Source organism: Bacteroides neonati (assembly GCF_000499785.1).
Taxonomy (GTDB): Bacteria; Bacteroidota; Bacteroidia; order Bacteroidales; family Bacteroidaceae; genus Bacteroides; species Bacteroides neonati.
The window spans coordinates 518,224-633,566 of record NZ_HG726020.1; the positions used below are offsets into that span (position 1 = coordinate 518,224).

At 46.7% G+C, this 115,343-nt stretch carries 93 protein-coding genes, 1 tRNA gene and 2 pseudogenes (2 of these 96 only partly in view); 41 read left to right on the forward strand and 55 right to left on the reverse strand.

Annotated features, from left to right (window positions below; translation table 11 throughout):
• Positions 1 to 643: the 5' portion of a FecR family protein gene (locus TY03_RS05235; RefSeq protein WP_042367998.1), read on the reverse strand. The gene continues 338 nt to the left of window position 1, outside the view; 643 of the gene's 981 nt are visible here — the first part of the coding sequence; it begins with the start codon at positions 641 to 643; its stop codon lies off the left edge, out of view.
• A 201-nt stretch (positions 644 to 844) separates the two neighbouring features.
• On the opposite strand from TY03_RS05235, the gene TY03_RS05240 reads away from it, so the two are divergent.
• On the forward strand, positions 845 to 1,450 hold the full coding sequence (locus TY03_RS05240; RefSeq protein WP_042368000.1) for an RNA polymerase sigma-70 factor: 606 nt from the start codon (positions 845 to 847) through the stop codon (positions 1,448 to 1,450).
• Between the two features lie 285 nt (positions 1,451 to 1,735).
• Here TY03_RS05240 and TY03_RS05245 read toward each other — a convergent pair whose 3' ends face one another.
• Positions 1,736 to 2,269, reverse strand: coding sequence for a hypothetical protein (locus TY03_RS05245; protein WP_042368002.1), 534 nt, complete (start codon positions 2,267 to 2,269; stop codon positions 1,736 to 1,738).
• Positions 2,270 to 2,384: 115 nt separating this feature from the next.
• Here TY03_RS05245 and TY03_RS22150 point away from each other — a divergent pair, with 115 nt between their 5' ends.
• From TY03_RS22150 to TY03_RS05255, 4 genes are all read left to right on the forward strand, one after another.
• Positions 2,385 to 2,618 carry a DDE-type integrase/transposase/recombinase gene (locus TY03_RS22150; RefSeq protein WP_081713052.1) on the forward strand — a complete coding sequence of 78 codons (234 nt, stop codon included), beginning with the start codon at positions 2,385 to 2,387 and terminating at the stop codon, positions 2,616 to 2,618.
• 27 nt (positions 2,619 to 2,645) lie between these two features.
• Positions 2,646 to 2,783 (forward strand): integrase core domain-containing protein, encoded by a 138-nt coding sequence (locus tag TY03_RS23190; RefSeq protein ID WP_394330879.1) that lies wholly within the window; start codon positions 2,646 to 2,648, stop codon positions 2,781 to 2,783.
• Positions 2,755 to 2,880, forward strand: a complete 126-nt coding sequence (locus TY03_RS23195; RefSeq protein ID WP_394330880.1) for an integrase core domain-containing protein — start codon at positions 2,755 to 2,757, stop codon at positions 2,878 to 2,880. Before TY03_RS23190 ends, TY03_RS23195 begins: the two co-directional genes overlap by 29 nt.
• A gap of 86 nt (positions 2,881 to 2,966) precedes the next feature.
• Positions 2,967 to 4,352 carry a retropepsin-like aspartic protease gene (locus tag TY03_RS05255; protein WP_042368005.1) on the forward strand — a complete coding sequence of 462 codons (1,386 nt, stop codon included), beginning with the start codon at positions 2,967 to 2,969 and terminating at the stop codon, positions 4,350 to 4,352.
• 412 nt (positions 4,353 to 4,764) lie between these two features.
• Here the strand turns inward: TY03_RS05255 and TY03_RS05260 are convergent.
• From TY03_RS05260 to mfd, 4 genes are all read right to left on the reverse strand, one after another.
• Positions 4,765 to 4,835: transfer RNA gene (locus tag TY03_RS05260), tRNA-Cys, on the reverse strand.
• Between the two features lie 52 nt (positions 4,836 to 4,887).
• The gene (locus TY03_RS22815) at positions 4,888 to 5,106 is read right to left on the reverse strand and encodes a FeoB-associated Cys-rich membrane protein (protein ID WP_074434138.1); all 219 of its coding nucleotides are present in this window, start codon (positions 5,104 to 5,106) and stop codon (positions 4,888 to 4,890) included.
• A 21-nt stretch (positions 5,107 to 5,127) separates the two neighbouring features.
• Positions 5,128 to 7,611: a ferrous iron transport protein B gene (gene feoB / locus TY03_RS05265; protein WP_042368007.1), complete on the reverse strand. Its 2,484-nt coding sequence runs from the start codon at positions 7,609 to 7,611 to the stop codon at positions 5,128 to 5,130.
• 104 nt (positions 7,612 to 7,715) lie between these two features.
• On the reverse strand, positions 7,716 to 11,075 hold the full coding sequence (mfd, locus tag TY03_RS05270) for a transcription-repair coupling factor (protein ID WP_042368008.1): 3,360 nt from the start codon (positions 11,073 to 11,075) through the stop codon (positions 7,716 to 7,718).
• Between the two features lie 118 nt (positions 11,076 to 11,193).
• Between mfd and TY03_RS05275 the strand changes: the two genes are divergently transcribed.
• The 5 genes from TY03_RS05275 to TY03_RS05295 all read left to right on the forward strand — a co-directional run bounded on the left by TY03_RS05275 (position 11,194) and on the right by TY03_RS05295 (position 15,372).
• Positions 11,194 to 11,937, forward strand: a complete 744-nt coding sequence (locus tag TY03_RS05275) for a polyprenol monophosphomannose synthase (protein ID WP_042368010.1) — start codon at positions 11,194 to 11,196, stop codon at positions 11,935 to 11,937.
• Positions 11,934 to 13,295 carry a dihydroorotase gene (locus TY03_RS05280; RefSeq protein WP_042368012.1) on the forward strand — a complete coding sequence of 454 codons (1,362 nt, stop codon included), beginning with the start codon at positions 11,934 to 11,936 and terminating at the stop codon, positions 13,293 to 13,295. Before TY03_RS05275 ends, TY03_RS05280 begins: the two co-directional genes overlap by 4 nt.
• Positions 13,292 to 14,188: a vitamin B12 dependent-methionine synthase activation domain-containing protein gene (locus tag TY03_RS05285; protein WP_042368014.1), complete on the forward strand. Its 897-nt coding sequence runs from the start codon at positions 13,292 to 13,294 to the stop codon at positions 14,186 to 14,188. Before TY03_RS05280 ends, TY03_RS05285 begins: the two co-directional genes overlap by 4 nt.
• Before the next feature lie 83 nt (positions 14,189 to 14,271).
• Entirely contained in the window at positions 14,272 to 14,784 is a 513-nt protein-coding gene (locus TY03_RS05290; protein ID WP_042368016.1) for an RNA polymerase sigma factor, read from the forward strand.
• Positions 14,785 to 14,793: 9 nt separating this feature from the next.
• Complete coding sequence (locus TY03_RS05295) at positions 14,794 to 15,372, forward strand: hypothetical protein (protein WP_230201903.1); 579 nt, start codon at positions 14,794 to 14,796, stop codon at positions 15,370 to 15,372.
• A gap of 243 nt (positions 15,373 to 15,615) precedes the next feature.
• Here the strand turns inward: TY03_RS05295 and TY03_RS05300 are convergent, their stop codons facing one another.
• Both TY03_RS05300 and TY03_RS05305 read right to left on the reverse strand, forming a co-directional pair.
• Positions 15,616 to 18,570, reverse strand: a complete 2,955-nt coding sequence (locus TY03_RS05300; protein ID WP_042368019.1) for an AAA family ATPase — start codon at positions 18,568 to 18,570, stop codon at positions 15,616 to 15,618.
• Positions 18,567 to 19,823, reverse strand: a complete 1,257-nt coding sequence (locus tag TY03_RS05305; RefSeq protein WP_042368021.1) for an exonuclease SbcCD subunit D — start codon at positions 19,821 to 19,823, stop codon at positions 18,567 to 18,569. Before TY03_RS05305 ends, TY03_RS05300 begins: the two co-directional genes overlap by 4 nt.
• 97 nt (positions 19,824 to 19,920) lie before the next feature.
• Between TY03_RS05305 and TY03_RS05310 the strand changes: the two genes are divergently transcribed.
• Positions 19,921 to 20,679, forward strand: coding sequence for a lysophospholipid acyltransferase family protein (locus tag TY03_RS05310; protein WP_042368023.1), 759 nt, complete (start codon positions 19,921 to 19,923; stop codon positions 20,677 to 20,679).
• A 205-nt stretch (positions 20,680 to 20,884) separates the two neighbouring features.
• Positions 20,885 to 21,091 (forward strand): hypothetical protein, encoded by a 207-nt coding sequence (locus tag TY03_RS22820; RefSeq protein WP_222860399.1) that lies wholly within the window; start codon positions 20,885 to 20,887, stop codon positions 21,089 to 21,091.
• Positions 21,092 to 21,221: 130 nt separating this feature from the next.
• On the opposite strand, the gene TY03_RS05315 is transcribed toward TY03_RS22820, so the two are convergent.
• Complete coding sequence (locus TY03_RS05315) at positions 21,222 to 21,950, reverse strand: DUF4369 domain-containing protein (protein ID WP_042369186.1); 729 nt, start codon at positions 21,948 to 21,950, stop codon at positions 21,222 to 21,224.
• 235 nt (positions 21,951 to 22,185) lie between these two features.
• Between TY03_RS05315 and TY03_RS05320 the strand changes: the two genes are divergently transcribed.
• From TY03_RS05320 to TY03_RS05330, 3 genes are all read left to right on the forward strand, one after another.
• Entirely contained in the window at positions 22,186 to 23,409 is a 1,224-nt protein-coding gene (locus tag TY03_RS05320; RefSeq protein WP_042368025.1) for an anaerobic sulfatase-maturation protein, read from the forward strand.
• Positions 23,410 to 23,478: 69 nt separating this feature from the next.
• Complete coding sequence (locus TY03_RS05325; RefSeq protein ID WP_042369187.1) at positions 23,479 to 25,644, forward strand: S46 family peptidase; 2,166 nt, start codon at positions 23,479 to 23,481, stop codon at positions 25,642 to 25,644.
• The gene (locus TY03_RS05330) at positions 25,641 to 27,827 is read left to right on the forward strand and encodes a S46 family peptidase (RefSeq protein WP_042368027.1); all 2,187 of its coding nucleotides are present in this window, start codon (positions 25,641 to 25,643) and stop codon (positions 27,825 to 27,827) included. The genes TY03_RS05325 and TY03_RS05330 overlap by 4 nt, the downstream gene beginning before the upstream one ends.
• Before the next feature lie 94 nt (positions 27,828 to 27,921).
• On the opposite strand, the gene TY03_RS05335 is transcribed toward TY03_RS05330, so the two are convergent.
• Positions 27,922 to 29,043, reverse strand: a complete 1,122-nt coding sequence (locus TY03_RS05335; RefSeq protein ID WP_042368031.1) for a glycosyltransferase family protein — start codon at positions 29,041 to 29,043, stop codon at positions 27,922 to 27,924.
• Positions 29,044 to 29,259: 216 nt separating this feature from the next.
• Here TY03_RS05335 and trxA point away from each other — a divergent pair, with 216 nt between their 5' ends.
• Together trxA and TY03_RS05345 are read left to right on the forward strand one after the other, a co-directional pair.
• On the forward strand, positions 29,260 to 29,565 hold the full coding sequence (trxA, locus tag TY03_RS05340) for a thioredoxin (RefSeq protein WP_042368033.1): 306 nt from the start codon (positions 29,260 to 29,262) through the stop codon (positions 29,563 to 29,565).
• A gap of 2 nt (positions 29,566 to 29,567) precedes the next feature.
• Positions 29,568 to 30,032, forward strand: a complete 465-nt coding sequence (locus TY03_RS05345; RefSeq protein ID WP_042368035.1) for a thioredoxin family protein — start codon at positions 29,568 to 29,570, stop codon at positions 30,030 to 30,032.
• Positions 30,033 to 30,215: 183 nt separating this feature from the next.
• On the opposite strand, the gene TY03_RS05350 is transcribed toward TY03_RS05345, so the two are convergent.
• From TY03_RS05350 to TY03_RS05390, 9 genes are all read right to left on the reverse strand, one after another.
• Positions 30,216 to 30,773 (reverse strand): NADH peroxidase, encoded by a 558-nt coding sequence (locus TY03_RS05350; protein ID WP_042368037.1) that lies wholly within the window; start codon positions 30,771 to 30,773, stop codon positions 30,216 to 30,218.
• Positions 30,774 to 30,794: 21 nt separating this feature from the next.
• Positions 30,795 to 31,211: a Fur family transcriptional regulator gene (locus tag TY03_RS05355; protein WP_042368040.1), complete on the reverse strand. Its 417-nt coding sequence runs from the start codon at positions 31,209 to 31,211 to the stop codon at positions 30,795 to 30,797.
• Positions 31,212 to 31,399: 188 nt separating this feature from the next.
• Positions 31,400 to 33,511 (reverse strand): M3 family metallopeptidase, encoded by a 2,112-nt coding sequence (locus tag TY03_RS05360; RefSeq protein WP_042368042.1) that lies wholly within the window; start codon positions 33,509 to 33,511, stop codon positions 31,400 to 31,402.
• Between the two features lie 167 nt (positions 33,512 to 33,678).
• Positions 33,679 to 35,274 (reverse strand): beta-N-acetylhexosaminidase, encoded by a 1,596-nt coding sequence (locus tag TY03_RS05365; RefSeq protein ID WP_042368044.1) that lies wholly within the window; start codon positions 35,272 to 35,274, stop codon positions 33,679 to 33,681.
• 66 nt (positions 35,275 to 35,340) lie between these two features.
• Positions 35,341 to 36,900 carry an arylsulfatase gene (locus TY03_RS05370; protein ID WP_042368045.1) on the reverse strand — a complete coding sequence of 520 codons (1,560 nt, stop codon included), beginning with the start codon at positions 36,898 to 36,900 and terminating at the stop codon, positions 35,341 to 35,343.
• 297 nt (positions 36,901 to 37,197) lie between these two features.
• On the reverse strand, positions 37,198 to 39,210 hold the full coding sequence (locus TY03_RS05375; RefSeq protein ID WP_042368046.1) for a RagB/SusD family nutrient uptake outer membrane protein: 2,013 nt from the start codon (positions 39,208 to 39,210) through the stop codon (positions 37,198 to 37,200).
• A 12-nt stretch (positions 39,211 to 39,222) separates the two neighbouring features.
• The gene (locus TY03_RS05380) at positions 39,223 to 42,717 is read right to left on the reverse strand and encodes a TonB-dependent receptor (protein ID WP_230201904.1); all 3,495 of its coding nucleotides are present in this window, start codon (positions 42,715 to 42,717) and stop codon (positions 39,223 to 39,225) included.
• 222 nt (positions 42,718 to 42,939) lie between these two features.
• The gene (locus tag TY03_RS05385) at positions 42,940 to 43,914 is read right to left on the reverse strand and encodes a FecR family protein (protein ID WP_042368048.1); all 975 of its coding nucleotides are present in this window, start codon (positions 43,912 to 43,914) and stop codon (positions 42,940 to 42,942) included.
• A gap of 74 nt (positions 43,915 to 43,988) precedes the next feature.
• Positions 43,989 to 44,552, reverse strand: a complete 564-nt coding sequence (locus tag TY03_RS05390; protein WP_042369193.1) for an RNA polymerase sigma-70 factor — start codon at positions 44,550 to 44,552, stop codon at positions 43,989 to 43,991.
• A gap of 239 nt (positions 44,553 to 44,791) precedes the next feature.
• Between TY03_RS05390 and TY03_RS05395 the strand changes: the two genes are divergently transcribed.
• A complete protein-coding gene (locus TY03_RS05395; protein WP_042368049.1) occupies positions 44,792 to 46,717 on the forward strand; it encodes an NAD(+) synthase in 1,926 nt (641 codons plus the stop codon).
• A gap of 23 nt (positions 46,718 to 46,740) precedes the next feature.
• Here the strand turns inward: TY03_RS05395 and hisB are convergent, their stop codons facing one another.
• The 8 genes from hisB to TY03_RS05435 form a co-directional block, all read right to left on the reverse strand.
• On the reverse strand, positions 46,741 to 47,862 hold the full coding sequence (hisB, locus tag TY03_RS05400; protein WP_042368051.1) for a bifunctional histidinol-phosphatase/imidazoleglycerol-phosphate dehydratase HisB: 1,122 nt from the start codon (positions 47,860 to 47,862) through the stop codon (positions 46,741 to 46,743).
• Positions 47,859 to 48,899 (reverse strand): histidinol-phosphate transaminase, encoded by a 1,041-nt coding sequence (gene hisC, locus TY03_RS05405; protein ID WP_042368052.1) that lies wholly within the window; start codon positions 48,897 to 48,899, stop codon positions 47,859 to 47,861. The genes hisB and hisC overlap by 4 nt, the downstream gene beginning before the upstream one ends.
• Before the next feature lie 36 nt (positions 48,900 to 48,935).
• Positions 48,936 to 50,225: a histidinol dehydrogenase gene (gene hisD / locus TY03_RS05410; RefSeq protein WP_042368054.1), complete on the reverse strand. Its 1,290-nt coding sequence runs from the start codon at positions 50,223 to 50,225 to the stop codon at positions 48,936 to 48,938.
• Complete coding sequence (gene hisG, locus TY03_RS05415) at positions 50,222 to 51,073, reverse strand: ATP phosphoribosyltransferase (RefSeq protein WP_042369195.1); 852 nt, start codon at positions 51,071 to 51,073, stop codon at positions 50,222 to 50,224. The genes hisD and hisG overlap by 4 nt, the downstream gene beginning before the upstream one ends.
• A 226-nt stretch (positions 51,074 to 51,299) precedes the next feature.
• The gene (locus TY03_RS05420; RefSeq protein ID WP_042368055.1) at positions 51,300 to 51,791 is read right to left on the reverse strand and encodes a PaaI family thioesterase; all 492 of its coding nucleotides are present in this window, start codon (positions 51,789 to 51,791) and stop codon (positions 51,300 to 51,302) included.
• Positions 51,792 to 51,955: 164 nt separating this feature from the next.
• The gene (locus TY03_RS05425; RefSeq protein ID WP_042368056.1) at positions 51,956 to 52,402 is read right to left on the reverse strand and encodes an N-acetylmuramoyl-L-alanine amidase; all 447 of its coding nucleotides are present in this window, start codon (positions 52,400 to 52,402) and stop codon (positions 51,956 to 51,958) included.
• A complete protein-coding gene (locus TY03_RS05430; RefSeq protein WP_187373981.1) occupies positions 52,399 to 52,665 on the reverse strand; it encodes a hypothetical protein in 267 nt (88 codons plus the stop codon). The genes TY03_RS05425 and TY03_RS05430 overlap by 4 nt, the downstream gene beginning before the upstream one ends.
• A 40-nt stretch (positions 52,666 to 52,705) precedes the next feature.
• A complete protein-coding gene (locus TY03_RS05435; RefSeq protein ID WP_042368059.1) occupies positions 52,706 to 53,158 on the reverse strand; it encodes an HU family DNA-binding protein in 453 nt (150 codons plus the stop codon).
• 183 nt (positions 53,159 to 53,341) lie between these two features.
• On the opposite strand from TY03_RS05435, the gene TY03_RS05440 reads away from it, so the two are divergent.
• The 4 genes from TY03_RS05440 to dcm all read left to right on the forward strand — a co-directional run bounded on the left by TY03_RS05440 (position 53,342) and on the right by dcm (position 57,976).
• Positions 53,342 to 53,572, forward strand: coding sequence for a DUF4248 domain-containing protein (locus TY03_RS05440; RefSeq protein ID WP_042368061.1), 231 nt, complete (start codon positions 53,342 to 53,344; stop codon positions 53,570 to 53,572).
• 102 nt (positions 53,573 to 53,674) lie between these two features.
• Positions 53,675 to 55,759 carry a BT4734/BF3469 family protein gene (locus tag TY03_RS05445; RefSeq protein WP_042368063.1) on the forward strand — a complete coding sequence of 695 codons (2,085 nt, stop codon included), beginning with the start codon at positions 53,675 to 53,677 and terminating at the stop codon, positions 55,757 to 55,759.
• 257 nt (positions 55,760 to 56,016) lie between these two features.
• Positions 56,017 to 56,742 carry an Eco47II family restriction endonuclease gene (locus TY03_RS05450; RefSeq protein ID WP_042369196.1) on the forward strand — a complete coding sequence of 242 codons (726 nt, stop codon included), beginning with the start codon at positions 56,017 to 56,019 and terminating at the stop codon, positions 56,740 to 56,742.
• Positions 56,723 to 57,976: a DNA (cytosine-5-)-methyltransferase gene (gene dcm, locus TY03_RS05455; RefSeq protein ID WP_230201905.1), complete on the forward strand. Its 1,254-nt coding sequence runs from the start codon at positions 56,723 to 56,725 to the stop codon at positions 57,974 to 57,976. Before TY03_RS05450 ends, dcm begins: the two co-directional genes overlap by 20 nt.
• A gap of 159 nt (positions 57,977 to 58,135) precedes the next feature.
• Here the strand turns inward: dcm and TY03_RS05460 are convergent, their stop codons facing one another.
• From TY03_RS05460 to TY03_RS05495, 8 genes are all read right to left on the reverse strand, one after another.
• Positions 58,136 to 58,414 (reverse strand): hypothetical protein, encoded by a 279-nt coding sequence (locus TY03_RS05460; protein ID WP_394330873.1) that lies wholly within the window; start codon positions 58,412 to 58,414, stop codon positions 58,136 to 58,138.
• A gap of 100 nt (positions 58,415 to 58,514) precedes the next feature.
• Complete coding sequence (locus TY03_RS05465; RefSeq protein ID WP_042368065.1) at positions 58,515 to 59,873, reverse strand: MFS transporter; 1,359 nt, start codon at positions 59,871 to 59,873, stop codon at positions 58,515 to 58,517.
• Position 59,874: 1 nt separating this feature from the next.
• Positions 59,875 to 60,804, reverse strand: coding sequence for a glycerophosphodiester phosphodiesterase family protein (locus TY03_RS05470; RefSeq protein ID WP_042368067.1), 930 nt, complete (start codon positions 60,802 to 60,804; stop codon positions 59,875 to 59,877).
• Positions 60,805 to 60,864: 60 nt separating this feature from the next.
• Positions 60,865 to 62,235 (reverse strand): RagB/SusD family nutrient uptake outer membrane protein, encoded by a 1,371-nt coding sequence (locus TY03_RS05475; protein ID WP_042368069.1) that lies wholly within the window; start codon positions 62,233 to 62,235, stop codon positions 60,865 to 60,867.
• Between the two features lie 19 nt (positions 62,236 to 62,254).
• Complete coding sequence (locus TY03_RS05480) at positions 62,255 to 65,815, reverse strand: TonB-dependent receptor (RefSeq protein WP_042368070.1); 3,561 nt, start codon at positions 65,813 to 65,815, stop codon at positions 62,255 to 62,257.
• Positions 65,816 to 66,034: 219 nt separating this feature from the next.
• Entirely contained in the window at positions 66,035 to 67,018 is a 984-nt protein-coding gene (locus TY03_RS05485) for a FecR family protein (protein ID WP_081713054.1), read from the reverse strand.
• A gap of 84 nt (positions 67,019 to 67,102) precedes the next feature.
• Positions 67,103 to 67,708 carry an RNA polymerase sigma-70 factor gene (locus TY03_RS05490; protein WP_042368074.1) on the reverse strand — a complete coding sequence of 202 codons (606 nt, stop codon included), beginning with the start codon at positions 67,706 to 67,708 and terminating at the stop codon, positions 67,103 to 67,105.
• A 378-nt stretch (positions 67,709 to 68,086) separates the two neighbouring features.
• Positions 68,087 to 69,370, reverse strand: coding sequence for an IS1380 family transposase (locus TY03_RS05495; RefSeq protein ID WP_042366226.1), 1,284 nt, complete (start codon positions 69,368 to 69,370; stop codon positions 68,087 to 68,089).
• A gap of 174 nt (positions 69,371 to 69,544) precedes the next feature.
• On the opposite strand from TY03_RS05495, the gene TY03_RS05500 reads away from it, so the two are divergent.
• Together TY03_RS05500 and TY03_RS05505 are read left to right on the forward strand one after the other, a co-directional pair.
• Positions 69,545 to 70,666, forward strand: a complete 1,122-nt coding sequence (locus TY03_RS05500) for an AraC family transcriptional regulator (protein WP_042368078.1) — start codon at positions 69,545 to 69,547, stop codon at positions 70,664 to 70,666.
• An 85-nt stretch (positions 70,667 to 70,751) separates the two neighbouring features.
• Positions 70,752 to 71,021, forward strand: coding sequence for a PqqD family peptide modification chaperone (locus TY03_RS05505; protein WP_042368080.1), 270 nt, complete (start codon positions 70,752 to 70,754; stop codon positions 71,019 to 71,021).
• A 101-nt stretch (positions 71,022 to 71,122) separates the two neighbouring features.
• Here the strand turns inward: TY03_RS05505 and TY03_RS05510 are convergent.
• The 3 genes and pseudogenes from TY03_RS05510 to TY03_RS05515 form a co-directional block, all read right to left on the reverse strand.
• A pseudogene (locus TY03_RS05510) lies at positions 71,123 to 72,556 on the reverse strand (protein-disulfide reductase DsbD family protein); the annotation flags it as partial.
• Positions 72,557 to 72,675: 119 nt separating this feature from the next.
• Positions 72,676 to 73,126: pseudogene (locus TY03_RS23200) on the reverse strand (protein-disulfide reductase DsbD domain-containing protein); the annotation flags it as partial.
• 45 nt (positions 73,127 to 73,171) lie between these two features.
• Entirely contained in the window at positions 73,172 to 73,471 is a 300-nt protein-coding gene (locus TY03_RS05515; RefSeq protein WP_042368082.1) for a Dabb family protein, read from the reverse strand.
• Positions 73,472 to 73,610: 139 nt separating this feature from the next.
• Between TY03_RS05515 and udk the strand changes: the two genes are divergently transcribed.
• On the forward strand, positions 73,611 to 74,222 hold the full coding sequence (udk, locus tag TY03_RS05520; protein WP_042368083.1) for a uridine kinase: 612 nt from the start codon (positions 73,611 to 73,613) through the stop codon (positions 74,220 to 74,222).
• A 28-nt stretch (positions 74,223 to 74,250) separates the two neighbouring features.
• Entirely contained in the window at positions 74,251 to 75,648 is a 1,398-nt protein-coding gene (locus tag TY03_RS05525) for an MltF family protein (protein WP_042368085.1), read from the forward strand.
• Between the two features lie 58 nt (positions 75,649 to 75,706).
• Here TY03_RS05525 and TY03_RS05530 read toward each other — a convergent pair whose 3' ends face one another.
• On the reverse strand, positions 75,707 to 76,543 hold the full coding sequence (locus TY03_RS05530) for a 4Fe-4S dicluster domain-containing protein (protein ID WP_042368087.1): 837 nt from the start codon (positions 76,541 to 76,543) through the stop codon (positions 75,707 to 75,709).
• A gap of 280 nt (positions 76,544 to 76,823) precedes the next feature.
• Between TY03_RS05530 and rho the strand changes: the two genes are divergently transcribed.
• The 4 genes from rho (at position 76,824) to ffh (ending at position 83,538) form a co-directional block, all read left to right on the forward strand.
• On the forward strand, positions 76,824 to 79,061 hold the full coding sequence (gene rho, locus TY03_RS05535; RefSeq protein ID WP_042369199.1) for a transcription termination factor Rho: 2,238 nt from the start codon (positions 76,824 to 76,826) through the stop codon (positions 79,059 to 79,061).
• Between the two features lie 232 nt (positions 79,062 to 79,293).
• Positions 79,294 to 80,763, forward strand: coding sequence for a sulfatase family protein (locus TY03_RS05540; protein WP_042368088.1), 1,470 nt, complete (start codon positions 79,294 to 79,296; stop codon positions 80,761 to 80,763).
• Positions 80,764 to 80,822: 59 nt separating this feature from the next.
• Positions 80,823 to 82,145: an MATE family efflux transporter gene (locus tag TY03_RS05545; protein ID WP_042368092.1), complete on the forward strand. Its 1,323-nt coding sequence runs from the start codon at positions 80,823 to 80,825 to the stop codon at positions 82,143 to 82,145.
• Positions 82,146 to 82,215: 70 nt separating this feature from the next.
• Positions 82,216 to 83,538, forward strand: coding sequence for a signal recognition particle protein (gene ffh / locus TY03_RS05550; RefSeq protein ID WP_042368095.1), 1,323 nt, complete (start codon positions 82,216 to 82,218; stop codon positions 83,536 to 83,538).
• A gap of 122 nt (positions 83,539 to 83,660) precedes the next feature.
• Here the strand turns inward: ffh and TY03_RS05555 are convergent, their stop codons facing one another.
• The 6 genes from TY03_RS05555 to nusB form a co-directional block, all read right to left on the reverse strand.
• Positions 83,661 to 85,016, reverse strand: coding sequence for a metallophosphoesterase (locus TY03_RS05555; protein WP_042368097.1), 1,356 nt, complete (start codon positions 85,014 to 85,016; stop codon positions 83,661 to 83,663).
• Between the two features lie 330 nt (positions 85,017 to 85,346).
• Positions 85,347 to 85,781, reverse strand: coding sequence for a DUF5606 family protein (locus TY03_RS05560; RefSeq protein ID WP_042368099.1), 435 nt, complete (start codon positions 85,779 to 85,781; stop codon positions 85,347 to 85,349).
• 22 nt (positions 85,782 to 85,803) lie between these two features.
• Positions 85,804 to 86,418: a dephospho-CoA kinase gene (coaE, locus tag TY03_RS05565; RefSeq protein WP_042368101.1), complete on the reverse strand. Its 615-nt coding sequence runs from the start codon at positions 86,416 to 86,418 to the stop codon at positions 85,804 to 85,806.
• Positions 86,408 to 87,421, reverse strand: a complete 1,014-nt coding sequence (locus tag TY03_RS05570) for a CdaR family protein (protein ID WP_042368103.1) — start codon at positions 87,419 to 87,421, stop codon at positions 86,408 to 86,410. Before TY03_RS05570 ends, coaE begins: the two co-directional genes overlap by 11 nt.
• Before the next feature lie 27 nt (positions 87,422 to 87,448).
• Positions 87,449 to 87,772, reverse strand: a complete 324-nt coding sequence (yajC, locus tag TY03_RS05575; RefSeq protein WP_042368105.1) for a preprotein translocase subunit YajC — start codon at positions 87,770 to 87,772, stop codon at positions 87,449 to 87,451.
• Between the two features lie 42 nt (positions 87,773 to 87,814).
• Positions 87,815 to 88,741 (reverse strand): transcription antitermination factor NusB, encoded by a 927-nt coding sequence (gene nusB, locus TY03_RS05580; RefSeq protein WP_042368107.1) that lies wholly within the window; start codon positions 88,739 to 88,741, stop codon positions 87,815 to 87,817.
• A gap of 171 nt (positions 88,742 to 88,912) precedes the next feature.
• On the opposite strand from nusB, the gene TY03_RS05585 reads away from it, so the two are divergent.
• From TY03_RS05585 to TY03_RS05615, 7 genes are all read left to right on the forward strand, one after another.
• Entirely contained in the window at positions 88,913 to 89,323 is a 411-nt protein-coding gene (locus TY03_RS05585; RefSeq protein ID WP_042368108.1) for a DUF3276 family protein, read from the forward strand.
• Positions 89,324 to 89,456: 133 nt separating this feature from the next.
• Positions 89,457 to 90,044: a 50S ribosomal protein L25/general stress protein Ctc gene (locus TY03_RS05590; protein ID WP_042368111.1), complete on the forward strand. Its 588-nt coding sequence runs from the start codon at positions 89,457 to 89,459 to the stop codon at positions 90,042 to 90,044.
• A gap of 105 nt (positions 90,045 to 90,149) precedes the next feature.
• Positions 90,150 to 90,713, forward strand: coding sequence for an aminoacyl-tRNA hydrolase (gene pth / locus TY03_RS05595; RefSeq protein WP_042368113.1), 564 nt, complete (start codon positions 90,150 to 90,152; stop codon positions 90,711 to 90,713).
• A gap of 11 nt (positions 90,714 to 90,724) precedes the next feature.
• Positions 90,725 to 91,144, forward strand: coding sequence for an RNA-binding S4 domain-containing protein (locus tag TY03_RS05600; RefSeq protein WP_042368114.1), 420 nt, complete (start codon positions 90,725 to 90,727; stop codon positions 91,142 to 91,144).
• A 14-nt stretch (positions 91,145 to 91,158) separates the two neighbouring features.
• The gene (locus tag TY03_RS05605) at positions 91,159 to 93,564 is read left to right on the forward strand and encodes a ligand-binding sensor domain-containing protein (RefSeq protein ID WP_230201907.1); all 2,406 of its coding nucleotides are present in this window, start codon (positions 91,159 to 91,161) and stop codon (positions 93,562 to 93,564) included.
• A gap of 327 nt (positions 93,565 to 93,891) precedes the next feature.
• Positions 93,892 to 94,680 (forward strand): acid phosphatase, encoded by a 789-nt coding sequence (locus TY03_RS05610; protein ID WP_042368116.1) that lies wholly within the window; start codon positions 93,892 to 93,894, stop codon positions 94,678 to 94,680.
• A gap of 21 nt (positions 94,681 to 94,701) precedes the next feature.
• A complete protein-coding gene (locus TY03_RS05615) occupies positions 94,702 to 95,844 on the forward strand; it encodes an OprO/OprP family phosphate-selective porin (protein ID WP_042368118.1) in 1,143 nt (380 codons plus the stop codon).
• A 62-nt stretch (positions 95,845 to 95,906) separates the two neighbouring features.
• Here the strand turns inward: TY03_RS05615 and TY03_RS05620 are convergent, their stop codons facing one another.
• The 7 genes from TY03_RS05620 to TY03_RS05650 form a co-directional block, all read right to left on the reverse strand.
• On the reverse strand, positions 95,907 to 96,332 hold the full coding sequence (locus TY03_RS05620; protein WP_042368120.1) for an HIT family protein: 426 nt from the start codon (positions 96,330 to 96,332) through the stop codon (positions 95,907 to 95,909).
• Positions 96,329 to 98,587, reverse strand: a complete 2,259-nt coding sequence (locus TY03_RS05625) for a cation:proton antiporter domain-containing protein (RefSeq protein WP_042368122.1) — start codon at positions 98,585 to 98,587, stop codon at positions 96,329 to 96,331. Before TY03_RS05625 ends, TY03_RS05620 begins: the two co-directional genes overlap by 4 nt.
• Before the next feature lie 158 nt (positions 98,588 to 98,745).
• A complete protein-coding gene (gene gcvT, locus TY03_RS05630; RefSeq protein WP_042368124.1) occupies positions 98,746 to 99,831 on the reverse strand; it encodes a glycine cleavage system aminomethyltransferase GcvT in 1,086 nt (361 codons plus the stop codon).
• Positions 99,832 to 99,868: 37 nt separating this feature from the next.
• Positions 99,869 to 101,095, reverse strand: coding sequence for a peptidase T (gene pepT, locus TY03_RS05635; protein WP_042368126.1), 1,227 nt, complete (start codon positions 101,093 to 101,095; stop codon positions 99,869 to 99,871).
• Positions 101,096 to 101,518: 423 nt separating this feature from the next.
• Positions 101,519 to 102,925, reverse strand: coding sequence for an amidophosphoribosyltransferase (locus TY03_RS05640; protein ID WP_042368128.1), 1,407 nt, complete (start codon positions 102,923 to 102,925; stop codon positions 101,519 to 101,521).
• 146 nt (positions 102,926 to 103,071) lie between these two features.
• Positions 103,072 to 105,231, reverse strand: coding sequence for a glycoside hydrolase family 97 protein (locus TY03_RS05645; protein ID WP_042368130.1), 2,160 nt, complete (start codon positions 105,229 to 105,231; stop codon positions 103,072 to 103,074).
• 168 nt (positions 105,232 to 105,399) lie between these two features.
• Complete coding sequence (locus TY03_RS05650) at positions 105,400 to 106,965, reverse strand: DUF6377 domain-containing protein (RefSeq protein WP_042368132.1); 1,566 nt, start codon at positions 106,963 to 106,965, stop codon at positions 105,400 to 105,402.
• A gap of 84 nt (positions 106,966 to 107,049) precedes the next feature.
• On the opposite strand from TY03_RS05650, the gene crcB reads away from it, so the two are divergent.
• From crcB to TY03_RS05670, 4 genes are all read left to right on the forward strand, one after another.
• On the forward strand, positions 107,050 to 107,433 hold the full coding sequence (crcB, locus tag TY03_RS05655; RefSeq protein ID WP_042368134.1) for a fluoride efflux transporter CrcB: 384 nt from the start codon (positions 107,050 to 107,052) through the stop codon (positions 107,431 to 107,433).
• A 14-nt stretch (positions 107,434 to 107,447) separates the two neighbouring features.
• Positions 107,448 to 108,116 (forward strand): pentapeptide repeat-containing protein, encoded by a 669-nt coding sequence (locus TY03_RS05660; protein WP_042368136.1) that lies wholly within the window; start codon positions 107,448 to 107,450, stop codon positions 108,114 to 108,116.
• Between the two features lie 106 nt (positions 108,117 to 108,222).
• Positions 108,223 to 109,506, forward strand: a complete 1,284-nt coding sequence (gene eno, locus TY03_RS05665) for a phosphopyruvate hydratase (RefSeq protein ID WP_042368138.1) — start codon at positions 108,223 to 108,225, stop codon at positions 109,504 to 109,506.
• A gap of 144 nt (positions 109,507 to 109,650) precedes the next feature.
• On the forward strand, positions 109,651 to 110,805 hold the full coding sequence (locus TY03_RS05670; protein ID WP_042368140.1) for an AraC family transcriptional regulator: 1,155 nt from the start codon (positions 109,651 to 109,653) through the stop codon (positions 110,803 to 110,805).
• Between the two features lie 17 nt (positions 110,806 to 110,822).
• Here the strand turns inward: TY03_RS05670 and TY03_RS05675 are convergent, their stop codons facing one another.
• The 3 genes from TY03_RS05675 to TY03_RS05685 form a co-directional block, all read right to left on the reverse strand.
• Positions 110,823 to 112,268 (reverse strand): metallophosphoesterase, encoded by a 1,446-nt coding sequence (locus tag TY03_RS05675; RefSeq protein WP_042368141.1) that lies wholly within the window; start codon positions 112,266 to 112,268, stop codon positions 110,823 to 110,825.
• Between the two features lie 19 nt (positions 112,269 to 112,287).
• Complete coding sequence (locus tag TY03_RS05680) at positions 112,288 to 114,540, reverse strand: glycoside hydrolase family 20 protein (protein WP_230201908.1); 2,253 nt, start codon at positions 114,538 to 114,540, stop codon at positions 112,288 to 112,290.
• 68 nt (positions 114,541 to 114,608) lie between these two features.
• Positions 114,609 to 115,343, reverse strand: partial view of a glycoside hydrolase family 125 protein gene (locus TY03_RS05685; protein WP_042368145.1) — the 3' portion only. 717 nt of this gene lie beyond the right edge of the window; only the last 735 of its 1,452 coding nucleotides appear in the window; its start codon lies beyond the right edge, outside the window; its stop codon occupies positions 114,609 to 114,611.

Sequence of the window (115,343 nt, forward strand, 5' to 3'; positions counted from 1 at the left end):
AATCAACTTCTACCTTACCCGACAATAAAATAACTTCAGAAATACTTTTCCGTTTATAGCTTTGCACATCAAAGTGAGTACCTAAGACCTTTACAGCAAGATTGTTCACTTCAACATAAAAAGGAGAAGCAGGATTATGAGCTACTTCAAAATAGCCTTCTCCTTCCAATTTTACTCTTCTAGCTCCCTCTTCAAACTTATCGGGATAAACGAGTCGGCTATTACTATTCAACCACACAGAAGTTCCATCGGGTAATGTAAACATCGTTTTATTGTTATCACCCGAAAAGCATTGATTCATCAAAATAGTCGGTGGCGTTTGATTGGTATGATGTCCTATAAAATAGCCTCCAACCGAACATAATACTAAAATAGCTACAGAAGCGGCTACTTTCAGTAAACCGGTCGGTAAGTGCCGTTGAAAACGAATTTTCTCGTATGCCATCACTCTTTCTTTAAATCGAACAAAAGCTTTTTTGTCCTCCAGTATATGAGGATAAGAGGCATTAGAAGTAAGCCACAAATCTCTAATTTCAAAGAAATATTTTTGCGACTCCTCCGATTGATCCAACCACTTCAAAAGCATTTTCTTTTCTTCTTCTGTGGCCGTTTCAGTTAAATATTTGAGTATGATTTCGTCCATATTTAGTTTCATTTATATGTATCACATCAATCAAGTCATTACCCCTCGGTTTGAAGCTCATAATAAATGTTAAACAACAAACAGACTATAGTTACAACAAAAAAAGATATTATCACACATTTTCATAACCTAATGTGAGAATTTAAAAAATTATCATGTACTTTTGCAACATCAATATAGTTAATTGTATCTTTCAATATTATGAAAATAACCCACAGGCTAATTCCAAATGGCAATTTAAATCAGGATCTTATTTTTTTTGAAGATTTATTCCTGACTTATCATAGCTCGCTATTGGCATTTGCCTATAAATACGTCAATGACAAACAGGTTGCCGAAGATATCGTGCAAGACGTATTTATGGCACTATGGGCACGGAAGCATAAACTCGATTTCAGTGAATCAATAAAGCCTTATCTCTATAAAGCGACCCTCAATAAATCATTAACCTACCTCAACTCTATTCACGAAGAAAAAAGTATTGATGATAAAGATATCGAGTATGCACTTCATCAAAAAATTGTCAGTTATAATCAGCAAGATTCTTTATTATTAAAGGAAATCACACAGGAAATCCGTTTTTTTGTCAACACGCTACCTCCACAATGCAAAAAGGTATTTCAGCTAAGTAGAGAAGATAATTTAAAAAATAAAGAAATAGCAGAGAAGCTAAAAATCAGCGAGAAAACAGTGGAAGGACATATACGAAAAGCTTTATTCGAGCTACGCAATCATTTAATTAAACTCAACTTGATGGACATTATCGTCTGTCTCTATGTATGCGACACTCTATTTACTGTCTTCTAAGGTAATCTCCAACAAAGAAAGCTAAATAGAGAAGCGGCTACTCAGAGATAAATTGTATGCTATTTTCAATTCACGAAAAGAGTTAAAACAATAGTTATAAATCATTGATAAAAAGAGTACGTACTTTATGATGCATATATATACTAATCATTAGTGAATGAAGTACGTATTCTTGGCTACAAAGAGTACGCACTTCTTTATTTATTGATAATCAACAACATAGCATTACTTCTTATAAAGGTACGAAAATTTCATATGTATAGAAAAATAAATACCGGATGAATTTTAGTCATCGTAGATAGTGAGATTATCCAGAATATCTTTGGTAACATTTGTCCGATTGCCTTCATTGCCTTCTATTGTTATATTACCAAAAATATCTTTGGTAACTCTGGTTCTTTTGCCATCATTGTCTTCAATCGTTATATTACCAAAAATATCTTTGGTAACTCTGGTTCTTTTGCCATCATTGCCTTCAATCGTTATATTATCAAAAATATCTTTGGTAACTCTGGTTCTTTTGCCATTATTGTCTTCAATCGTTATATTATCAAAAATATCTTTGGTGACTCTGGTTCTTTTGCCATTATTGTCTTCAATCGTTATATTATCAAAAATATCTTTGGTAATCTTCTTCCTATTTCCTTGATTGTCTTCGACGGTAAAGTTTCCCAAAATGTCTTTGGTAACGCGCATCTTTTTCTGGTTCACCATAGAGTATACATCGTTATCTTCAATAACATTAATACCGTAAATTGGTGTTAATTGAGCAGCCAGAGCAAACTGTGTTGCTAATAGAATCAATAATATCTTCTTCATGACTTTTTGTTTTTTGTTTAGAACAAAAGTAATAGAGTAAAATCATAATCAATTAGTAAAATCTATATTTACCGATAGGGAAAAGCCTAAAGTACACCAAATAAAAAGAACCGGTATGAATGCAGGGTTAATAATGGACTTTGTGAGTGATAGTTCGGAGTGCGGTCGTAAGTTTCGTGTATTGAATATATTGGATGATTTTGATCGCTCTGTTTTAGCTCAAGAGATCTCAATATCAATGCCGGCAGAACATGTTATAAGAATATTGGAGAAAGTAATATGGCTTAAGAGAAAACCCGAAGCGATAAGATGCGATAATGGCCCTGATTTTATTGCAAATAAATTCTAGGATTGGTGTAAAGCCAATGATATAGCAATAAAATATACCCAACCAGGATACCCTATACAAAACAGTTATGTAGAGCGCTTCAATGGTAGTTATCGAAGAGGGGGGGTAGACGCATATATTTTTAGGACACTAACTAATAACTCAGAAGTGGATGCAGGACTATAATGAGTCTCGTCCGCACCATTCATTGGGTGACATGTCACCCAATGAATACAGAAGAAAGTGCAAAATAGATAATAAAATTATTAACTTAGCAGTCTAATATAAGTATTGCCCTAAAAAAGGGAAGCTGACATTAACTGTTATTGAAGCATCTCAATTTATTAATCCCTAAAATACATTGTAAATATGAAAGATAATAAAATTTACATGCTAGCATATTTCATTCTTGCATTTTTTCCATATATTTTGTATGGACAGGAGGATAAATCACAAGAACTTAATACCTTGTTGAATGAAGGAAAATACTTTGATTCGAGAAAACTATATAAAGAAATATGCGATGTGATAAGTCCGGATATGGATTTATTCTATAAGTTTCAAATGGCACAGTTCATGAACAAAGATGATAGTGCGGCTATCTATATGGAAAAAATATTGATTGATTATCCAGATATGTTTGGAGATAATACGATGTTTGCTTATGCTAGATTATTTGATATATATGCTGTTAGTTTAAGAAATTATGAAAAAAGTGTATATACTCATAAACGTATGGTACAACATTTAATAGATAACCCTTATAACTTGGATGAGAAAGAACTTACTTTATGGAGAAATGGAAACATAACTCGCGTGGATTATTTGAAACAATTAATAAATCAACTTCCAATAAAAATAAAGCGGAGGGGTGTGAATAATTTTGTGAACTTAGATACTAATGAAGCACGATTAATTGTAGATACGAGAATAAATGGAATAGCGCAAAAGATACTTATAGACACTGGATGTGATTTTCATTACATAATGAATAGAAAAAAAGCTGATGACCTTGGATTGGAATGCGCTGTTTTCGAGATGAGTAAAGGGGTAATTAATGATACTGAAGTACTTATGAAACAAACAGTTGTTGATTCTATTGAAATAGGAAATATAATCGTTTATAATGTACCTACCACTATTTTTGAACATGATATTACCGTATTTCTTCCTGATTCTATAAAAAATAGAAAAGAAGATGTTGCCCAAATAGATTCCATATATATGAATACGGTTAGCTCAGCTATCGGATTACCAATAATGAAATTAATTGGAAAATTTTTAATAGATTATGAGAATCAAAAGCTCTCTTTTCCGATTACTGACTATCATTTGAATTCTTTGATAGAATCTAATTTGTTCATTTATACATCTTATTTGTATACGCATTTAAAACTAAATGAAAAAGACTTCATTGGTATGCTTGACACAGGTTTTGACAACTATATCACAATCGATACTTTGTTCTATAAAAAATATCGTGACGATATACCATCTGCTATTGTGAAGACGGAACCATATTATATAATGATGGCTCATCGGTTATGGAATGATGACTCATACAAAATCGTCTGTAATCCTATGCTAGAATTTAATAACAAACCAATGCTTCCTCCTACGGAGAATTCCGTAAAAATATATACTTTACACCCATGGAAATATCTTGATGGAATAATAGGTTACGATTTTTTCAAAAAAATCGGGAAAAGAGTATTATTGGATTTAGATAATATGCGGCTTGAAGCTATTGAATAAATAATAAAGATATGGAAGCGAAACTAACTGTGATTATACTATACCTTCTTAAATGATAAGGAACTGGTTCGTAATACTATGAAAAGTCTTCGTGAGAATTCAGATCAATGTTTTAAGGCATCTACTACCATATGGAGATTCTAATGGTCTTTCTAATTATAAATATATTTTATTCAATATAATATTTTTATTTATGAGATATAATCTTTATTAGGAATTCATTGCGACACACCCAAACAGCATTATGTAAAGCGAAACACTGCCCTATATTAAAAAATAAAATCACACTAAAAGAGATAGTATCTTTTAGTGGTGTAACGCCTGAAAATGTCAGCCACAAAAGAAAACACTCAATAAACAAAAGAAAAACCTCCGAAACTCCTTATTAAAAGCAGTTTTGGAGGTTTCTTTGAGGTTCCTGGCGGATTCGAACCGCCGTAGACGGTTTTGCAGACCGGTGCCTAGCCACTCGGCCAAGGAACCCTGATTTCTCGTTTACAATGACAAAGATAGTACAATTTATGTAAGAGGACAACTATCCGCAGCATTTTTTCTTTGCTGATGGTCGGCTATCCCTGCATTGTTGCTGCTTTTTTTCGAACTGGTTCTTTAATTCACAGCCACTTGCACAGCTCGAACAAGGGTTCTTATTTTCTTTCGAATTACGAAAAAAAGAACGAACACTAAACGCAATACGAACCACACAAGCTATTATTAATAGGGCAACCACCCAATCTTGCCAACTAAAACTCATATCAATCTCCTTTCATTCGTTTTATATAAATAACTTTCCTATCTGATAAACAGCAAAGGTAAGCCCCCAAGCCAAAGCAGTAGTGTATGCCGCCGTAAAAAGAGCCCATTTCCATTTGCCGGACTCTTGCTTTATAGCAACAAGCGTAGCGGTACAAGGAAAATAAATGAGCACAAACAGCATATAACAGAAGGCTACCAGCGGAGTAATCGGAATACGATCGGCAAGGCTCACTGCATCGGTTTCGGTATCATTGGTATAAAGCACTCCCAGAGTACTTACCACCAGCTCCTTCGCTCCCACACCCGAAAGCAGTCCAATACCAAGTTTCCAATCGAAACCAAGCGGTTTGATAACCGGTTCGATTCCTTTGCCTATCTGACCGATGTAGGAGTTCTCCTGCTGCTCGGATACCGTATCATAATCATTGTGATTGGGGTAATAGCCCAAAAACCAAATCACGATAGAAGCAACCATAATGATACCTCCCATCTTCTTAATGTATTGGGCACCTTTCTCCCAAGTATGCCTGAAGATGGACTTCATGGTAGGCATTCGATAAGGTGGAAGCTCCATCACAAAAGGAGTATCATCGCCTTTCACTAAAAAACGGCTGAACAAACGAGCCATCAGCACAGCCAATAGAATACCAATGAGGTAGATAGACAATAACACCAAACTACCATGATTAGGGAAAAATGCACCAACCAGTAGCAGGTAGATAGGCAAACGGGCACTGCACGACATCAACGGGTTAACGAGCATCGTGATAAGGCGGCTCTTGCGGTTTTCGATGGTGCGCGAAGCCAGAATAGCAGGCACATTACAGCCAAAGCCCATAATCAAAGGGATAAACGACTTTCCGTGCAACCCCATCTTATGCATCAGTTTATCCATGATAAAAGCAGCACGAGCCATATAGCCCGAATCTTCCATGAGCGAAATGCAGAAGTATAGAATCAGAATATTGGGCAGGAAAACGATAACACCTCCTACTCCACCGATAATTCCATCGACCAGCAGGTCTTTAAATGCTCCCTCGCTCATGGTGTTTCGTATCAGATCGCCCAACGAGCCAACCAGCCATTCGATAGCTGTCATCGGATACTGCCCCAGAACGAAGGTACCCTCGAACATCAGATACATAAACAGGAAGAAGATAGGATATCCCCAAACGCGGTGAGTAACAATGGTATCGAGTACTTTCGTCGCTTGCGCTTGTTCGAGGTGGTTGTCGGTAAAAGTCTCTTTCAATGCCCCACTGATAAAGCCATATTTAGCATCGGTAATGGCCGATTCGCAATCTTCGTCCAACGTGTTGGCTATCCGTTTGGATAACTTATTACGCTTGGCAATGATCTCTTGGCTATTAGGCAGCGATTGAATCATGCGTTCAATATCAGGATCGTTCTCCAGTAGCTTTATGGCCAGAAAACGGGTAGAATACTTGTGACGAATAGCCTCGTTCTTCGAAATTTCTTCTTTGACTGCATCAATGGCTTTCTCTAAATCGGGTCCATGATTGATGTGAATATGACGAAAAACACGCTGTCCGGATTGAGATTCTGTGATGTAATCTTCGAGATGCTCTTCGTGATGCTCTTCGTCGACATGCAGGCGATGCCAGTCTTGGAGTTCGCGCACTACCTCTGGATTTACGTTGCCTTTCTTATCTAAGAAGTCGGCACCTTCGTACAAATTGATAATCACATGGAAAAGATGATCGACCCCCAAACTTCTTTTACAAACAGTAGGTACCATCGGCACACCGAACAGCTTACTAAGCAGGCGATAATCCAATGTATTTCCACTCGCTTCGAGCTCATCGTACATATTAAGTGCAATCACCATGCGTACGTTCATGTCGATAAGCTGAGTTGTGAGGTAAAGATTACGTTCGAGGTTGGAGGCATCGACTACGTTGATAATCACATCGGGCGTTTCGTCGATAATATGGCGGCGCACATAGATCTCTTCGGGCGTATAGGCCGAAAGGGAATACGTACCGGGAAGATCGACCAGCTTAAAATGATAGCCTTCAAAATCGAAATATCCCTCTTTGGCATCGACCGTCACTCCACTGTAGTTACCCACATGTTCGTGAGATCCTGAGGCGAGATTAAATAAAGAGGTCTTGCCACAGTTGGGGTTACCCACCAAGGCTACATTAATAGTACGACGCTTGCCCAAGGCAATACGCTTCAGTTTCTCATCTCCCGAAGTGATGGTTTCGCTGATGCCTTGATGATAATCGCGCTCCTGAGTTTGCAATGCAGCCTCTTGTTCGCTAATGACCTCGATCATATCGGCCTCTTGCCGGCGAAGGGATATTTCATATCCCAATACCTTATATTTAATAGGATCTTTCAAAGGGGCATTCAGCAGTACTTCTACCGTTTTACCTTTGATAAAACCCATCTCTACAATACGTTTACGAAAGCCACCATGCCCCAATACTTTGACGATGACTCCCTTCTCTCCTGTTTTCAGTTCGGACAAGCGCATACTCTGTTCTCTTTAGTTGATGCAAAGATAAAAGATTACTTTGTAGCGAGCAAATTATTTAGATTGTTTTTAAATAGCAAGCATTCACAAGCCACTGAGAGGGCTTATAACGATACTATTTCCTGCAAGATACTAACTGCTGTTTCTACATTCGGAACGTCTTTTACCAACATACTTCGCTTTCCTTGCTGATCGCGCAAATCACAACGTCGGGTGTATTTCATCATATAGTCTATCACCTTACCAAAGGCCTGACTTTGATAATACGGGCTATCGGGATTGCTCACAAAGAAGAGGGTCATGCGTTCGCCTTTCAGAAACACTCGTTCGGCACCCAAACGGGCTGCCAACCGGCGAAGGGGAACAATGCGAAGCAGCTCCTGGGTTTCTTGTGGGATGGGTCCAAAGCGGTCGACCAACCGTTCGCGGAATGCATCGACCTCTTTATCAAGTGTCAGTCCGTCAAGTTCGCGATAAAGCAGCATGCGTTCGCTACTACCCGTTACGTAATCGGCCGGCAACAGCAGTTCCAGATCGCTCTCCACCTGACATTCATCGACAAACTGCTCGCCGGTGATGGTTCCGTCGGCTTTGATCTCTTCGGCATACAGATCGGCAAACTCGTCGGTTTTGAGTTCGCGTACGGCTTCGTTCAATATCTTCTGATAGGTTTCGTAGCCCAAGTCGGCAACGAAGCCACTTTGTTCGGCTCCCAACATATTGCCTGCTCCGCGAATATCGAGATCTTGCATGGCGATATGAATACCACTACCCAAATCGGAGAAGTTCTCGATGGCTTGCAAGCGGCGACGTCCTTCGGCTGTAAGACTACCGAGCGGAGGAGCCAATAAGTAGCAGAATGCCTTTTTATTGCTACGCCCCACACGTCCGCGCATTTGATGCAGGTCGCTCAAACCGAAGTTCTGAGCCTGATTGATGATGATGGTATTCGCATTCGGGATATCGATGCCGCTCTCGATGATGGTAGTGGCCAGCAGTACGTCGTAATCGTAGTTGACGAAACCGAGAATAATCTGTTCCAGCTCGGCAGGCTCCATCTGTCCGTGACCGATAGCCACGCGGCAGTCGGGTATCTGACGTTGAATCATCGCCTTCAGCTCGGGCAGGTTGGCTATGCGGTTATTGACAAAAAAGGTCTGCCCGTTGCGGCTCATCTCGAAGTTAATCGCTTCGGCTATGAGCTCTTCATTGAAGGTATGCAGTTCGGTTTGTATCGGATAGCGGTTGGGTGGAGGCGTAGAGATCACACTCAGATCGCGTGCACCCAACAGCGAGAACTGAAGGGTACGGGGGATGGGTGTAGCCGTCATGGTGAGGGTATCGACATTGACCTTCAACTGACGCAGCTTCTCCTTTACAGATACGCCGAACTTCTGCTCTTCGTCAATGATCAGCAGTCCCAGATCGTTGAAGTGTACATCCTTGCCTAAGATACGATGCGTACCGATAAGAATGCCTACTTCGCCCTCTTTCAGTCCCTTTAGCACCGCCTTTACTTGTGCAGGGGTACGGGCACGGCTCAGGTATTCGACTCTACAAGGCAAGCCCTTCAAACGCTCGCGAAAGGTTTGATAGTGCTGATAGGCCAGTACGGTGGTAGGCACCAACACGGCTACTTGCTTATTATCGGCCACAGCCTTGAAAGCTGCGCGAATGGCTACTTCGGTCTTCCCGAAGCCAACATCGCCACAGACCAGACGATCCATGGGTTGATCGCGCTCCATATCGAGTTTCACATCGGCAGTGGCTTTACTCTGGTCGGGGGTGTCTTCGTAGATAAACGACGCTTCGAGCTCGCGTTGCAAGAAACTATCGGGACTGTACGCAAACCCCTTCTCTTCGCGACGTTGCGAATAGAGCTTTATCAGGTCGCGCGCAATGTCTTTGATCTTGGTTTTGGTACGCTCCTTCAGCTTTTCCCAAGCACCGGTACCGAGCTTGTTCAAGCGGGGAGCTTCGCCCTCCTTTCCTTTGTATTTGGAGACTTTGTGCAGCGAGTGAATCGATACAAAGACAACGTCTTCATTCTGATACACAAGCTTCATCACCTCTTGGGTGGTATCGCCGTTGGGGATACGTACCAAACCGGAGAAACGCCCCACACCGTGATCGGTATGTACCACATAATCGCCGGGAGTAAATTGATTGAGTTCTTTGAGCGAAAGAGCCACCTTGCCCATGCGTGCCTTATCGCTCTTGAGGTTGTATTTATGGAAACGGTCGAACAGTTGATGATCGGTAAACACACACATGCGCAATGTATGATCGGCAAACCCCTCGTGCAGGGTGTGCTCTATGCCGGTAAAGGAAATCTGATCGCCCCGGTCTTCGAAAATAGTACGGATACGGGTGGTTTGCTTCACGCTATCGCTACAGATATAAATCGAATATCCTTTATCCTGATAGTCGAGAAACGATTGGGCTACCAAGTCGAAGTTCTTATGGAAAATAGGTTGAACGGTGGTATCGAACGTCACCGTGGCATCGGGTACACCGGTCGGTTTATTGCCAAACTCCAACCGACGGAAATCGAGTGCCTGCAAGGTAAATTCGCTTCCGTCAATCAACTTGCCTTCGAGCTTCATGCCTCCATTCTCCCCATCTTCCTGAGCGGTGAGTGCTTGCGGACTCAACGCCTCATCGTATACGGTCTGGATGCGTTCGCGCAACCAAAGAAAGTCGCGCATGGCAAGCAACGTACTAGCGGGAATAAAATCAAGAAACGAGGCACTGACCGAGCCCGACACAGCCAGATCGGGAACAATGACCACATCCTCTTTCTTCTCGTGCGATAACTGCGAGTCGACCTCGAAGGTGCGGATGCTGTCTACCTCATCGCCAAAGAAATCGATACGATACGGATATTCGGACGAGAAAGAGAACACGTCGATGATGCTGCCACGCACGGCATATTGACCCGGCTCGTATACATAGTCTACATACTCGAAGCCGTAGCTATGCAATACGTCGGTGATAAAGGTCAGATCGACCCGTTCGCCCTTGTGGAGCTTCAACATCTTATCGCTTAACTCTTGGCGCGAAACAACCTTTTCGGCCAACGCATCGGGATAGGTCACGATACAAAGCCCCTGCTCTCCCTTCTGCAAGCGGCTCAGCACTTCGGTACGCAATACTTCGTTGGCAGCATCTTTCTGGCCGTATTTGATGGCGCGACGAAACGAGGAGGGGAAAAACAGAATACGCTCCGTACCCATCACCTGCGTGAGGTCGTGGTAGAAGTAACCCGCCTCTTCCAGATCGCCCAGTACAAAGACGAAAGGAGATGAATGTGCCTTGATCAGCGAAGCCGCAAAGAGCGAACCGGCAGAAGCACGCAAGCCGCCGCAAAACAGATGTCGAACGGAAGGTTCATTCAATAACTGAATGGTAGCTGCCACATGGGGATGAGTGGCGTATAATTGTTGCAGTTCGGTAATAGTCATAACGAAACAATGGATTGAAATTGCGTGCAAAAGTACTAAATAATACGTAGTTTTAATCTACTATCTTTCGTAAGTAACGGAAAAAGGTTACATTTGTCATCAAAACAGAGAATAGGATATGCAAACATCAGACAGCATTGTAATTATCCCAACGTATAATGAACGGGAAAACATAGAAAATATCATTCGTACCGTGTTCCGGTTAGAAAAAGAGTTCCACATTCTCATCATAGAAGACGGCTCGCCCGACGGCACGGCTCAGATTGTGAAGAACCTGCAACAGGAGTTTCCCGAACGCCTGTTTATGATCGAGCGCAAAGGAAAACTCGGACTGGGAACGGCCTACATTGCCGGATTCAAATGGGCACTGGCACACAGCTACGAATACATATTCGAGATGGATGCCGACTTCAGCCACAACCCCGACGATCTGCCCAGACTCTACAAAGCCTGCGCCGAAAAGGGAGGCGATGTAGCCATCGGATCGCGCTACGTAAGCGGGGTCAACGTAGTGAACTGGCCCATGGGAAGAGTCCTGATGTCTTATTTTGCATCCAAATACGTACGTTTCATCACCGGCATCCCCGTACACGATACAACGGCCGGATTCAAGTGCTACCGCCGTCAGGTGCTCGAAACAATCGACTTAGACCACATCCGCTTCAAAGGGTATGCTTTTCAGATCGAGATGAAGTTCACCGCCTACAAATGCGGATTCAATATTGTCGAAGTTCCGGTTATTTTCATCAATCGCGAGCTGGGCACCTCGAAGATGAACAGCAGCATATTCGGTGAAGCCGTATTCGGGGTCATCAAACTGAAGGTAAACAGTTGGTTCCACAAATTCCCACAGAAGAAATGAAACGAATCTATATTAAGAATGCCGTTCTCGTTAATGAAGGACAGCAGATAAAAGGCTCTATCGTCATCGAGAACGAGCAGATAGCCGAGATACTGATAGCCGGACAAGAGCCTTCGGCTCCCTGCCACGAGGTGATTGATGCAGAAGGTTGCTACCTGCTGCCCGGAGCAATCGACGGACATGTACATTTCCGCGAACCGGGGTTGACGCAGAAAGCCGACATCACCTCCGAAAGCAGAGCGGCAGCCGCAGGCGGGGTTACCTCGATTATGGACATGCCCAATACAAGCCCGCAAACCACCACCCTACAGGCACTGAACGAGAAGCTCGACTTATTCGCAGCCAAATCGCTGGTGAACTACTCCTGCTATTTCGGAGCAACGAACAACAATTACCCGCAGCTCAAAGAGCTCGACCCACACCGTGTTTGTGGCGTTAAGCTCTTCATGGGATCGAGCACCGGAGATATGCTGGTCGACCGGATGAGCAGCCTGCTCAACATCTTCGGCGGAACCGATCTGCCCATTGCCGTGCACTGCGAAGATCAGCAGACCATCAGAGAGAATACCGAGAAGTACACGCAAGCCGCCCGAGGTACTTCGGACGAGGCGTCTCCCAAAGACCTGCCAATCGAATACCATCCGCTCATCCGTTCGGAAGAGGCTTGCTACCACTCTACCGAGCTGGCCGTGCGTCTGGCCAAACAAGCCAACGCCCGTCTGCACGTATTGCACCTCTCTACGGCCAACGAGTTGGAACTGTTCGACACCGCCCCATTGGCCGAAAAGCGCATCACTGCCGAGGCGTGTGTGGCGCATCTGCTGTTCGACGACAGCGATTACCAAACGAAGCAGACGTTGATTAAGTGCAACCCCGCTATTAAGTCGGACAAGAACCGGCAGGCCTTGCGCGCAGCCGTGAACAGCGGATTGATCGATGTCATTGCCACCGACCACGCTCCTCACCTGCCGGCAGACAAAGAGGGCGGTGCACTCAAAGCCGCTTCGGGCATGCCGATGATACAGTTCTCGCTGGTCAGTATGCTCGAACTGGTCGACAGTCAGGTATTCTCTATCGAAAAGGTGGTCGAGAAGATGTGCCATGCCCCTGCCGAAATCTACCAAATTAACAACCGCGGTTATCTGCGCAAAGGCTATCAGGCCGATGTGGTGCTGGTTCGTCCCGGACAGCCATGGACGGTAACGGCCGACTGCATCGAGAGCAAGTGCCAATGGAGTCCGCTCGAAGGGCATACCTTTCAGTGGAAGGTAGAGAAGACCTTCGTGAACGGACAATTAGTTTATACCAACGGCGAGATCGACGATCGGTATCGCGGACAAGCATTACGATTCAGATGAAACAGACCATACTCTCCTTTAGTGTTCACGAAGTAGCCCCCTACATCAGTTGGGTGTACTTCTTTCATGCCTGGGGATTTCAGCCCCGGTTTGCAGCCATTGCCAATATCCACGGATGCGATTCGTGCAGAGCGTCGTGGCTCACCGGCTTTCCCGAGGAGGAACGACCCAAAGCGGCCGAAGCCATGCAGTTGTTCAAAGAGGCCAACCGGATGCTGAACCTGCTCGACCGTGATTTCAAGGTGCACACCCTCTTCAGGCTATGCGATGCAAATGCCGATGGCGACAACCTGATTCTCGACGGCATCACCTTTCCGCTGCTGCGCCAACAGGCCAAGAAGCGCGAGGGAGGGCCCTTTCTCTGCCTGAGCGACTTTGTACGTCCGCTCTCGACAGGCATCACCGATACCGTGGGGGCTTTCGCCTCTTCGATCGATGCCGATATGCAAGAGTTGTACGAGCAAGACCCCTATAAGCACCTGCTGGTACAAACCCTGTCGGACCGACTGGCAGAGGCGGCTACCGAAAAGATGCACGAACACGTACGCAAAGTAGCCTGGGGCTATGCCCCCGACGAGAACCTGACCCTCGCCGAACTATTGGTAGAGGCGTATCAAGGCATCCGCCCGGCGGTAGGCTATCCTTCCCTACCCGACCAGTCGGTCAACTTCCTGCTCAACGAGCTGCTCGACATGAAGCAGATCGGCATCACCCTGACCGAAAACGGAGCCATGCACCCGCACGCCTCGGTCTGCGGACTCATCTTTGCCCACCCCGCTGCAGAGTACTTTGCAGTCGGAAAGATAGGCGAAGATCAACTCACCGATTATGCCCGCAGGCGCGGCATGACGATAGCCGAGATGCGGAAATTCTTAGGAGCCAACCTACAGTAGCGAAAAAAAACGTGTGCCCCTTGTGATTATCCGAACCCTTGCAACGACTAACTAACCAACAAGCAATTGCAGCGAAGAAGCCAATGGATACACCAGCCACGCCAATGAGCGATAACATCGAACAAGAGTTTCTCTCGGTCATCCGGGAGTACGAACGTGTTATCTACAAGGTCTGCTACCTTTACACCACCAAGAATGCCCCATTGGGAGACCTCTATCAGGAGGTCGTGCTCAACATCTGGAAAGCCTACCCCAAGTTCCGCAAAGAGTGTAAGGTATCGACCTGGATTTATCGCATCGCGCTCAACACCTGCATCAGCTTTATCCGCAAAGAGAAGCACACACCCGAGCTGGTAACACTGACCCGCGAGGCCGATTGGATGACCGAGGATCGCGATCCGCTTACGGAGATGCTTCGCGAGCTGTATCGCCTGATTAATCACCTCGGCCAACTCGACAAATCGATCATTCTGCTCTACCTCGAAGAGAAGAGTTACGAGGAGATAGGCGAAATCACCGGACTGACCGTGACCAACGTAGCCACCAAGCTGAGTCGAATTAAAGACAAACTAAAGAAAATGAAGAAGGAGGATTGATAGATGGAAATGGATGAACTTAAGAAATCATGGAACGCCTTTGGCGAGCGACTCAAAGACAAAAAGATTGTCGACGAGGAGAGTATCGCCAAACTCATCGACCATGCCAAACACAATATAAATGCCATGAGCCGCTTCAACCAGCGGTTGCGCATCCTCTCGCTGCTGATTATCGGCTTCTTTATCGGCAGCCTGATTTACGACGGCCGATACCCCGACGTGTACTTCCAGATACTGCTGCTGGCACTCATCCCCGCCATCGGGTGGGATCTGTTTACGGCACACTTCCTGAGCCGGACGAAGGTCGATGAGATGCCCTTGGTAACGGTCGTTTCGCGCTTCAACCGCATTCACCGATGGGTGATTCGCGAGCGCGTGGCAGGCATCGCCTTTATGTTCCTCATGGCGGGCTTCTTCTTTATCGAGCGGCGCGTGTGGCAACACGGAACGGTCATGATCGTGCTCTTCTTCCTCCTCTGGGCGGCCTGCTTTGCCGTTCCGCTATGGGTGTACCGGAAGAACCTGAACCGCCTGCGCGAGATCAGGAAGAACCTCGATGAGCTTAAAGAGCTGAAGCAGGACGCGTAAGCATCCATCGGCAGGCAGCCGGTGGGAGCATCCCCGAATGTACAATTTATTCGCATCAGCAAGAGATGTACCTACCATCAGCCCGACAGTGAGGCTACCAAAGGTATACCCTGATGTAGGATCAGTGTATACCTTTTCCTACATCAGGGTATACCTTATCTCACCCCCTCGCTACAGATAGCTGTGGGCGGGATGCGGGGGTGCGCTTCAGCGACGGCATACTGTCTGTTTTCTTTATCATCTTCATCTGATTTCGATGGCACTCCGCCCGTTGGCCGACTTATGCAACTGCACCTGTACGGCAATGCGTTCGCTCATCTCCTGCACGTGCGAGATGACGCCGATCTTACGCCCCTGCATCTGCAACTGCTCCAACGCCTCCATCGCCATGCGCAGGCTGTCGGCATCGAGCGAGCCGAAGCCCTCGTCAATGAAGAGCGATTCGACCTTGAGGTTGTTGCTCGAGAGCGACGACAGCCCCAAGGCCAAGGCGAGCGATATGAGGAACGATTCTCCGCCCGAAAGCGAATAGACGGTGCGCACCTCGTCGCACATATCGCCATCGACCACCTGCAAGGCGAGCGTGCCGGGCACTTGTTGCAGCTTGTAGCGGCGCGAGAGGTACGAGAGGTGTTTGTTGGCGTGCAGCAGCAGGAAGTTGAGCGTATAGCTCTGGGCGATGATCTTGAACTTGGTTCCGTCGGCACTACCGATGAGCTTGTTGAGCTTGCCCCAACGCTCGGCCTCCTGCTGGCTGCGTGCGTACTCCTGTTGCTTGGCATCGAACAGGGCTTTGTTCTGTTTCTGCTGCAACAGCAGGGCTTCGACGGTGGCGAGGCGGCGGTCTACGAGCAGGTTCTGCTCCTGCTGCGCGGCAATGGCGTTGCCGAGATGCGCGGCATCGAGCGAGGGTTGGGGGGCTTCGCCATCGGTTTCGTGGGTACGGAAGGTTTCGGTTTTCGTGCGCAACGCATCAATCGAAGCGGCAAGCTGCCTGAGCTCTCCCTGTATGCCCGAGAGGGCTACCAGCAGGCGGTCGAACTCCTTGCGCGCCTCTTCGAGAGCAGTGCTGAGCTCCCTTTCGCGGCGGGCGATGGCTGCTTCGGCCTCATCGACCGGTTTTCCTTTCAACAACTGCGCACGCTCTTTCTGATGATGCAACAGCTCCTCGTTCATCGCATCGAAACGCTCCTGCTCCACCGATTGGGCACGAACGGCCATAGCGAGCTGCTCGCCCGTAGCGGCGGATTGCTGCACCAGCAGGCGCACCCGGGCGAGTGCCTCACGCCACGTCTGGGTGCGTGTGCGCAGGGATTGAATGAGGGCGTCGTGCCGCTGCCACTCTTCGTACAATTGCTGATAGGCGGTGAGCTGTCCGCTGAGCGCACGAAGCTGTTGTTCGAGCTCGGCGAGGCGGGCTTGCAACGCCTCCGGTTCGCGCTGTTCGGGGGTGAGATTGCCAAGTTGCTGCTCCTGTACCTGCTGCTGCTCGGTCAGGTGACGGTGGTCGCGTTGCAGGGCGATGCATTGATCGTTCTGCTTTTTATACGCATCGGTTGCCGCCTGATACTCCTTCTCGATACTGCGGAAGAGGGTATCGGCCACCTCATTGCCTTGGTGATAAGGGTGCTCGGGGCTGCCGCATACGGGGCAAGCCTCGCCGGGGTGGAGGTTGTTGCGCAGGGCAACGACATCGCGGCTCATGGCGGTGCGGGCGTTTTCGTACAACTGCTTCGAGCGTTGCACCTGCTCTTCGCGGCCGGCAAGTTGCTGCGTCAGTGCCTCGAGAGAGGCAACGGTCTTCTGCTGTTGCTCGCGCAGCTGGTGGAGTTGCTCCACGGCTTGCAGGGCGCGCTGCGTGCGGGTCTGCTCTTCCAATAGTCGCTTCTGCCGCTCGCCCAGTGCCTGTATGCCGAAGGCGTTGAGGCGAAGCACTCGCTCGTCGTTCTCCTTTTGTAGGTGAGCAAGTTGCTGCTCCCTGTTGGTCAGCAGTTGTTCGGCACGATGAAGCTCGCGGCTCATCTCCTGCCCTGCTTGCAGGCTGATGGGGGGTGTGCCATCCGTCGCCTCTTCGGCTTTGAGCAGATGGTTCAGGGCGATGCACGCGGTGCCAAGCGCACTGCTTTCGGTTTGCTGCCGATGGGTAAGTCCGGCCGTTTGCTTGCGGGCAGCCTCTACGGTTTGCAGCGTTTGTTGGTAGCGGGTTTGCAGGGCTTGCATCTGCACGTCGAGTTCGCGGGCACGCCTCAGCTCGGGTTGCAAGGCTTGGCACTGCTCGCGAAAGCGGTTCAAGCCTTCGGTTTGCTCCTGCAAGGCTTGTTGCAGCTTCTCCTGTTTCTGTTGCTCGCTGGCGGCTTCGGCCTGCTTTTTCAGCAGTTGTTCTTCGTGTTGCCGGAGCGAGACGACCACATTGAGTTGCTCGTTGAGCTCCGCCAACCGACGAATACCCGATGAACGCGCCTCAAGCTGTTTCTCTTTCTCGGCGTGCAGCTCCTGCAAACGCTCTTCGGGCAGAAGGTCGATGAGGTCGATGCTGCTCTTCAACAGGTTCGATGCCTCTACGGCGAGCTTATTCCGTCCGAACACCTCCTGCGAGATGCGCGAATAAACCTCCGTTCCGGTGAGCTTCTCCAAGAGCTCCGCCTTGGCCGATTCGCGCGACTTGAGGAAGGTGGCAAAGTCGTTCTGTGCCAGCAATACGGTGCGGGTAAACTGATCGTAGGTAAGCCCGACGACCTCGACCAGACGGGCGAGCAGCTCTTTTTTCGTTCCCTGAAACTCCTCTTCGGTATCCAGATCGGTCACCTGCATGGTTTGCGTGCGCAACGAACCGTCGGCACGGCTCTTGGTGCGTCGTACCGACCAGCGCGAGCGGTAGCGGTGTCCGGTCATCCCGACGAAGTCGACCTCGGCATATCCCTCGCTCGTGCCACGGCGCAGAACGTTCTTCACATCGGCCTGATTGATCTGATTATCGCCTACATCGGTCAGGTAAACCGTCTCTACCGAGGCGGCAAAACGGGGTGCGCGGTCGTACAATGCCAGACAGAGGGCATCGAGAATGGTCGATTTGCCCGCTCCCGTCGGCCCCGAAATGGCAAAGATTCCTGCCGACAGCAAGGGTTCTTGCGTGAAATCAATCTCCAATGTACCCTCTATCGAGGTCAGGTTTTTCAATCGTATGGCTGTTATCTTCATGCTTTTTCCTCCTCTTCTTTTAGGCTGATCGAAAGACAAGCCTCCTGAAAGAGCGTCACCAGCTCCTCGGGCATCTCCGTCTGATAGGTTCTTTCGAAGGTCGACTGAACGATTTGCAGAGGCGACATCTCGCGCAGTCCCACGCCCGGCTCCTCAGCCTGTGTCGCAGCGGCATCGCCCGAGCGGTACACCGATACAATACGTGCCAGGCGGACGTGTTTCTCTTCGAGCGCGTGCTCTATTTGTTGCCGCAACAGCGGTTCGGGCTCATCGAGCAATACTTTCACCTCGAGATAGGGAGCGGGCAGGGTGCGGTCTGCCCCGGTGGGCAACGCCGCCAACTGCTCCAATACGCTCTCGGGCGAGGCAGCCTCGGTGGCAGGGATGCTGAGGAGCGGAACCAGCAAGGGGCAGTCGTGCTTCTCGATAGTGAGCAGTTGACCTTGGTCGAGCGTCACCACCACCACACCGTGGCGGTAATGCTTCTCGGCAAACGACATCGGCAACGGACTGCCTGCATAGCGCACGTGCTCGCGCCCCGACACCCGTTGCGACTTATGGATATGCCCCAATGCCGTATAAGCGATCTGCTCCGGAAAGGCATCGGGAGGTACACATTCGAGTCCGCCGATCACGGTTCGTTCGCTGAAGTCGCGTTCGGCAATCTCCGAGCCGGTGGCTTGCAGGTGCCCTACGGCAACCAGTGCCTGCCCCTGCGTGCGACGTTCGACTGCCCGCTGCACCAACCGGGCGTATAGCTCACGCACCCCTTCGGCATACGCGTTGCCATCGGTCTCCACCACCGGATAATCGCCCTGCCGGAGAAAGGGAACGGCAAGGCAAAGCACCTCCGCAACTCCCTCGCGGTTGGTCAGTTCGAGAATCAGGTCGTCGTAATCAATCTCTCCATCGCGCTTACGCACCACGCCTTTGATCCGGGTGCGCATCTCCTGCAACAGCGGAAGCGGTGCTTCGAGCCGTGCCGCCGAGTCGTGGTTGCCGGCTATCACAACAAGCTGCAAGGCAGGGTTCTCTGCTGTGATTTGTTGTATAAACCGATAGAACAATCGTTGCGAAGCTGCCGAAGGATTCGAGACATCGAATACATCTCCGGCAAGGAGCAACGCGTCTATGTTCTGCTCTTTGATCGTCGCGGCAAGCCAAGTTAGAAAGTGTTCCTGCTCCTCTGTGCGGTCGTAGCCGAAAAAAGTCTGTCCCAAGTGCCAGTCGGCTGTATGTAATATGCGTATCATCTCTTATTCATTTAATGCACACAAAAATAACACAAACTATTGATTTGGAAAGCATAAATTAATATCTTTGTCAACCAAATTTAAGTCTGATTCCATTATGAGGATTCTTTATTACATCTACCAGGTTTGTATCGCGTTGCCCATTCTTTTAGTATTGACCATTCTAACGGCCATAGTTACCATTATAGGTTCCCTACTCGGTGGAGCACACATCTGGGGCTACTACCCGGGCAAAATCTGGTCGCAACTCATCTGCCTCTTCCTGCTCATTCCCGTAGAGGTACACGGACGCGAGAAGGTACACAAAAGAACCTCCTACATCTTCGTTCCCAACCATCAGGGCTCTTTCGACATCTTCCTGATTTACGGTTTTCTGGGGCGCAACTTCAAATGGATGATGAAAAAAAGCCTGCGCAAACTCCCTTTCGTGGGGAAAGCGTGCGAGAGTGCAGGGCATATCTTCGTAGATCGCTCGGGGCCGAAAAAGATACTCGAAACCATTCATCAAGCAAAAGATTCATTAAAAGACGGTGTGTCGCTGGTGGTATTCCCCGAGGGTGCACGCTCCTTTACGGGACATATGGGCTATTTCAAGAAAGGTGCCTTTCAACTGGCCGATGACCTGCAACTGGCGGTAGTGCCTGTTACCATCGACGGCTCTTTCGATATTCTTCCGCGTACGGGCAAGTGGCCCAAGCGTCACCGGATGATTCTGACCATCCACGAGCCGATTCCACCCAAAGGCAAAGGCGTTGAGAACATCAAGACAAGTATGAACGAAGCCTATACAGCCGTAGAGAGTGCGTTGCCTCTCCACTATCAGGGAATGGTGAAGAATGAAGATCAAGATATGTGAGGCAATAGATTACGCAAACTTACCCCATACATGAGATCTGCATTGAGAGCATTTACCACTTCTAGCAAATAATATTTTCGTTTTTCTTTCGTTTTTCACTCTACTTTTTATAACTTGCCACTGTTGCTAAGTCAGAAAACGGTAGAAAGGAGGTTGTAATATTGATGATCAAAGTTTACAATTCAATTTAATAAGGAGGTGTTTTATGAATAGAAAAGAATGTTATTTAAATTTTTATCAGGCTTTATTTATACTGATGGCAAGTTGGTTATACACACTTTTGACCTACTATATGCCATTTGACGTGAATACGTATTCATTATGTGAAATTTATACTTTTCAAGGAGTACCATTTGGGCTAATATTAGGAGTTGTGCTAAATTATTATGATAAACGTAAAAAAGAACGCTAGTCAAAATTAAGAATGATACTCCTTACTTTGTCGGTATGCTCAAAGAGTCGGTATGCTCAAAGAGTCGGTATGCTCAAAGAGTCGGCAGCGAAAACTTCACTACTCAACCGGATTCAATAAATCGGTGGGATTATTGTCCCAAAGAGGCACTCTGTTCGAGGCGTTGATGCTCTTGGATCAGTTCTTGATTCTCCTTGGCCTTGGTCGTAAATTCTTTCACCATCTGCTGGTTTTTGAAGGTATGCGGGGCATCTTTCAGAATGGCTTCAATCTGTGGAGTCATGATGGGATAAGGCAATCCGCTGCACATCATCATAAAGACACTGGGGCCCAATACGTTCTCGTAGTTATCCGAAATAAACTTACGCACATACGTATTCATATTCTCTATCAGCACACTGCCTTCCTGCGATAGTTGCTTGTGGATTTCGGCCAGATCGCCACCATCCATTACCATGCGCGCTTCCTTGCGTTCGAGCTCGGCTATCTGCAAGTCCATCGCATTCTTCTTATCGACAAATTCGTAAAGGGCATCGTTGAGCGTAGTGCCGGTGGCTTTGAGCTCGGTGTTGTTAATGGTTATCTTAATGTTTCCGTTTTCGAGTACCAGCGGCATAATGCTCTCGTCGTCCATGTAGAGGCTCACCATCATCACCGAGTCGACTACGCCTTTCATGGAGAACAAACCGTGTATCACTTCGGCCGAATCGACCTTCACCCACTCTCCATTGCTCAACGTTTTTATAAACAGCATCCGCCCGTCGAGACTACTCACCGACGAAGAGCCTTCGAGGTTATAGGTAGGGGTACACGAGGTAAACACCAAAAACAAAAGCAATAGAGAAGAAAGTTTGTTCATGTTCATCGGTCAATGGATATGGAGTTTTTACTGCGGCAAAGGTACAACGGATTCGCTATTCAAGGAAACATTTTATCAATATTTAAAACTTGTAATACTCTTTTCTTTAATAATCCTTATAAACATCCGATTGAGGTCGTTTTTTTCAGTTAGTTTACCTATTTTTGCACTTAGTTGGTTGACAAATAGTCAAAACCGGCAAACCGATATCCAGAAACATTCATAACGCATATAAATGACAACATACGCCCCTTTTGCCAAACCGCTATACGTGATGCTAAAGCCCGTTGGAGCGGTATGCAACCTTGCTTGCAACTATTGCTACTACCTCGAAAAGTCTAAACTGTATCAGGAGAACCCCAAGCACGTGATGAGCGATGAACTGCTCGAGAAGTTCATCGAAGAGTACATCAACTCGCAAACCATGCCGCAGGTACTCTTCACCTGGCATGGAGGCGAAACGCTGATGCGCCCCATCGCATTCTACAAAAAGGCGATGGAGCTGCAAAAGAAATATGCACGCGGACGCACCATCGACAACTGCATTCAAACCAACGGCACACTGCTGACGGATGAGTGGTGCGAATTTTTCAAAGCCAACAACTGGCTGGTAGGCGTATCAATCGACGGGCCGCAGGAGTTTCACGATGAGTACCGCAAGAACAAGCTCGGCAAGCCCTCGTTTGTCAAAGTAATGCAAGGCATCAACTTACTCAAAAAGCACGGGGTGGAATGGAACGCCATGGCGGTGGTCAATGACTTCAACGCCGATTACCCACTCGAATTTTACCGTTTCTTCAAGGAGCTTGACTGTCACTACATTCAATTCGCACCGATCGTAGAGCGTATCTTCCCACACGAAGACGGACGACACCTGGCTTCGCTCGCACAACGCGAAGGGGGCGAACTGGCCGAATTCTCCATCACCCCCGAACAATGGGGAAACTTTCTCTGCACCATCTTCGACGAATGGGTAAAGGAGGATGTGGGCAACTACTACATCCAACTGTTCGACTCGACACTCGCCAACTGGGTCGGCGAGCAACCGGGCGTATGCAGCATGGCCAAAACCTGCGGACACGCCGGAGTGATGGAGTTTAACGGTGATGTGTATTCGTGCGACCACTTCGTATTTCCCGAATTTAAACTGGGCAACATCTACTCCAAAACCCTGGTCGAGATGCTTTATAGCGAACGGCAGAACGCCTTCGGGCAGATGAAGCAGAAATCGCTCCCCACCCAATGCAAGGAGTGCGAATTCCTTTTCGCCTGCAACGGCGAGTGCCCCAAAAACCGATTCGTACGCACCGAAAGCGGCGAATACGGATTGAACTATCTCTGCAAAGGCTATTACCAATTCTTCCAACACGCAGCACCCTATATGGACTTTATGAAAAATGAGCTGATGAACCAACGTCCGCCGGCCAATGTGATGAACGCTACCATAGACATCTCCTAAAGGCTGTATCCGGAGTAAACATAAGACGAACATGTAACGATAATAATTATATAAATTGTAAACTAAATGATGAACAAACTAAAACTTTTCGTGCTGGCACTCTTCGTGCTGGTAACAAGTGCTGCCAAGGCAGACGAAGGTATGTGGCTGCTGCAGCTGATGCAACAGCAGAACTCCATCGACATGATGAAGAAACAGGGGCTCAAGCTCGAAGCCAACGACCTGTACAACCCCAACGGTACCTCACTCAAAGATGCTGTCGGTATCTTCGGCGGCGGCTGCACGGGAGAGATCATCTCGCCCGAAGGCTTGATCCTGACCAACCACCACTGTGGATACGGTTCGATTCAGCAACACAGCTCGGTAGAGCATGACTACCTCACCGATGGTTTCTGGGCTACGTCGAGAGACAAGGAACTGGCTACTCCGGGGCTGAAGTTCACCTTCATCGAACGCATCGAAGACATCACCGACCTGGTCAATGCCAAGGTGGCTGCCAAGGAAATCACCGAATCGGAATCGTTCACCAACACCTTCCTTAGCAAACTGGCCAAAGAGTTGCACAGCAAAAGCGACCTGAAGGACAAAAAAGGAATCGTACCGCAAGCACTGCCTTTCTATGCAGGCAATAAATTCTACTTGTTCTACAAGAAGATATACCCCGACGTACGTATGGTAGCCGCTCCTCCCTCATCGGTAGGTAAGTTTGGCGGCGAAACCGACAACTGGATGTGGCCACGCCATACGGGCGACTTCTCGATCTTCCGTATCTATGCCGATGCCAATGGCGAGCCAACCGAATATGCAGCCACCAACGTGCCGCTGAAAACACCCAAGCACCTACCCATCTCGATCAAAGGATTGAACGAGGGCGACTACGCCATGGTAATGGGATTTCCGGGTAGCACCAGCCGCTACCTCACCGTATCGGAGGTGAAAGAGCGCATGGATGCCAGCAACGCTCCCCGCATCAAAGTGCGTGGTGCTCGCTTGGCGGTACTCAAAGAGGTGATGAACGCCAGCGACAAAACGCGTATCCAATACGCCAGCAAGTATGCCGGTTCGTCAAACTACTGGAAGAACTCGATCGGTATGAACAAAGCCATCATCGACAACAATGTATTGGGCGACAAGGAGGCACAGGAGGCCAAATTTGCCGAGTTTGCCAAAGCACAAAACAATGCCGATTACCTCAGCGTAGTGCAGAAGATCGACGATGCCATAGCCAAAACATCGCCTGTGAAGTATCAACTCACCTGCCTCACCGAGGTGTTTTACAGCGGTATCGAGTTCGGCAGCCCTTTCCAGATCATGGATCAACTGAAGAAAGCGTTGCAAGAGAAGAACGACTCGGCCGTCAATGCCAACATCGAGAAACTCAAAGCAGTCTATGCCGATATTCACAACAAAGACTACGATCATGAGGTAGACCGCAAAGTAGCCAAAGCACTCCTACCGCTTTATGCCGAAATGGTTCCCGCAGGCAGCCGTCCGGCTATCTATACGGTGATCGAAAAGGAGTATAAGGGCGATTACAACAAATATATCGATGCATTGTACAACAGCTCCATCCTTGCCAATCAGGCCAACTTCGACAAGTTCCTGAAGAAGCCGACCGTAAAAGCCATCGACAACGATATGGCCACCGCCTACTCGCGTGCCAAATACGATCAACTGGACGCACTCGACAAGCAGTTGGGCGATCTGCCCAAAGAGCTGGCGTTGCTGCACAAGACCTACATCCGCGGCTTGGGCGAGATGAAGTTGCCTACTCCCTCGTATCCCGATGCAAACTTCACGCTGCGACTCACCTACGGTAACGTGAAACCTTACAGCCCCAAAGACGGTGTGCACTACAAATACTACACAACGACCAACGGTATTCTCGAAAAGGAGAACCCCGACGACCGCGAGTTCAACGTGCCCGCCAAGCTCAAAGAGCTGATCGTTAACAAAGACTTTGGCCGCTACGCACTGCCCAATGGCGATATGCCGGTATGCTTCCTGTCGACCAACGATATCACCGGCGGTAACTCGGGAAGCCCTGTGCTCAATGCCAACGGCGAACTGATCGGTTGTGCCTTCGACGGCAACTGGGAGTCGCTCAGCGGCGACATCAACTTCGACAACGAGTTGCAACGCTGCATCAACCTCGACATTCGCTACGTACTCTTCATCCTCGAAAAACTGGGCGGATGCGGACACTTGATTAACGAAATGACTATTGTAGAATGAGAAAACAACTATTCATAGCTGCCTTGTCGTTGGCTGCGCTCACCGCGCAGGCCGACGAGGGCATGTGGATGCTCACCGACCTGCGGGCGCAGAATGCTGCCGTGATGCGCGAACTCGGTCTGGAAATACCCATTGAGCAAGTATACAGCGATAATGCCATTTCGCTGAAAGATGCCGTTGTGCACTTCGGCGGCGGATGTACGGGCGAGATCATCTCGTCCGAAGGATTGCTGCTGACCAACCACCACTGCGGTTACGGTGCCATTCAGCAACACAGCAGCGTAGAACACGACTACCTGACCGACGGCTTCTGGGCCATGAACCGCAACGAAGAGCTGCCTTGCGAGGGGCTTAAGGTGACGTTCATCGACCGCATCCTCGACATCACTCCCTACGTGCAGGCACAACTTAAGGTAGACGAAGATCCGCAAGGCACCAACTACCTCTCGCCCAAATATCTCGAGAAGGTGGCCGACCGCTTTGCCAAAGCCGAAAACATCGAACTGACCCCGGCTACACGCCTCGAACTGAAAGCCTTCTACGGCGGCAACCGCTACTACCTGTTTGTAAAGACGGTGTACAGCGACATCCGCATGGTAGGTGCGCCTCCCTCATCGATCGGTAAGTTCGGAGCCGACACCGACAACTGGATGTGGCCACGCCAAACGGGCGATTTCTCGCTCTTCCGCATCTATGCCGACAAAGACGGCAAACCGGCCGAATACGCAAAAGACAACGTACCCTTGAAGGTAAAGAAACACCTGAAGATCAATCTGGGTGGCATCGAGAAGAACGACTTCGCCTTCGTCATGGGCTTTCCCGGCCGCAACTGGCGATACATGATCTCCGACGAGGTAGAGGAGCGCATGCAAACCACCAACTTCATGCGTCACCACGTACGTGGCGACCGTCAGGAGGTATTGATGGCGGAGATGCTCAAAGACCCTGCCGTACGTATTCACTACGCCAGCAAGTACGCCTCGAGCGCCAACTACTGGAAAAACGCCATCGGCATGAACGAAGGATTGGTACGTTTGGGCGTACTCGACACGAAACGCGCCCAACAAGAGAAACTCCTGGCTCGCGGCAGCGAAAAGGGCGATAACTCTTATCAGCAAGCCTTCGATCAGATACGCAGCATCGTGCAGCAGCGTCGCGCACCGCTTTATCACCAACAGGCCATCAACGAGGCATTGGTCACAGCACTCGATTTCATGAAGTTGCCATCGACCAAAGAAGTGGCGGTAGCCTTGTCTAAAAAAGGCGGTAAGGATTCTCAAAAAGAGGGTGAGGTTTTACAGAAAGCCCTCGAGGTTTTGCAGAAAAACGGCGAGAAGTATTTCGCCTCCGTACCCTTCCCCGAAGTAGAACGGGCAGTGGCCAAAAAGATGCTTAAGACCTACGCGGGATACATCCCCCAAGAGGAGCGCATCAGCATCTTCAAGGTGATCGACACCCGCTTCAAAGGCGATAGCGATGCCTTTGTCGATGCTTGTTTCAAGTACTCGATATTCGGCAGCAAGGAGAATTTCGACAAATTCATGCGTCGCCCCTCGCTCAACACGCTCGAAAAAGACTGGATGCTGCTGTTCAAATACTCCATCACCGACGGATTGCTGAAAACAGCACTCGCCATGGAACAAGCCAACAAGAACTATGACGCCGCCCACAAGGTATGGGTCAAGGGAATGATGGATATGAAGCAGGAGAACGGCACCCCGATCTATCCCGATGCCAACTCGACCTTGCGTCTGACGTACGGTAAGGTGCGCCCTTACGAGCCTGCCGACGGAGTGGTTTACGATTACTACACCACCCTCAAAGGAGCGATGGAGAAGGAAGATCCCAATAATTGGGAATTCGTTGTGCCGGCCAAACTGAAACAACTGTATCAAGCCAAAGACTTCGGCCGCTATGCGATGAAGAATGGCGAGATGCCCGTTTGCTTCATCATCGATACCGATAATACGGGAGGAAACTCGGGTAGCCCCGTGTTCAACGGCAAAGGCGAACTGATCGGAACCGGTTTCGACCGTAACTACGAAGGGTTGACAGGCGATATCGCCTTCCGCCCATCATCGCAGCGAGCTGCCTGCGTAGACATCCGCTATACGCTGTTCATCATCGACAAGTATGCCGGAGCTTCGCACCTGATCGATGAACTCGACATTGTAGCAGAGTAAACACACTCGCGCTACGAAAATACGCATCAAAGCCTCACAGCCTGTTCTCCGCCCCACCGGGTGCAATCAAAAGAGAATAAGCTGTGAGGCTTTTTTAGATGAAATTCTCTACCAGATACATATCCTCTACCACCTCTTCGGGGCTGCCCAATCGTTCGAGCTCGCTGATAAAGCGACGTTCGCTACTCGAGGCCCAATAGTAAAATTCGGGGTTGGCACACGTATGCTCCGTACTCTCTAAGAGCAACCCGAGGTCAAATTCATCGCTTACAACTCCTGCACCTGCCCGAAGGGCATCGTGTGCGTTGCAATCCTGCTCGATGTGGGCGGGCACCATCAACACCGGCTTGCCCAGAAACATCGCTTCGCATATCGATTCGAATCCTGCTGTGCAGGCATACGCTTTGCAACCTGCCAGGTATTTTAGAAATTTCATATCATCTATCTGATGAAAAGTTAATGTATCATCTATCTGTTTCTCGTCGTCCGCATCGGCCTTGTCCCAGAAGAAATGCAACGGCACCTTGGGGTGAGCCGCATGAAAGGCCTCTACCCCATCGGCAAATCCGGCATTGACCATGTATCCGTGAATGTAATCGCCCCGCTCGGGTCTGATCGAGGTCACCTCGCGCCGCAGCAACGGAGGCATCACCACGATTTTGCTGCCGCGATCCTCGTGCATGTGGCTGAACGACAGAGCCAGCCGACGCTTGGTGCGAAGACTCGTCAGCCGGGTGAAGAAGCGCAGCATCGTTAGCTGCACGGCACTTTTCTGCGGAAACGAGAACTCCCGGTGCAGAAAAAGATATTGATGCCCGATGCATACATACGGAACCGAAGGGCGGAAGAATGCATAGGTAAGCCCCGTGAGCAATTCGTAGAAGTTGATTACGATATCGGCCTTGGTCTCCTTGATGCGTTCGTTTATATACGCCATGCTCCGCAAATACTCGGGCATACGCAAGAGATTGTAGGTAAAGCTTCTCATTAAATCGGCTCGTTTATTGTCTGCCGTAGGCAGAAAGTTCGGACTCAGAAAACGCTTCACCGGAGCATGAATGTTTCGGTTGAAAAAGCCGGGCAACGTGCGCGATGAGCTCTTCCCAACAAGTACCTCGACCACCTGATGGCCGTTGCGTCTTAACATCTCTTCGAGGGTAATGGCTTGCGTAAAATGTCCTCTGCCCTCGCCTTGTACAATAAATAAGAATTTCATGATGCTATCGTTATTGGTTCTTTATAAAAGTTTACCTGTCAACCATTAGTAAGATTTTGATAGGCAAAGGTCTATTTTACAGATGACAGAAGAATGTCTACCGTATGACTATTGCATGAACAAAAAGGCATTTTTCGCGTTATAATAAGAAAATAGTAATTATATTCGCAGTCTGAAAACAGGCTGCATTCATTTTTTGAAGAAAGGAAAAAGATTATGGAAAGATTTGAAGAATTGATACAGTCCCCCTTTCCCGTTTTAGTTGACTTCTTTGCCGAGTGGTGTGGCCCTTGCAAAGCGATGAAACCCATACTCGAGGAGTTGAAATCGAAAGTGGGCGATAAGGCTCGTATTGCAAAGATTGATGTAGATCAGCATAAAGACCTGGCACATCGGTTTAAGATACAAACCGTACCTACGCTCATTCTGTTTGTTAACGGAGAGTCTGTGTGGCGGCAATCGGGAGTAATGTCTGCCAAAGATTTGGCAGAAGTGATAGAACAATACACACATAAAAAATAAGAATGAAAAAAGTAATTGTAATGGTCGCTCTCGTCATGATGGGTATGTTTGCATACGCCACCAACGACGGCGCGAAAGTCTCTCAGACAGGTAAGGTAGCGGACAGTGGCGAGGTAATTGCCATGAACAAAGCCATGTTTATTAATAATGTATTCGACTTTCAGCAGAAAGCAGCCGCATGGAAATACAAAGGAACCAAACCGGCTATCATCGACTTGTATGCCGACTGGTGTGGCCCCTGCCGCCAAACAGCCCCTATCATGAAGGAGCTTGCCAAAGAGTATGCCGGAAAGATTGTGATCTACAAAGTCAATGTAGATAAGGAAAAGGAGCTTGCTGCTCTTTTCAACGCAACCAGCATTCCGCTTTTTGTGTATATCCCCTTGAATGGCGAACCGCAAATGATGCGTGGCGCGGCCGATAAGGCAACGTTTAAGAAAGCCATCGATGAGTTTCTATTGAAATAAAAGATAGCTCCCCTTAGGGGGAGGAAGAAGTAATAAGGGCTACATTCTCGTAAGAATGTAGCCCTTATTGTTTGAAATAGCCGGAACCTTTGAGTGCGATGGTCGGAACCTTTGCCTCATATAGTCGGAACCTCCGGGTAGTGTGGTCGAGCCCTTTTCAGCTCCCGACTATTCCGTATGGTTTTACTTATCGCCGAAGTAACGGTTGTACAGTCCTTCGAAACCTTTGCCATGACGAGCTTCGTCTTTGCACATTTCGTGAACGGTATCGTGAATAGCGTCGAGGTTCAATGCCTTAGCACGTGTAGCGATACGTTTTTTGTCTTCGCAAGCACCTTGCTCTGCATCTTTACGTTTCTGCAAGTTGGTCTTTGTATCCCATACGCAGTCGCCCAACAATTCGGCAAACTTAGAAGCGTGTTCTGCCTCTTCCCAAGCATAGCGCTTGAAAGCCTCAGCTACCTCGGGGTAACCTTCGCGATCGGCCTGACGGCTCATAGCCAAGTACATACCTACTTCGGTACATTCGCCCAAGAAGTGGTTGTTCAGGTCTTTGATCATCTCTTCGTCGCAACCTTTGGCTACGCCGATTACGTGTTCGTCAGCAAAAGCCAAGGCACCGCCTTCTACTTCAACAACTTCTACAAATTTGCTGGCAGGAGCTTTGCACAAAGGACATTTCTCGGGAGCTGCGTCACCTTCATGAACGTAACCGCAAACAGTACATCTAAATTTCTTCATTTCTTTTTTCTTTTTAATTAATTAGTCAATTATATGTTCTAAACAGTTCTTGCAAATACCTTTATAATAATAATGCATTTCTGTTATTTCATTTCCTTCTGATTGAAACTCTTCGGTAACCTTCGTATCGAGCTTCGATTTCAGATCATAAATCTTACCACATTCTTTGCATAAGAAGTGGGCGTGTGCCGATGTATCGGCGTCAAAATTCGTGTTTCGCTCGTCAATAGTGAGCATGAGCGCGGCTCCTTGTTCGGCAAAAAGCCGTAGTGTGTTGTGAACGGTGGTCCTGGAGAGCGTAGGCATTACGGGCGACAAAGCAGTATAGATTTCGTCGGCAGAGGGATGCGTACGATGCTCCACTAAGTAATCCATGATGGCCATGCGCTGCATGGACGGTTTAATATTATAGGTAATTAATCGCTCGTATGACTCCATTTATTTACTTTATCCAATATTGTAATGATTACAACTTTATTTCGAGTGCAAAGATATAGGTTTCTTTGATAGTAGCAAATTATTTGCAGAAATAATTGAAAAAAAAAGTCATCTCATCAAATCTATGCAGACGTTGATGAGATGACTTCTTTCGATAAATGAGCTACTTAGCTGTACGAAGAAAATACTTAGTTCAGCCCTCGGTTCTTAAGCAGTGGTTCAATACCGGGCTTTTTGCCGCGGAAGTTGGTGTACATATCCATGGCATCGTTGATACCTCCGGGGGTAAGTATGTGCTTACGGAACTTGCCGGCTACCTCTTTATTGAAGATATTGCCGGTTTCTTGGTAGGCATTGTAGGCGTCGCTATCGAGTACCTCGGCCCAGATGTAACTGTAATAGCCGGCTGTGTATCCGCCACCCATGGTATGGTTGAAATAGGTAGTGCGGTAACGGGCGGGAATCTGCTTCAAGAGTCCGCGCTTGCCCAGTACATCGGCTTCGAAAGCTACCACATCCATATCGGCAGGAATCTCTTTGAGTACATGGACATCCATGTCGAGCAGCGATGCGGCAAGGTATTCGGTCGTAGCAAAGCCTTGTCCGTACTTGCCGCTCTTATCGAGCTTTTCGATGAGCGATTTGGGCATTACCTTGCCTGTTTTATAATGTTTGGCATATACCTTTAGCACTTCGGGTTCGAACACCCAGTGCTCCATTACTTGCGAGGGCAGTTCGACAAAGTCGCGCGGAACGCCCGATATGCCATAGTAATGAACATCTTTAAAGAGGTTGTGCAGGGCATGGCCAAATTCGTGGAACATGGTGCTCGCCTCGTCGGCACTCAGCAGGGCAGCCTGTCCGGCAGCAGGTTTGGTGAAGTTGCAAACGATGGTCACCACCGGTGCCACACGTGCGCCGTCCTGATAGGTTTGCGAGCGGTACGTACCACACCAAGCTCCACCACGCTTGCTGGCACGGGGGAAGTAGTCGAGATACAACACGCCCAAGTGGGTGCCGTCGCTGTCTTTGCACTCAAATGCTTCGGCTTCTTCGTAAGGCAACGGAATGTTCTTGAGTGGTGTAAAGGTGATGCCGTAGAGTTTGTTGGCTACGTAGAACATACCTTCGCGCACATTATTCAGTTCGAGATAAGGACGCACTTCGTTCTCGTCGAGGTTAAACTTGGCTTTCTTGGCCTTCTCGAAATAGTAACGCCAATCCCAGCCTTCGGGTTCAAAGCTGCCGCCTTCTTTCTTGATCTCGGCACGGATATCGGCCAGCTCTTCATTGGTTTTGTTGAGTGCCGGTGTCCAGATTTGGTCTAAGAGTTCATATACATTCTCGCTTTTTTTCGACATGCGGTCTTCGAGCACGAACGAGGCATAATCGGGATAACCCATCAGGCGGGCTTTCTCCAGACGACAGTTAATGAGTTTCTTCACCACCTCTTTATTATCCTGCTCGTTGCCGTTGTTGCAACGGTTGATGTAGGCATTGTATATCTGGCGGCGCAACTCGCGGTTATCGGCATATTGCAAGAAAGGCATCACGCTGGGGTTTTGAAGGGTGAACACCCACTTACCCTCTTTGCCTGCTGCTTTGGCTACCTCGGCAGCCGACGCAATGAGGCTTTCGGGCAAACCGGCAAGGTCTTTCTTCTGATCGATCACCAGTTGGTAGGCATTGGTTTCCTTGAGCATATTCTGCCCGAAGGTGAGCTGCAACATAGATATTTCGGTGTTGAGCTGGCGCAAACGTGCCTGTCCGGCTTCATCCAGATTGGCTCCTCCGCGAACGAAGTCTTTATAAGTCTCCTCCAGCAGTTTCGTCTGTTCCGGATTCAGATTGAACACGTTACGGCGGTCATATACTTGTTTGACACGGGCAAACAAGGCTGCATTCAAGCTGATATCGTCGCCGTGGGTCGACAGCAAGGGAGAGAGCTCTTTACTCAACGCCTGCATCTGCTCGTTGGTGTTGGCACTATTGAGGCCGTAGAACACCGAGCTTACCTTCCGCAAAAGTGTTCCGCTCTGATCGAGCGCCACAATGGTGTTTTCAAAATCGGGCATCGAACGCTGTTTCACCAACGCCTCAATATCCGCCTTCTGCTCTTGCATACCGAGCAGAAATGCTTCTTTGTAATGCTCTGCCTTGATCTGATCGAACGGCGGAACATTGAAAGGTGTGGAGTACGTTGTCAGAAAAGGGTTTCCTGTCGTCGAGCCTGCATTTTGTCCGTAAGCGGAGGCAGACACCGCTAAGGTGAACCCGGCAACCATAAGCATCTTCTTCATGTTTCTTGTCTATTTAATGGATCATTATTGAATATTCAGGGCAAAAATAGTATAAAAAAAACGATTTGCCGACATTTCGTTCATTTTCGATGACTTTAATCGTTTGCGCCCAACTGTTTTATCGATTGAATAAACAATTGGGCGCTACACGGAATATCGTCTGTTTGCTATAACTTACCGATCTCTATACCCGCCTTTTTCCAGCGATCTAATATGGGCGACAAGCATTTCAGAAAACGATCATAGTTCTTGTTTTCGTTGACCGTCCACCCACATTCTGCATAGGCAGCCAAACGGGGATATACTTTCGTATTCATATTCTCAGCGGTGGGAACAAACTCGCTCCACATCTGGCACCCTAAGCCCAGCACTTTGCCTTGCAGTTCGGCAGGCAATTCTTTAGGTATCGGATTGAATGCATAAGCTTTCGATAAGGTAATCGAAGCATAATCCAAATAAGTAGAAGAATGGTATGAGTTTACAACTTCATACCCACTCTTAATGGTAGAGGTTATCAGTCCGGGAGCTCCCTGCCAAAACTGTACGATGGTATTTTTAGAGAGTTTCTGCTTCATCTCTCCTTCGTCCTTGTTTTGATAGTCGTGCAAGCGGTCGCCGGTAATTTCATTCCAGCCCATCATCCGCTTACCTTTTGTGGCTAAGAGATTAGATATGTTGTTGGTAAAAAAGACTTGAAGTTCGGCAGGACTTTTCAAGTTGTGTTTTGCCATGTATGCCTTCACCTCGGGCGATTCGTTCCAATGGTTGGGTCTTACTTCATCTCCTCCGATATGAATAATGGGAGCGGGAAACAGCGCGATCACTTCGTCTATAACCTCCTCAAAGAAACGAAGAACTTTGGGATCGGTCACATTAAAGATGTCGTACTGAACACCAAATTTGCAGGGTACCTTAATCTGTTTATTGGTCACTCCAAGCCACGGATAGGCGGCAATGGCTGCACTGGCATGTCCGGGCATCTCTATTTCGGGTATCACCTGAATATGACGCCGAGTGGCATAAGCAATTATTTCCTTAATATCTTTTTGAGTGTAATAGCCCGAATGAGGCAGACCATCGTATTCATTGCTACCGAAGTGCTTAATCTCCGTCGAGTCTCTATATCCGCCAATTTCTGTCAGACGCGGGTATTTCTTTATTTCGATTCTCCATCCCTGATCGTCGGTCAAATGCCAGTGAAACACATTCATTTTCAACAATGCCATTTGATCTAAAACTCTTTTTACCTCTTGTTTTCCTTTGAAATGGCGTCCTTCGTCGAGCATGAAAGCTCTCCAGCTAAAAGCCGGATAATCGGTGATTGTTCCTTGCTGTACGGTAAGTGTATTTTCGCAACGGATGATGATCTGTCGTAGTGTTTGAATGCCGTTGAATATCCCGTTGGCAGATGCTGCAGTCAGTTTGATTCCATCGGCAGATACATCCAATGTATATCCGTTTTCTTTCAACCCCGTCTGCTGAGGATCGAGATTCAACAGAATATCTCCTTTTTCCTTGGAAGAAAGCAGTTTGACTTTTACGCCAAACTCATCCGACAAATACTCTTTCAAGAAACCCACCTCACTTCGCAATTGTTTGGGATAAGTCACTTTAACACTCTTTCCCAAGGTCAGTGTTCCTGTTTTATAAACGACCGATTGCGGATAAGGAACGATTGAATACCCCTCCATTGAAACAGCTTTGAGAGAAAAAAAGGCCAGTAACAGGCAAATACCGATTACTCTTGCGTAGTTTTGATGCATAATGAATATAGTTTGATATGTAAATTGTATATACTAAGTCGGTGAAATCAGCCACTTTCAGATTTATTATGGGTTTATCTGTTTGTAATATTGAATACGTTTGCCCCAAGGCCTGTATTCGAAAGGAAAAACAGATTGTTGTTTAGCCCACAGGTTCCACTTCTTCTCCAAAGCTTTGACTTTACGGGGGTATTGAGCCGAAAGATCGTTTGTTTCGAACGGATCGGTCAGTAGGTTTATCAGTTCCCAAGGTTGCTTACCATTATTGCGAACAAGTTTCCAGCCGTTCGAGATGATAGCACACGAGGTTTGATGTTCAAAATACAACTCACGAGACGCTATTTTCCCACCATTCAACAACGGAAATATACTTTTCCCATCGGGAAAAGACACGTTATGCCCCCGGAATTGTTGCGGATAAGCTACCGAAGCCAATTCGAGACAAGTAACTGGAATATCAATAATATGGGTCAGGTCATGGCATATTTCACCTTTACGAAGGTTGAAGCGGTCCCCACCCGATGCTACGATCAATGGAGCACTGGTTCCTCCCTGAAAGCACCATTGCTTATAGCTCCGGTAAGGAGTGTTGCTTAGATCGGCAGCTAACTGGGTGGTTAAATCTCCTTCGTTGGTAGCTCCGTTGTCGCTTAAAAATAAAAAGAGAGTATTGTCAAGCATTCCCTTCTCTTTGATTGCCTGTATTATTTCGCCGATGCCATCGTCCATGACTTCGATCATAGCTGCAAAGGTAGCCATCTCTGTGACCCAACGTTCTTGTTGTTCAGGAGTTAAATCGACCCACGACGGTCGCTTTCCGCCAAACTCCTTTTGGTAAACCGGAAGCGTGTGCCCACTCTCTATAAGCCCCGCTTCTTGCAAATGCTTAAAGCGCTGCTCGCGCAACCGGTCGTAGCCCACACGGTATCGCTCCTTGCACGCATCAACTCTTTCCTTAGGAGCTTGCAAGGGTCTATGCGGAGCATAATGTGCTACATACATAAACATCGGAGTGCTTGCCTGATGGGCATGAATGAAACTCACAGCCGAGTCGGTGATTGCTGTTGTATAATAATAGTCATCGGGGAGATTGGTGATCGGTGTTGTGCTCGAGTAAAGAGGCTTAGGCGTATAATAACTACCACCTCCGCTCAGGCAACCGTAGTATTTATCGAACCCGCGTTCGGTAGGATAACTCCCGTTGGGTTTAGAAAAAGCATCATCGAGGGTTACATGCCACTTGCCACTCATGTATGTATGGTAGCCATTAGCTTTCAAGACTTCAGCAACAGTGGGATAATTACCCGACAGCTCGCCACGGTATCCGGGACGATGTTCATCAACGGCCGTCATCCAACCCATCCCTACTCCGTGTTGATATCTTCCGGTGAGTAACGATGCCCGGCTGGGACAGCTACGTCCCGCATTCTTGAACTGACTGAATCTCAATCCGTTTTCTGCCAGATAGTCAATATGGGGTGTACGCACCTCTCCTCCATAGCATCCTAAATCAGAGAAGCCCATGTCATCACACATAATCAATACAATATGAGGAGGTTGAGTTGCCCATACTGCTTGTAGCGAAGAGGCCCACAGCACTGATACCAATAGGTGTTTCTTTTTCATTTAATTAAAATAAGAGGTTATAAAGTTTCGTATTTCCTTTACGAATATATAATTGCAGACCGCTTCTTTACCAAATAGATCCACCTTCATCGACTACTATTGCCAGAACAATAGATTCAGATATAATGCCAAAAGTTACTTACATAACCGATTGTCGCACTATAAATACAAAGATAATATAAAAAAGTGGAATTATTTTCTTTGTTACAAAAAATTAGAGGAATGCATATCGACAATGCATTCCTCCATCTTTCACAAGAAGTGATAATAAAATTATAAATTTCTTGCTATCAACTATTATTCAATTGGCTGCGCACCAGTATCACCTTCTATCTTCCAACCCGGATTTTGATATACAATTGAGGTTGAAAAATCATTTTTATCCGAAGCCGTTTGACGAAACACAGCCATACCAATAGGATTCAGATAATGTGCCGGAGCGAATAGAAAACCTTTCTGCGCAGCAATCATATTATTCTTTGTAATTTTTTCATAAGGAACAATATATTTGCTCAATTCGGACGATGACATATTCCCATCAATCGGGTCAACCTTACATAAATCCCTTAACTGCGCCTCATAGCCACTACCCCAATATAACATCCCTTCAACGCGATAGGGTTTGGTTTTAAACTGATCGCAAGCACGCCACCTTTTCAAATCATCCCAACGAAAAGCTTCTGCACACAACTCGTTACGCCGTTCTCTACGAATATTATACAAGGTGGGGCTTATCAAAACGCCATGTGAATAGGCTCCAAAATCTCCCTTAGCCTCTTCCGCCATAAGGGTGGCTGCAACAGTTTTAGTAAAATCCTCATCAACCTTAGCACGACGCCTCAATGCCTTCCAATATTTCCCCGCTGTCCCATCTATATTTCCACTTCTCTCATAAGATGCTTCCATGTAGATAAGCAATGCTTCAGCAGCACGGAAAACAATACCACCCGAGGTACCAGCATCATGATCGTTAGCCATATGGCTATCATAGTGTTTGCCTTTCTTAATGATAAAACCAGTAGTAGCCAGACTACCTTTATCACCATAAATATAGCGAATAGTACAATGAGATGGGATACCGGTAGTGCTATAATAGTTAACATCACCCATATCAACAGTATTTGCGTCTCCAGGTTTTTTGGTAAAGATCATGATACGCGAGTCTCTATTTTTTAATGTAGAATTAACTCCCAATTTTTCCCAATCAGGATCATATCCCGAAGCAGCAGCATAGACAGGGAGCCCATTACGCATTAAAAAAGAGTTGATCATACCGCGTGACCAACCGGATCCACCACCGTTACGAGTTAATTCCATTTGCAAGTTATTGACAGTCAACCCTTCTTTAAACTGTTTCCACATAAGAATTTCATCATACCCTTCCATGTTTACATCACAAAACATTGTATAATAAGGATTGATTGATACCATTGCAGCACTCATTCCTTCGGGAGTATCAGTATTTTCTGCTAAACGATCTACGATATAATCGCCTACTACCTTAGATGACTTCATCGCTTCATCTAAGAAATAATTAATTTCGTTATCTATATTAAAACCTGCTACGTCAGTTGCATTTCCTTGCCAACCCGGTCCTCCTGGAACAAAAGCAGTACCCTTGTGGTATTTCTCCCAAGTAGCTTCAAACAGAGCAACACGAGCTCGAAGCAAATAAGCTACATTCTTACTGACACGATTCTTTCCTCCAGGTGCTTTTTCAAGTAATAATTCTATTGCCCTATCCAAATCTTCGAGGATAAACCGAGCTACTTTGTTACGTGGTTGACGTTTACTGCTCTCAATTAATGTAGCCTCAATGTCTGGGAGTGCAGTTGTAACAATCGGTAAATCTCCTAAAGCGACTAACTTTTTATAGTAATTATATGCACGAATTACATACATTTCACCAATATAATGCTTCACATTGTCCTGATTTCCGGTTATTAATCCCGAATCAAATTTGGGCAATACATTATCAAAAAAATAGTTGCACGAACGAATTTTATCCCAAGTCCAATCACCTTCACCTGATGGAACTTTCTTTTGCCCAGGAATCCAAAATGAAGGATAATCACCACTTACTTGATTATCGGTATCATTATCTTTAGCAAAAAGATTAAGACCATAGGCATTGTCAACCGTTTCAAACGGATAGGCATTAATCGTGTAGGCTGCCAAATCACTTTCTGCTGTAAAATATCTTTCGGGAATAACCTGATCCAACGGTTCTCTGTCAAGAAAATCATTACAGCCTGTTAGAGTCCCAAACAAGAAAGTTCCTATTGTAAAAATTTCTATGTATTTTTTCATAATATTCTAAAATTAAAAAGTTACACTTAATCCGAACGAAACCGTCTTCGACAATGGATAAGTACATCCATCCCAATTACCAATACCAACCGTTTCGGGATCAAAGGTGTCAGTCAAATTAGTAATTGTAAATAAGTTCTCGGCAGAAGCGAATAGTCGTAGATTAGTTAAGTTACACTTTTGAGCCCATAAGGTCGGAAGCGTATAACCCAATGTCAAGTTCTTCAAGCGGCAATATGCTGCATTTTGTAAATAAGCCGATTGAGATTCTCGGTTTCTTCCATTTTCGAGCAAACGTGGATAATAGGCATTTACATTGGCTCCTAAAGGACTTTTGGAGTCTTCGGGACGGAAATAGTCCAAATGAGGTTTAAATATATTCGTCTGCCAATAGCCTACTGCCCCCCAGAACATGGTAGACCCACTTCCAGGCATATAATCACGTTTCAATGTTCCTTGAAAAAATAGTTTCAAATCGAAGCCTTTCCAAGCAGCATCCAGATTCAGTCCGAAATTATAGCGTGGAGTACTGTTTCCAATTACTTTCAAATCTCCATGATCATTCAAAGTCTTATTTCCACGGCTTATTTTACCATCACCGTTTAAGTCTCTATACATAATATCGCCTGCTCCCCAACCAGAGCCAATAGCATCTTGCGCACCATTCGACATACTTGCCAGGTGATCCTTCATCTGTTGATCCGTCTTTGCAATACCCACAGTTTCAAATCCCCAAATATCACCCACAACAGCACCAGGATAATAAACTATATTATTGTCCTTATCAAGTATAGTATTAGATGGATTAGGGTATTTATCAATTACCACTTTATTATCCGACAATGATAAAGTAGCCCCATATTTAAAATCCCGAATCTGGTCGCGCCAATTAATCTGAATCTCCCAGCCTTTAGAAGTCATATTAAGGTTATTTACCTTCGGAACTCCAATACCTAAAATAGTAGGTAGTTCGGGAGCCGGGCCAACCATGTCTTTTGATTTACGCTGAAAATAATCGAAATTTACATTTAAACGATTGTTAAGCATCGACAAATCGAAACCAAAATTCAATGTCTGTGTTTTCTCCCAAGTCAATAAAGAGGATACCAAAGCAGATTCACTTGATATATTAGGTTTCGCGCCATTGACTAGCCACCCTCCCTGTGAGTAGTTGCCCCACTGATCTTTATTGATATTAATCGTACGATAGAACGGATACCAGTTGTCTGTATTTTGATTGCCTAACTCTCCCCACGAAGCCCGAAGCTTTAACGTATTTATTAAGTCGGTCATATCCTCAAAAAAACCTTCACGAGCAATATTCCACCCCAAAGAAAATGAAGGGAACCAATTCCAACGATTGTCTCTCAAGAAACGAGAAGTACCATCATAACGCAAATTAGCTTCAGCCAAATAACGTCCTTTATAATCGTAGTTTAAACGCCCAAAAAAGCCGGAAGTGGCCCATTCAGAGTAACCACCTCTATTTTGTGGATTAACTTGTGCTGTATTCAGTGTAGGAACACCCGACATAATGCCATCTTTTGATGCTCTTATGTCTCTTTGCTTAAACAATTCACTTTGAAATCCCAACATAACCTTAAAATTATGTCCGCTTTCTAACTCTTTGAAATATTCTGTATAAATATTGGGGTTAAAAAAGTTGCTTTTATAAGCAGACTCAGACACACTAGAAGTTTGATTGGCGATAACATAAGGATCCTTTTTCACATCATAACCATAAACTGTTTGATAATCAGAATGATCAAAATTATAGTTAGAACGATAGTTCAGTTCAATCGTTGTTTTCCAATTCTTAACAGGTTCTATAAGAAATTGTAATTGCTGAGCCAACACATCAGCCTGCGATTTATAGCGCCCACCTTCAGTTAACTGATATATTTTTGACTCTGCCGTATAAAAACCGTTAGGATCGACAACGGGAATAACAGGCCAATAACGACAAACATCATAATAAAACACATTGCTTTTTATATCTCCGCCAGCAAATGAAGGGGCTTCATAGTCAATACGATTAAAGCGCATTGTATAGCTCAATTTGAGCCAGGACGACAGTTCTGCATTCACCTTGCCTGTAAATGAATAACGTTGTTTGTTATCATCTCCAAATTTTAGTAAACCTCCTTGATTCAAGTAGTTAGCCGAAATATAATATTGAATTTTTTCGGTCCCACCGTTTGCACTTAATGAGTGTTCTTGTGTAAAACTATCACCAAATAATGTTTTCAACCAATCAGTATTTCCAGTAGGCATTACATCCAAGCGCTGTGGGTCGTCAAAAGAATTCCATCTCCCCCCATCTGTAGCCCACATATACTGCGTACCTTTGCCTGATTGAAAATCGAGAATTTGCTGTAACTTAGTTTGACTATACATCGGAGTTTGACCACCATTAGTCAGCTGATCATTAATGGCAAGGGCAAAATTATATGAATCGGCCATCTCTGGCATATTCAAAGGAGAAACCAAACGAAAGTTATTATTATAGTTTACAACTGTTCTACCCGACTTTCCTTTTTTAGTGGTAATTAAGATAACACCACCTGGTGCACGAGATCCATAAATAGAAGAAGCGGCAGCATCTTTCAATACCGAGATATTTTCTATATCTTGGGGATTAAGAGCATTTATATCACCTTCCATCCCGTCTATCAACACCAATGGTTCTACTTTGGAACCTGCACCAATGGTACCAATACCACGAATGTTGAATTTTTTACTTCCACCCAAAGAACCACCAGCATCACCAGTAGAAATATTCATCCCTGGAACAACTCCTTGGAGCGCCTCAACTGTGGAGTTGACAGGACGAGATGAAAGTTCTTTTGCATCTACAGTAGAAACCGCTCCGGTTAAATTGACTTTCTTTTGTGTACCAAACCCAACAATAACAACTTCGTCCAAAGCCTGTGTATCTTCTATCAGAACGATACGTAACTGTTTCTGATTGCCCACCGTTACATCCTGCTTCAAATAGCCAATATACGTAACTTCGAGTACAGCTTTGGGATCGATATCGATAGAGAAGTTACCATCCAGATCGGTAATAGTTCCCACGGAAGCCCCTTTGATACGTACATTGGCGCCGATGATCGGTTCTCCTTTGGAGTCGACAATAGTACCGGATATTTTACTCTTCTGTTGTGCCGCACTCACATGGGCCGATGTATTCTCCGATGCTTTAATCGGTTGTTTCGACAAGATGATGTGATTACCTTCCAACTTGTAATAGATATCGGTTCCTTTCAGCAGTTTATCTAAAACCGCTGAAACCGATTGGTTTTTAGCATTAACGGATGCCTTACGATCTATCTTGACCTGATTGTTGTAAATAAACAAATAACTCGTTTGACTTTCTATCGCATTCAGTATTTTATCCAACTCTACGTTGTTCATTTGGATACTGACCTTGGCATCTTGTGAATATGTTTTTTCGGCATATGCACTGAAAACGCAAATCATGAGTAAAAGAGCAGTGATTCGCATAATTCTAAAAGAATGTTTAAATTGAGTCTTTTTAGGGTAATTCCTCCCCAACAAAGTGTTGTTTTTCATAACTTTGTATTGATTTTTAATTAATACTTTTTTCCATTTAAAAGTTAGTGTTAAAATCTGGCCGATAAGTATTGCACTACTTGTCGGCTTTTTCTTGAATATTCAAACTTATTACTTCATAGGCTTTTCATTTTTAAGGGGTGATTAATGTATTTAGTTGATATAGATAATCGAACCATCATTTGTCTTTGTATATTTTATATTAATATCTTTCTGCAATATATTGAGCGCATAGTCAATACCGTCTGCCTGTCTGAATTTTCCGGTATAATAGTATTTGAGTGCTTCTTTATTGTTTATGATTATCTCGACACCATAATATTTTTCAAAGCATTTCATGATATCTAAAAAGGCTTCGTCTTTGAAGCAGATCAGTCCCTCTTTCCAGCGATAGGCATCGTAATTATCAAGCTTGGTAACTTCAAGTTTACCATCTTTCAAAACAGCCTTCTGGTCGGGAACGAGCCGGATGCTTTGGTTCGGATCAGCCGGACGGTTTATCTTCACACTGCCGTGCATCAGGGCTGTTTCAAACTCTTCGTGTCCTGGATAGGCCGACACATTAAACTGAGTGCCCAATACCTCTACATTGTATTTTTCGGTTTGTACAACAAACGGGCGTTTTTCATCTTTGGTTATATCAAAGTAGGCTTCTCCTTTTAAAATCACAACACGCTCATTGTCGTTAAAGGAGTTGGCATACTGTATGGTAGTACGTGCATTGAGCCATACATTACTACCATCGGGAAGCGTGACATTGGCACGCTGTCCAGCAGGTACGGAAACAATATTCATTGATTGCGGATACAAGGATTGCTTGTATTGTTGGTAGAAGTAACTAATAGATAAGGTAAGAAGCATAACTCCTACCATCTTCAGCCATTCTACTTTCAGTATAGACCGACAGAGCGTTTTCGGTTTCGAAAATGTACTTTTCTTTTCTTCCTTAGCGGCAAGGGTGCTATCGGGGGACAGGTTGCTATGAAGCACCAACGCATTGAACATCTTTCTTTCCTCATAAAAAGCCTGCTCATTCTCTGCACTGTTTTCTACCCACGATTTGATGTTCATTCCCTCTTCGACCGAAGCCGTTCCTTCAAAAAACTTATATAATTGTTCTCTCTCCATTCTTTAATATACTATACACCTTTAGGGGCTATACTAATGATAGCACTTGAGGCAATAATATCCCTAGCGGTGTATTAGAAAAAATAGAGAAAAAGTAGAAAATAGTCTTTCAGGTTTACACGCAGCACTTTAAAAGCTTTGCCCATATGGAACTCTACGCCCTTGGTCGTAATGTTTAATTGTGCGGCTATCTCTTTATGCGATTTATGTTCGTAGCGGCTCATTATAAATATTCTACGGGTTTGTTCGGGCAGACTGTTGAGGGTCGATTCAACAATCGCCTGTATCTCGCCGGTGAATAATGCGTAAGGCTCGCACGCTGCCAATGAGGTGATACGGCTATCCAACTCCCATTGGTAGTAGTTTTTCATCTGCTCGGAATACTCCTCGCGAATCGCCACATGGCGCAGATAGTTCAATGATTTATGCTTGATAACGGTCAGTATATAGCCCGGGATACTCAATTGGGCATCAACGCTATGCCGGTTTTCCCAATAATACATCAGTGCCTCTGTTGTGATGTCTTCGGCAACATGGTTATCTCTGACATACGAGTTTGCAAAACGTAAGAAACGCAGATGGTATTCTTCGTAGAGCTTATTAAATACGACAAGGTCTTCCGTGTTTAGTTTATGCATTTTTTCTTCATTAGATGCGATACTACCCGTCAAGCAAAACGTTTCTTTAGATTTGTTTTCACAAATATACATTTTAAAATTGGAAGGTAAATCTATTAAAAAGTTAAAAGATCTTATTGTAATTTATAACCTACCTACACGGTACGATGAAGGGGGCGGATTGGTTTTTCCTATTCAATTGCCATTTGATCTCAATTATAATTCTTATTTTTGCAATTCATTATATAAATAAGGAAAAGATGAACTACGGATTTGTGAAAGTAGCTGCAGTAGTGCCGCAGGTAAAAGTAGCCGACTGCCAATTCAACGCCCAAAAGATTGAAAGCCTCATAGCAACTGCTGATAAGCAGGGGGTGCAGATTATCACCTTCCCCGAGATGTGTATCACGGGCTATACCTGTGGCGACTTGTTTGCACAGCAACTACTGCTCGAAGAGGCAGAGATGGCATTGATGCAGATACTCAACACAACCCGTCAGCTCGATATTATTTCGATTCTGGGGATGCCTGTCGTCGTTAACTCAACCATCATCAACGCTGCTGTAGTGATACAGAAAGGCAAGGTGCTGGGCGTGGTACCGAAAACTTATTTGCCCAACTACAAAGAGTTTTACGAGCAACGCTGGTTTACATCCGCCTTGCAGGTGAGCGAAACCACGGTACGACTCTGCGGCCGGGTAGTACCGATGGGCACCAATCTATTGTTCGAGACCTCACAGGCTACTTTTGCCATCGAAATATGCGAAGATCTATGGTCGCCCATCCCACCGAGCTCTGCGCTGGCACTGCAAGGTGCCGAGATCATCTTCAACCTCTCGGCCGATAACGAGGGCATCGGCAAGCATCAATACCTCTGCTCGCTCATCAGCCAGCAGTCGGCCCGGTGCATAGCGGGATATGTTTTCTCGTCGTGCGGCTTTGGCGAGTCGACTACCGATGTGGTCTTTGCCGGCAACGGGCTCATCTACGAAAACGGAACACTGCTGGCACACCACGAACGATTCAGCCTCGAAGAGCAGCTCATCATCAGCGAGATCGATGTGGAACGCCTGCGTGCCGAGCGCCGCGTCAACACTACCTTTGCTGCCAATAAAGGCAACCTGCCGGGCAAAGAACCGATCCGCATTACCACCGAAGCGGTCAACAGCAAGCCACTCGAGCTGACACGCACCTTTAAGATGCACCCGTTCGTGCCTCAGGGGCACGCACTCGATGAGCGTTGCGAGGAGATATTCTCAATTCAGGTAGCGGGATTGGCACAACGACTGGTGCACACGGCTGCGCGCTCGGCAGTGATCGGTATCTCGGGCGGGCTCGACTCTACACTGGCATTGCTGGTCTGCATCAAAACGTTCGATAAACTGGGATGGTCGCGCCAAGGCATCATAGGCATCACCATGCCGGGCTTCGGAACCACCGACCGCACCTACAACAACGCTCACAGCCTGATGCAGACGCTCGGCATCACGATACGCGAAATCAGCATACGCGAGGCTTGCATTCAGCATTTCAAGGATATAGACCACGATATCAACCTGCACGATGTGACGTACGAGAACTCGCAGGCACGCGAGCGTACACAGATATTGATGGACGTAGCCAACCAAACAGGCGGCATGGTGATCGGCACAGGCGATCTCTCGGAGCTGGCTCTGGGCTGGGCTACCTACAATGGCGACCATATGTCGATGTACGGTGTCAACGGAAGTATTCCCAAAACACTGGTCAAATACCTGGTGCAATGGGTAGCTAAACATGGCATCGACGATGAATCGCGCGCCACGCTGCTCGATATTGTCGATACGCCGATCAGCCCCGAACTGATTCCTGCCGACGAGAACGGAGAGATCAGTCAGAAAACTGAGGACTTGGTAGGCCCTTACGAGCTGCACGACTTCTTCCTCTATTACTTCCTGCGCTTCGGCTTCCGCCCCTCGAAGATCTTTTTGCTGGCCTCGGTTGCCTTTGGCGAGATATACGACCGGGCAACGATCAAGAAGTGGTTGGGCACGTTCTTCCGCCGGTTCTTCAACCAGCAGTTCAAACGCTCCTGTCTGCCCGATGGGCCGAAAGTGGGAAGCATCTCCATCAGTCCGCGAGGCGATTGGCGCATGCCGAGCGATGCCAGTTCGGCTGCCTGGCTGCGCGAAATAGAGAACTTATAGAAAGCTTTACTATGACGTGATCCTTACAAAACGCCTTTACTCGAGGGTAGTTCGAAGTTATAAATATCGCGTTTCATCGCCATTTTGAGCGCGCGCGCCAATGCTTTGAAGATGCCCTCGATCTTGTGGTGTTCGTTCTGCCCCTCGGCTTTGATGTTGAGGTTCATCTTGGCAGCATCGCTCAGCGACTTAAAGAAGTGCAGAAACATCTCGGTAGGCATCTCTCCTATCTTTTCGCGGCGAAACTCCGCCTCCCAGACCAACCACGCCCGTCCACCAAAGTCGAGACAGACCTGACAAAGGCAGTCGTCCATCGGCAAGGCATATCCATAACGTTCGATGCCCCGTTTCGAACCCAGTGCCTGATAGATACACTCGCCCAAGGCGATGGCTGTATCTTCGATGGTGTGGTGTTCGTCTACTTCGAGATCGCCTTTGACGCGGATGGTCAAGTCCATGCCCGAGTGCTTGCCGATCTGTTCGAGCATGTGATCGAAGAAACTCAAACCGGTACGGATATCGCACTGCCCGCTACCGTCGAGGTTCAGGGCAACGAAGATATCGGTCTCCTTGGTCGTGCGTCGTACCTCGGCTTTGCGCTCGCCGGCAAAGAGAAACTCAGCAATGCGATCCCAGTCGGTCGTAGCGAGTGCACAGGTCGATTCGAGCCCGGCTTCGCGCAGCAGCTCGGTGCTCTCTTGCAGGTAGATGGCGCGACAACCGAGGTTCCGGGCAAGCTCCACATCGGTGGGGCGGTCGCCTATCACAAAGCTTCCGGCCAGGTCGTACTCGGGGTTGTCGAGGTATCGGCCAAGCATCCCGGTACGCGGTTTGCGCGTCGGCGCATGGTCTTCGGGAAAGCTACGGTCGATCAGTATGTCGTCAAAGCAAATGCCTTCGCCAGCCAGTGTTTTCAGCATCAGGTTGTGGGCAGGCCAGAAGGTCGCTTCGGGGAAAGAGTCGGTTCCCAGTCCGTCTTGATTGGTCACCATGACGAACTCAAAGTCGAGTTTGCTGCGGATGAAACCCAGGTTGCGAAACACCTTGGGGTAGAACTCCAGTTTCTCGAGCGAGTCGAGCTGATAGTCGACAGGCGGCTCGACAACGAGCGTACCGTCGCGGTCGATGAATAGTACTTTTTTCATGAGCGATAGTTTTTTAATGCCTCCATCAGTTGGCTGTTTTCGAACGGATTGCCGATGGTAATGCGCAGGCAGTTGCCACAAAGCGATACCGAATGGCGGTTGCGCACAATAATTCCCCGGTCTACCAAATAGGTATAGATGCGCGAAGCATCATCTACCCGAGCCAAGAAGAAGTTGGCATCCGATGCAAAGACCCGAAGCACGCACGGCAAGGCTTCTACCTGCCGCATCAGCACCTCGCGTTCGGCTTTGAGGGTCTGCACCCACTCGTTTATCTCCTCGTAGCGGCTTAGCATATCAAGGGCTTGCTGCTGGGTGAGTTGGTTTACGTTGTACGGATACTTGATTTTGCTCAGTATGCCGATAATCTCGGGCGAGGCAAATGCCATGCCCAGACGGATGGCCGCACAGCCCCATGCCTTGGAGAATGTTTGCAGCACAATGAGGTTGGGATAGCGATCGAGCATCCCGGCAAACGAGGGCAAGGAGGAGAAATCGATATAGGCCTCATCGACCACCACCAACCCGTCGAAACGGTTCAGCAGGATTTCGATCTGCGTATGCGACAGGTCGTTGCCCGTGGGGTTGTTGGGCGAACAGAGAAAGATGAGTTTCGTGTGTGCATCGGCAGCCGCCAGCAGGGAGTCGGCGGTAAATTGGAACTGCTCATCGAGCAATACCTTGCGATACGCCACGTTGTTTACATCGGCACACACCTGATACATACCGTAGGTAGGGTCGATGGCAACGACATTGTCCGTGCCCGGCTCGCAGAAAGCACGAAAGAGCAGGTCGATGGCTTCGTCGCTGCCGTTGCCCAGAAAGATCTGCTCGGGGCGCACGTGCTTGATCGGAGCTAGCACCGCTTTGAGCTCGTGCTGCATGGGGTCGGGATAGCGGTTGTGGGGCAGGTTATAAGGATTCTCGTTGGCATCGAGAAACACCGAGGCGGTAGCTCCCTTGTACTCATCGCGTGCCGACGAGTAAGGCTTTAGCTTCCATATATTGGGGCGGGTCAGTTCTTGTAACGTTCTCATGGCAGAAAGTCGGATTAAGTGTTATATATACTGTTTCTATTTCATCTTCAAGCTGTTCAGTCTCACCGTTACGGCATTTTTGTGGGCATCGAGCTGCTCGTTGGCCGCCATACATTCGATAGCCGGACCGATGGCCGCCATGCCCTGAGGCAGAATCTCCTGAAAGGTGATTTTGCGGATGAAGCTGTCGAGGCTCACACCGCTGTACGCCTTGGCGTATCCGTTGGTGGGCAACGTATGATTGGTTCCGGAGGCATAGTCGCCCGCACTCTCGGGCGACAGCGAGCCTAAGAATACCGAACCGGCATTGACCACCCGCTCGCCTACCTCGAGGTAGTTTTCGGTTTCGACGATGAGGTGTTCGGGTGCATAGGCATTGGTCATGGCGATGGCCTCGTCCATGTCTTTCACCAGAATGAGCTTGCTGTGGGCAAGCGACTGCGCAGCCAGTTCGCGGCGCGGAAGCTCCTGCAACTGTCGCTCCACCTCTGCGAGCACAGCTTGCTGCAACTCGGCAGAGGTCGTGATCAGTATCGCCTGACTGTCGGCTCCGTGCTCGGCTTGCGACAAGAGGTCGGCCGCCACAAACACCGGATTGGCAGAAGCATCGGCCAGCACCTCCACCTCCGAAGGGCCGGCAGGCATGTCGATGGCTACGTCGCGCAGGCTCACCAACTGCTTGGCAGCGGTGACGTACTGATTGCCCGGACCGAATATCTTGTACACCCGCGGCACACTCTCCGTGCCGTAGGCCATGGCGGCAATGGCTTGCACGCCTCCTATCTTACAGATTTTACTAACCCCTGCCAGTTGTGCGGCAAAGAGAATAGCGGGATGAATCCGCCCGTTCTTGTCGGGGGGCGTACAAAGCACAATCTCCTTGCAACCGGCTATGCGCGCCGGAACAGCCAACATCAGCACCGTAGAGAAGAGCGGTGCCGTTCCTCCGGGAATGTAGAGCCCTACTTTCTCAATGCCTACCGCCTTCTGCCAACAGGTTACGCCCGGCATGGTTTCGACCTTGCGCCCGGTAAATTGCTGTGCGGCATGAAACGTTTCGATGTTCCGTTTGGCCAAACAGATAGCCTCTTTGAGGGTCGAATCGACGCGCGCCACTGCCTCCTCGATCTCTGTGGGGGTAACCAACAGCGAGGTAAGCACCGCTTTATCAAACGTGGCTTCGTAATCTATCACAGCTTGGTCGCCTTCGGCTCTAACCCGGTCTATGATGGTGCGAACGGTATCAAACAGTTGCTCGGTATGGAGCGCAGGGCGTTTGAGCACCTCCGCCCACTCTTCCGGCGAGGGGTAGTTAATCAGTTTCATAAAATCATCTTTTCAATGGGTAGTACCAAGATTCCTTCGGCTCCGAGTGCTTTGAGCTTGCCGATAATCTCCCAGAATCGTTTCTCGTCGAGCACCGTGTGCACCGAGCACCAGCCCTCTTGTGCCAACGGCATAATCGTGGGACTTTTCATGCCGGGCAGCACACTGATAATCTCCTCCAGATGTTCTTTGGGAGCGTTCATCAGCACGTATTTCTTATCTTCGGCAGCTTTAACGGCATCCATGCGAAACAGCAACTCGGCCAGCACCTCGCGCTTCTCCTCGCTCATCTGCTTGCAGCCGATCAGCAACGCTTCCGACTTCATCACCACCTCTACCTCCTTGAGGCGGTTGCTCACCAGCGTAGAGCCCGAGCTCACGATATCGAAGATGGCGTCTGCCAACCCAATGCCGGGAGCTACCTCTACCGATCCGGTGATGACGTGCACTTCGGCCTTCACCCCGTGCTTCTTCATAAAGCTGTTCAGGATGGCGGGATACGACGTGGCAATCTTCTTACCGTTGAACCACGACACACCTTGATAGTCGATATCCTTGGGCATGGCGAGCGACAAGCGGCATTTGCTGAAGCCGAGGCGTTTGATGATCTCTGCATCTTCGCCCTTCTCTACGTATTCATTCTCGCCCACGATGCCCAGATCGGCCACTCCGGTGGCTACCGACTGAGGAATATCGTCGTCGCGGAGGAACAGCACCTCGATGGGAAAGTTGGACGACTGCACCAACAACGTGCGCTTGGTAGCACCCAGTTTGATATCCGATTCTTCGAAAAGGGCCATTGTTTCTTCAAACAGGCGGCCTTTGGCCTGTACTGCAATTCTTAGCATGATTTCTTCGTTATTTTTTAAAAAAAAAGAGGCTCGCCTCATCGGCAAGCCTCGCTTCTATGTCATTGTTTACACAATATCATTCACGCCCACCGAGTTATTCGTTAGGAAAATGATGATGATGATGTGTAGTTGTATATTTCATTGTTTTCAATATTACAGCGACAAAAGTAAAGCATTTGTTTCGAACTAACAAACATTTATCACAAAAAGTTCGATTTTAATTTCAAATCAACGGAAGAATCTCTTCTGATTCGACTTCGCAGCCGAGAAAGCGCATCTCCTCTTTGGCTTTCTCTTTCGAAAAGGTGAAGTAAGTGCACAGGGCTTCGGTGCACAACTCGGCATATTGATTATAGAGTTTGGCTTCGACCAGCACCACGTTTCGTTTCACCTCGCGGATGGTAGCCCGCAGCACAATGTGCGAGTCGTCGGTACTTATTGGCTTGCGGTAGCGTGTCTCCATTTTCGAGGTCACCCCGGTGGTTTGCAGCTTGCGCACAATGGTCCAGGCGCATATCTCGTCGAGCAGTACGGCCTGAATACCTCCATGCAGCGTATCGATCCAGCCCTGATACTCGGGACGGGGCTTCCAGATGCTCAGTACCTCATCGCCGTCTTCGTAAAACTCCATTTTCAGTCCCGCCTGGTTTTGCTGCGCACAGCCGAAGCAGTTGTAACCTTCGACCTCTTTCCAAGGATTTATAATCTTTTTCATACCGGTTGATTTTATTTTTATATAGAAATATAAAAGTACAAAGAAAAGTCCGAAGAACCACCAATAGTCCGGAGATTTTAAAAGAACCTCCGGAGATTTTTTAAAGATACCACGCTAAAAAACCTCCGGACGATTCGAATCACTTCCCGTCAATCAGCCGGGCATCACTCCCACACCTCGGCTTTTACCTCAAAGCAGGGACACTCTTTGATGCGTTCCCAAGGATCGACGATGCCGTTGTAATTGCTATCGGGGCTCAGATCGCGATGCCCCAACACCTGCGCATCGGGATAGCGTTGCAAGAGCTCGCCCACCAGCGTGCGCAATGCCCTGCGTTGGTGGGGCGTGCGGGTATCGGCAGGGCGGCCGTTAGCATCGAGCCCACCCTCATAGCATACACCTAGGCTCACCGCATTGTATCCGCGGGCATGCGCACCGGGTGTATCTTCGGGGCGCATCGGCTCCACCTCTCCGCTTTTTCGGATGTAGTAATGGTATCCGCCCGAGGAGAATCCGCGGAAACGATGAGCCGTATCTACATCGCGGGCACTGAAATCACTGTCGGCACGGGTGGCCGAACAGTGAATCACGATCAGCGCAATTGCTCTCATGGCTGCCTGTCTTTGCACTCCTTGCTGCAACACCGCTGCGTCATTGCCTGCGCCAACTGCTCTTTGAGAGCGAATATCTCGGCATGCATCTCCTTGACCTTGGTGCTGAGTTCAAAATAATCTTTGAGCACCTTCTCCAGCTGGTCGACCAGAAATTCGTACTGCCCCATAATCAGGTCGCTAAACTCCTTGATACGCTTGGCATCCTTCTTTCTGAAAAACGGAAGAATAACCAATACACACTCCATCAATTTCTCTAAAATTCCTTTCATCTTGCTACGTTTTTTTTAATAAATACTACGATTATTCAAACGGGTTTTCGGGTTCGCCCTCAGGGTCGCCATCATCAAGCATTTGTTCGGCACGCGTCAGCACGCGAGTGTAGACAAGCACTTTGGTCATGTCGGTCAGTGCCTTGCCCGGACGGAAGTTAATGCGCGCCCGTTTGATGAGCGATACACTGAACTCTTTCTTCACCGCTACGCCGCTGCTCGAAAGTCCCATTTGCAGACTGCCCAGATCGCCCAGACGAACGATACGCCCTGCCTTCAAGGCACGCTTAGCCTCGTAGATGATGCCGGCAATGGCGGCACGCACATCGGTCTCGGTACAGGTGCTGCGATTGGTGATAGCCTCGCACATCTCTTCAAAATCCAACTCGCCCGAGGCCTGTGCCTGAGCATAATACTTCGCCGGATCGTCCTTCTTCAAAGGATTCTTTCTCGGCACAACCGAATAGGGAATAGTAATTGCCATAATCTTTACATTTTTAAATGAATAATAAAACTATCTCTCGTTTGATAAAGCAAAAATAGGTTATTAAAAACAAGCAAGAAGATGCAACGAAGTTTAACAAGTTTTCATGATAAAAAGGAGGTACACAACTTTGATAAGTCATTTATTATCAGTATATTTATAGCATAACCAACATACAATATCATGCAAAAGAATCAAGAAGAATTTATCATCCGTGCCTATACCAAGGCCGAACTGGCACACTTGTACAACCCAACGCTTTGTCTCAAAGGTGCACTACAGGTGATGCGTCGCTGGATTATACAAAACAAAAAGCTCTGTGGCGAACTAGAAGAGCTTGGTTATCAAGCGCGCAACCGCATACTCACCCCGCGTCATGTTGAAACCATCGTTCGATACCTGGGTACCCCATAAATATAAAAGAAACTTTCTCTCGAAAAAGAAAAAGTTTCTTTCACCTTGATGGGCATATTCTTTATTTGTGAATGTTTCACCTTACTAATTCATTAAAATCCTATGAAAGAAACAATTAAACGCTTTACCCTTTTCCACAGATTTAACTATCCGGTATCCGAGCTAACCATGGATGAAATTGTAGCACGCATACAAGGAGATGCATATCTGAATCAGATTACCGAAATTCGTACACTAATCGATGCCGGAAACAAAGAAGAAGCCGAAAGGAAGAAAAGAAAGTTAGACAGTGTCACTTTTGCGGCACGTTATAGCGGAGGACGCAAAGACGTCAACATAGTCGACTATACAGGCCATGTAGTGATTGACATTGACAACCTCACGACGCAGGAGCTGTTGCGCATTGTGAAAATCATCAACGAAAGTCCCCATACCATGCTCTCGTTCGTCAGCCCCAAAGGATATGGGATCAAGATCGTGACTCGCGTCTCGCACTTCGACAACACACTACCCGAAAGCATCAAAGAGATCAAAATCTTTCACGCAATGGCCTACAGGCAGGTAGCCAAACATTACGCCACATTGTGCGGGGCAAAGATCGACACCTCGGGCAAGGATGTGGGGCGCACTTGTTTCTTTTCGCACGACCCCAATGCCTATTACAACCCCCAAGCCTCGAGCATAACCATCGACACGAATCAATCCGATACGCCTGCAAAAAGAACAGCTAAACAAGCCGCTCAACCGACTGCAAAAGCAACGGCCGAAAGCACAACGCATCAGCACTCACTCCTCGTTACGCTGTGGTACTATTACAATAAGTCCGAAACCTACGAAGAGGGCAATCGCAATAGCTATCTGTTTAAGTTGGCCTGCCAGTACAACCGCTACGGAGTATCGCATAGCGAGGCACTTACGTTTATCGGCAACCAATTTGGCGGTCTGTCGGCCGAGGAGCTCGGCGGTTTACTACAAAGCGCCTACTCGCACACCGAGGAACACAATACCCGCCACCTCAACGATACCCAAAAACGTATATTGCACATGGAGCAATACATCACCCGACGTTACGATCTGCGTTACAATGTAGTGCGCTGTTGCATGGAATACCGCGAAAAAGGTACGGATAAAGCACCCTTTGTTCTGCTCGATGAACGAATCGAAAACAGCATCTGGGCTCAGCTCAACGAAGCGGGATATGCGTGTAGCAGCAAGGTGGTGCAGAACCTGCTTTACTCCGACTTCAGCGATACGTACCACCCCATACGTGCCTATCTCAACGAGCTTCCCCCTTGGGACGGCAACGACCACATCGGCCGGCTGGCCCAAAGCGTAGTAACCACCGCCCCCGACTTTTGGCGCGAGTGCCTGGAGCGATACCTCGTGGCCATGATTGCCGCAGCCACCAACGACAGTATCGTAAACCACACCGTACTGCTGCTTTGCGGTGGACAAAACGTGGGCAAAACCACCTTTATCAACAACCTGCTGCCGCCACAACTACACGAATACCTGTCGACGGGGATCATCAACCCCACCAACAAAGACGATCTGGCACGTGTGGCGCAATCAATGCTCATCAACCTCGACGAGTTTGAGGGCATGACGAGTCGCGAGATGAATCTACTCAAAGACCTCATCACGCGCAAGGTCATCAGCATTCGCCTGCCCTACGCCCGCCGTTCGCAGAACTTTCCGCACATGGCTTCGTTTGCCGGCACGTGCAACTATCCCGAGGTGCTGCGCGACACCACCGGCAACCGCCGCTTCCTTTGCTTCACCGTGATCCACATCGAATTTATACAGATAGACTACGGACAACTCTATGCGCAACTCAAGCACCTCATGCACAAGCCCGACTACCGCTACTGGTTTACGCCCGAGGAGAATCACCTGATCGAAGCAAACAATGAAAACTTCCTCTTCCACACGCCCGAAGAGGAGTTGCTGCTCACTCACATTCGCAAACCCGAACGGTTTGAACTCCCCGTTTATCTTACCGTAAGCGAGATAGCCGAGTTGATCCGGGAGCGAACAGGGTATTTATATAGTACGGGGGCAAAAATTCAAATGGGACGAATATTAAGTAAGCACAAGTTTGAATATGTAACCAGCAGAAACGGACGCCGTTACTATGTATATGTTATTGACATAGAACAGATCAAGTCAAACCGCCTCCATCTGTAGCACCCAAAAGTGTGAGGGATGTGAGGGATGTGAGGGGCGTTTCATTAATTTATATACCCTGTCTTTTTACTTTTATTTATTTTTTATTTTTTAAAATACAAAGGTTAACATCGTCCCTCATCCTCCCTCACACCTTCGGGCAAATAGCTGATATGACAGGGTGTAGATAGGTTCAGAAAAACATTTTCTTCATATTCAACGCAGAAATACGATAAAAGAGTATCTTTGCAGTAATGATCAAAAAAATAAATAATCATATGAGAAATTATAATTTAGGATTTATTTCAAACGAAAATATATTCGAGCATGTGAAAGAAACGGTAGAACTATATCGTAATAAAATAGACCTAAAGCAATTTAATGAGAACATTGTTGACCCGATCAAATTAACATTCGATTCAAAAATATACGGCAAAAGCTTCGAGGAAATAATAGAAGCGGAATGCATACGCCAAATAGATAAAACCAATACCAATCATATTGGGTATTTTCATCAAAATCTATTTAAATATGTAGGCAACGGGTGGGAAGTACCTGAACATGGTTTTGATATTATCAATAATGACCGCCATATATATGTAGAGTTAAAAAATAAGCATAACACAATGAATAGCGGTGCTGCAACTAGCGTTTATGCGAGTATGCAGAATAAAATATTACATGACGACCAGGCAACTTGCATGCTTGTAGAAGTAATCGCTACAAAATCAAGAAACGAAAAATGGTACAAATCAAAACTTTCTCATGAAAAGATTCGTAGAGTGTCCATCGATAAATTTTATGAAATTGTTTTTGGTGATCCTAATGCATTCTATGCTCTTTGTAAAGCATTACCAGATGTGTTAGATGATGTTATTCAAGAGTTAGAACGCGGTAGCATACATAATAGTGTTTACGAAGAGTTACGTGAATTATCACCAGATACATTCAAGAGCTTATATCTCTTAGCATTCAAAACATACGATGGCTTTTCAAACTTTTAATTACATGCAAGAAAAAATATCTATAAACAATTTTGCTAATATAATGGGGGTTTCCAAAGCGACATTGCAACGCTGGGAAGCAAATGGTACCTATATTCCACAAACAGGTGATGATGGAAGTAAATATTTCTACACCAAAGATTTACTTCACGTTCCTCATATAAGAGAAATGATTAACTCATCCTGGGAGCAAGAAATGCAAATACAGCCTATACGCCCATACACATCAATTGAACTATTTGCAGGAGCAGGTGGTTTAGCATTGGGTATGGAAAAGGCAGGTTTCAGACATATTTTATTAAATGAAGTAGATCATGATGCGTGTGCAACGTTACGATATAATCGCCCGGCATGGCGTGTGGAAGAAAATGACGTCAGAAACATCCCTTTTGCACAGTTTGCTAACCAAATCGATTTCTTATCCGGAGGATTTCCGTGTCAAGCATTTTCCTATGCAGGTAAACAAGGAGGATTTAATGATACCAGAGGAACTCTATTCTTTGAATTAGCAAGAGCCGTACAAGAAATTCGTCCAAAAGTCTTTATGGGTGAAAATGTAAAAGGTCTCACTGCCCATGACGGAGGAAAAACACTAGAAACGATTAAAAATGTAATTAGCGAACTTGGATATACACTCATAGAGCCAAGAGTTTTGCGTGCTATTCAATATCAAGTTCCACAGAAGCGAGAGCGTCTGATTCTCATTGCAATTAGAAATGATTTTGCCGAACATGTTCGATTTCACTGGCCAGAGCCATATCATCGAATAATGACTCTTCAGGATGCTTTTTACAAAGGCGAGTTATATGATACTGATGTACCTATTTCAGCAGGGCAGAAGTATCCTCCCAAGAAACAAAAAGTAATGGAACAAATACCTATGGGAGGTTATTGGAAGGATCTACCAATCGAAATTCAAAAAGAATATATGGGAGGAAGCTTTCACTTAGAAGGTGGAAAAACAGGAATGGCTCGCAGACTTTCACTACATGAACCAAGCTTAACTCTGACGTGTTCCCCCGCGCAGAAGCAAACAGAGCGTTGTCATCCAGTCGAAACACGCCCTTTAACAGTACGCGAATATGCACGTATCCAAACATTCCCGGATCAGTGGAGTTTTTCGGGCTCTCTTTCATCGCAGTACAAGCAAATAGGGAATGCCGTTCCGGTAAATTTAGCTCATGCAATCGGGCGTTCTTTAATTCGCCTACTAAATGAGATAGAACGTTTATAAATAAAAAATTGACTTAATATACTGATATCCTGACCAAAAACAAGCGAACAACTCGCACCTTTCGCACAAAAGGCGGTGGCGTTTTTTTAAAACACCACCGCCTTTTGTTAGTTTCCCGCTCTCTTTTCAAAGAAAACGATCGCCTTTTTTATCTCAGCCTTACTCCCACTCGCCTGCCCGGAGTTTCTTTTCGTAAGAGACAAGCGTTTCGACAGACAGAACTTTTCCATTATCGGCATTGGTCACTTCGATGACCGAGGACAATACACGGAAGATACGTTCGTAATTTCTCAGACCATGATAAGTCAGCTCGCCTTGTTCGATAGCCTTGACCACCAAGCGAACATACGCCTTGGGGCATCCTCGGTAATCTATTTTATCGGGAGCAAGTTGTAGTAGCTCTCGCTCGAGGTGACCGATTACTCTTTTTTTTATCAAGAGCCTCGATGAGTTGTTTGCTCGACTCGGCGATTTGCTTATCCAACTCTTGTAGTTCAATTCTCCTTGTTTCGTACATATTACTTTTAGTTTTTAGTTATTACTCATCTTGCCCTTTGTATGGCTTGGTATTCCATACCAACAGTGCCAGCAGCACCGACAGCAAGGCTGCACCAATCCAGAAAAAGTTGATATAGGTAAAGTCGTATCTTTCGACACCATTTACTACCGTTTTATTGCCCTCTATCAATACGCCGCTCATTACATCTTGCAACCCCGCTCCTATGTAACTGGCAACACCCACAACACCCAGTGCAGCACCCGAAGCACTGCGCGGAGCGATATCGACCGCCATCAGTCCGCCCAAGAAGCAAATAAGTACACCGATGCCCAACCCAAAGAGTATCATTGCCAATACATCGACCCAGAAATGAACCCCGGGTGCAAGTAGAAAGAAGCAAAGAGCCACTACGTTCATCAGCCCGAAGATAAGCGCAGGAACGTTGCGACGACCACCAAAGAAGCGATCGGAGATCACACCCGAAAATACCGTACCGATGATTCCGCAAACGGAACTAATCGAGATAATCAAACTGGCATCGAGCGTGCTATAACCTTTCTGAGCTTCGAGGTAAAACACACCCCAACTATTGACTGCATAGCGACTGATGTACATAAAGGCACTCGACAGAGCCAGAATCCAAACAGCAGGATTGCGCAATACAGCGCGTTGGGCACGATTGAAATCGGCTGTATCGACCGTATTCTGAGAGGTGTTTGCGGTGGGGAGATTCACCGCCGGAAGCCCTTTGCTCTGAGGCGAATCATGAAAGAAACGCCAAATGACCAGTGTACCGATAAGCCCCACTACTCCTGCACCCAAAAAGCCATATCGCCACCCCAAAACGCTAACGATAGAAGCCACGATGATGAACGTGAGTGCTTCGCCTATGTTGTGGCTGGCCGACCAAAATCCGTAGTAAGTGCCGCGCTCCTTGTCGGTAAACCAACGCGAAAGCCCTACCACGCACGAGGCTGCCCCCATGGATTGAAACCAACCGCTGATGCCCCACAGAATAGCAAAAAGGATAAACGATGGGGTGAAACCCAAACAAAGATTGATGACTGCAGTTACCAACAGTCCGGTAGTCATGAACCGATTGATGTTACTTCGATCGGCCAGAAATCCATTGGTAAACTTGCCAATGGCATAGGTAAAGAAGAGTACCGAGCCGATGATACCCAACTCTGTTTCGGAGAAGACTCCTTCGTCTACAATCGGTTTTTTTACTACGTTCAGACTGAGTCGGCAAACGTAATACATACCGTATCCGATGGTTGCAGAGAGAAAAGTAGACCATTGGAAGAGCTTGAGAAGACGTTTATCTCGAGACGAAAACTCCTCGCTACAAGGCTTCGCCGGGGAAGCCTTGTAGAATTGAATGAGTTGTTTAAACATATTATTCTCGAGGAGCCTTTAAGTCGCGACGATTTTTAGCTCGAAGATACTCGATCAGATAGGCCGGACGATCGGTTTGCAGGATGCTCGCATCGAGCGTATCGATCAGGTAGCCGTAGCCTCGGTCGGGGTTTTCGAGCGACTGGTCGTCGTCATGTGCTCCGGCCATGGTGTCCCACAAAGTATTGTACCATATCCGGCTTTTGCCTTTAAGCAAGCGAGCCACCTCCTTGGGTGCAGGGTTCGTGTCCGACAAATAAAGCAATTCGAACGCTACGGGCTTCAATCCTTTCAGGTAGTCGTGTATCTGCTGCATCGCATCGGGTTGGTCGAGGTCTACAATGGGCATAAAGAGCACCTTATCGAGATAGCGGCCAAACTCCCGCTTCACCTGTTCGAGAGGCTTCTTACCTTTCATGATGACCTGATCGGTGGTGCCTGTCTTCTCTAACACCGCATATACTTCGTCGAAGATATCGTACGATTTATCGAGGTTGACCATGATACGACCTTTGGCCAGCAACAATGCTTCTTCGAGTGTGGGAATGGTGTGCTTGGTTCGGATGGCACATCCGTTTCGCAGATTCAGTGTTTTGAGCGAGTCGAGCGTCCACTCATCAACCTTTCCTTTGCCGGTGGTGGTTCGGTCGATCTTGGTGTCGTGCATCAGTATCAATTGCCCGTCTTTGGTTTTGGCTACGTCGAGCTCAACAATATCGACACCCATTTTTATGGCGTTCTCGATGGCTGCCAGAGAGTTTTCGGGAGCATAACGCCAGTCGCCCCGGTGTGCCACCACGAGCACATCGGCCGACGAGGGGTCGAGAAGAGTGGCTCTGATCTTATCCGACGGTCTGTTTTGTGCTTCAACATTGACTCCGCTGCTTCCTATGAGCAACAACGAAATACAAATCAGTATAATCTTATTCATGAGGTTTTAGTTCTTTGATTTATTATTTTTCCTTTGGCTTATTATTTTGTCCTTGACTCATTATTTGATGGTGTATCCCTCGTTTTGCCAACCGGTTGCATCGTTTACATTCTCGATTTCGGCCTGTGGAATGGGGTATAACTGACGATAAGCATCTACGCCCGGAAACACAGTGGCGAATTGACGGGTACGCACCAGATCGAACCAGCGATCGCACTCTAAAGCCAACTCCAACCGACGCTCCTTATAAACAGCCTTTCGGAAGGCTTCTTTAGTGGGAAGTTCTGCCATACTTTTAACCGATAGTCCGGCATTTTTCCGCACGGCATTGAGCGCATCAAAAGCACCTTGCGTAGGGGTAAGGGTTGTTTCGTTGAGTGCTTCGGCATACATCAGCATCACTTCGGCACAACGCAATACGGGAAAGTCGGCACTGGTTTCATTGTTCGTGGCAGGTGCATTGAACTTGCCCGGACGCTGACCGCTACCGGTAGGAGCTACCAAGGCTTTGCGATTGTCGGCGTTGCTTTCGAACTCACCGGGTTCGAGCGAAATAATGTTGCCATTGTCGTTGTTGCGATAGCGATTGTTTTGATGAGCCGACTCTCCCACTCCTCCTTTGAGATACTGAACGGCGAAGATGATGTCTTTGCTCGTTTTCAAATCATTCGGAAAAGTCAACGGCATAGGTACCAGAGAGAGTGCCTTGCCGGACTTAACGGCAGCAACAACGGGGGTTAGCTCGGTGATTACATCGGCAGTTTTGCCTTGATATAAATACACTTTGGCCAAGAGCGTTTGTGCGGCATACGAGGTGGCGCGTCCGCGCTCCTGCTCGGGCCATGTGGCGGGAAGAGCTTTGGCCACGGTGAGGTCTTTCACGATCTGTGCATACGCTTCGCTCACCGGAGCGCGTTTATTATTACGAGCCTCCTCTACGGTTTGCGTATGGGTAATCACAGGCACGTTTCCCCACAAACGTACCAGATTGAAATAGCACAAAGCACGAATAAACGATGCTTGTCCGGCAATCTTCGTTCGCTGATCGTCATTCATCTGCACATTGTCCATGTTTTGCAAGATGAGATTACAACGATAGATGGTGGTATAGAGCGAAAGCCACGAACCGGACAGGTTCGAGTTGGCAGGTGTTTCGGTAAATACCTCTATTTGGTAAGTAATTCCTCCACTGGCACCCGAATTGTCGTTCTTCACATTGTCACCTCGTGTTTCCATCAAGGTCATAAACTTGGCACCGTACTGATCGCCTGACTGCAATTCGTCGTACGCACCGATAATACCGCCCTCGAGTCCTTTTACATCTGTATAAAAGGTTTCCTCGGTAGGAAAGTCGATCGGTTTCAAGTCAAGAAAGCTGTTACAACCCGAAAGGATTGCAACTAAAAAAGCGGATAATATAATTCGTTTCATGCGCTGGTTGTTTTTTAAGTTAGAAAGTAAGATTTACACCGATCGAGGTGGTTCGGGCAAGCGGATATACTCCGTAGTCTTCGCCATTGGTGGTAGCTGCGCTGCGGTTGGACACCTCGGGATTGTAGCCCTCGTACTTGGTAAAGGTAAACGGATTTTGTACAGAGCAATAGATGCGTGCCGACTGAAGATAGGCTTTGCGTATCCAGTTTGCCGGCAAGGTGTAGCCAAGCGAAATGTTCTTGATTCTCAAATACGAACCATCCTCAACGTGCCAGGTAGAGGTTGTTCCGTTCTGCCCTTTGCTCACACGGTTGGCGCGTACGTTCATGCCGCTGCCGGTATCGGTTTCGGATTTCCACCGGTCGAGGGCTCCTTTGTAGTTGTTCATGTTTCCTTCGTGGTTGTAGAAGTAACGGCGCGAAAGGTTCAGTATCTCATTGCCATACACCCCTTGGAAGGTAATGCCGAAGTCGACACCCTTCCAGGCCAGCGTGGCACCGAAACCATACGTAAAGTCGGGCATATAGTTGCCAACAATGGCACGGTCGGTATCGGATATATCGAGAATACCGTCGCCGTTGACATCTTTGTATTTAAAGTCGCCCGGTTTCGTATCGGCAAGTCCATAATTGGTTGGAGAGTCTTTGTAGTGTAGTGTTGCATCGACTTCGGCCTGATTCAGGAAGACGCCTTCGACCACCGGTAAGTAGTAAGAACCGATAGCCTCGCCTACGCGGGTAATGAAGTAAGCATTGCTCACCGAACCCGAAGAGATGATGTCGGCATTGCCCGGCCCCAACTCTTTGACCTCATTGATGTTCTTGGAGATATTGAAATAGACTGTCCAATTAAAATCTCCCATCTGGTGGCTGGTAGCGATATTGAATTCTACTCCTTTATTGTTCACCTTACCGATGTTTTCCAGACGTGTGTCATAGCCTGTGGTCATGGGTACGGGTACATTGAGCAATAGGTCGTAGGTGTTACTATTGTAGAGGTCGAGACCAAGGGTGAGCCGGTTGTGAAAGAAAGAAGCATCGAAACCGACATTGACTTGTGCCGTCTTCTCCCACCGCAACCCGGGGTTCGGCATGCTGCTGGGGGCGGCACCTTTGATGAGCTGCGGACTCGATCCGCCGAGCACATAGCTATAATAGCCTACTTCGCCTTGCGCGCCATAGTTGGGGATACGGAAATTTCCGGTTAAACCGTAGCTGGCACGCAGCTTAAGGTCGTCGATAAAGGTGAGCGACTTCATGAAAGCCTCTTCGGTCATGCGCCAGCCGGCAGAAACGGAAGGGAACCATCCCCAGCGATTGTCTTTGCCAAAACGGGAAGCTCCATCGGCACGGACGGCTCCCGAAAGCATGTATCGCCCCAGGTAGTTGTACTGCACACGGGCAAGACCCGACAACAAAGCCCACTCCGAGGCGTGTGAGTTGCCACGGGTCACTGTTCCGGCATTCAGCGTAGGAATACCATTGGTGATGAATCCGTTGGCAAAAGCATAATTACTCTCATCGCGCTGATATTGCATGGTCCATCCCGCCAATGCGTTGAGCGAATGTCCTTTGTACTCTTTATTGAAACTCAGCGTTTGCTCGAACAGCCAGTTGTAGAGTTTGGCTGTTTTGGAGGTTGCCTCAGGCACCGATTCGGGGTTTCCGGCAGTGTTGGATATCGGAAGTGTTGAGGGACGGAACGTATCTTGCGAATTGTTATAAATATCCATACCAAAATTGGCGCGATATTTTAAACTCGGCAACAAAGCCACCTCACCATAAATATTTCCGAACATACGCGAAACCTTCGTCTGATCTTTCTGCAACAAGGCCAGTGCTACCGGATTCCAAACCTGAGTTTGGCTGTTGCCGATCCTAACAGACCCGTCGGGCATAATCGTTTCGGTATCGGGGCTCCAGGCATTTTGAGCAAAGTTAAAAGTTCCGTCGGCATTGTATACCGAAAAGATAGGAGCACTGTGCAAGGCAGAGGCAATAATACCACCTCCGTCGCTATTGTAAGCTCCATCGGCATTGACTGCGTTCTCTATCGTCACCGAAGGGTTGAAGGCCAGCCCGAATGTAAAGATACCCTCGGTTACATCGAGATTGAAACGGGCACCGTAACGAGTGAAGTCGCTATTGATAATAACACCGTCTTGCTTCAGGTAATCGACCGAAGCATAGTATTTTACTTTCGAGCTGCCACCCGCCACAGATACCGAATGATTTTGTATGCCGGCCGTGCGAAAGATTTCGTCTTGCCAGTTGGTATCGGTCAATCCTTTTTCGCCGTTCAAATAAGGTAAAATCTCTCGGGGTATGATGGTATTGTAATCGTTGCCCGTATTGGCCAAACGAACGGCGTTATTGTCCTTTATATTGAAGTTCAACACGGGCTTGTTCTGAGTTATCAGCTTATTGTTGATAGACTGCATCTTATCTACATACGTATTGTTGCGTGAATCGTTCACCAAATCGGCATACTCGTAAGCATTGAGCATATCAATCTGTTTGGATACGGTTTGAAACCCATAATAGCCATTGTAAGAGACAGTCGATTTGCCCTCTTTACCTTTCTTTGTCGTAATCAAGACCACTCCATTGGAACCCCGGGAGCCGTAAATGGCCGATGAGGAAGCGTCTTTTAATACTTCGATCGACTCCACGTCGTTCATATTGAACGTATTCAACTGTTCCTTGGCCAATGGCACACCGTCGACAACATACAACGGAGAGGTGCCGGCCGTAATCGTTCCGGTGCCACGCACCTTTATTTGCAACGAAGATCCGGGTGCACCTGTCGACTGAGAAACCTGCACACCGGGCATTTTGCCCACCATGGCCTCGGCCATCGAAGTCACAGGTTGTCCTTTCATATCGCTTGAGCGGATACTGGCAATGGCCGTAGTTACATCGCGCTTCTTTTGCACTCCGTAGCCAACAACCACTACCTCGTCGAGTGCCTTACTATCTTCGTGCAGGGTGATCGTTGCCAAACTCTTATCCTTGGCCGATAAGGCAATGGACTTATATCCGATATAAGAAACGGTGAGCTGGGCAGACTCAGGCACATCGGCCAATGAGTATCGTCCGTCGATGTTAGTAATGGTTCCGATGGAGGTTCCCTCGACCAGAATACTGGCTCCGATAATCGGATCGCCACTCTCATCGATCACTACCCCGCTGATCGCTTTGCTTTTCTGCTTCTGCTGAACAATTTCGCCGGACGGCTGTTTGCTCACGGCAATCGTACGATTTGTCTTGTTAAAATAAAGCTTCGATTGGGTCGTTATCTCATTCAGTACCTGCGTCAGGTCGGCGTTCTTCACATCGAGCGAAATACGCGGTGCATTGCCTACCACCTCTTGATCATAGAAGAATTTGAACTGAGTCAACTGACTCAGTTTGTTGAAAACATTTTCGACTGTTTCGTTTTGTACACGAAGGGTAATGTGGCTATCCTTCAAGGCCTGAGCCCGAACAGGAACAGTGGTAAGTGCTGTTAATAGTAAAAAAGCTAAAAAGAGAACGCTATTTTTACTTTTCACTTTACAAGTATGAATTATATTCATAAATTTGTGCGTTTTAGTGATTTTGTCTAAAGTTATTAAAAACGAGTAACACACAGGAGAGGAATTCATTTGGGTCGAAGCGAATGAATGCCTACTCAGAGTTACAGGGATAGGGGCACTCCTGAGGAATGCTCCTATTCTTTTTTTTCGGAAGTGGTGCTAGGTGGGTGTTCTTTTCATAATTTTACAGATACGTAAGGGGTTTAACAATGAGTGAATTTATTTATAAAGCAGAATGTTTCTGCCCTCTTTCTTGTACTTAATGCCATTGACGTATTCAAGAGACTTCAACACAGACTCCAGACTCTGATTGTCGTGCTCGCCCGAAATCAATCCTTTCATCTCCTGCCCCGGAGCAAAAGTAATGCGACAGTTGTAAATGCGCTCAAGTTCCGAAGCTACGTCGCGAATGGGGGTACTATTAAAACGAAGGCTCCCTTTGATCCATCCGGCTATCTCCCGCTCTTCTTTTCGTTTGCTGTATTCGCCCGACAGGGTATTGATCACTACCTGTTCGCGAGCCGTAAGCCGCATCATGGCCTCGGGCAGGTCTACCTGCACTTTGCCGCTTTCGACGCTCACCGAAACAAGCTCGTCGGTAGCATAGGATTTGATATCGAACCTGGTTCCCAGTACACGTATCTTCATCTTATCTGCATGGACTACAAACGGCATGGCCTCGTTGCGAGCCACTTGAAAATAGCCCTGACCTTTGAGTTCGACCTGGCGCGTATCGCCCGTAAAGCGATGGGGGTATCGCACCCGGGAGCAGGAGTTGAGCACCAGCTTGGTTCCATCGGGCAGCGTCAGTTGCTTTTTCTCGCCAAAGGAAGTAGCCACTTCGGTAAAGTTCACGGATTGTTCATTCAGGTTGTCGATGTAGTGGAAACCACCCCATACCATAAGAACCACCGCAGCCACACCGGCTACCGCCACACTGATGCGCTGCAACCAGGTACGCTTCTTGTGCTCGATCCGTTTGAGTAGCTGCCGGGCCTCTTTTTTGGCCTGTTCGCGTTCGAGATGCGTAGAAGATGCGTAGGCGGTAGACTCTTCCCACAGCTCGGCAGCAACCTCATCGAGCCACTCACTGCCCGAAGCCTCCTGCAAGTGATCGAACAGTTGCGAAGCCTCATCGCCCGTATAAAGATCGTCGACATAGCGACGAAGAATTCTTTTTTCTTTGGAGATATCGTTCATTATAATTTAAAAGAGGAGTATCTTTTTTCTGCCTCACACAAAGCAATACACAAATAAAGGGGTAAGCTAGGGTGTGATTAACGTTTTTTATAGATTTAAACAGATCAATAGAAGCAGTAAATCGGCATACGTGCCCGAATACTTGGTTAAGTAAGAGCGGATGAGTTTCAACGAAGCAGATATATGCTCTTGCACGGTATTGACAGAGATGCCTAACGCATCGGCAATCTCTTTGTGAGAAAGTTGCGCCTCCCGACTCAGTTCGAATACTTGCCGCTGGCGGGGAGTGAGCTGTTGGAGAGCAGTATTTACAAGGTTTTTAAGTTCGTTGCCAAGAATCGTTTGGCGCGTGTTGTCGCTATAATCAATGGCCTGCGTCAAAATATGTTCTTTCAAGCGATCTTCGTTTGCCATTTCGCGCATGCGGTTAAGAATGCGATTGCGAACAATGGTGTATAAATAGGCCGAAAACGAGGAGTCCGGATTGATAAAACGACGGCTTTGCCACACCACAGCGAAGGTATCCTGAAAAATATCCTCGGCAAAATCGCGCGACTTAACAAACTTCAGAGCAAAATAGAGCAAGCGGCTCTTGTAGCGGGCATACAACTCGCAAAAGGCCTCTTCATCCCCGCCAATAAGGCGAACAAGAAGGTCTCTTTCGTCAGTACATATATCCGTCGTATGGTTCATTCTTCTTGATTTTTGGGCAAAGGTATCATTATGATGTTACAAATGTATGTATTTCTTTTGGAATATAAAAAGTGGCGTAGATAATATAATATTCTGTCAGGTAATATCTTTTAGATTACATAGCAAAATAGTATTACAAATGAAAATAGCTGCATTAATTTTCAATACGCACTTGGAGCAGAACTCTTTTTTTGATAGTTTTGCATTACCTCAAATCCGCAGCTAATTTATAACTGATTCAAATAGCGATTTAATTCACCTAATAGTTCCTACTCGTAGCTTTTCCCCCTGCTTTTCTCCTTGATTTCAGGTTATAGGGCATAGCTTCCCCTTTCCCCAGTTAGCTGAAGGCATAAGTAATCCCACGAAAAGTTGTTTTTACGGACTCCAAAGCAACTTGTATGGTTTGTCGGAATAAATATTGAGTACCCATTGTCTGCCTGTCTTTACCCATTTCGCAGGAACTGTAATGAATCGAAAGATAAATCGTTTGACTCGGCTTACCGGTTCAATATCTTCAAACACGGCTGCAACCTTCTCAATAAGGTAAGCATAAAAGTTTTTAGCCATGGCTGTAAGTAGCAGGAATACTGTATTCTCTTTGAGGAATGAACAGGGAAGATGACTCCACCCGAAATCGTTATTCATCATGTCGAATGTTCTTTCACAGGCTCCACGAGCATTGTAGAAGAGTACAATGTCTTTTTCAGAACTTTCATGGTCATTGGTTAAGATGCACCGATAGGTGTATTCACCATCAAATAGGTCCAATTGGTTGTCCTTACGCTTTTGCCTTTGAATAACAAGTCGGTAGTTTTCTTCTTGCAAAAAGGAAGTAAAAGGTATGGAGGTCACTTCATAATTCTCGAAGTTGATTTCTTCTTTTTTCCAATCTGTGATTTTCGTCATTTCTTCATACAGAGACTGACATTTGCCGGCTCGTATGTAGAACTTGTTGCAGTAGCCATGTGTCATACGGATAATCTCTTCCGAATAAGAACCACAGTCCATCCGGCAACGGTCTATGAATATTCCCCTATCGGCCAAACGACGAAAAGTCCGTTGGAGCGTATCCGCTTGACGAAAACGGACATTTGCGTTTGCGGCCCGATTTTCCACACCAACAATGTTACCACCAATAGTTGCCGTGCCGGGGAAATAACCACGTTTTTTCTTGTAAGAATACTGAGTGTCATACTTTTCTGTGGGAATAAACTGGTGGTCGAAGTCCAAGTTATAAAGCGTGTTTGGCTTGAGTTGTTCTGTTTGAAGGAGCATATCGAGCATCAAACTATTAAGCTGTTCCGCCTTATTGAAAGCATAGCTTGCTCCTTTTTGGGAAGTATAGTGGATATCCAATTCTGCGAGTTCTTTTATGCCTCTCAATAAAGTATCCGGACTGGGGATTTCAGTATCCGGGCGTAATTCAAGATGTTTGCCAAGGTGTTTGCCGATATCTTCGATGTGGTCACCGCCGCAATAGTAGATCCAAAATAGGCTCGAAATAATTTCGCTATATTGGTAACCGGCGTAGGAAGAACGTAATCCTAAAGATTTATCGATCACGGAATTCAGTCCTAAACGAGAAAATTCATCCATTGCGTAAAATATACCCCCAAAAGGAGTGATATTATCTGATTTTATGGCTATTTTTGTTGTCATATGCACAAGTACCTTTATGGTTTGTTTGGTAGCACTAATTTAGGTGAATCTTGTGACATAACCAAACCTTGAGGATGTTATTCATCCTCAAGTGTTTGGATTCTCTGAAAATAATATGACTGCGGATTTAAGGCATTATAAAAACAAACAAACAATAATTGGTACATATACCTTATGCCATACCTCTATTTCGGTACTATCTTTGCGGCTATGATTATATTTTTACTTCTTTCTCTGCTGCTTTTCTCGCAGCACAAAGAAGGGGAACGGTCGAGAACCATGCTCGCTTGCATGAATTTTATTTCTGTATTGAACTATCTAAATCAAATAATCTATTTTAATCAACATATAGCATCGCCTGTGGTAATGCCTGTACAGTTGCTGCTGTTGGGGGTATTTGTTATTTCTACCTATATAATGTATCCCATCGAGGTAATATCGCCGGGATGGCTCAACCGGAAGAGGGTTTTGAAGCTATATCTACCGGTGACGGCACTGTTCGTATTGTATGAGATAACACTCGCTTTGGGGGTTGTTTATACTCCGTTCGAATCGGTTGGCGACTTGATGTCTCACATCGGCTCGTTCGAGGTGATATTTCGTATCGTACTTGCACTACTGTTCTTTCTGCCGGCTGTATTTCTATACTTCGTACCCTATACGCGTAGATATAACAATACCAACTACAAATGGATGCGAGGCTATGTCATTGTAGTGGTGATCAATGCCATCGGCTTTCTGGTGGTTATCAACAGTACCATGATCATTGTACGAACACTCTATTATGCCATCAGTGTATCTTGCAGTCTTTATATCGCATATCAGGAGTTGTTTGTACGCTTGATAAGGCAGCCGGAGATTACACGCCTCCCTGTGGCAACAGCCAAGCCGAAGATGGCGATTGGCAATAACGAAAAAGCATCTTCGATGTTTGAGAGATTAGAACAGTATGTCAATCAATCGGAAGCGTGGCGCAACCCGGACTTATCGGTAGGCGATCTGATCAGTGGCTTATCGACCAACCGAACCTACTTGCGCGAAGCCATGCAGCAGAATGGTTATGATAGCTATACCTCGTATATCAATAGAAAACGCATTGCCGAATTTATACGCATCATCGAGCAACAGGGAGAGGGAAACTATTTGCATACGTTCTTCGACGTGGGCTTCCGCAGCAAGGCAACAGCTCTGCGCAATTTTAGAGAATTTACCGGGATGACCCCTACGGAATACTTCCAACAACAGGTGAAAGATATCACTTTTGCAGAAACGACACCTCAGATTATGCAAAAGTGAGACCTTTGCTAATGCCCGACTTCATAACTTTGCAGCATAAAATGCGAGGAGCAACTTACGCATTTTACAAGAAAAAGTGGAAGTAATGAGATTAAAAACAAACTATCAAATCGGACTAATAGGGGGAGCGTATATTCTTATGGCGCAGCACAACGGGCAAACCGGTGATACGGATATGCTTTCTCTCAACCCTAAAACAATGTGGCTGTGGGAGCAGCTGGTGGGAACTGATTTCTCGGAAGAGGATGTCGTCAACCTACTATCGACCAGATCTGACACCGATATAGAAACAGCCACCACCGATGCTCGCAATTGGATCGATTCGCTCAAACAACTCCAAATCATAAAACCATGATGTGGCACCGAAGCAAAAAGTAAATACCCCGTTGCATAGGTTGTTATCGTAATGACAGACTATGCAACGGGGTATTTGAAGATCGGTTACCGTAATTCCTTTTATTTCTGCTTCCGGTAGTTCTCTAATCCGGTTTGCAGGAACTCGATGTATTTAGGAATATCCTCATCGTAGGCATACGACTTATTGAGCGGTTGCCCCTCGTTGTTGATAAGCACGTAGTAAGGTTGTGCGTTGGCACCAAACTTAACGCGTTGCAGGTAGCTCCACTTATCGCCTACGGTGCGCAGGGTGCGTTCGCTGCCTCCTTCGTTGATCTTGACCGGTTCGCTCAGGGGTGTTTTGTTATCGACGTAGAGGGTGATGAGTACGTAATCGTCGTTGATGATGCTGCTTACCTTGGGATCGGTCCACACGGCAGCTTCCATCTTGCGACAGTTTACGCAGCCATAGCCGGTAAAGTCGAGCATTACGGGTTTGTTGTGCTGGCGGGCATACTCCATACCCAAGTCGTAATCGTCGAACTTAGCATGCACTTCGCTATCGTACAGGTTGAAGTCTTGTGTTTTCATGGGCGGAGCAAAGGCACTGACGGCCTTCAACGGAGCACCCCACAAGCCGGGAATCATGTACACGGCAAAGGCCAGCGAGAGCAATGCCATGAAGAAACGGGAAACGCTAACCTTGGAGTCGTCGTCATCGTGCGGGAACTTGATCTTGCCCAGCAGGTAGAAGCCCAAGAGTGCGAAAATAACAATCCACAGAGCCAGGAAGGTTTCGCGGTCGAGAATACGCCATCCGTATGCCAAATCGGCAACCGAAAGGAACTTCAACGCAAAAGCCAGTTCGAGGAAACCAAGGGTTACCTTGATTACATTCATCCAACCACCCGATTTAGGCATCGACTTCAACCACGAAGGGAAGAGGGCGAACAGCGTAAAGGGCAACGCCAGTGCAATGGCAAATCCCAACATACCGATGGCAGGGGCAATGATGCTGCCGCCACTGGTAGACACTTGCACCAACAGGAATCCGATGATGGGGCCGGTACACGAGAACGATACCAATGCCAACGTAAACGCCATCAGGAAGATGCTGAGCAGACCGCTCGTAGCCTCGGCTTTGCTGTCGACCGCATTGCTCCACTTAGAGGGCAGGGTAATCTCGAACGCACCGAAGAAAGAGGCGGCAAACACCACCAACATCAAACAGAAGAGGATATTGAAGATCGCATTGGTAGAGAGCGCGTTGAGGGCACTGGCTCCGAACAATCCGGTAATAATAAGCCCCAGACCGACGTAGATCACGACAATCGACGCACCATAGGTCCAAGCATCGCGGATGCCTTTCTTTTTATCTTTGCTGCGTTTGAGGAAGAAGCTCACCGTCATGGGGATAATAGGCCATACACAGGGAGTGAAGAGGGCAAGCAATCCGCCCAGGAATCCGGTCACGAAGATGTAAATCCATGACATATCTTCCTGTGTATGCTCTCCGCCAAAGGCTTGCAGTTCATTGATAACGGGCGACCAAAGAACATCGGCCGAGACAGGTGCCTGAGCCGTAACCACAGAGTCTATCTTACCGATCAGTACCTCTTCTTGTTGTGCTTCGGCACCGACTGCAACCGCTTCGGCAGATGTGCCGCTCAGGCTTGTTTTGCCCGATAGGTTGAAGGGTACTTGCGTGGGAGGCAGACAGCTTTCATCGTCGCAAGCGCCATACTCCAGATAGCCTTCTATCTGATAGGTAGCAGCCGTAAACTTGATTTTCTGCACAAAGGTGGCGGTGTTCTCAAAATAACGCACTTTCATTTCGAACAGTTTATCGAACGCAGCCACCTCCTTGCCCACAGGTTTGAGTTTGCCTACGGCTTGTGCGCCGTTCATCTTATCGGTATTGAACGTAGCCGAAATGGGACCGCCTTCGCCCAGATCGGTCGAATATACATGCCACCCCTTATCAATGGCAGCCGTAAACACAATCTCGGCTTCGGTATCCGACAGGGTTTTGAGGGTAGTGGTAAACTTTACAGGATCTTTAATCTGCGCTTGCACAGTGATGGCAGCAAACAGCCATAGAAGAAGAAAGTATTTTTTTCTCATTTGTGGGATTTTAAAAAGTGAAAATAGTTGTTTGTTGTAGTGAGTTTAATATTCGTAATCGACGCAAGAGCGACTCTCTTTGACGTCGGCCAGCAACTTGGCGGCTACCACGTGGTCGGGGTGTGCGGCATAGAGCTTCACATCATCGAGCGAATCGAACTCGCTATACAGGGCGATGTCCCATGTTTCGGCGGGGTTCATATTCAACCCCACTTCGATGGAGCGGATAACGGAGATGGTAGCAGGAAGAGCTTCGATAGCCTTCTTGAACTGATTCATCACAGCGAGCTTCTCTGCGCCGGAAATATCGTTTTTCAACTTAAATAATACAATGTGTTTTACCATTACGTTGCTATTTTAATTAATTGTTTTATATTTGCCTGAAAATAAATGCATCGCACCCGCGCGTATTGTGCGCATGGGGTTGCAGACACATTATTTCAGGCAAAAATAGTCTTTTTGTTTTAAATATACATATAAACGGATGTTAATAATAGGAATAGCAGGCGGAACAGGATCGGGAAAGACGACCGTTGTGCGAAAAATCATTGAAAGTCTCCCGGTAGGTGAAGTGGTATTATTACCACAGGATTCGTATTACAAAGACAGCAGCCATGTACCGGTAGAAGAGCGTCAGAACATCAATTTCGACCATCCCGACGCCTTCGAGTGGAGCTTGCTATCGCGCCATGTGGCTGCCCTGAAAGAGGGAAAAAGTATTGAACAACCCACCTATTCGTACCTGACCTGTACACGCCAGCCACAAACGATTCATATTGAACCGCAAGAGGTAATTATCATTGAAGGAATTCTGGCCTTGTGCGACAAAAAGCTGCGCAATATGATGGATTTGAAGATATTTGTAGATGCCGATCCCGACGAGCGACTCATACGCGTGATACAACGCGACGTGGTTGAACGCGGACGCACGGCCGAAGCGGTGATGGAACGATACACACAGGTGCTCAAACCGATGCACCTGCAATTTATCGAGCCTTGCAAACGGTATGCCGACTTGATAGTGCCCGAGGGGGGAAGCAATCAGGTTGCCATCGATATATTGACCATGTTCATCAAGAAGCACTTGAAGTCATAGCAACTGAAACTCCTTAAACAAGCAATATATGAACTATCGACTCCCTCTTTTATTGCTCCTAACACTTTTTCTGTGTGTGTTTGCTTGTCGCAACAATCATCATGCAGAAGAAGGAACCGATGAAGGGGGAGTGCGTGATCTGGCTCAGATAAAAGATAGCGGCGAGCTGGTGGTGCTTACACTGTACAGCTCGACCTCTTATTTTATTTATCGCGGACAGGAGATGGGTTTCCAGTACGAGTTGAGCGAGCAGTTCGCCAAAAGTCTGGGGGTAAAACTACGTATCGAGGTAGCCAACAACGTATCCGACCTGATCAGCAAACTGCTGGCGGGCGAGGGAGACATCATTGCCTACAACCTACCCATCACGAAGGAGTGGAAAGACAGTCTCCTCTACTGTGGCGAAGAGGTGATTACCCACCAGGTGATTGTACAACGCAGCAATGGCAAAACAAAACCATTGACCGACGTAACTCAACTTATCGGGAAAGAGGTGTATGTGAAACCCGGCAAATACTACAACCGGTTGGTGAACCTGAACAACGAACTCGGAGGAGGTATTCAGATACACTTGGTAGAGGGCGACAGTATTACACTCGAAGACCTGATGAGTCAGGTATCGCAGGGAAAGATACCGTACACCGTTGCCGATAATGATTTGGCTCGGCTCAATAAGACGTATTATCCGAACCTGAACACAAACCTGTCGATCAGCTTTGACCAGCGTGCATCGTGGGCAGTGCGCAAAGACTGTCCGCAACTGGCCGAAGCAGCCGATAAATGGTATGCAGCCAATGTTATTTCGCCCGAATATACGGCAAGTATGAAGCGGTATTTCGAGATCAGCAAATCCATACCGCACTCTCCCATCCTATCGCTGAGAGAGGGAAGAATCTCTCATTACGATCATCTCTTTAAGAAATATGCCAAAGAGATAGGCTGGGATTGGCGCTTATTGGCGTCGCTGGCTTATACCGAATCGAACTTTGATACAACGGCTGTGTCGTGGGCAGGTGCACGGGGACTGATGCAACTGATGCCCCGCACCGCACGCGCGATGGGCGTGCCTCCGGGGAAAGAACAAAATCCGGAAGAGAGCATCAAGGCAGCTGTAAAGTATATTGCAGCAACAGACCGGAGTTTACAGGCGGTGACCGATAAGCAGGAGCGCATTCATTTCATTCTGGCCTCTTACAATGCCGGACTGGGACACATCAACGACGCCATGGCACTGGCGGAGAAGTACGGAAAAAACAAAACGGTATGGAAAAACAATGTAGAGAACTACATTCTGCTCAAAAGCAATGAGGAGTACTTTACCGATCCGGTTTGTCGAAACGGGTATTTCCGCGGAATAGAAACCTACAACTTTGTGCGAGACATCACCGAAAGATACCAAAGCTATAAGAAGAAGATCAAGAAATAACACGCAGTCTTGTCTTCTTCTACCTATAATTGACGGGAGAGGATGCGATTGTAGGAAGTTATACGATTGTCTGCGGCTTTTTCTGCTTGCGAAAACACTGCGACAACAAAGCGGCAAAGGGTGTATCGTAAACCTTCGCCTTTTTCGGGCAGCTCTTCACACATGCACAACACTTGATACACCTTTGGGCATCAATGTGCAATTCATCTCCCAGGGCAACGGCACCGACCGGACAACACTTAACACACAAGCCACAATGTGTGCAAAGATTCTCATCTTCGACCCAAGGCGTGCGTGGAAGAGGAACAGCCCGTTTTCGCAAGGCAATAACCTTACCCAAAAAGCGAAGTAACTGAATAAATGGCTGTGCGGGGCGGGGTATGCGGCTTACATCAATCGAATAGAGTGTATCGGGATTCCCGGCAGCGGCTATCTTCTGTGCAATCTGTTCGCCAAAACGAAAGGCCGCCTGCAAATCATCTTCGTCGGGTCTTCCGGAGGCAATGGGGTAATTGGAGTTACTGTACGAATGTTCGCCGATAAAGGTAGCAGCGGCAATGACCTTAAAGCCCTGTTCCATCATCAACCAATCGAGTTCGATCAACGCCTTTTCGTACGCGCGATTACCATACACAACGACCAATGCAGCCGGCGTATTTGTACCCCGAAGATTGCGCAAGCGTTCCATAGCCGATGGGGCCACATGGCCGCCGTACACAGGTACTGCGATCACCGCCAGAGTAGAAGCCGGAAGTATGGTTTCGGGAATAGCACCCACGGTAAGGTCTGTTGTTGCTACTTTATTCGTACCTACTCCGCGAACAATTGCCTCGGCTACTTGTTTAGAGGTGTGGGTAGGCGAAAAATAAATGTTTTGTGTGTTACTGATTATCATAATGCATACGTTTACAACACAAAGATAGGGTTTTACATGGAAAAAAGTGATAAATTGATTATTAAACCAAATTTATTTATTATCTTTGCGGCGTTGAAGTATGCTGTATCCCTCACCGGAGGAAGTTAGGCAATGATTTCGATTCAACCATATTATCCCTATATTATATTTAGATAAGAAACAAAAACCGTATGTCTGCATAGCCTATGACCGATTGTGTCGTGCTATGCTCTCCATGCATCAACTAAACGAGAAAATATTAATAACTCACATATACTATATGTATAACATTATCCAATTAAACGACAAAAATTTGTCGGAACTTCAATCTATTGCCCAAGAACTGGGTATCAAAAAAACCGACTCATTAAAAAAAGAAGAACTTGTTTATAAAATCCTTGATGAACAAGCTATCGTTGGTGCAACTAAAAAAGTAGCTGCCGATAAGCTGAAAGAAGAACGCAAATCATCGGATGACAGCAAGAAAAAACGCTCACGCGTAACGGTGAAGAAGGAAAATAAAGTATTCTCGGCCACCAAAAGCGGCGAGATAACCAAGACAGAAGCCAGTGCACCGGGAGCTTCCACAGCTACCAACACGCCTGCCTCGAACGCTCCGACCGCCAACACTCAGGTAGCCAAAGTGCAACAAGCACCGCAACAACCGAAACAGTCTGTCGAGCAACCTGCCAAATCATCTAATGCAGCCCCCGAGAAAGCAGAAGTAAAAGCAAGTGCACCGACTGCTGCCCCCGTAGCTTCGAAAAAGAAAAAAGTAGGACGCCCACGCAAAGAGATGCCCGAGGAACTTGCTTTTGCAGATAATGCACCGGCCAATACAAAGGCACAGGAAACAGAAACAATTGCTGCAACGGCACCCGCGAAACCAGTCATTGTTGCGAAACCCGCCATTGACAACAAACCTGCAACCGAAAGCAAACCTGCCATCGACAACAAACCTGCCATCGAAAGCAAACCGAGTGCAGAAAACAAACCTGCAACCGAAGCAAGACCTATTGCCAAACCTATCATCAAGCAGAAACATCCTGCGGTTATCGATGAGGTAAGCACCATCCTCACAGAATCGGATGACGACTTTATTCCAATCGAAGATCTTCCATCTGAAAAAATCGAGCTACCTACCGAACTGTTTGGCAAGTTCGAATCGACCAAAGCAGAAGCTGTAGCCCCTACCGCTGCTAACGCTCCTTCGGAGCCACACGCGCATCCGCAACAGCGAGTAATTCGCCCGCGAGAGAACAATAACAATAATCCTCGCCAAGGAAACAACCCACGCCCCATGATGCAGCAACGTCCTGCACAGAATCAACAAGCTAACGCCGAAGGTGCTCCTGCCAACGAACGCAGAGTGATTGAGCGCGAAAAGCCTTACGAATTTGATGACATCTTGGTTGGAACAGGCGTGCTGGAGATTATGCAGGATGGTTACGGCTTCCTTCGCTCTTCGGATTATAACTACCTTTCTTCACCCGATGATATTTATGTATCACAATCGCAGATCAAACTATTCGGTTTGAAAACAGGCGATGTAGTTGAAGGAGTTATTCGTCCTCCCAAAGAAGGTGAAAAGTACTTCCCATTGGTGAAAGTGTCCAAAATCAACGGACGCGATCCGTCTATCGTACGCGACCGTGTACCGTTTGAACACCTCACTCCGCTCTTCCCCGACGAGAAGTTCAACCTCTGCAAGGGTGGCTACTCCGATTCTATGTCGGCTCGTGTAGTCGATCTGTTCTCGCCGATCGGTAAAGGCCAGCGCGCATTGATTGTAGCTCAACCCAAGACCGGTAAAACCTTGTTGATGAAAGATATTGCCAACGCCATCGCTGCCAATCACCCCGAGGTATATATGATAATGCTGCTCATCGACGAGCGCCCCGAGGAGGTAACAGACATGGCACGGAGCGTCAATGCCGAAGTAATTGCTTCGACCTTCGACGAGCCTGCCGAACGCCACGTAAAGATAGCAGGTATCGTGCTGGAAAAAGCCAAACGCCTGGTCGAATGTGGACACGATGTGGTGATCTTCCTCGACTCTATTACCCGTTTGGCGCGTGCCTACAATACGGTTTCGCCTGCATCGGGCAAAGTTCTTTCGGGTGGTGTCGATGCCAATGCACTGCACAAGCCCAAACGTTTCTTTGGTGCGGCACGTAATATTGAGAACGGTGGTTCGCTAACCATCATTGCTACTGCACTGACCGACACCGGTTCGAAGATGGACGAAGTAATCTTCGAAGAGTTCAAGGGTACCGGCAATATGGAGTTGCAACTCGACCGCAACTTATCCAACAAACGTATCTTCCCGGCTGTCAACATTGTGGCTTCAAGTACGCGTCGTGACGATCTGTTGCTCGACAAGCAGACGCTCGACCGCATGTGGATTCTTCGCAAATACCTATCGGATATGAACCCGATAGAAGCGATGGACTTCGTAAAAGACCGCTTGGAGAAAACACGCGACAACGACGAGTTCTTAATGAGCATGAATAGCTAAGAAGCTACTTCGACAGCGAAGTACAGCCGATACAACATGATAAAAAGGGCATGGAGGAGTATCTTTACCAAAGACTCCTCCATGCTCTTTTCTTGTTTTATCGAAATAAAAAACTTGCACTATTGTACAATTTATACCACTCTCGTTCAAAAGCCCGGTATACCGCTTTTTTACTATCTTCTTTTGTTTACTTTTGCAAGTAGTATAATCATCACTTTAATGCTAAACCAGAATGAAACCAATCTATCCATTAATGGGAGCAGCTGCCTTTTGTAGCCTCTCCGTACAAGCACAGGAGAAACCCAATTTTCTCATTATCCAGTGCGACCACCTCACCCAGCGAGTAGTAGGAGCCTATGGCGAAACGCAAGGCTGCACACCGGCCATTGACCGGGTAGCCGAACAAGGAGTGATGTTTGCCAATGCGTATGTAGGATGCCCGTTGAGCCAGCCATCGAGAGCAGCCCTTTGGAGCGGACTGATGCCTCACCAAACCAATATACGCTCCAATTCGGATGTAGCTATCAATCCGATGCTGCCCGAAAGCGTGCCCACACTGGGTAGCCTCTTTAGTGCCGATGGCTACGATGCCGTTCACTTTGGCAAGACACACGATATGGGTGCACTCAGAGGATTCAAACACAAAGAACCGGTGCCACAGCCTTTCAGCGATCCGGAGTTTCCGGTCAACAATGACAGCTTTCTGGATGTAGGCACTTGCCAAGATGCCGTTTCGTACCTGAGCAACCCACCACAGGAACCGTTTATCTGCATTGCCGACTTTCAAAACCCACACAATATTTGTGGCTACGTAGGTAGCTGTCAGGGAGTACATACCGACGCCCCCATCAGCACCCCCCTGCCCGCACTGCCCGATAATTTTGAAGTGACCGATTGGAATCAAATACCCCAACCGGTACAATACATCTGTTGCAGCCATCGACGCATGACACAAGCCGCACCTTGGAGCGACGAGAATTATCGCCACTACATCGCCGCTTTTCAACACTATACGAAGATGGTATCGAAACAGGTAGAGCGCGTGTTGCAAGCCTTATATTCGACCCCAGCAGGCAGAAATACCATTGTTATCATCATGGCCGATCATGGTGACGGAATGGCATCGCACCGCATGGTAACGAAGCAGATCAGCTTTTACGAAGAGATTACCAACGTGCCCTTTATCATTGCCGGACCGGGTATTAAACAACAAAAGAAACCCGTTGAGAAGTTATTAACCCAACCCACCACCGACCTGCTGCCTACGCTTTGCGAACTGGCCGGCATCACCGTACCATCGGATAAACCGGGCATCAGCTTGGTACCGACACTCAAAGGCAAGAAGCAATCTGCCACCCACCCTTATGTAGTGTCTGAGTGGCATAGCGAGTACGAAACCATCGTCAGCCCGGGACGCATGATACGCAGCGACCGGTATAAATACACGCATTATCTCGAAGGCAACGGCGAAGAGCTGTACGACCTGAAAACCGATAAGGGCGAGCAACGAAACCTGGCCAAAGATCCGAAATACAGCCGCGTACTGGCCGAACACCGTGCCATGCTCGATGACTATATAGTCCGAACCGGCGACGATTACCGCACACTGAAAGTAGCTGCCGACAAACAATGGCGCAGCCACACACCGGGATACCCGAGCCATAAAGGACCCGGAGCACGAGATATAAACAATCGTAAATAAAACAGTAAAAAAAGAGGAAAAAGTACTATCTTTGTCGGTCGAAACCTAACCATTTATTTATGTATACCAACAAACAGATTTGGAGTGTCAGTTACCCGATACTCTTAAGTTTACTGGCACAAAATGTTATTAACGTCACCGATACGGCTTTTCTGGGTCGCTACAGCGAGGTAGCACTCGGAGCATCGGCTATGGGAGGGCTTTTCTATATCTGTATCTTCACGATTGCGTTCGGATTCAGTACAGGTTCGCAGATTGTCATTGCCCGCCGTAATGGTGAGGGACGCTATACCAATGTGGGGCCTGTAATGATTCAAGGTGTCTTGTTTCTACTCGTCATGGCGTTTCTGTTGTTCGGTTTCACCAGAGCTTTCGGAGGAGACATGATGCGCATGCTGGTCTCCTCTCCTACTATTTTCGACGCCACGATGGAGTTTCTCGATTGGCGCATCTACGGTTTCTTCTTTTCCTTTGTCAATGTGATGTTTCGTGCACTGTACATCGGCATCACCCGTACCAAAGTACTTACGATCAATGCCATTGTAATGGCACTGACCAATGTAGTACTCGATTATGCACTCATCTTCGGCCACTTCGGATTGCCCGAGATGGGTATCAAAGGAGCCGCTATTGCCTCGGTGATAGCTGAAGCGAGCTCCATCCTGTTCTTCCTGATTTACACCTATATCACGGTCGACCTGAAGAAGTACGGAATGGATCGCCTGCGCTCGTTCGATTTCGGGTTGCTGAAGCGGATTTTAAGCATTTCGTGCTTCACTATGTTGCAATATTTCCTGGCTATGGCTACTTGGTTCATCTTTTTCGTAGCCGTAGAACGGCTGGGGCAACGCGAACTTGCCATTGCCAATATTGTGCGAAGCATCTACATCATGATGCTCATCCCGGTCAATGCCCTATCGACCACCACCAACAGTCTGGTAAGCAATGCTATTGGTGCGGGAGGCATCAGTCATGTCATGTCACTGATTCGAAAAATCGCCTCTTTCTCGTTCGTAATCATGGTGATACTGGTAGGCATCACTGTCTTTTTCCCACAAGCGATTCTCTCTATTTACACCAACGAAGCTGCACTGATTGCCGAGTCTGTACCCTCGGTTTACGTTATCTCTCTGGCTATGCTTATTGCTTCGGTTGCTAATGTGGTATTCAACGGAGTATCGGGCACGGGCAATACACAGGCTGCACTCATCCTCGAAATGGTGACGCTGGCTTTTTATACTGCGTATATCTTTTTCGTTGGTATTTGGTTGCAAGCATCGGTCGAAATCTGTTTCACCATTGAGATACTGTACTATACGTTGCTACTTACCACCAGCTATATTTACTTCAAAAAAGCAAAATGGCAGAATAAAAAGATATAAATACAACAGAATTTCGTACATTTGCGCTCCAAATGATAATCTGTAATTCATAATCGTAATTAAATAAGATATGTTCGATAATTTAAGTGAGAGACTCGACAGGTCCTTTAAGATTCTGAAAGGTGAAGGAAAAATCACCGAAATCAACGTAGCAGAAACGCTGAAAGATGTGCGCAAAGCCCTGCTCGATGCCGACGTTAACTACAAAGTAGCGAAAACATTTACCGATACCGTAAAGGAAAAAGCACTCGGGCAGAACGTGCTTACCGCCGTTAAACCCAGCCAGTTGATGGTGAAGATCGTTCACGACGAACTTGCTATGCTAATGGGTGGCGAAACTGCCGAGATCGACCTCAAAGGACAACCGGCCGTAATCCTGATGGCAGGTTTGCAGGGTTCGGGTAAGACTACTTTCTCGGGTAAATTGGCACAGATGTTGAAAACGAAGAAGCACAAGCATCCGTTGCTGGTAGCTTGCGACGTTTATCGCCCTGCCGCTATCGAACAGTTGGGCGTACTGGCTCAACAAATCGGCGTACCGGTATACTCGGAACTCGACAGCAAAAACCCTGTCGACATAGCCAAAAACGCCATCAAAGAGGCGAAAGCCAAAGGATATGATCTGGTCATTGTCGATACTGCCGGACGTTTGGCTATCGACGAGCAGATGATGAACGAAATTGCAGCGATCAAAGACGCCATCAACCCGAACGAAATTCTCTTCGTAGTCGACTCGATGACCGGACAAGATGCAGTAAATACAGCCAAAGAGTTCAACGACCGCCTCGACTTCGACGGTGTAGTATTGACCAAACTCGATGGTGATACCCGTGGTGGTGCGGCTCTTTCTATCCGCTCGGTCGTAAACAAACCCATCAAGTTTGTCGGTACGGGCGAGAAGCTCGATGCGATCGATCAGTTCCACCCTTCGCGTATGGCCGACCGTATTCTCGGTATGGGTGATATCGTATCGCTGGTAGAGCGTGCTCAAGAGCAATATGACGAAGAAGAAGCCAAACGCCTGCAAAAGAAGATCGCCAAGAACCAGTTCGACTTCAATGACTTCTTGAGCCAGATTGCTCAAATCAAGAAGATGGGTAACCTGAAGGAGTTGGCATCGATGATTCCCGGTGTAGGCAAGGCAATCAAAGACATCGATATCGACGATAATGCTTTCAAGAGCATCGAGGCCATCATTCACTCCATGACTCCTACCGAGCGCTCAAACCCCGAACTGCTAAACGGCTCGCGTCGTACACGTATTGCCAAAGGTAGCGGAACCAGTATTCAAGAGGTAAACCGCTTGCTGAAACAATTTGAGCAAACACGCAAAATGATGAAGATGGTAACCAGCAGCAAGATGGGCAAAATGATGCCTAAAGGAAGAAAGTAATCATTCTAAAATAATACACGTGGATTATTCTATCGGACTTTGATAGGATAATCCACGTGTTTTTTTATATATATCAGGCTCTTTTTCTCATTATACCTGTTGCAAAAGGCAGTTGCTCTTTATTACAGCTTGATCGTTTTGGATTCAACAAGCAGATGATTTCCTTTGTTAAGCTTCTTGAGTTCCACCTTCAGATTGCCATCGATATCTTTATCTTTGCTGATGACCACAAAGTCCATATTTTCAATATCTTGATCATACGTTTCTTTCTGCTTCTCCTTACGATCGATCCAGGTGCCCGAATTAGCATAAACGCACTCTTCTTGCTTGTGGTTCATATAGGTTTTAATCATCGGAATATGCGTATGCCCAAATACGACGACTCTCACATTCGATGTATCGTTTTGAAAATACTGAACATTTGATTGCTGATCTAAAAATGAAGTCTCCAAGCCTCCCTTGATGGCTTCACCTACGCGAGTCATAACGGGAACATTATTGTATCTCAAACGTTTTTCCCAGTTTTCCTGCTCGCAGCTTTCGGCATAGAGTTTCATAGTGATCGAACCATCGGTACTGTTGTTGTATGGCAATAGATCGAAAATACTAAAAGAACCGTTAAAATGTCCTATATTCGTCGTGATGATTTTCTCTTCAAAACTCTCTTTAGTCGGAATTACCTGTTCGAAAGCTGTTTTCCAGACTTGATAATAGATAAATCGATTCTGTTGAGATTCATCCGCAGGTTCTTTTAGCACTACTATGGGAACTTTTGTCTCCTCTCCTTTTTGAGGGAAGTCCAAGACAGAATTAACTGCTACGCGCGAGAAAAAATACCCGGGAGGAAGTATGGTTCCGTTTGCTCTGTCTTGGTTGGAATAGGGATCGGGAGCCGAAAAGAAATCATATCTATGGCAATGTTCAATCGCCACACAAGGGTATATTGTAGGATAATAAGTACCCACACCCTGCCTTTCGTTGTCTTGAATGACATGAATACCCGGCAATAATTCGGAAATAAATTGTTCGGGAACAAGTAGATCGTGGTTTCCATATACGTAGGTTACCTTCACCTTTTTCTCATTGATCACATTCCGCAAAGCATCGAACACATCCTTGTTTGCTTCGGCTATCTTTAATAGAAATGCTCTTTGGTCTGCCGTACCATAAGTACTGTTTCTACTTGGAATGTACCACTCGTCGAACAGATCTCCTGCTATCACAAGCTCCTTCACACTCATCGAACGACCTGCCTCGATAATAAACTCGGCCAATCGCGCTCTATGGGCAACGCATTCCGAATAAGACAAGTCGGCTCCAAGATGGATGTCACTTATCACAATAACCTTATCTCGCTCAATGCTTTTTTCGGAATCGGCATCGAATTGATTAATCGACTCTGTCTCCTGCTTTGTTCTCGAACAAGAAATGAATGCTAAACTTATTAGCATAATAACCATGAATACTGAATTTTTCATATCTACTTATTTAATAAAATGCTTCATCGGCATCAAGAGAAGAAAAGACTGCTTTAAATTGCTCATCGATTCTCATCTAAATTGATGATACAAAGTTACAGCAATGCAAATACTCAAAGGTGTCAGATTCACAAGAGTTGAGGTATCATTTTTGCAATTAATGTTTCTTAGCACTATTCATTCGTATTGGAGACGATTCATAAGGGATCTCGCTTATCTCTTAACAGTCGTTTACGAATATATCTGTGATACAAAGAAAAAAAGAGGATGCAGCACAATTTGCCACATCCTCTTTCTGCATTCACCACACCGGGTGACTTAAGTCTTCTTTTACTCAGCTACAGCCTCAGATGGTTTTTCTGTAGATTCTTCTTCTTTGAAGTCGGTTATTCCGTTAGATACTAAAATATTGTACCATGAAATCAATTTCTTGATATCTGTAAGGTAGACTCTTTCACGATCGAAATCGGGCAATACTTCTGCCATAAAAGCACGAAGCTCCTCGGCTGTCGCCTTCTTTACATCAATCGTAGCTACTGCACCATTCTCTTTTTCCTTCAATGAAGTCAGCACGTCGCGCAATGGCACTTCTGCATCATCGGTGTACATCGCTATATCAGCCAAAGAGATAATTTTTTCATGACCATAGGCAGGAGTACGTTTCTTCTCGGCGTTGATTGATTCAACAACCAGCATATTCTTTGCCTGAGAAACAAGTTTATACAATCCCGGTTTTCCGGAGATAGACAAGATAGTCTTCAACATAGTATATTACTTTTGTTATTAGTTATTTTTTTGCTGGGCAAAGGTAGTGAATATTTTTAGATAGAAAAGAGATTAGCTCTAAAACCTGTGGAATTAACGGCCTTTCATCATCGTTTATAATTGTGAAATCGGCTTGCGAACGCTTTACTTCATCGCTCATCTGACTGTCGATACGTTTGGTAATCAACTCGCGCGAAACACCATCACGCTTCATGGCGCGCGCTATACGTATCTCAAGTGGCGCATATACCATCACCACAACATCGACTTCATCTGCAAATCCCGATTCGTAAAGAATTGCCGACTCCATGCCTATAATCGAATAAGCATTGTGGGCAGAGACCCATGAACGGAAATGCTCCTTCACACGGGGATGAATGATGCCATTAACCACGCGGGCATGATCGGGATGTCCAAACAGGTAAGAGGCCAGTAGAGTTTTGTTAAGCTTGCCTCCTTGATAGATCTCATCCCCCAATAAAGCACCAAGCTCCTGACGAATAAGGGGATGAGCAACAGTGAGGCTTTTCGCCTCCTCGTCGGAGATGTAAATGGGAATGTTCATAACCTCAAGTAGCCGCGAGACGACACTCTTACCGCTACCGATACCACCGGTAATACCTATTTTAACTGCCATAAGAAGAAACTTGTTCAATAAGAAAATCGACTTGCTGAGGTGCTATACGAACGTGGCTAACACCCGAAGGCATGCTTTTAAGCCTCACCGTATATTTATTACTGCCCAACTTAAGCAGTTCTTCGTAGGATACATTAATAACAAAATCATCTGCCGTAATTTTACTGAAACGACTCACACCCACCTGAAAAGTAACTTGTACTTTTGAAGGAAAAGCTCTGAGCACCTTATCGGCAGGAAAGTTAACGCCAAACAGTGGTACCTCAACCGTTTTCTCGGTATAAATATCGACAGGCAAGGTAAGCCCAACGGTATTGGGAATAAACTTAGCACCTTTAATATAGGCCAGGGAAATATGTTTTCGTAAGGTATCGGAGATATTCTCAAACTGTACACGCTGTGTATAAGCTGCCGTAATGGTATCGAGTATATTGGCGGGAGCATAAACAAGAACCGAATCGGGGGTGAAAATCGTATCGGACAGATAATATTGACTGGCAGCAGCTACTTTTCCTGCCAATTTGATAGGCACCCATTTAGATTTGCCCGTAGCATAAAAATACTCCAACGTATCTGGTTTGATCGACAATAAGTGAGTTGAAACGTTGAGCTGACTCTGTATTTTCTTTTCAAACTCAGAGGCATAGATAACAACATGGTTGTTCTTACCTTTATAATCGGCAAATTCGAGATTGACCGGAAAAAAGCTTTTACCCAGCATATAGTTCAAGATTACAGTACCTTTGTCTTTGACCTTGACACGTAATTCGGAAGGCGGTTCGGAGGTTAATACCGTATTATTGGGCACACCTTTCAGCCGGATGGGAATGGAGAATTCGGCCTCGTAGTCGCTATTGAGTGTTTGCAGCAGCCAAAAAGCGGAAGCTATAAAGAAAAAAAACAGAAAGATTAGAAACTCTCTGCTTTTACTACTGAGCAGAAAGTCTCTAATCTTTCTTGAAAACTTTAAATAAATATACTCAAACTTCCTACGTGAGAACATAGGCTCGTATTTATTTTAATTTTTTATTTACTTAGCTGGTTGACTGGCAGCAGCTGTTGCATCGGCGAAAATCGAATTCTTATCGATCTTGATTTTTACATTGGCAGCAATTTCAAGCACAATGTGATCGTCATTGATCTCTTTAATAACACCATGAATACCACCGGCAGTAATCACCTTCTGATTAACAGAAAGAGACTTACGGAAATTAGCTATTTCTTTTTGTTTTTTGTTCTGTGGACGAATCATGAAAAAATACATGATAACGAACATCGCTATCAGCATGATCCACATCAGAGAACCATCAGGACCTGCAGCGGGAGCTTGCAGAAATACAGTCAATAAATTCATAAGTAATCAGTTTTTAGTTTTTTTACTATGTGTACAAAGGTATTAGTTTTTCGCTAACTTACCCTCTTTTTTTAAATGATTAACAATACCATCGAGTGTACCATTAATAAAGCCACCACTTTTAGGAGTACTGTACAATTTGGCTATCTCAAGATATTCATTCAACGAAACATTAACGGGAATGTTCGGGAAACTCAGAATTTCGGCCAAGGCACTTTGCATGATAATGACATCCATAAAAGCAACACGATCTAAATCCCAATTCTTGGTATTGTCGGCAATGAGGTGACGATAATAATCGGCATTCAAAATGGTGCGACGGAACAAGCGACGAGCAAACTCTTGATCTTCGTCATCTTTAAACTCGGGAAGCAACGGTTGGTTGGCACCCTGTTTCTGTTCAAAACGCTTGATTGTTTTCAAGACGAACGTATCAACTATCTCCTTGTCATCATTCCAATACAAACTCTGATCCTCGAGCAATTGGTCGAGTGCATCATTGTTGAAAATAAAAGATTTGTAAAGCTTACGCCATAATTCGCGATCGGCCTCATAAGTATGATTGGGAGCAGCCATATACGCCTTGTATATATCCGATTCCAAAATCTTTTCATACAAATCCTTCACAAAATCCTGATCGTTAGACCACGTTCTTTTCTGATTGGCGATAAATTCAGTCAACTGTTTATTTACTTCAAGTTGAGCAATAAATTTATTCTCTACAAACTTCATGTCAGGGTTTAAGTCTTCACTGGTAGGAGCCAACTTGGCTTTCGCACTATCAATGCGTTTCTGTGCGTATTCCGTCAATGCAATCATGAGCATCAGCAAATAGTTGTAGAGGTCATAAGCCTTTGAAAGGCTAAAGAACAACTCTTTCTCCGCTGAGTCTAAATTTTTGCTGCCGTTCTGATAGTAAGCGTATACTATCTGGATGATTTTAAGACGAATAAGAACTCTGTTAATCATAATCTATATTAATACTGTTATATAACGAGCTGCAAAAGTAGGTATTTTTGGTGAGTTTATGCAACTAAATTACATTTTTTAATGTACTCTTTCAATATCTTTCGATTTTCTTTTGACAGTTTAAAAAAAAGTTCCAATTTTGAGGCCAAATAGAAACCGAATACGAATAATATGGAAGATTTGAAGAAGAAAATGAGCGCTGAGATGAATGACAAAGAGATTGTATACTCGCGAGCGGTGAAAGCAGGTAAACGCATTTACTACCTGGATGTGAAGAAAAACCGGAAAGATGAGATGTTTCTGGCCATAACCGAAAGTAAAAAAGTAATAAGCGGCGAAGGAGATGACACACAAGTAAGCTTTGAAAAGCACAAAATCTTTTTATATAAAGAGGATTTCACTAAATTCATGACCGGACTCGAACAAGCAATTGGTTTTATAACTAAAAACGAAGAAAACTTGGCACTCGACGATGAGTTGAATCACGAAAGTAACATACTTATTGAAGAAACAGATATAATAGAAGAGTTAAAAACAGAAGGCATTGGCGGTAAAATCAATATAGACATTGATTTTGAGTAATCAATTCTTTGATAATTCAAAAAGAAAACGTACTTTTGCACCGCTTTTTGCAACATCGTGTGATAAGACCACATCGTGTGATGGAAGATTAAGCGCAAATAACTTAATTTAGAGTAACACAAAAATTTTAAAAATGAAAACAATTGAAGTAAAAGGAACTGCAAGAAACATTGCAGAACGTTCTTCTGAGCAAGCTAGAGCTTTGAAAGCTATTCGTAAAAATCAAGGAGTACCTTGCGTACTTTATGGAAACGGTGACAACGTTCACTTCTCAGTAAGTGTTGAAAGCCTTCGTAACCTAGTTTATACTCCACATATCTATTCAGTAGACTTGTCTATCGATGATAAAAAAGTAAAGGCTATCTTGAAAGATATCCAATTCCACCCTGTAAAGGACACCATCCTTCACGTTGACTTCTATCAAATCGATGAGAAAAAGCCTATCGTTATGGAAGTTCCCGTACAACTGGAAGGTTTGGCAGAAGGTGTGAAAGCCGGTGGTAAGCTTACACTGCAAATGCGTAAGTTGAAAGTGAAAGCTTTATACAACGCAATTCCTGAGAAGTTGACCGTAAACGTAGCACACTTAGGTCTTGGTAAAACAGTTCAGGTTCGCGAGTTGCAATTCGAAGGCCTTGAAATTCTGAGCGCTAAAGAAGCTGTTGTTTGTGCAGTGAAACTGACACGTGCAGCAAGAGGTTTGGCAGCAGCTGGCAAGTAATCGAGAATCAGGTTCCTGATACAAGATATTTGAAACGCGGACTATCACAGAATCATTCTGTGCTGGTCTGCGTTTTTCTCTTTCACCCCTAACCATTCACTTGATATGAAATATTTAATTGTCGGATTGGGTAATATCGGCCCCGAATACCATGAAACTCGTCACAACATCGGATTTATGACGGTAGACGAACTGGCCAAAGCCCATAACGCAACTTTTAAAGACGGCCGCTACGGATTCACCACAACCCTCTCTATCAAAGGGCGTCAGTTACTCTTACTAAAACCATCGACCTACATGAACCTGAGCGGCAATGCCGTGAGATACTGGATGCAGAAAGAGAACATACCGTTGGAAAATGTGTTGATTATCGTAGACGACCTCGCCCTCCCATTCGGCACACTGCGCCTGAAAGGCAAAGGAAGCGATGCGGGCCACAACGGATTGAAACATATTGCGGCAACGCTGGGTACGCAAAATTATGCCCGCCTGCGCTTTGGCATCGGGAACGAATTTCCACGAGGCGGACAGGTCGACTTTGTACTAAGCAAATTTGATGAGGAAGATTTAAAAACAATGGATGAGCGACTAACCACGGCAGGAGAAATCATCAAGAGCTTTTGCCTGGCAGGTATCAATATAACCATGAACCAATTCAATAAGAAATAACTTCAACCGATATGCCAGAAGCAAGAATAGACAAGTGGATGTGGGCAGTACGCATCTTTAAAACACGTACTATTGCAGCAGAAGCGTGCAAAAAAGGACGTGTGAGCATCAATGGCTCCTTCGTAAAGGCTGCCCGAATGATTAAACCCGGAGATGTGATTCAGGTCAAAAAGTCGCCCATCACCTACTCCTTTAAAGTATTGCAAGCCATTGAAAAGCGAGTGGGTGCCAAGCTGGTTAGCGAAGTGATGGAAAATGTAACAACCCCCGACCAGTACGAAATACTTGAATTGACCAAAATAGCCGGATTTATCGATCGCGCACGCGGTAGCGGACGCCCCACCAAGAAAGACAGACGAAGTCTGGAAGAGTTTATCGAACCCGAATCAATGGACGACTTTGACTTTGAGTTCGATTTCGAATCGGAATAAAAACCGCCGACGATATGATGAAGCATTGCATGTTTTCGATAATAGGACTAATTCTCTTTGTGTTTGTGGCATGCCATGAGCATTCCGATCAAAGAGAATTCGAATTGAGCTGCAACACAAATACATTTGATGCGCCCATATCCTGCATTAGCCTGTCATCCGTTAACCACGATAAAATATTTATCGGATTGGAAGATGGAAGCATTATTGAAAAGAATAAGAATAACTGGAAGGCTAATTCTCTGGCAAGCAATCACCGGATATACGATATTTTAGAGCATGCCAACGGTTTGCTGTTTGTGGGTTCGAGAGATGCCGGTCTGAAACTATTGACTACCGGAACCAAATCGACGCAATCATTCCGTATCGAAGGTAAAAACTTAAATTATTCGGCTTACAGCATAGCCAAAGACAGTATAAAACAGACGTTATATGTAGGTACAAGCAACGGCTTCTATAAGCTCGATTTATCAAATAATGTACCTTCTGACAGATTAGAACCCATCGCACTAGGCAACAGCACCCAAGATTTCGGGGTCAATAAAATCATATTAAAAAATCAAACCCTCTACATAGCCAGCGACTTAGGCTTATTTATCGTAGAGGACTTTAACAAAGACACACAAAATCCGGTTATTGATACTTCTGTAAAGAACATTACCCTCCACAACAATACCGTCTATGCGATAACCGAAAGCTCGATTATCAAAGTGTGCCCCGACCGAAAGAAAACCGTTGTTCGCCAAGGCGAATATAGCTTTTACAAGAAAGGTATCAATCTGGATGAATGGTATCTCACAAGCAATTCGGTTGTATACAACAAAAACGGCCAACAACTCACTCATCAGCTACCAGATGGCATAAGTGAAAATGCCAAGCAAGTGGCTTCGATGGGAGACGACTTCTTTTATGTAGCCTACAAGAAAAAGCTCATCTCTTTTGCTTTACATCAAAATATAGCCGGAGCAGGAAATAACGTGATAGCAGTTAGTGATAAAACGAGTGGAGAGATGATTTACTTTATCACGAATGACCTCAGAATGCATCGGTATAAATTCAAATACAACCAGCCCGAATTAAAATCAGAACCCTTGGGCATCATCGAAGGAATCGAGTCATTGAACGATGTAGTCAAATTAGTAGAAACAGAGCCCAACACTTTTTACCTGGCTACCAGAAAGAAGCTCTACAGAATCCAAGAACAAAAAGCGACTTGTATCTTATTATTCGACGATGCCGGATGTACTAGTAGCAAAGCCAACAGAAACTGCATCAACACCTTATACTACTCGCCGACAAACCATAAGTTATATATAGGTACGCGAAAATATTTCGGCTATATAAACGACTTCGGTAGCATAGACAAACAAGACCGGCAGATCGTTACCCGCATACCTATCCTTACATCCAAAAGATACAAAGATACAATCGATACGTACGTGGTAGATATCTGCGAGAAAGAGGATAGCCTATACGTAGCCACACTGAACAAAGGCTTGTATGGAAAGCCATCAAAAGACGAACAGAGCGAGCTCAAGCAACTTCTCGACTTAACCGATTATGAAAGCACCTACGGAATAGCCATCGGTGGAGGTAGTCTGTATCTGAATACAGCCAAAGGAATTGTTCATTATCCTGACACCTTGGTTCTTCCGGTAAAAAACGTAAAATCTATTTATGGCGTACGCGATAAAAACCCGAATGAAGGCTACTTCATCCTCTACCATTACGGATTAAGCTTCAAACCTCTCGAAGACCACACCTCTCCCATACCGCAATTCAAAGATCTGGCTTTCGATAAATCGTGTATAGCCCTGAACGGACGAAAAGCTGTATTGGGCTGCCAATCGGGATTGTTCTACTATGATGGGAAAGCTGAATTAACTTCCATATCAATTGAAGAATCAAACAATTCGGACGGAGCGTATATCCTTGCGGCTATCATTTCACTAATGATTCTCACGGCCTTTGCGCTCTACCTGTATCGCATCAGGCAGAGAAAGTCGCAACCGGTTACCTGCTCACAAAACGAAATTGAGGCAGACTTGTCGGAGATAGACCGTGCCGTAAAAGAATTATTCGACCATTTGGGAAATAAAAGCACAGAGGCAGAAGAGATCATGAGAAAAGAGCTGAAGCAAAAGTGCATCCGATTTGTTGATAAATATCCGGAACTGGGTAAACTCTCATTCATGAAGAGAAGAGGAAAAGAGCGATACTGCATTACCGTTCTGCTCTTAATCGAAGATATAGATGCCAATATCATATCGAGAACACTCGACATTGATCAAATGACCGTCAATCGTCATAAATACAATGCACGCAAAGAGATTGAACAATTGTACGAGCAGGATCAAACAAACTACCCGGTCATTCATTTGCTTTATGAACGTATAAAGACAAGTCGGAAAATGAATTAAAACAGCATACTAAAAAAGACTTTTCAAGTAAAACAGCATAGGGGCGAACAAAACAGTTCGCCCCTATGCTGTTTTTTTATGCAAACACCGATACAGGATGTTTTAGCGATGAAAAAGGATAGAAAAAGGATTTTTAGGATAACCCAAAGCCATACTTTTGACCACGAATTTAAAACGCAAGTGCTACACTTACGGGCTATTTTAAAGAAGAAACAGATACGTTGCATCTGCCCGGTAAGCACACGTTCGAAAACACCGGATACACTCGCTTCAAGCGAACATCATATATATTAAAAACTAATTATTTACTTATTAACACTTAGATTTATGAAAGCAAAGATTTCACTATTACTTCTGTTCTGCTCGCTCTTTTCTTTTAGCACATTTGCCCAAGACAAACCGATAAAAGATAGAAGAACGCATCCCGATCTCTATTTCCTCGAAGAGTCTGAAGTAGCCAACAGTTTAGATCTTTTACCCCCTCCACCCAGTGCGGAAAGCATTCTTTTCTTATATGATAAAGCCAGATACGATTGGGGGAAATCGCAAAGAAATACAGAAAGAGGAGATCAAGCAGTACAAGATGCCCGTATAGACGGCAACGGGGTTCCAATCGCATTTTCCGAAGCATTTGGTGTCAACATTACCAAAGAGCAAACTCCCGAAATCCATAAGTTATTGATAAATATGAGGGAAGATGCCGGAGACTTAGCTACGCGTCAAGCCAAGAATTACTATATGCGCGTTCGCCCGTTTAGCTTCTTCAACGAACCCACGTGCAACCCCGAGCAGCAAAAAGAGCTCTCTACCAATGGTTCTTATCCATCCGGACATACGTCTATCGGTTGGGCTACAGCTCTTGTATTGGCCGAGATTAATCCCGACCGACAAAATGAGATCTTGAAAAGAGGTTTTGAGATGGGACAGAGCAGAGTTATCTGCGGATATCATTTTCAGAGTGATGTGGACGCTGCCCGAATTGTAGCTAGCGGTGTCGTGGCTCGTCTTCACGCCAACGAAGCTTTTATGGCTCAATTAAAGAAAGCGAAAAAAGAGTTCGAGAAGCTTCAAAAACAAGGAGCTGTCAAAGTAAGCAACCGTAAACTAACTAACTAACCTTATATATAAATCTGATTTATGAATAGAATGATATTAGCCGGAGTTATGAGTTTTTGCCTACTCTCTCCGTTGCAAACAAAAGCGCAAGACGTCTTAAAGGTAACACCAACCGGAAGAATATTAATGGATGCAGCCTTGTACGACTCTAAAAATGCAAGCTTCGTCAATGGAGTTGCCATCCCCGATATCAGAATAGGTGTAAAAGCAAGCTACGGAAAGTTTAAAGGAAAAGTCGACATCGGCTATGCTTACGGAAAAGTATCGCTAAAGGACGTTTTTGTCGAAAGGAAGCTTACCTCTTCTTCGCTCTTGCGTGTAGGTAACTTCGTACATCAGTTTGGTCTGCAAAGCTCTACTAGTTCGTCGATGAAAATCACCATGGAAGAGCCTACCAGCAACGAAGCCTTCTTCAACTCAAGGCTAATCGGAGCCATGTATCTGTACGATAAGAATGAGTTCTTTGCTGCGGCGAGCGTTCATCTCGAAAACGAAGCGATCAAACAAACGACGGACAAGTTAAATAAACAAGGATACGGTGCCATGACCCGATTGGTCTATCGCCCATTCCGCAACGATGGTGCCATCTTTCAGGTGGGACTCTCGGGAGCTTATGAAACGCCGAGGTACAATAGCCAAAAGGAGTTGAACCACAGTAGCTTTGTACTGGGTGCCAATTTCCCCACACGGGTAGCCAAGGTGCGCGCTGTCGAAGCAACCATCACCGATGCTAAATACCTAATCAAGTTTACTCCCGAAGTGGCTGCCGCTTATGGCCCCATCGGACTGGAAACGCAGTACTACTACCTGAATGTAAAGAGAAAAAATGACTTAGACTCCTACAAAGCGAGTGGAGCCTACGCATTGCTCAGGGGGTTGATCATCGGAGGAAACTACAAATATGCTCATGCCGACGCCGGTATTGCCACTCCCGAACCGGGCTCGTTAGAGTGTGTACTTGGCTACAACTACACAGATATGTCGGATGGTCGGTCGCAGATCTACGGAGGACGTTTGAATGACTTCGTTGTCGACCTGAATTACTATATCAACAAATATATGATTTGGAGGTTGAGGTATTCTTATACGAATGTTAAGAATAGAGCCGGTTTCGACAATCAATCATTGAATGCGATTCAAACCAGATTCCAATTCATCTTCTAAGTACCTGTTCGTATATTAACAGAATGAGTCCGCCTGCTATCATCAGACGGACTCATTCTATTTTATAAATTAGCCTTTACCGCATCGATCAGTTCCTGATATTCGGCATCGCTTAGATACTCCTTGCCGGGATTCATCTGAAACGTTGCACCATAATCGGGTCCATCGACATATTTCGGTGCCAGATGAAAGTGCAGGTGCGACAACTTATCCGAATAAGCGCCATAATTAATCTTTTCGGGATGGAAAGCACGATCCATGGCGCGGGTTACGCGTGCCACATCGGCCATAAAGGCATTGCGCTCTTCATCGCTCAACTCGTTGAGGTCGTTCACATGACCATTGTACGCCACCAGACAACGACCGCGATAGGTCTGTTCCTTGAAAAGGAAAGCACGAGACACACTGAGCTGCGCAATCTCTATCATAAGGCTATGCAATGTGTCGTTGTTCTGACAATACAAACACTCTTTCGGATCACTTTTCATGATACATTCTTTTTAATTAATAATTGGTATACATTGTTCTTTTCGCCAACCACCCAAACCACGTCGCCCTCTTCAAAGGGAGCGTTCACGTCAGGAGTCATCAGTACTTCTTTCTCCCGTTCGATACCGGCTATCAGGCAATGATATTTCTCGCGTATACCCGATTGCCGCAAGGTTTTGCCCAGAAACACCGAATCGGCATCGACTCTGAACTGCTTCAGGGTCATTTCACTGCTCTCGAACACATCCGAATCGATATACGAACCGTTGGACATGGCTTCGCTGAACTGATTCAACTGCTCGTCGGTACCGATTACCTGAATCATATCGTGCGGAAACAGGCGAACGCTCCCACCCGGTATATTGATGCGCCGTTTGCCTCGCAAGATAGAAACCACATGAACACCGTACTTACGCCCCAGATCAAGCTCCATCAATGTACGACCTGCCCAAAGAGACTCTCCGGGAATCTCCAGATCGGTAAGATGCAAGTCGCGCGATAGCAAGTGACCGGCATATTCGGGCTTCTTCTGTCCCATATACTCTGCCCGTTGATCGCGCGACCGGAGGTTCTGAAAGAATTTGCGCTCGATCAGTATCGACTGTTTCTTCAAACGGCGCGAGAGCACCATCAGTACCACTGCCAGAACGGCCGTACCGATCATTAAACCGGTAGAGGCCTTAAACAACCGAGCGATAATGAACATCACAAACAACACACAAATTACCACACGAAGCAGGATAGTAGATGCCAACGGACCGCGGTTGACCCGGCTATCGTTCCACAAAGTCATGAACTCGACCGAGTGATTCTTCTTCACCATAATGGCGCGCAGAAAGGGCGATATGCACAAGATGGTGAAGAAAGCAGCCAGCAAGCTGCCCCAGATACCGGGCAGGTTCTCTTTAAAGAAAGGAACCACAAAGCGGAACGAAAGCAGAATAACCGAGATACTGATGATCGAATACACCACTACAATGCGTATCATCGCCAAGAGCAGTTTGCGCCAGAGGCTTTCATTGTTGACCGTCTCCGTGCCGGACGAGTAGCGTGCCAGAAATCGCTTCCAAGAACGTGGCAGCCGGCTATCGACAAAGTTGTAGGCAGGTTCGGATATACGGATCATATAGGGGGTGATGAAGGTTGTTATCACCGAAACGGCTACCACGATGGGGTACAGAAAATCGCTCGTCACGTGGAGCGACACACCCAAAGCAGCAATGATAAAGGCAAATTCGCCTATCTGCGTCAAACTGAAACCGCACTGCATGGCCGTCTTCAGCGGTTGCCCCGATAGCAGCACACCGAAAGTACCGAAGATGGACTGTCCCAGAATAACCACCAGTGTTACTACCCCGATAGGCAAGGCGTATTCGGCAATCATGTACGGATCGACCATCATGCCTACCGAAACGAAGAAGATGGCTCCGAAGAGGTTCTTGACAGGCTTCACCAATCGGTCGATGGATTCGGCTTCGATCGTTTCGGCCAGAATGGAGCCCATCACAAAAGCTCCGAAAGCAGGCGAAAAACCGGCATGCGAAGCCATCATCACCATGCCGAAACAAAGAGCCAGCGAAACGATAAGCAGCGTCTCTTCGCTCATGAGCTTCCGGCAACGTTTCAGCAGTTCGGGAATCAGATAAATACCTACCACGAACCATAGAATGAGGAAGAAAAGCAATTTGCCGATACTTTCGAGCATCTCGCTGCCTTCGAAGTTCTTGCTCAACGCCATGGTCGAGAGCATCACCATCAATACAATGGCCAGTATGTCTTCGAGAATCAAAATACTGAGTACCAATCCGGTAAATTTTTTCTTGCGCAACCCCAGATCGTCGAACGCTTTATAGATGATCGTGGTCGATGACATGGCAATCATCCCGCCCAGAAAAAGGCAGTCCATGCGTTGCCACCCGAAACTCATGCCCACACCGATACCAAGCAAAGTCATACAGAAGATAATGGTACAAGCAGCAATCACTGCCGTGCCGCCCACCTTGACTATCTTCTTGAAACTAAACTCGAGCCCCAGTGCAAAGAGAAGAAAGATCACACCAATATCTGCCCACGTCTGAACATTGGCAGTGTCTATCACCGAAGGGGTAAAAGGCACGTGATGGCCTGTTAGAAAACCGGCAACGATATAACCTAAAACCAACGGTTGCTTGAGCTTCTTAAACAAGAGCGTCATGACGCCGGCGGAGAGCAGAATCAACGCAAGATCGGCAATCAGTGTAGGTAAGTGTGACATGTGGTAGTACTTTTTTCTCTACAAAAGTAAACGAATTCTCTTAAACAACGAACAAAAACGGAAAAAGATGTAAGTATGATAAATAAAACAGAACACCCGGGTGAAGGAAAGACCTACACCCGGGTGCATTACTGAAGTATGTATCTTTACAGGTCGCTTTACTTCCTGAAAGGAGTCTTCACCACCACCGCTTTGAGCTTACGTCCGCGCATATCAATGTAGATTTCGGTGCCTACTTTGCTATATTCCGGCTTTACGTAGCCCATACCGATTCCGATTTTACGGGTAGGCGACATCGTGCCCGAAGTAACCACCCCCATCGCATCGCCCGATTCGGTTACCAGCTCGTAGCCATGACGGGGGATACCACGATCGATCATCTCAAAGCCCACCAACTTGCGCACTGTTCCTTCGCTTTTCTGCTTTTCGAGCAGGGCGCGGTTGGTAAAGTTTTTGCCTTCCACAAACTTGGTGATCCACCCCAAGCCGGCTTCAATGGGCGAGGTAGTATCGTCAAGATCGTTGCCATAGAGGCAGAACCCCATCTCGAGCCGAAGCGTATCGCGGGCTCCCAAACCGATGGGCTTGATGCCGAACTCCTCGCCTGCTTCGAATACCGCCTGCCATATCTTGTCGGCAGCCTCAGGGTAGAAGTAGAGTTCGAAACCTCCGGCTCCGGTATAGCCTGTATTGGAGATAATCACATTCTTCTCGCCGGCAAACTCGCCTACCTTAAAGGTATAGTAAGGAATGTCGGAAAGATTGATAGCGGTGAGCTTCTGCAAGGCAAGAATTGCTTTGGGACCCTGCACGGCGAGTTGCGCCATGTGGTCGGATGCGTTTTCGAGCTCTGCCCCTACCGTATTGTGTGCTACGCACCAGTTCCAGTCTTTTTCGATGTTCGAGGCGTTGACCACGAGCAGGTACTTCTGCGGTTCGTATTGATACACGAGCAGGTCGTCTACAATACCGCCGTCTTCGTTGGGGAAGCAGGTGTACTGCACCTTGCCGGGCTCGAGTGCAGCCACGTTGTTCGAGGTAACCTGCTGCAAAAAGGCGAGCGCGTTGGGGCCTTTTACCCAAAATTCGCCCATGTGCGATACATCGAACACACCTACGGCGTTGCAAACCGTGAGGTGTTCGTCGATGATACCATTGTATTCAATGGGCATGTTGTATCCTGCAAATTCGTGCATCTTCGCACCCAGTGCGATATGCTTCTCGGTAAATGGGGTGGTTTTCATTGGTGTTTACGTATTTAAAATTACAAATTGGTATTAATTAAGCTTGTTCGGCAACCAGTTGGGCAATCTTGACGATCACCTTCATGGCCTTTTCCATGTTCTGAACGGGTACGAACTCGTAGCGTCCGTGAAAGTTCAAACCGCCCGCAAAGATATTGGGGCAGGGCAATCCCTTGAACGAGAGTTGTGCACCGTCGGTTCCGCCACGAATGGGGCGCACGTTGGGTTTCACACCTACCGCTTCCATCGCGGCAAAGGCGGTATCGATGATGTGCATCACCGGCTCTATCTTCTCGCGCATGTTGTAGTACTGATCGTGCAGCTCGAGGGTAGCCGTTCCGCAGCCGAACTCGGTGTTGATCTGATTGACCAAACGCTCGATCTCCCGCTTACGGGCTTCGAACTTTTCGCGGTCATGGTCGCGAACGATGTACGTGAGGTTCGTCTGCTCCACATCGCCATGCGTGGCAATGAGGTGATAGAAACCTTCGTATCCCGAGGTGCGTTCGGGCACTTCGGCAGCAGGCAGCAGACCAATGAAGCGGTTGGCTACGCTGATGGAGTTGATCATCTTATTCTTGGCATAGCCGGGGTGAACGTTGCGTCCTTTGAACGTTATCTTGGCCGAGGCGGCATTGAAGTTCTCGTACTCCAGCTCCCCCACTTCGCCGCCGTCCATGGTGTAGGCCCATTGGCAGCCAAACTTCTCGACGTCGAACTTATGAGCACCTTCGCCAATCTCCTCGTCGGGGTTGAAGCCGATACGGATCTTGCCGTGCTTCACCTCGGGATGCTCCTTGAGGTAGGCAATGGCACTGACGATTTCGGCAATACCCGCCTTGTCGTCGGCTCCCAGAAGGGTTTTGCCGTTGGTCACGATCAGGTCTTCGCCTTTGTGGTCGAGCAGTTCGGGAAATTGTGCGGGCGAGAGTATCACCTTATCTTCTTCGCAGAGAACGATGTCCGACCCGTTGTAGTTGGCTACGATGCGGGGGCTGACGTCCTTTCCGGTCATATCCGGACTGGTATCGAGGTGCGAGATGAAGCCGATCACCGGTACTTCTTTGTCTGTATTGGCAGGCAGCGTGGCAAAGAGATAGCCATGCTCATCGAGCGTAATCTCTTCGAGGCCCAACGTTTCGAGTTCGGTCTTGAGATATTGGGCAAAAACCATCTGCCCGGGGGTGCTGGGGGTAAGCCGTGTACTGTCGTCGGACTGTGTATCAAAGCTTACGTACTTTAAAAAGCGTTCTACTAAAGTCATATTATTTACGATTTAACGATTTACGATTGGCAACGGGAGTTGCATAGGCCGTAAAGGTAGAAAAAGAGCCGTGAACTGCCAAGCAAATTCACGGCTCTTTTTGTAGTATAGAGGATATTCCTTTCGTCTGTTTCGCAGCAAGCTTACTACCCCGACAGAGTATTGCCCCCGAGATTGCACCCTTTTGTCCGGGAGATAATTGCTTTCTCACCTAGGTGGGTAAGCTTACCCACCCGGGTGGGGAATTCTTCTCACCTAGGTGGGGAGACCTTCTCACCCGGGTGAGAAGGTAATTTCGTACGCTTATAAGTTACATAATAACGGGCAGAAAAGCAAGCAATGCCGTGCTATTGGCGGGGCAATAGGCGCGGCATTGGTCGTTATAATTGGTTGCTTCGGTCGTTAGAAGTCGCTGTTTCGTAATTAGAAGTGGCTGCTTCCGTCGAAACAGTGCGTACATACCTTGCATTTGGGCAGACCGATGGCCTCAACCAACGTCTCAATCGTATTGAACTGCAAAGACGAGAGGCTGAAACGTTCGGCAATGATACCGACCATCTTCTCGTATTCGGGCGTACCGGCGGTGGCGTATTGTTCGAGCTTCGCATTTTCATCGCCCTCCAACTCCTGAATGATGCGGCGGGTAATGAGCTCCAGCGTGCTCTTGGAAGAGGTAAAGCCGATGAACGGACAGCTATAAATAAGCGGTGGGCAGGCAATGCGCATGTGCACCTCTTTGGCTCCGCAATCGTACAGCACCTTTACATTGTCGCGCAATTGCGTGCCGCGTACGATGGAGTCATCGCAAAACAAGATGCGTTTATCGGCGAGCATGGCGCGGTTGGGTATGAGTTTCATCTTAGCTACGAGCGAACGCATCTCCTGATTGCTCGGTGTGAAGCTGCGCGGCCAGGTAGGCGTGTATTTGGCGATGGCGCGATGATAAGGCACGCCCTTGCCTTCGGCATATCCGAGTGCCATGCCTACGCCCGAATCGGGGATGCCGCAAGCGCAATCGACCTCGGAGGTATCTTTCTGCCCCATCTTCATGCCGCTGGCGAAGCGTACTTCTTCTACATTGCGCCCTTCGTAGCAGGAGGTGGGGAAACCGTAGTACACCCACAGGAACGAACAGATCTGCATCCCTTCGTTGGGCTTGCGAAGCTGCTCCATGCTGTCGGCACGCAGCCTGATAATCTCGCCCGGACCGAGGTACTTCTCTATCTCGTAGTCGAGGTTGGGAAAGCTGCTCGACTCGCTGGTGGCGGCATACGCTCCATCTTTCTTGCCGATGACGATAGGCGTGCGCCCCCATTGGTCGCGGGCGGCAATGATGCCATCGTCGGTAAGGATGAGCATCGAGCAGGAGCCTTTGATGTGTTTGTATACATTTTCGATACCATCGACAAACGTTTTTCCTTGAATGATGAGTAGAGCGATAAGTTCGGTCTGGTTGGTGGTGCTCGAACTGAATTCGGCGAAGTGCATGTTTTGGGAGAGTAGTTGTTGTTCCAACTCTTCGATGTTGGCTATTTTGGCAACCGTAACAATGGCGAAGCGGCCGAGGTGGGAATTAATGATAATCGGTTGTGCGTCTGTATCGCTGATAATGCCTATGCCGACATTTCCTTCAAACTTTTCCAGGTCTGCTTCAAACTTGGTTCGGAAGTATGAACTCTCCAGGTTGTGGATGGAGCGAATAAATCCGTGCTCTTCACTGTAGGTGGCAAGCCCCCCGCGTTTGGTTCCCAAATGTGAATTGTAGTCTGTACCGTAGAATAAATCGGTTGCGCAACTCACCTGCGAAACCGTTCCAAAAAAACCTCCCATGTTGTGTTCTTTAAATGTTATTGTTTTAAAAGATGAGCGCAAAAGTACAACAAATAGGTGATATAAAAAAGCACTCTGCAGAGTTTCCCATGCAGAGTGCGATCGATCTGTAATCAAATAAAATACTTAATCAAACGAAACGCTTTTTATTTCCATTTTTTCAACGCTTTGATATCGGCAGGTGTTGCCTCGATCAGGCTAAGAGCGAAGCCGCCGCTGCGTGCCAGCTGCGCCGACATCTTGGTTTTGGCGGTTACCAATCCTTTCGTTATCTGATACGACGTAGGATTCTTCTCGTAGTCGGCATCTTTTCCGTCGGCGTAGAGCGTGGCTACATACTGCTTGCCCGGGTCGAGGAAGTTGAGCGTAAAGGTAGAACGACGCGGGTTTTCGTCGGTAATACCGCCTACGAACCAATTGTTGGTGCCTTTGGCCTTGCGGGCTACGGTGATGTAGTCGCCCGGTTCTGCTTCGAGGTATTGGCTATCGTCCCAGTCAACGGCTACGTCTTTGATAAATTGGAATGCATCCATATAGCGTTCGTAGCTTTCGGGCAGGTCGGCCGCCATCTGCAAGGGGCTGTACATGGTTAGGTACAGTGCCAACTGCTTGGCCAAGGTGGTATGTACGAAACTGTGCTCGCCCGGAAGGAAGGATAGCTGCGTATCGAAGATACCCGGCGTGTAATCCATCGGTCCGCCGATCAGACGGGTAAAGGGCAACAGCGTGGTATGGAAGGGTTTGCTTCCTCCAAAGGCCTCGTACTCAGTGCCGCGAGCGGACTCGTTGCCGATCAGGTTGGGATAGGTGCGACACAATCCGGTGGGGCGAACGGCTTCGTGTGCATTGACACACACCTTATAATCGGCTGCTTTCTGAATGGCATACAGGTAGTGGTTGTTCATCCATTGTCCGTAGTGGTGTTCGCCACGCGGAATGATATCGCCTACGTAACCGCTCTTCACGGCATTGTAGCCATTGTCTACCATGAATTGATAGGCTTTGTCCATGTGGCGCTCGTAGTTACGTACCGACCCGGAGGTTTCGTGGTGCATCATCAGCTTCACCCCTTTGTCGGCGGCGTAGGCATTGAGCATCTTCACATCAAAGTCGGGATACGGGGTTACGAAGTCGAACACATAGTCCTTCGAATGGCCAAACCAGTCTTCCCATCCTTGGTTCCATCCCTCGACCAATACCTGGTCGAAGCCATGCTCGGCGGCAAAGTCGATGTGACGCTTTACGTTTTCGTTGGTAGCACCGTGCTTGCCGTTGGGCTTAGTCTTGGTATAATCGGTCACGCCAAGTTTGATCGAAGGCAACTCGTCGGTATAGGCCCAAGAGCTCTTTCCGGTAATCATCTCCCACCACACACCGATGTACTTGACCGGTTTGATCCACGATACATCTTCGTAGGCACAGGGTTCGTTGAGGTTCAAGGTGAGCTTGGACGAGAGGATATCGCGTGCATCGTCGCTCACGATAACGGTACGCCAAGGCGACTGGCAGGGTGCTTGCATATAACCCTTATCGCCTACTGCATCGGGGGTTAACCACGACTCGAACACGAAGTTCTTATCATCGAGGTTGAGGTTCATACAAGAGTAGTCCACCAAAGCGGCTTCGTGCAGGTTGATGTAAAGCCCGTCGGCCGTTTTCATCTGCAACGAGGTTTGCACACCGGTAGGCGAAAACGAGGTTTGCGATGCATTGCCGGTAATGGCCGTAGGCATCAAGCCTCTGATTTCGGATAGTTTCGATTGGGTATAGTCGTATTCCTGCGTATCGTAGTCGCCGGGAATCCAGAATGCGGTATGGTCGCCCGTCATGGCAAACTGCGAATGTTCTTCTTTGATAACGAAGTAGTTCAGGTTCTTCTGCAACGGAAACTCATAGCGGAAGCCCAACCCGTCGTTGTATAAGCGGAAACGGATGATGATGTGGCGATCTTGTGCCTTCTGGTCGAGCGTTACGGCCAGTTCGTTGTACTGGTTGCGGATGTTCTTCACCTCGCCCCATACAGGCGACCAAGTTTCGTCAAAGCTCGCCGTTTGGCTATCGGCCAGCGTAAAGCCATTCATCAGTCCGGGATCGTTCTTTAACTCCAATCCCAGTTTGGAGGGTTTAATCACTTCCTTGCCTTTGTAGGTAAGTTCGTAGGTGGGTTCGCCTTGCGCGCCAACCGAGAAGTTGAGCTTCAAGAGCCCGTTGGGAGAGGTAATGCTTTGCGCCACTGCCACCGTACTTACCAAGAAGGAAAGTAAGAGGCAAGTTAGCGTTGCCGTAAGTGTTTTGAGGTTCTTCATGATATAACTGAATTAGTTTTTAAATTCGTAAGGCAAAGATAACGTAGAAACTGTGCGAACCCGCATGCATATAAACCGAATATAAAAGATTATTCAGGAAACATTTGCATAATCCTCTTATTATCAAACTGATATACAGGCAGTCGGGAAACGGAAATATAGGTTATTTCAATCGATACTTCCTATTTTAAGTACCTCTTCTTCAAACTTTTCGCGGTTCAGGGCTTTGTTTTTTACCTTGTTTCGATAGGTATAAATGGTGTTGACGGAGTAATGCAGGAAGTTGGCAATCTTCGAACTGTCGTCAATGCCCAAGCGGATGAAGGCGAAGATGCGCAACTCGGTATTGAGCAGTTCGCCCGGTTTGGGCACGAAGCGTTCGTCGGGTTGCAGCAGCTCGTTGAACCTCGCCACAAAGTCGGGGTAGAGATGCAGAAAGGCACTGTCGAAGTTGGCATAAAACTCCTTCTGCTCGCCATCGGCCTGCTGCGGCGATTTGGTGAGTTTGAGCAACTCTTCCGTTTGCCCCGACATGACTTTGCGGTGAACCGTACGCCGGAAGTGGTCGAGCTTCTCCATATAGACCGAACAAAGGCTGAGAAAGTGGCCGATATACTCCTCTTTAATATGGTTGGCCTGCCTGAGGTTGTGCTGGGTGGCAGACAAACGTTTCATCTGCTTGTATATCCGGACAACGGCTATAATAAGGAAAGCCGACAAAATACTGACCAGCACCAGAAAGAAGATCAACTGCCTGCGTTGCGTCTCGGTTTGCCGTTTATAAGCAGCATCGATCACCGGCAGCATGTTGGAGACCTCGACCGTGCGCAGGCGGGCGTTGCAAAAGATGGCATCTTCGAGCGAATATTTACTGTACCGGTAGGCGCGGTCGATATCTCCCTGCCGGTAGAGCGACATAGCCAACTGTTGCAAAGCGGCATTCTCCTTGACTGAAGCCTTGATATCCGAGAGGGCCGACAGCGCGAGGTATTTCTCGTAAGCAGCGCGGTTGCCCTCTACATTATATATCTGTGCAAGCGAAAAGGCGGCACGGGCATACACGTTGGAGGTTTCGGGCTGTTGCCGTAGCAGGGCACTCAATTCGTTGCGTGCCTGTGGGTATTGATGCGAAGCGAAGAGCTGCTCGGCTTTGTACAAGCGGTATTCGGGCGAGGCGGGCGGAAGCAGTGCAATGAGTGAATCGCGGTACTGGCGATGCAAGCTGTCGTAAACGGCCGTATAAGATTGGTTGTGCGAATAAACCGCCAAGAAAGAGTATAGCTGACGGCCGCAATCGTACCAAGCAGCCAACAAGCTGTCGGGTAGAGCCGACCGATCTACCTCGTGCAGGGTTTCGAGTGCCTCTTTGTACATACCCGAAACCGAGAATACGGCTACCCGGCTCAACTGCGTTTCGTCCACCCAGTCGGTACGATGCAGCTTACGGGCGAGTGCCAGACTCCGGTCAAAGTAATTCATGGCAGAGTCGGATACGAACAACTGGTATTCGTTGCCTAACCGGCGGTTGAGCGCAAACGCCTGCGGAGCCGTAATGCCCGGTCGGTGCAACAACTGCTTCAACCGATCGATGCGTTCGTCTTTGGTCTTGCGGTAAACGTCCTGTTGGCTCAATACGCGATCCAGACAGATCAATGCAGAATCTGCCTCACTGGCTGCCCGCGTAGTAGGAACGATGCAGCAGAGAATAGTGAAAAGTAAAAAAAGAGTTTTCATGATACGCCCGTTAGCTTTAACGTCCAAAAGTACAAAAATTCCACAGAAACAGCTACCTTTGCCGCAGTTAAACATCTAAAAAGAATGAAAGAGCTGGTTTATATATTTATAGGTGGCGGTGCGGGCAGTGTTTTGCGCTATCTGGCGCAGATAGCCGTCAACGAGCGAATCGCGCCCTTTGCTTTTCCTTTCTCTTGGGGAACGTTTACCGTCAACGTTGCCGGTAGTTTACTCATCGGCCTTTTCTATTCGTTGTCCGACCACTTTCAACTATCGATGGAGGCTCGCCTGTTTCTTACTGCCGGATTGTGTGGAGGGTTTACCACCTTCTCAACCTTTTCGAACGATGCGCTGAGTATGCTCGAAGGCGGTTTCTACGGAACCTTCGCTGTTTACGTTTTTCTGAGCATCGTGCTGGGCATCGGCGCAGTACTGTTGGGCGGATATATCGGAAAACTCATTGCTTAACTCCTTCAACCGACATGAAACTACCCAAACATAAAAAGAACGCCCCCGTGCGTGTGGCTCCTCCCTCCATGGAAGCGCAAAGCAACAGCGAACAATCACTGAAAGAGTGGCTCGAAAGAGAGGAGACGGTAGCCGATCTGCACTTTGCCAAACAGGCGGAGGAATACATCGACCGCCCCTATCGGACAATCAAGAACTGCACGTTCAGCGGCAGTACCTTCGCCGAGTGTCAACTCAAAGCGTGCCAGCTCTCCGATATTCGTTTCGAGAACTGCGACTTGTCCAACATCTCCTTTGCCGAGAGTTCACTCTACCGTGTGGAGTTTGTTTCGTGCAAGCTGGTGGGTACCAATCTGGGCGAAACCACGCTCAATCATGTATCTATGTCGCATTGCAACGGCATGTACATCAACCTCTCGATGAGTAAGATGAACCAAGTCTCTTTTCGTTCGTGCGACTTCCGCAACGGCAGCTTCAACGATGCCAAACTCGCTTCGGTCGAACTGCCCGACTGTCTGCTCATCGAAGCCGACTTCTCGCACACCTCGCTGCGAGGCATCGATTTGCGCACATCGCGCATCAATGGAATCATCCTTACGTTGGCCGATTTGCGCGGTGCCACCGTCAGTTCCCTGCAAGCCATGGATTTGTTGCCACTACTGGGTGTGGTCATTGAGGATTAATTAACCTTCTGGAGGGCAACAAATCGGATCTCTTATTTGTTATCTTATATAATGCAAATCAAATATATAACGAATTTGCAATTTACTTAACATAACAAAGAAGATAATGAAAATAGAAAAGATTTTAGGGAGAGAGATTCTCGATTCGAGAGGTAACCCCACAGTAGAGGTTGATGTTATTTTGGAATCGGGTATTATGGGTCGTGCCTCCGTACCATCGGGAGCATCGACAGGCGAACACGAAGCGCTCGAATTGCGTGACGGCGACAAACATCGTTATCTCGGCAAAGGTGTACAGAAAGCTGTTGAGAATGTAAACAAGATCATTGCTCCGCACTTAGTAGGTATGTCGGCACTCGACCAAATGGGTGTTGACCACATGATGTTGGCTCTCGACGGAACAAAAACAAAATCGAAACTGGGTGCTAACGCCATTCTCGGTGTGTCGCTGGCAGTAGCCAAAGCGGCAGCCAACTACCTCGATCTTCCACTCTATCGCTACATCGGCGGAACAAACACCTATGTACTGCCTGTACCGATGATGAATATCATCAACGGTGGTTCGCACAGTGACGCTCCGATTGCTTTTCAGGAATTTATGATTCGCCCGGTGGGTGCTCAGTCTTTCCGTGAGGGTTTGCGTATGGGTGCCGAGGTGTTCCATGCCTTGAAAAAGGTGTTGAAAGATCGTGGTCTCAGCACAGCCGTGGGAGACGAAGGCGGCTTTGCTCCGAAACTGGAAGGTACGGAAGATGCCATCAACTCGATTCTCGAAGCAATCAAAGCAGCCGGATACCAACCGGGCAAGGATGTAACCATCGCCATGGACTGCGCTGCTTCCGAATTCTATCGCAACGGTGTGTATGACTATAGCAAGTTCGAAGGCGAACATGGCAAAAAGCGTACCAGCGACGAACAGATTGATTATCTGGAAGAGTTGCTAAACAAATTCCCCATCGACTCTATCGAAGACGGTATGAACGAAAACGACTGGGAGGGCTGGAAGAAGTTGACCGAACGCATCGGACACCGCTGCCAGTTGGTAGGCGACGATTTGTTTGTGACCAACGTCGATTTCCTATCGAAAGGTATTGCCGAGGGTTGTGCCAACTCGATTCTAATCAAGGTAAACCAGATCGGTTCGCTAACCGAAACGTTGAATACCATCGAAATGGCTCACCGTCATGGATATACCACCGTTACTTCGCATCGCTCGGGCGAAACGGAAGATGCCACCATCGCCGATATCGCTGTGGCTACGAATAGCGGACAGATTAAGACCGGATCGTTGAGCCGCTCGGATCGTATGGCTAAGTACAACCAGTTGCTCCGTATCGAGGAAGAGTTGGGCGAACGGGCTGTATACGGATACAAACGGATCGGGAAATAAAAAGCCATTGACAAAAAAAGAGGTTGAAGCCCTTTACAGATTCTAAAGATATGATGTTAGGAAGAAGAAACAATAATACCGCTTCTTTTTAAGGAAACTAAGAAAATTCATACTATATTTGCAATAAACAAAGCATCTATTGACATGATTCGCTTAATTTTACTGACAGATTTTACAGAATCCTTTTCGTACAATCTTCTTAAAGGCATTCTTGCTTATTCAAAAAGCCATGAACCGTGGGTTGTATGTCGTATGCCGCCATCCTACAAAAATATTTATGGTATAGAAGGTGTACTAAAATGGGCAAAGACCTGGCAGGCAGATGCTATCATCGGAACGTTCAACAATGATGATGTGGGGGTATTTCATACGAATGGAATTATCGCCATAGCTCAAGATTATAAATCAAGATTCAGTAATATTCCCAATATAACTGGCGGCTATCGCGAAGCTGGAAGAATGGCAGCGGAATTCTTTGTCAATAAAGGATTCCGCCATTTTGCATTCTATGGTTACCGTGATACCATATGGTCGCAGGAGCGTTGCGAAGGATTTTATGAATATATAACATCGCAAGGATTTGGCGATAATTTCTATTCTTATCAAGAACAGTCTTTAGATGATTTGTGGTTTTATGAGGCTCCTCCACTCCTTTCATGGTTGAAGTCGCTCCCCCAACCCACAGCATTGATGGCCTGCGACGATAATCAAGGCAATCGTATTACGGAGATTTGCAAAGTGAACAACATCCGAGTACCCGATAAGATAGCCATACTGGGGGTGGATAATGATGAAATAATCTGCAATCTTTCAGATCCTCCACTGTCTAGTATTAGCCAAAATATAGCCAGAGGTGGATTCGAAGTTGCTGAATTGATTGAGCATTTATTGAACGACGAAAAGACGCCTCATAAAGACGTGATCATACCACCGGTAACTATAGTTAACCGTCATTCAACAGATTTCTATCCTACAACAGATGCACACATACACACCGTTCTGAAGTATATCCATAAAAACATAGCCACAGATATTACAGTATCAGACATTGTAAAGCAAGTGCCTCTGTCGCGCCGTCTGCTGGAAATACGATTTAAGCAAGTAACACAACAGACTGTTCATAAATATATATTTAACCTACGAATGGAACGTTTTGCCCAGCTATTATTAGCTAGTGATGCCCCTATTGCAGAGGTTGCAGAACAGGTTGGAGTAAATGATCTAAAGAACCTGTCCCGACAGTTTAAAGCTTTAAAGAATGTTACTCCCAATGAATATAGAAAAGAGCACCGGATATAAATACGGAACACATTTAATCAATGCTGTTCGGGCAAAAAGAATATTTCGTCCGGCAAAGCCATTTCTAAGATGTTACGACTGGAGTATCCTATTTCCAACTCTTGTCCCATATAGTCCTCAAAATACAGAAGATGTAGCTCGTGAAAACCCTTCTCAAGAGCGATTTTACCTTCGACGCGCCGTCCACTATGTCCGCCATCGTTATCGACTACCGGCTGACCATCAATGTAAAGTACGGAGCCATCGTCTGAGAAAGTATAAAAAAGATACACACCTCTCTCCGGGATATTCACCAATGTACGGAACTCGTAAGCGAAATGATCGGTTTCCGGAGCCTCTTTGATTGAAATATTCTTTAAGATTCCCTCCTTCACCTTTTTACAAGAAGAAATGTGAGCAACACGTTTACATTTTCCTTCATAATAGGTATAAGCTACTCCACGCTTTGGAGCTGATACCTTCACAGCAGGTTGATAAGTCATAGTCTGCTCTTCTTCCGAATTTAGTCCTGAAGGATAATAATAAGTGACTTCACGTCCGGCAGGAGTAGTGATCCATGTATCGAACTTTCGCTGGTCTTCGTATAACTGAATGATTCGGCCTCCCCGTTTCAATGAACCGTAAGCATCTGCACCCGTCACACGACCAAAACCCAACGCTATGTCTTTATTAATTCCAATGAAGTCATTATCGTGATCGTGTCCTACAAACACCCCCATCACATCCTGTGCTTCTATGAATGACGCAAACATACCGGAATTAATCTTTGATCCGGCAATGCTTTCCTCGGCAGTACCATAAGTTTTTCCGTCACCTATAACCTCGTTATATTCAAGCAAAGGAATATGGAAAAAAGCCAAAGCAGGCAACGGCTTTCCTCCATTTTTCTTTGTAAAGAGTGCACTTTGCTGACGATACCATTCTATTTGATCAAAATGAATCCAATCATAAGCACCATATAGCTTATTCGGTTGATAATCATTAGAATCAATGCAGTATAGTAAGGATTTTACTCTATCTTTCGAATCATAGACAGGAAGTATGCAATTACCGCAGCCCATAATTTCCTTGGGGCCTTTTGTGCCTACGTAATAAGGGGATGTCAAAAGAAAATCGTATATTTTATCTTTAGCAATATATTCAGCATCGTGATTGCCCATAGTAACGACAAAGGGAGTTTTGGTCTCTTCAAAAAGATTGACTATGCGTCTCCAACCTTCCATTGCGGGGTTGTAAGTTACCACGTCGCCACTCAGCACTACGAGGTCGGGGTGCTCAGCGTTTAGTACCGCCCTGAGGGTAGCCGCCGTTTCAGCACATTTCTCGGAATTCGGCATCCAATGCAGATCTGTAAACTGAGCTATTACAAACTTACCGTCCTTAAAATTTAAACGGTTTTGAGCTGATAATATGAGTGGCAATATACCCAAACAAAAAAATAAAAGAATATATTTATTATTCATACCATATATTTTTCTAAGATTAGTACAATTCTATTTCATCCACAGCCAATCGGCTAGGCTGCCCTTCGTGATAGTAACCTCTCGGACATCCGCCCCCGCTCAGAAATTCCAGACGGACGTAGCGACCCAAGGCTTCAGGGAAAGACAATGATACAGGAAAGCGTGTGCCTTCCGTCGGACTAAAGTCGTAAGTAAGCTTCTGATTACCCACTGTGGTAAACTCCTTACCATCATTCGATACCGAAGCAGTAACCACACGTGCAGGCCAAAGCATATCATAAGGACGCCACAAAAAAGCAAAAGCTGCTTTATGTACAGAGATCGGTTTCCTCAAATCAAATGTCATCTGTACAGTATCTGCATCGAAGATAACCCAGCGGCGCAATTCGCGTGCATATCCCCGAACACCGTCCGACAAACCCATACCGGGATTTACTTTATCGGAAGATGGAAGTGGGACACAAGTATAGAAATTTCCGGTAGCCTTGTTTATAGTAAAACTCTTATGAGTGATTTTACCCAAGGGCTTTCCCTTTCTGTAGACAGCCGCATAGATAACAGCATCTTCGGCAACACGCACAGGAGCTGTGTAAAGAGGAGAAGAAGCCAGAATTACAGAATCATTGACAGCATAATGAATCTCCGCATCCGGACAGAAAGTATTCAAAGTAACTTCGTAAACATTCTGAGTAGAGTTCCAAGTGCCTGTGAGACTAACTTCGTAGAAATTACGGCAAGAATTTACCTCACAATAATCCAACCGTTCGAATTCTTTATCCAATCTGCGCGTGAAAGAGTAAAAGTCCTTATGTGCGGGTTGCGTCCATTGTACTTCCGCCATTGCCAACAGGCGCGGAAAGGCCATGTATTCAAAGTGTTCGGGAGTCTGGATATACTCTCCCCAAATATTAGCCTGTGTACCTATGATATAAGATTGTTCTTGAGATGTCAACTCAACAGGTAAAGGATTGTAATTATAGGCAGTGTCTAAAGGTAAGAAGCCTCCGATAGCCAAAGGAGCAAACTCAGGACTTTCCTGATAATGGTCGTAATAACAAGTGCTACCGGGAGTCATTATCACATGATGCTTTTTACGAGCAGCCTCCATTCCACCTTTCTCACCACGCCAGGACATCAGGGTGGCATTAGGAGCAAGCCCACCTTCGAGTATCTCATCCCAGCCAATGATATCACGCCCCTTGCTATTGACAAATTGCTCTATCCGGTGAATAAACCAACTTTGTAAAGCCTCTTCATCAGGCAAACCCTCACGTTTCATCAAAACCTGACAATGTTCACACTTCTTCCAGGCTTTCTTCGGGCATTCATCACCGCCAATGTGGATATAATGACTAGGAAAAAGATCGATTACTTCCGTCAAGACATTTTCCAGAAATCGAAAAGTACCTTCTTTAGGACAGTATACTTCATCAAAGACATCGAAATAATCACGCACGACGTACGTTTTCCCCAATCCGCATGAATGTTCGGGATAAGCTGCCAACGCAGCCGAAGCATGTCCGGGCATCTCTATCTCGGGAATAACGGTAATAAAACGATCGGAAGCGTATTTCACAATTTCTTTGATATCCTCCTGAGTATAGTATCCTCTTTGTTCTTTTCCGTCAAAGCGACGCGGGTAGTAATAATCACAAAATCCCACTTGGGTCTGACTACGACGGGAACCTATCTCAATAAGCCGGGGGTATTTCTTGATTTCTATCCTCCATCCCTGATCATCCGTCAGATGGAAGTGGAACTTATTCATCTTGTACATCGCCATCAGGTCAAGGAACTTCAAGACTTCTTCCTTGGGTTGAAAATTACGCGCTACATCCATCATTGCCCCCCGATGAGAGAAACGGGGAGCATCTGCAATATGAATAGCCGGAAGTTCTATCTTCTTTTCATACTTCTGACGGGTATCATAAATCCCGGCAGGCATCAGTTGCAATAAAGATTGAATGCCATAGAACAGTCCGGCACTGGTTTGGTTGGAAGCAATCTTTATACCACCGGATGTTACATCGAGCGTATAAGCCTCATCAGCCAAAGAAGAATCGGCAAGGAAACAGATATCAGCCTGCTCGCCCGGTGAGACAGGCTTCAGGGTAACGGCAGTATTCTTCAAAGCATTCGTCAAATAACCAAATACGAGCATCGAAGCAGAGTTCGGTGAAACCGCTACACGCTTTTCACCTTGCAGAAGATAAGTGCCCTGCCCTTCAATAACCTGATTGGGCATAGGTATGATGCCACTACGTGTTTCCATAGAATTACTTTTTCCTCCGCCACACGAAAGAAAATGGACTGATGCAGCAAGCAACCAATACATTATTTTCATAACGGTTGAGATAATAAGTCAGGGTATTCCCTGATTGTTTTTAGGATCAGTTCTCCAAAGAGAGTATTCACCCATGCAAACCAAGAACGGGTGAAGTCTAAGGCATTATCGGCATTGAAGGACTCGTGCATAAAGCCTGTATCTCCGTCCGTATCGCGCAATTGCTTAAGACAGGTACGTATCTCTCCGACATTATCGGTAGTGAAAGCTTTCATAATGATACTCATAGGCCAAACGTAATTCAATCCTACATGAGGCCCTCCTACCCCCTCACCATCTTTTCCCTTGAAAAAATAGGGATTATTATCACTCCATATCATGTTGCGGGTATTCTGATAAATAGCATCTTTATAAGAACAATAGCCCAAGTATGGAGCAGCCAGCAGACTTGGCACATTGGCATCGTCCATACAGAGCGTATTGCCAAATCCATCTACCTCGAAAGCATAGATACGTCCGCAAACAGGATGATTGAAAGTGCCGTATTTACGAATAGCACTGTCCACTTCGTCAGATAAAGCGATGCATTCCGCAGCAAAATCTTCGTTCTTATAAACTTTCGTTTCTATCTCTGCCAATTGCCGTAAAGAGACCACGGCAAACATATTGGAAGGGATCAGGAAACCGTATTGCGTAGAGTCGTCTGACGGACGAAAAGAAGAAACAATCAATCCGACAGGCTTGACAGGTGCACCCCAACCACCATTTATCTGCGAATCGGTGGGGCGATC

Bases quoted from the DNA above. Each gene is read 5' to 3' on its own strand.
- TY03_RS05380 (WP_230201904.1), bottom strand. From the start codon at position 42,717: ATGCGAATCACTGCTCTTTTACTCATGATTTGCGTTTTCAGTGCATAT.
- TY03_RS05625 (WP_042368122.1), bottom strand. From the start codon at position 98,587: ATGTCACACTTACCTACACTGATTGCCGATCTTGCGTTGATTCTGCTC.
- TY03_RS05370 (WP_042368045.1), bottom strand. From the start codon at position 36,900: ATGAAAAAGAAACACCTATTGGTATCAGTGCTGTGGGCCTCTTCGCTA.
- TY03_RS05585 (WP_042368108.1), top strand. From the start codon at position 88,913: ATGGAAGATTTGAAGAAGAAAATGAGCGCTGAGATGAATGACAAAGAG.
- TY03_RS05560 (WP_042368099.1), bottom strand. From the start codon at position 85,781: ATGTTGAAGACTATCTTGTCTATCTCCGGAAAACCGGGATTGTATAAA.
- TY03_RS05555 (WP_042368097.1), bottom strand. From the start codon at position 85,016: ATGAAAAATTCAGTATTCATGGTTATTATGCTAATAAGTTTAGCATTC.
- TY03_RS05390 (WP_042369193.1), bottom strand. From the start codon at position 44,552: ATGCATAAACTAAACACGGAAGACCTTGTCGTATTTAATAAGCTCTAC.
- crcB (WP_042368134.1), top strand. From the start codon at position 107,050: ATGAAAGAGCTGGTTTATATATTTATAGGTGGCGGTGCGGGCAGTGTT.
- TY03_RS05420 (WP_042368055.1), bottom strand. From the start codon at position 51,791: ATGAAAAAGATTATAAATCCTTGGAAAGAGGTCGAAGGTTACAACTGC.
- TY03_RS05255 (WP_042368005.1), top strand. From the start codon at position 2,967: ATGAAAGATAATAAAATTTACATGCTAGCATATTTCATTCTTGCATTT.
- TY03_RS22820 (WP_222860399.1), top strand. From the start codon at position 20,885: ATGAATAGAAAAGAATGTTATTTAAATTTTTATCAGGCTTTATTTATA.
- mfd (WP_042368008.1), bottom strand. From the start codon at position 11,075: ATGACTATTACCGAACTGCAACAATTATACGCCACTCATCCCCATGTG.
- TY03_RS05505 (WP_042368080.1), top strand. From the start codon at position 70,752: ATGAGATTAAAAACAAACTATCAAATCGGACTAATAGGGGGAGCGTAT.
- rho (WP_042369199.1), top strand. From the start codon at position 76,824: ATGTATAACATTATCCAATTAAACGACAAAAATTTGTCGGAACTTCAA.
- TY03_RS22815 (WP_074434138.1), bottom strand. From the start codon at position 5,106: ATGAGTTTTAGTTGGCAAGATTGGGTGGTTGCCCTATTAATAATAGCT.
- TY03_RS05470 (WP_042368067.1), bottom strand. From the start codon at position 60,804: ATGAATAAGATTATACTGATTTGTATTTCGTTGTTGCTCATAGGAAGC.
- TY03_RS05570 (WP_042368103.1), bottom strand. From the start codon at position 87,421: ATGTTCTCACGTAGGAAGTTTGAGTATATTTATTTAAAGTTTTCAAGA.
- TY03_RS05495 (WP_042366226.1), bottom strand. From the start codon at position 69,370: ATGACAACAAAAATAGCCATAAAATCAGATAATATCACTCCTTTTGGG.
- TY03_RS05465 (WP_042368065.1), bottom strand. From the start codon at position 59,873: ATGTTTAAACAACTCATTCAATTCTACAAGGCTTCCCCGGCGAAGCCT.
- nusB (WP_042368107.1), bottom strand. From the start codon at position 88,741: ATGATTAACAGAGTTCTTATTCGTCTTAAAATCATCCAGATAGTATAC.
- TY03_RS05350 (WP_042368037.1), bottom strand. From the start codon at position 30,773: ATGAAGAAATTTAGATGTACTGTTTGCGGTTACGTTCATGAAGGTGAC.
- TY03_RS05310 (WP_042368023.1), top strand. From the start codon at position 19,921: ATGAGGATTCTTTATTACATCTACCAGGTTTGTATCGCGTTGCCCATT.
- TY03_RS05395 (WP_042368049.1), top strand. From the start codon at position 44,792: ATGAACTACGGATTTGTGAAAGTAGCTGCAGTAGTGCCGCAGGTAAAA.
- TY03_RS05615 (WP_042368118.1), top strand. From the start codon at position 94,702: ATGAATAGAATGATATTAGCCGGAGTTATGAGTTTTTGCCTACTCTCT.
- eno (WP_042368138.1), top strand. From the start codon at position 108,223: ATGAAAATAGAAAAGATTTTAGGGAGAGAGATTCTCGATTCGAGAGGT.
- TY03_RS05280 (WP_042368012.1), top strand. From the start codon at position 11,934: ATGAAACGAATCTATATTAAGAATGCCGTTCTCGTTAATGAAGGACAG.
- TY03_RS05295 (WP_230201903.1), top strand. From the start codon at position 14,794: ATGGATGAACTTAAGAAATCATGGAACGCCTTTGGCGAGCGACTCAAA.
- TY03_RS05425 (WP_042368056.1), bottom strand. From the start codon at position 52,402: ATGAGAGCAATTGCGCTGATCGTGATTCACTGTTCGGCCACCCGTGCC.
- TY03_RS05640 (WP_042368128.1), bottom strand. From the start codon at position 102,925: ATGGGAGGTTTTTTTGGAACGGTTTCGCAGGTGAGTTGCGCAACCGAT.
- TY03_RS05540 (WP_042368088.1), top strand. From the start codon at position 79,294: ATGAAACCAATCTATCCATTAATGGGAGCAGCTGCCTTTTGTAGCCTC.
- yajC (WP_042368105.1), bottom strand. From the start codon at position 87,772: ATGAATTTATTGACTGTATTTCTGCAAGCTCCCGCTGCAGGTCCTGAT.
- TY03_RS05660 (WP_042368136.1), top strand. From the start codon at position 107,448: ATGAAACTACCCAAACATAAAAAGAACGCCCCCGTGCGTGTGGCTCCT.
- TY03_RS05355 (WP_042368040.1), bottom strand. From the start codon at position 31,211: ATGGAGTCATACGAGCGATTAATTACCTATAATATTAAACCGTCCATG.
- pth (WP_042368113.1), top strand. From the start codon at position 90,150: ATGAAATATTTAATTGTCGGATTGGGTAATATCGGCCCCGAATACCAT.
- TY03_RS05450 (WP_042369196.1), top strand. From the start codon at position 56,017: ATGAGAAATTATAATTTAGGATTTATTTCAAACGAAAATATATTCGAG.
- TY03_RS05490 (WP_042368074.1), bottom strand. From the start codon at position 67,708: ATGAACCATACGACGGATATATGTACTGACGAAAGAGACCTTCTTGTT.
- TY03_RS05600 (WP_042368114.1), top strand. From the start codon at position 90,725: ATGCCAGAAGCAAGAATAGACAAGTGGATGTGGGCAGTACGCATCTTT.
- feoB (WP_042368007.1), bottom strand. From the start codon at position 7,611: ATGCGCTTGTCCGAACTGAAAACAGGAGAGAAGGGAGTCATCGTCAAA.
- TY03_RS05525 (WP_042368085.1), top strand. From the start codon at position 74,251: ATGAACTATCGACTCCCTCTTTTATTGCTCCTAACACTTTTTCTGTGT.
- TY03_RS05335 (WP_042368031.1), bottom strand. From the start codon at position 29,043: ATGAAATTCTTATTTATTGTACAAGGCGAGGGCAGAGGACATTTTACG.
- TY03_RS05320 (WP_042368025.1), top strand. From the start codon at position 22,186: ATGACAACATACGCCCCTTTTGCCAAACCGCTATACGTGATGCTAAAG.
- TY03_RS05680 (WP_230201908.1), bottom strand. From the start codon at position 114,540: ATGGAAACACGTAGTGGCATCATACCTATGCCCAATCAGGTTATTGAA.
- TY03_RS05365 (WP_042368044.1), bottom strand. From the start codon at position 35,274: ATGCATCAAAACTACGCAAGAGTAATCGGTATTTGCCTGTTACTGGCC.
- udk (WP_042368083.1), top strand. From the start codon at position 73,611: ATGTTAATAATAGGAATAGCAGGCGGAACAGGATCGGGAAAGACGACC.
- pepT (WP_042368126.1), bottom strand. From the start codon at position 101,095: ATGACTTTAGTAGAACGCTTTTTAAAGTACGTAAGCTTTGATACACAG.
- TY03_RS05345 (WP_042368035.1), top strand. From the start codon at position 29,568: ATGAAAAAAGTAATTGTAATGGTCGCTCTCGTCATGATGGGTATGTTT.
- TY03_RS05300 (WP_042368019.1), bottom strand. From the start codon at position 18,570: ATGAAGATAACAGCCATACGATTGAAAAACCTGACCTCGATAGAGGGT.
- hisB (WP_042368051.1), bottom strand. From the start codon at position 47,862: ATGAAAAAAGTACTATTCATCGACCGCGACGGTACGCTCGTTGTCGAG.
- TY03_RS05385 (WP_042368048.1), bottom strand. From the start codon at position 43,914: ATGGAGAGAGAACAATTATATAAGTTTTTTGAAGGAACGGCTTCGGTC.
- TY03_RS05445 (WP_042368063.1), top strand. From the start codon at position 53,675: ATGAAAGAAACAATTAAACGCTTTACCCTTTTCCACAGATTTAACTAT.
- TY03_RS05325 (WP_042369187.1), top strand. From the start codon at position 23,479: ATGAACAAACTAAAACTTTTCGTGCTGGCACTCTTCGTGCTGGTAACA.
- TY03_RS05440 (WP_042368061.1), top strand. From the start codon at position 53,342: ATGCAAAAGAATCAAGAAGAATTTATCATCCGTGCCTATACCAAGGCC.
- hisG (WP_042369195.1), bottom strand. From the start codon at position 51,073: ATGCTAAGAATTGCAGTACAGGCCAAAGGCCGCCTGTTTGAAGAAACA.
- TY03_RS05290 (WP_042368016.1), top strand. From the start codon at position 14,272: ATGGATACACCAGCCACGCCAATGAGCGATAACATCGAACAAGAGTTT.
- TY03_RS05245 (WP_042368002.1), bottom strand. From the start codon at position 2,269: ATGAAGAAGATATTATTGATTCTATTAGCAACACAGTTTGCTCTGGCT.
- TY03_RS05605 (WP_230201907.1), top strand. From the start codon at position 91,159: ATGATGAAGCATTGCATGTTTTCGATAATAGGACTAATTCTCTTTGTG.
- TY03_RS05305 (WP_042368021.1), bottom strand. From the start codon at position 19,823: ATGATACGCATATTACATACAGCCGACTGGCACTTGGGACAGACTTTT.
- TY03_RS05610 (WP_042368116.1), top strand. From the start codon at position 93,892: ATGAAAGCAAAGATTTCACTATTACTTCTGTTCTGCTCGCTCTTTTCT.
- hisC (WP_042368052.1), bottom strand. From the start codon at position 48,899: ATGAGAACGTTACAAGAACTGACCCGCCCCAATATATGGAAGCTAAAG.
- TY03_RS05515 (WP_042368082.1), bottom strand. From the start codon at position 73,471: ATGGTAAAACACATTGTATTATTTAAGTTGAAAAACGATATTTCCGGC.
- TY03_RS05315 (WP_042369186.1), bottom strand. From the start codon at position 21,950: ATGAACAAACTTTCTTCTCTATTGCTTTTGTTTTTGGTGTTTACCTCG.
- coaE (WP_042368101.1), bottom strand. From the start codon at position 86,418: ATGGCAGTTAAAATAGGTATTACCGGTGGTATCGGTAGCGGTAAGAGT.
- TY03_RS05545 (WP_042368092.1), top strand. From the start codon at position 80,823: ATGTATACCAACAAACAGATTTGGAGTGTCAGTTACCCGATACTCTTA.
- TY03_RS05645 (WP_042368130.1), bottom strand. From the start codon at position 105,231: ATGAAGAACCTCAAAACACTTACGGCAACGCTAACTTGCCTCTTACTT.
- hisD (WP_042368054.1), bottom strand. From the start codon at position 50,225: ATGAAACTGATTAACTACCCCTCGCCGGAAGAGTGGGCGGAGGTGCTC.
- TY03_RS05285 (WP_042368014.1), top strand. From the start codon at position 13,292: ATGAAACAGACCATACTCTCCTTTAGTGTTCACGAAGTAGCCCCCTAC.
- TY03_RS05360 (WP_042368042.1), bottom strand. From the start codon at position 33,511: ATGAAGAAGATGCTTATGGTTGCCGGGTTCACCTTAGCGGTGTCTGCC.
- TY03_RS05240 (WP_042368000.1), top strand. From the start codon at position 845: ATGAAAATAACCCACAGGCTAATTCCAAATGGCAATTTAAATCAGGAT.
- TY03_RS05590 (WP_042368111.1), top strand. From the start codon at position 89,457: ATGAAAACAATTGAAGTAAAAGGAACTGCAAGAAACATTGCAGAACGT.
- TY03_RS22150 (WP_081713052.1), top strand. From the start codon at position 2,385: ATGAATGCAGGGTTAATAATGGACTTTGTGAGTGATAGTTCGGAGTGC.
- TY03_RS05620 (WP_042368120.1), bottom strand. From the start codon at position 96,332: ATGAAAAGTGATCCGAAAGAGTGTTTGTATTGTCAGAACAACGACACA.
- TY03_RS05435 (WP_042368059.1), bottom strand. From the start codon at position 53,158: ATGGCAATTACTATTCCCTATTCGGTTGTGCCGAGAAAGAATCCTTTG.
- TY03_RS05650 (WP_042368132.1), bottom strand. From the start codon at position 106,965: ATGAAAACTCTTTTTTTACTTTTCACTATTCTCTGCTGCATCGTTCCT.
- TY03_RS05500 (WP_042368078.1), top strand. From the start codon at position 69,545: ATGCCATACCTCTATTTCGGTACTATCTTTGCGGCTATGATTATATTT.
- TY03_RS05375 (WP_042368046.1), bottom strand. From the start codon at position 39,210: ATGAAAAAATACATAGAAATTTTTACAATAGGAACTTTCTTGTTTGGG.
- TY03_RS05475 (WP_042368069.1), bottom strand. From the start codon at position 62,235: ATGAAACGAATTATATTATCCGCTTTTTTAGTTGCAATCCTTTCGGGT.
- TY03_RS05670 (WP_042368140.1), top strand. From the start codon at position 109,651: ATGATTCGCTTAATTTTACTGACAGATTTTACAGAATCCTTTTCGTAC.
- TY03_RS05275 (WP_042368010.1), top strand. From the start codon at position 11,194: ATGCAAACATCAGACAGCATTGTAATTATCCCAACGTATAATGAACGG.
- gcvT (WP_042368124.1), bottom strand. From the start codon at position 99,831: ATGAAAACCACCCCATTTACCGAGAAGCATATCGCACTGGGTGCGAAG.
- trxA (WP_042368033.1), top strand. From the start codon at position 29,260: ATGGAAAGATTTGAAGAATTGATACAGTCCCCCTTTCCCGTTTTAGTT.
- TY03_RS05480 (WP_042368070.1), bottom strand. From the start codon at position 65,815: ATGAATATAATTCATACTTGTAAAGTGAAAAGTAAAAATAGCGTTCTC.
- TY03_RS05530 (WP_042368087.1), bottom strand. From the start codon at position 76,543: ATGATAATCAGTAACACACAAAACATTTATTTTTCGCCTACCCACACC.
- TY03_RS05675 (WP_042368141.1), bottom strand. From the start codon at position 112,268: ATGAATAATAAATATATTCTTTTATTTTTTTGTTTGGGTATATTGCCA.
- ffh (WP_042368095.1), top strand. From the start codon at position 82,216: ATGTTCGATAATTTAAGTGAGAGACTCGACAGGTCCTTTAAGATTCTG.
- dcm (WP_230201905.1), top strand. From the start codon at position 56,723: ATGGCTTTTCAAACTTTTAATTACATGCAAGAAAAAATATCTATAAAC.
- TY03_RS05330 (WP_042368027.1), top strand. From the start codon at position 25,641: ATGAGAAAACAACTATTCATAGCTGCCTTGTCGTTGGCTGCGCTCACC.